The sequence below is a fragment of the Serratia sp. ID 25-353 genome, from assembly GCF_054792795.1.
The window spans coordinates 3,628,519-3,743,011 of record NZ_CM139236.1; the positions used below are offsets into that span (position 1 = coordinate 3,628,519).

The 114,493-nt window shown below is 60.0% G+C and carries 103 protein-coding genes and 1 tRNA gene (2 of these 104 running past the window's edge); 56 read left to right on the forward strand and 48 right to left on the reverse strand.

Translation table 11 applies throughout. The features are described from left to right. The 8 genes from abiEi to ACYF6X_RS17575 form a co-directional block, all read right to left on the reverse strand. Positions 1-401, reverse strand: the 5' portion of a protein-coding gene (gene abiEi, locus ACYF6X_RS17540) for a type IV toxin-antitoxin system AbiEi family antitoxin (RefSeq protein WP_130018700.1). 133 nt of this gene lie to the left of the window's left edge; the window shows 401 of its 534 coding nt (coding positions 1-401); it begins with the start codon at positions 399-401; its stop codon lies beyond the left edge, outside the window. Between the two features lie 129 nt (positions 402-530). Beyond that, complete coding sequence (locus tag ACYF6X_RS17545; protein ID WP_130018701.1) at positions 531-1,319, reverse strand: SDR family oxidoreductase; 789 nt, start codon at positions 1,317-1,319, stop codon at positions 531-533. Between the two features lie 4 nt (positions 1,320-1,323). Then, a complete protein-coding gene (locus tag ACYF6X_RS17550; RefSeq protein WP_033636970.1) occupies positions 1,324-2,121 on the reverse strand; it encodes a molybdenum cofactor biosynthesis F family protein in 798 nt (265 codons plus the stop codon). Between the two features lie 11 nt (positions 2,122-2,132). Next, the gene (locus ACYF6X_RS17555) at positions 2,133-2,915 is read right to left on the reverse strand and encodes an SDR family NAD(P)-dependent oxidoreductase (RefSeq protein WP_107226711.1); all 783 of its coding nucleotides are present in this window, start codon (positions 2,913-2,915) and stop codon (positions 2,133-2,135) included. After that, positions 2,908-3,498 carry a DUF3156 family protein gene (locus tag ACYF6X_RS17560; protein WP_107226710.1) on the reverse strand — a complete coding sequence of 197 codons (591 nt, stop codon included), beginning with the start codon at positions 3,496-3,498 and terminating at the stop codon, positions 2,908-2,910. Before ACYF6X_RS17560 ends, ACYF6X_RS17555 begins: the two co-directional genes overlap by 8 nt. Next, a complete protein-coding gene (locus tag ACYF6X_RS17565) occupies positions 3,473-4,966 on the reverse strand; it encodes an APC family permease (RefSeq protein ID WP_130018702.1) in 1,494 nt (497 codons plus the stop codon). The genes ACYF6X_RS17560 and ACYF6X_RS17565 overlap by 26 nt, the downstream gene beginning before the upstream one ends. Positions 4,967-5,095: 129 nt before the next feature. Next, on the reverse strand, positions 5,096-6,280 hold the full coding sequence (locus ACYF6X_RS17570) for an anaerobic sulfatase maturase (RefSeq protein ID WP_063991500.1): 1,185 nt from the start codon (positions 6,278-6,280) through the stop codon (positions 5,096-5,098). Beyond that, complete coding sequence (locus tag ACYF6X_RS17575; RefSeq protein WP_130018703.1) at positions 6,277-7,989, reverse strand: arylsulfatase; 1,713 nt, start codon at positions 7,987-7,989, stop codon at positions 6,277-6,279. Before ACYF6X_RS17575 ends, ACYF6X_RS17570 begins: the two co-directional genes overlap by 4 nt. Before the next feature lie 482 nt (positions 7,990-8,471). On the opposite strand from ACYF6X_RS17575, the gene ACYF6X_RS17580 reads away from it, so the two are divergent. The 4 genes from ACYF6X_RS17580 (at position 8,472) to ACYF6X_RS17595 (ending at position 12,458) form a co-directional block, all read left to right on the forward strand. After that, the gene (locus tag ACYF6X_RS17580) at positions 8,472-9,119 is read left to right on the forward strand and encodes a helix-turn-helix transcriptional regulator (protein ID WP_049294794.1); all 648 of its coding nucleotides are present in this window, start codon (positions 8,472-8,474) and stop codon (positions 9,117-9,119) included. Between the two features lie 140 nt (positions 9,120-9,259). Next, positions 9,260-10,447: an MFS transporter gene (locus tag ACYF6X_RS17585; RefSeq protein WP_063991502.1), complete on the forward strand. Its 1,188-nt coding sequence runs from the start codon at positions 9,260-9,262 to the stop codon at positions 10,445-10,447. After that, the gene (locus ACYF6X_RS17590) at positions 10,444-11,556 is read left to right on the forward strand and encodes a class II histone deacetylase (protein ID WP_063991503.1); all 1,113 of its coding nucleotides are present in this window, start codon (positions 10,444-10,446) and stop codon (positions 11,554-11,556) included. The genes ACYF6X_RS17585 and ACYF6X_RS17590 overlap by 4 nt, the downstream gene beginning before the upstream one ends. 95 nt (positions 11,557-11,651) lie before the next feature. Beyond that, a complete protein-coding gene (locus ACYF6X_RS17595) occupies positions 11,652-12,458 on the forward strand; it encodes an alpha/beta hydrolase (protein WP_107226707.1) in 807 nt (268 codons plus the stop codon). A gap of 45 nt (positions 12,459-12,503) precedes the next feature. Here ACYF6X_RS17595 and ACYF6X_RS17600 read toward each other — a convergent pair whose 3' ends face one another. From ACYF6X_RS17600 to ACYF6X_RS17610, 3 genes are all read right to left on the reverse strand, one after another. After that, positions 12,504-12,869, reverse strand: a complete 366-nt coding sequence (locus ACYF6X_RS17600; RefSeq protein ID WP_019454941.1) for a cupin domain-containing protein — start codon at positions 12,867-12,869, stop codon at positions 12,504-12,506. 18 nt (positions 12,870-12,887) lie between these two features. After that, complete coding sequence (locus ACYF6X_RS17605) at positions 12,888-14,189, reverse strand: NAD(P)/FAD-dependent oxidoreductase (protein ID WP_043148190.1); 1,302 nt, start codon at positions 14,187-14,189, stop codon at positions 12,888-12,890. Positions 14,190-14,290: 101 nt separating this feature from the next. Then, the gene (locus ACYF6X_RS17610; protein WP_038878388.1) at positions 14,291-15,049 is read right to left on the reverse strand and encodes a helix-turn-helix transcriptional regulator; all 759 of its coding nucleotides are present in this window, start codon (positions 15,047-15,049) and stop codon (positions 14,291-14,293) included. A 229-nt stretch (positions 15,050-15,278) separates the two neighbouring features. Between ACYF6X_RS17610 and ACYF6X_RS17615 the strand changes: the two genes are divergently transcribed. Continuing rightward, positions 15,279-16,406 (forward strand): iron-containing alcohol dehydrogenase, encoded by a 1,128-nt coding sequence (locus tag ACYF6X_RS17615; protein ID WP_107226706.1) that lies wholly within the window; start codon positions 15,279-15,281, stop codon positions 16,404-16,406. Positions 16,407-16,664: 258 nt separating this feature from the next. Here ACYF6X_RS17615 and ACYF6X_RS17620 read toward each other — a convergent pair whose 3' ends face one another. Continuing rightward, a complete protein-coding gene (locus ACYF6X_RS17620; RefSeq protein ID WP_107226705.1) occupies positions 16,665-17,594 on the reverse strand; it encodes a LysR family transcriptional regulator in 930 nt (309 codons plus the stop codon). Between the two features lie 135 nt (positions 17,595-17,729). On the opposite strand from ACYF6X_RS17620, the gene aptA reads away from it, so the two are divergent. From aptA to ACYF6X_RS17640, 4 genes are all read left to right on the forward strand, one after another. Continuing rightward, positions 17,730-19,070, forward strand: coding sequence for an omega-aminotransferase AptA (aptA, locus tag ACYF6X_RS17625; RefSeq protein ID WP_130018704.1), 1,341 nt, complete (start codon positions 17,730-17,732; stop codon positions 19,068-19,070). Positions 19,071-19,080: 10 nt separating this feature from the next. Further along, positions 19,081-20,589 (forward strand): CoA-acylating methylmalonate-semialdehyde dehydrogenase, encoded by a 1,509-nt coding sequence (locus ACYF6X_RS17630; RefSeq protein WP_130018705.1) that lies wholly within the window; start codon positions 19,081-19,083, stop codon positions 20,587-20,589. Between the two features lie 143 nt (positions 20,590-20,732). After that, positions 20,733-22,109, forward strand: a complete 1,377-nt coding sequence (locus tag ACYF6X_RS17635; protein WP_063991514.1) for an APC family permease — start codon at positions 20,733-20,735, stop codon at positions 22,107-22,109. A gap of 2 nt (positions 22,110-22,111) precedes the next feature. Continuing rightward, complete coding sequence (locus tag ACYF6X_RS17640) at positions 22,112-23,221, forward strand: DmpA family aminopeptidase (RefSeq protein WP_130018706.1); 1,110 nt, start codon at positions 22,112-22,114, stop codon at positions 23,219-23,221. A 37-nt stretch (positions 23,222-23,258) separates the two neighbouring features. Here the strand turns inward: ACYF6X_RS17640 and ACYF6X_RS17645 are convergent, their stop codons facing one another. From ACYF6X_RS17645 to ACYF6X_RS17690, 10 genes are all read right to left on the reverse strand, one after another. Next, on the reverse strand, positions 23,259-24,509 hold the full coding sequence (locus ACYF6X_RS17645) for a phospholipase D-like domain-containing protein (RefSeq protein ID WP_130018707.1): 1,251 nt from the start codon (positions 24,507-24,509) through the stop codon (positions 23,259-23,261). Beyond that, complete coding sequence (locus ACYF6X_RS17650; protein WP_107226700.1) at positions 24,502-25,152, reverse strand: MotA/TolQ/ExbB proton channel family protein; 651 nt, start codon at positions 25,150-25,152, stop codon at positions 24,502-24,504. The genes ACYF6X_RS17645 and ACYF6X_RS17650 overlap by 8 nt, the downstream gene beginning before the upstream one ends. A 46-nt stretch (positions 25,153-25,198) precedes the next feature. Next, positions 25,199-27,439 carry a TonB-dependent receptor family protein gene (locus tag ACYF6X_RS17655; protein ID WP_406880056.1) on the reverse strand — a complete coding sequence of 747 codons (2,241 nt, stop codon included), beginning with the start codon at positions 27,437-27,439 and terminating at the stop codon, positions 25,199-25,201. A gap of 39 nt (positions 27,440-27,478) precedes the next feature. Further along, positions 27,479-28,225: an energy transducer TonB family protein gene (locus tag ACYF6X_RS17660; protein ID WP_130018708.1), complete on the reverse strand. Its 747-nt coding sequence runs from the start codon at positions 28,223-28,225 to the stop codon at positions 27,479-27,481. Position 28,226: 1 nt separating this feature from the next. Continuing rightward, positions 28,227-28,634 carry an ExbD/TolR family protein gene (locus ACYF6X_RS17665; RefSeq protein WP_033636945.1) on the reverse strand — a complete coding sequence of 136 codons (408 nt, stop codon included), beginning with the start codon at positions 28,632-28,634 and terminating at the stop codon, positions 28,227-28,229. Between the two features lie 244 nt (positions 28,635-28,878). Then, a complete protein-coding gene (locus ACYF6X_RS17670; RefSeq protein ID WP_063991520.1) occupies positions 28,879-29,202 on the reverse strand; it encodes a helix-turn-helix domain-containing protein in 324 nt (107 codons plus the stop codon). Then, a complete protein-coding gene (locus tag ACYF6X_RS17675) occupies positions 29,165-29,545 on the reverse strand; it encodes a type II toxin-antitoxin system RelE/ParE family toxin (protein WP_033641319.1) in 381 nt (126 codons plus the stop codon). Before ACYF6X_RS17675 ends, ACYF6X_RS17670 begins: the two co-directional genes overlap by 38 nt. Positions 29,546-29,799: 254 nt before the next feature. Next, on the reverse strand, positions 29,800-30,720 hold the full coding sequence (locus ACYF6X_RS17680) for a L,D-transpeptidase family protein (protein ID WP_063991649.1): 921 nt from the start codon (positions 30,718-30,720) through the stop codon (positions 29,800-29,802). Positions 30,721-30,952: 232 nt separating this feature from the next. Beyond that, positions 30,953-31,828, reverse strand: coding sequence for a helix-turn-helix domain-containing protein (locus ACYF6X_RS17685; RefSeq protein WP_130018709.1), 876 nt, complete (start codon positions 31,826-31,828; stop codon positions 30,953-30,955). Positions 31,829-31,838: 10 nt separating this feature from the next. Beyond that, a complete protein-coding gene (locus ACYF6X_RS17690; protein ID WP_049202336.1) occupies positions 31,839-32,216 on the reverse strand; it encodes a hypothetical protein in 378 nt (125 codons plus the stop codon). Positions 32,217-32,336: 120 nt separating this feature from the next. On the opposite strand from ACYF6X_RS17690, the gene ACYF6X_RS17695 reads away from it, so the two are divergent. After that, positions 32,337-33,158 (forward strand): AraC family transcriptional regulator, encoded by an 822-nt coding sequence (locus tag ACYF6X_RS17695; protein ID WP_130018710.1) that lies wholly within the window; start codon positions 32,337-32,339, stop codon positions 33,156-33,158. Positions 33,159-33,197: 39 nt separating this feature from the next. Here ACYF6X_RS17695 and ACYF6X_RS17700 read toward each other — a convergent pair whose 3' ends face one another. From ACYF6X_RS17700 to ACYF6X_RS17735, 8 genes are all read right to left on the reverse strand, one after another. Then, positions 33,198-34,334, reverse strand: a complete 1,137-nt coding sequence (locus ACYF6X_RS17700; RefSeq protein WP_060440835.1) for a porin — start codon at positions 34,332-34,334, stop codon at positions 33,198-33,200. A 118-nt stretch (positions 34,335-34,452) separates the two neighbouring features. Next, positions 34,453-34,719 carry a hypothetical protein gene (locus ACYF6X_RS17705; RefSeq protein ID WP_130018711.1) on the reverse strand — a complete coding sequence of 89 codons (267 nt, stop codon included), beginning with the start codon at positions 34,717-34,719 and terminating at the stop codon, positions 34,453-34,455. After that, positions 34,704-35,474, reverse strand: a complete 771-nt coding sequence (locus tag ACYF6X_RS17710; protein ID WP_130018712.1) for a 3-hydroxybutyrate dehydrogenase — start codon at positions 35,472-35,474, stop codon at positions 34,704-34,706. The genes ACYF6X_RS17705 and ACYF6X_RS17710 overlap by 16 nt, the downstream gene beginning before the upstream one ends. 12 nt (positions 35,475-35,486) lie before the next feature. After that, positions 35,487-36,878, reverse strand: coding sequence for a GntP family permease (locus ACYF6X_RS17715; RefSeq protein WP_063991522.1), 1,392 nt, complete (start codon positions 36,876-36,878; stop codon positions 35,487-35,489). A gap of 45 nt (positions 36,879-36,923) precedes the next feature. Then, positions 36,924-37,847: a 3-hydroxyacyl-CoA dehydrogenase family protein gene (locus ACYF6X_RS17720; RefSeq protein WP_130018713.1), complete on the reverse strand. Its 924-nt coding sequence runs from the start codon at positions 37,845-37,847 to the stop codon at positions 36,924-36,926. Positions 37,848-37,865: 18 nt separating this feature from the next. Next, positions 37,866-39,050 carry an acetyl-CoA C-acetyltransferase gene (locus ACYF6X_RS17725; RefSeq protein WP_130018714.1) on the reverse strand — a complete coding sequence of 395 codons (1,185 nt, stop codon included), beginning with the start codon at positions 39,048-39,050 and terminating at the stop codon, positions 37,866-37,868. A 14-nt stretch (positions 39,051-39,064) separates the two neighbouring features. Next, on the reverse strand, positions 39,065-39,718 hold the full coding sequence (locus ACYF6X_RS17730; protein ID WP_019453268.1) for a CoA transferase subunit B: 654 nt from the start codon (positions 39,716-39,718) through the stop codon (positions 39,065-39,067). 11 nt (positions 39,719-39,729) lie between these two features. Beyond that, positions 39,730-40,428, reverse strand: coding sequence for a CoA transferase subunit A (locus ACYF6X_RS17735; RefSeq protein ID WP_130018715.1), 699 nt, complete (start codon positions 40,426-40,428; stop codon positions 39,730-39,732). 168 nt (positions 40,429-40,596) lie between these two features. Between ACYF6X_RS17735 and ACYF6X_RS17740 the strand changes: the two genes are divergently transcribed. After that, positions 40,597-41,514, forward strand: a complete 918-nt coding sequence (locus ACYF6X_RS17740) for a LysR family transcriptional regulator (RefSeq protein ID WP_063991524.1) — start codon at positions 40,597-40,599, stop codon at positions 41,512-41,514. Here ACYF6X_RS17740 and ACYF6X_RS17745 read toward each other — a convergent pair. Further along, positions 41,504-41,803: a helix-turn-helix domain-containing protein gene (locus ACYF6X_RS17745; RefSeq protein ID WP_130018716.1), complete on the reverse strand. Its 300-nt coding sequence runs from the start codon at positions 41,801-41,803 to the stop codon at positions 41,504-41,506. The genes ACYF6X_RS17740 and ACYF6X_RS17745 overlap by 11 nt on opposite strands. Before the next feature lie 450 nt (positions 41,804-42,253). Between ACYF6X_RS17745 and ACYF6X_RS17750 the strand changes: the two genes are divergently transcribed. From ACYF6X_RS17750 to ACYF6X_RS17775, 6 genes are all read left to right on the forward strand, one after another. Next, complete coding sequence (locus ACYF6X_RS17750; protein ID WP_130018717.1) at positions 42,254-42,793, forward strand: hypothetical protein; 540 nt, start codon at positions 42,254-42,256, stop codon at positions 42,791-42,793. Then, entirely contained in the window at positions 42,790-43,200 is a 411-nt protein-coding gene (locus tag ACYF6X_RS17755) for a putative T6SS immunity periplasmic lipoprotein (protein WP_130018718.1), read from the forward strand. Before ACYF6X_RS17750 ends, ACYF6X_RS17755 begins: the two co-directional genes overlap by 4 nt. A 129-nt stretch (positions 43,201-43,329) precedes the next feature. After that, the gene (locus tag ACYF6X_RS17760; RefSeq protein WP_230200983.1) at positions 43,330-43,491 is read left to right on the forward strand and encodes a hypothetical protein; all 162 of its coding nucleotides are present in this window, start codon (positions 43,330-43,332) and stop codon (positions 43,489-43,491) included. Further along, positions 43,491-43,880, forward strand: a complete 390-nt coding sequence (locus ACYF6X_RS17765) for a hypothetical protein (protein WP_063991525.1) — start codon at positions 43,491-43,493, stop codon at positions 43,878-43,880. The genes ACYF6X_RS17760 and ACYF6X_RS17765 overlap by 1 nt, the downstream gene beginning before the upstream one ends. A 27-nt stretch (positions 43,881-43,907) precedes the next feature. Continuing rightward, the gene (locus ACYF6X_RS17770; RefSeq protein WP_130018719.1) at positions 43,908-44,300 is read left to right on the forward strand and encodes a hypothetical protein; all 393 of its coding nucleotides are present in this window, start codon (positions 43,908-43,910) and stop codon (positions 44,298-44,300) included. 13 nt (positions 44,301-44,313) lie between these two features. Next, entirely contained in the window at positions 44,314-44,709 is a 396-nt protein-coding gene (locus ACYF6X_RS17775) for a hypothetical protein (protein ID WP_130018720.1), read from the forward strand. On the opposite strand, the gene ACYF6X_RS17780 is transcribed toward ACYF6X_RS17775, so the two are convergent. Further along, entirely contained in the window at positions 44,700-45,017 is a 318-nt protein-coding gene (locus ACYF6X_RS17780; RefSeq protein WP_089186802.1) for a hypothetical protein, read from the reverse strand. The genes ACYF6X_RS17775 and ACYF6X_RS17780 overlap by 10 nt on opposite strands. Before the next feature lie 245 nt (positions 45,018-45,262). On the opposite strand from ACYF6X_RS17780, the gene ACYF6X_RS17785 reads away from it, so the two are divergent. The 13 genes from ACYF6X_RS17785 (at position 45,263) to ACYF6X_RS17845 (ending at position 59,201) form a co-directional block, all read left to right on the forward strand. Next, positions 45,263-46,633, forward strand: a complete 1,371-nt coding sequence (locus tag ACYF6X_RS17785; RefSeq protein WP_130018721.1) for a glutamine synthetase family protein — start codon at positions 45,263-45,265, stop codon at positions 46,631-46,633. Positions 46,634-46,661: 28 nt separating this feature from the next. Beyond that, positions 46,662-47,072 carry a GNAT family N-acetyltransferase gene (locus ACYF6X_RS17790; RefSeq protein WP_130018722.1) on the forward strand — a complete coding sequence of 137 codons (411 nt, stop codon included), beginning with the start codon at positions 46,662-46,664 and terminating at the stop codon, positions 47,070-47,072. Between the two features lie 14 nt (positions 47,073-47,086). Continuing rightward, positions 47,087-47,776, forward strand: a complete 690-nt coding sequence (locus tag ACYF6X_RS17795; protein WP_130018723.1) for a trehalose-6-phosphate synthase — start codon at positions 47,087-47,089, stop codon at positions 47,774-47,776. A 678-nt stretch (positions 47,777-48,454) separates the two neighbouring features. Then, on the forward strand, positions 48,455-49,981 hold the full coding sequence (locus ACYF6X_RS17800; protein ID WP_130018724.1) for an ABC transporter permease subunit: 1,527 nt from the start codon (positions 48,455-48,457) through the stop codon (positions 49,979-49,981). Between the two features lie 15 nt (positions 49,982-49,996). Continuing rightward, positions 49,997-50,788 carry an ABC transporter ATP-binding protein gene (locus ACYF6X_RS17805; protein WP_130018725.1) on the forward strand — a complete coding sequence of 264 codons (792 nt, stop codon included), beginning with the start codon at positions 49,997-49,999 and terminating at the stop codon, positions 50,786-50,788. 32 nt (positions 50,789-50,820) lie between these two features. Further along, complete coding sequence (locus ACYF6X_RS17810; protein WP_130018726.1) at positions 50,821-51,903, forward strand: porin; 1,083 nt, start codon at positions 50,821-50,823, stop codon at positions 51,901-51,903. 585 nt (positions 51,904-52,488) lie between these two features. Then, positions 52,489-53,268, forward strand: a complete 780-nt coding sequence (locus ACYF6X_RS17815) for an ABC transporter ATP-binding protein (RefSeq protein ID WP_063991534.1) — start codon at positions 52,489-52,491, stop codon at positions 53,266-53,268. A 112-nt stretch (positions 53,269-53,380) separates the two neighbouring features. Continuing rightward, the gene (locus ACYF6X_RS17820; RefSeq protein ID WP_019453282.1) at positions 53,381-54,073 is read left to right on the forward strand and encodes an MgtC/SapB family protein; all 693 of its coding nucleotides are present in this window, start codon (positions 53,381-53,383) and stop codon (positions 54,071-54,073) included. A 27-nt stretch (positions 54,074-54,100) separates the two neighbouring features. Further along, positions 54,101-54,985: a LysR family transcriptional regulator gene (locus ACYF6X_RS17825; protein WP_107226685.1), complete on the forward strand. Its 885-nt coding sequence runs from the start codon at positions 54,101-54,103 to the stop codon at positions 54,983-54,985. A gap of 260 nt (positions 54,986-55,245) precedes the next feature. Further along, positions 55,246-57,426, forward strand: coding sequence for a carbon starvation CstA family protein (locus tag ACYF6X_RS17830; protein WP_130018727.1), 2,181 nt, complete (start codon positions 55,246-55,248; stop codon positions 57,424-57,426). Between the two features lie 214 nt (positions 57,427-57,640). After that, a complete protein-coding gene (locus ACYF6X_RS17835; RefSeq protein WP_004953088.1) occupies positions 57,641-57,844 on the forward strand; it encodes a YbdD/YjiX family protein in 204 nt (67 codons plus the stop codon). Positions 57,845-57,865: 21 nt separating this feature from the next. Next, positions 57,866-58,828 (forward strand): GTPase, encoded by a 963-nt coding sequence (gene yjiA, locus ACYF6X_RS17840; protein ID WP_130018728.1) that lies wholly within the window; start codon positions 57,866-57,868, stop codon positions 58,826-58,828. A 109-nt stretch (positions 58,829-58,937) separates the two neighbouring features. After that, on the forward strand, positions 58,938-59,201 hold the full coding sequence (locus tag ACYF6X_RS17845) for a hypothetical protein (RefSeq protein WP_063991538.1): 264 nt from the start codon (positions 58,938-58,940) through the stop codon (positions 59,199-59,201). Positions 59,202-59,361: 160 nt separating this feature from the next. Here ACYF6X_RS17845 and ACYF6X_RS17850 read toward each other — a convergent pair whose 3' ends face one another. Continuing rightward, positions 59,362-60,384 carry a LacI family DNA-binding transcriptional regulator gene (locus ACYF6X_RS17850; RefSeq protein ID WP_130018729.1) on the reverse strand — a complete coding sequence of 341 codons (1,023 nt, stop codon included), beginning with the start codon at positions 60,382-60,384 and terminating at the stop codon, positions 59,362-59,364. A 284-nt stretch (positions 60,385-60,668) separates the two neighbouring features. On the opposite strand from ACYF6X_RS17850, the gene ascF reads away from it, so the two are divergent. Continuing rightward, the gene (ascF, locus tag ACYF6X_RS17855; RefSeq protein WP_130018730.1) at positions 60,669-62,111 is read left to right on the forward strand and encodes a PTS cellobiose/arbutin/salicin transporter subunit IIBC; all 1,443 of its coding nucleotides are present in this window, start codon (positions 60,669-60,671) and stop codon (positions 62,109-62,111) included. Positions 62,112-62,127: 16 nt separating this feature from the next. Then, the gene (locus ACYF6X_RS17860; RefSeq protein WP_130018731.1) at positions 62,128-63,558 is read left to right on the forward strand and encodes a 6-phospho-beta-glucosidase; all 1,431 of its coding nucleotides are present in this window, start codon (positions 62,128-62,130) and stop codon (positions 63,556-63,558) included. 12 nt (positions 63,559-63,570) lie between these two features. Here ACYF6X_RS17860 and ACYF6X_RS17865 read toward each other — a convergent pair whose 3' ends face one another. The 5 genes from ACYF6X_RS17865 to ACYF6X_RS17885 all read right to left on the reverse strand — a co-directional run bounded on the left by ACYF6X_RS17865 (position 63,571) and on the right by ACYF6X_RS17885 (position 66,127). Continuing rightward, positions 63,571-63,990 (reverse strand): putative T6SS immunity periplasmic lipoprotein, encoded by a 420-nt coding sequence (locus ACYF6X_RS17865; RefSeq protein WP_130017475.1) that lies wholly within the window; start codon positions 63,988-63,990, stop codon positions 63,571-63,573. 22 nt (positions 63,991-64,012) lie between these two features. Beyond that, positions 64,013-64,312, reverse strand: a complete 300-nt coding sequence (locus ACYF6X_RS17870) for a contact-dependent growth inhibition system immunity protein (protein ID WP_130017474.1) — start codon at positions 64,310-64,312, stop codon at positions 64,013-64,015. A 102-nt stretch (positions 64,313-64,414) separates the two neighbouring features. Further along, positions 64,415-64,732: a contact-dependent growth inhibition system immunity protein gene (locus ACYF6X_RS17875; protein WP_130017473.1), complete on the reverse strand. Its 318-nt coding sequence runs from the start codon at positions 64,730-64,732 to the stop codon at positions 64,415-64,417. A gap of 7 nt (positions 64,733-64,739) precedes the next feature. Further along, positions 64,740-65,564: an RNase A-like domain-containing protein gene (locus ACYF6X_RS17880; RefSeq protein WP_130017472.1), complete on the reverse strand. Its 825-nt coding sequence runs from the start codon at positions 65,562-65,564 to the stop codon at positions 64,740-64,742. A 149-nt stretch (positions 65,565-65,713) separates the two neighbouring features. Then, complete coding sequence (locus ACYF6X_RS17885) at positions 65,714-66,127, reverse strand: putative T6SS immunity periplasmic lipoprotein (RefSeq protein ID WP_130017471.1); 414 nt, start codon at positions 66,125-66,127, stop codon at positions 65,714-65,716. A 385-nt stretch (positions 66,128-66,512) separates the two neighbouring features. On the opposite strand from ACYF6X_RS17885, the gene ACYF6X_RS17890 reads away from it, so the two are divergent. From ACYF6X_RS17890 to ACYF6X_RS17915, 6 genes are all read left to right on the forward strand, one after another. Further along, a complete protein-coding gene (locus tag ACYF6X_RS17890) occupies positions 66,513-66,842 on the forward strand; it encodes a hypothetical protein (RefSeq protein WP_130017470.1) in 330 nt (109 codons plus the stop codon). A gap of 223 nt (positions 66,843-67,065) precedes the next feature. Next, complete coding sequence (locus tag ACYF6X_RS17895; protein ID WP_442524238.1) at positions 67,066-68,190, forward strand: HNH endonuclease; 1,125 nt, start codon at positions 67,066-67,068, stop codon at positions 68,188-68,190. Between the two features lie 91 nt (positions 68,191-68,281). Further along, a complete protein-coding gene (locus tag ACYF6X_RS17900; protein WP_130017468.1) occupies positions 68,282-69,199 on the forward strand; it encodes a restriction endonuclease in 918 nt (305 codons plus the stop codon). Between the two features lie 232 nt (positions 69,200-69,431). Then, the gene (locus ACYF6X_RS17905) at positions 69,432-72,530 is read left to right on the forward strand and encodes a type I restriction endonuclease subunit R (RefSeq protein ID WP_406880055.1); all 3,099 of its coding nucleotides are present in this window, start codon (positions 69,432-69,434) and stop codon (positions 72,528-72,530) included. Then, positions 72,524-74,158, forward strand: coding sequence for an HsdM family class I SAM-dependent methyltransferase (locus ACYF6X_RS17910; RefSeq protein ID WP_130017466.1), 1,635 nt, complete (start codon positions 72,524-72,526; stop codon positions 74,156-74,158). The genes ACYF6X_RS17905 and ACYF6X_RS17910 overlap by 7 nt, the downstream gene beginning before the upstream one ends. Further along, positions 74,151-75,431, forward strand: a complete 1,281-nt coding sequence (locus ACYF6X_RS17915; protein WP_130017465.1) for a restriction endonuclease subunit S — start codon at positions 74,151-74,153, stop codon at positions 75,429-75,431. Before ACYF6X_RS17910 ends, ACYF6X_RS17915 begins: the two co-directional genes overlap by 8 nt. A 309-nt stretch (positions 75,432-75,740) precedes the next feature. On the opposite strand, the gene ACYF6X_RS17920 is transcribed toward ACYF6X_RS17915, so the two are convergent. From ACYF6X_RS17920 to lptF, 5 genes are all read right to left on the reverse strand, one after another. Further along, the gene (locus ACYF6X_RS17920) at positions 75,741-77,006 is read right to left on the reverse strand and encodes a tyrosine-type recombinase/integrase (RefSeq protein WP_130017464.1); all 1,266 of its coding nucleotides are present in this window, start codon (positions 77,004-77,006) and stop codon (positions 75,741-75,743) included. A gap of 198 nt (positions 77,007-77,204) precedes the next feature. Next, positions 77,205-77,289: transfer RNA gene (locus ACYF6X_RS17925), tRNA-Leu, on the reverse strand. Between the two features lie 1,062 nt (positions 77,290-78,351). Beyond that, positions 78,352-79,068 (reverse strand): LuxR family transcriptional regulator, encoded by a 717-nt coding sequence (locus ACYF6X_RS17930; RefSeq protein ID WP_406880054.1) that lies wholly within the window; start codon positions 79,066-79,068, stop codon positions 78,352-78,354. Between the two features lie 153 nt (positions 79,069-79,221). Beyond that, entirely contained in the window at positions 79,222-80,292 is a 1,071-nt protein-coding gene (gene lptG / locus ACYF6X_RS17935) for an LPS export ABC transporter permease LptG (RefSeq protein ID WP_107226660.1), read from the reverse strand. Next, the gene (gene lptF, locus ACYF6X_RS17940) at positions 80,292-81,386 is read right to left on the reverse strand and encodes an LPS export ABC transporter permease LptF (protein ID WP_004933351.1); all 1,095 of its coding nucleotides are present in this window, start codon (positions 81,384-81,386) and stop codon (positions 80,292-80,294) included. Before lptF ends, lptG begins: the two co-directional genes overlap by 1 nt. A 282-nt stretch (positions 81,387-81,668) precedes the next feature. Here lptF and pepA point away from each other — a divergent pair, with 282 nt between their 5' ends. The 5 genes from pepA to ACYF6X_RS17965 all read left to right on the forward strand — a co-directional run bounded on the left by pepA (position 81,669) and on the right by ACYF6X_RS17965 (position 89,140). Continuing rightward, positions 81,669-83,180 carry a leucyl aminopeptidase gene (gene pepA / locus ACYF6X_RS17945; protein ID WP_033636874.1) on the forward strand — a complete coding sequence of 504 codons (1,512 nt, stop codon included), beginning with the start codon at positions 81,669-81,671 and terminating at the stop codon, positions 83,178-83,180. An 84-nt stretch (positions 83,181-83,264) separates the two neighbouring features. Then, the gene (locus ACYF6X_RS17950) at positions 83,265-83,714 is read left to right on the forward strand and encodes a DNA polymerase III subunit chi (RefSeq protein ID WP_019453292.1); all 450 of its coding nucleotides are present in this window, start codon (positions 83,265-83,267) and stop codon (positions 83,712-83,714) included. A 12-nt stretch (positions 83,715-83,726) separates the two neighbouring features. Continuing rightward, entirely contained in the window at positions 83,727-86,603 is a 2,877-nt protein-coding gene (locus tag ACYF6X_RS17955; protein ID WP_107226659.1) for a valine--tRNA ligase, read from the forward strand. A 200-nt stretch (positions 86,604-86,803) separates the two neighbouring features. Further along, positions 86,804-87,307 carry a GNAT family N-acetyltransferase gene (locus tag ACYF6X_RS17960; RefSeq protein WP_004933360.1) on the forward strand — a complete coding sequence of 168 codons (504 nt, stop codon included), beginning with the start codon at positions 86,804-86,806 and terminating at the stop codon, positions 87,305-87,307. 225 nt (positions 87,308-87,532) lie between these two features. Beyond that, complete coding sequence (locus ACYF6X_RS17965; protein ID WP_063991570.1) at positions 87,533-89,140, forward strand: GMC family oxidoreductase; 1,608 nt, start codon at positions 87,533-87,535, stop codon at positions 89,138-89,140. A gap of 15 nt (positions 89,141-89,155) precedes the next feature. On the opposite strand, the gene miaE is transcribed toward ACYF6X_RS17965, so the two are convergent. Continuing rightward, positions 89,156-89,920: a tRNA isopentenyl-2-thiomethyl-A-37 hydroxylase MiaE gene (gene miaE, locus ACYF6X_RS17970; protein ID WP_130017463.1), complete on the reverse strand. Its 765-nt coding sequence runs from the start codon at positions 89,918-89,920 to the stop codon at positions 89,156-89,158. Positions 89,921-90,100: 180 nt separating this feature from the next. Then, the gene (gene rraB, locus ACYF6X_RS17975) at positions 90,101-90,526 is read right to left on the reverse strand and encodes a ribonuclease E inhibitor RraB (RefSeq protein WP_063991572.1); all 426 of its coding nucleotides are present in this window, start codon (positions 90,524-90,526) and stop codon (positions 90,101-90,103) included. A 162-nt stretch (positions 90,527-90,688) separates the two neighbouring features. Between rraB and argF the strand changes: the two genes are divergently transcribed. The 6 genes from argF to ACYF6X_RS18005 all read left to right on the forward strand — a co-directional run bounded on the left by argF (position 90,689) and on the right by ACYF6X_RS18005 (position 99,036). After that, positions 90,689-91,708 (forward strand): ornithine carbamoyltransferase, encoded by a 1,020-nt coding sequence (argF, locus tag ACYF6X_RS17980; protein WP_049294756.1) that lies wholly within the window; start codon positions 90,689-90,691, stop codon positions 91,706-91,708. 195 nt (positions 91,709-91,903) lie between these two features. Then, a complete protein-coding gene (locus tag ACYF6X_RS17985; RefSeq protein ID WP_130017462.1) occupies positions 91,904-93,472 on the forward strand; it encodes an ABC transporter substrate-binding protein in 1,569 nt (522 codons plus the stop codon). 424 nt (positions 93,473-93,896) lie between these two features. Continuing rightward, positions 93,897-94,832: an aspartate carbamoyltransferase gene (pyrB, locus tag ACYF6X_RS17990; RefSeq protein ID WP_049271187.1), complete on the forward strand. Its 936-nt coding sequence runs from the start codon at positions 93,897-93,899 to the stop codon at positions 94,830-94,832. A gap of 12 nt (positions 94,833-94,844) precedes the next feature. Continuing rightward, entirely contained in the window at positions 94,845-95,309 is a 465-nt protein-coding gene (gene pyrI, locus ACYF6X_RS17995; RefSeq protein ID WP_038879023.1) for an aspartate carbamoyltransferase regulatory subunit, read from the forward strand. Between the two features lie 157 nt (positions 95,310-95,466). Continuing rightward, positions 95,467-95,853, forward strand: a complete 387-nt coding sequence (gene ridA / locus ACYF6X_RS18000; RefSeq protein ID WP_004933379.1) for a 2-iminobutanoate/2-iminopropanoate deaminase — start codon at positions 95,467-95,469, stop codon at positions 95,851-95,853. Positions 95,854-96,057: 204 nt separating this feature from the next. Next, complete coding sequence (locus ACYF6X_RS18005; RefSeq protein WP_165384364.1) at positions 96,058-99,036, forward strand: non-ribosomal peptide synthetase; 2,979 nt, start codon at positions 96,058-96,060, stop codon at positions 99,034-99,036. Positions 99,037-99,072: 36 nt separating this feature from the next. Here the strand turns inward: ACYF6X_RS18005 and ACYF6X_RS18010 are convergent, their stop codons facing one another. Continuing rightward, entirely contained in the window at positions 99,073-101,466 is a 2,394-nt protein-coding gene (locus ACYF6X_RS18010; RefSeq protein ID WP_130017461.1) for a beta-N-acetylhexosaminidase, read from the reverse strand. A 267-nt stretch (positions 101,467-101,733) separates the two neighbouring features. Further along, the gene (gene mgtA, locus ACYF6X_RS18015; RefSeq protein ID WP_130017460.1) at positions 101,734-104,442 is read right to left on the reverse strand and encodes a magnesium-translocating P-type ATPase; all 2,709 of its coding nucleotides are present in this window, start codon (positions 104,440-104,442) and stop codon (positions 101,734-101,736) included. Positions 104,443-104,864: 422 nt separating this feature from the next. On the opposite strand from mgtA, the gene treR reads away from it, so the two are divergent. The 3 genes from treR to treC all read left to right on the forward strand — a co-directional run bounded on the left by treR (position 104,865) and on the right by treC (position 109,219). Further along, positions 104,865-105,812: a trehalose operon repressor TreR gene (gene treR / locus ACYF6X_RS18020; protein ID WP_043148219.1), complete on the forward strand. Its 948-nt coding sequence runs from the start codon at positions 104,865-104,867 to the stop codon at positions 105,810-105,812. A 129-nt stretch (positions 105,813-105,941) separates the two neighbouring features. Beyond that, positions 105,942-107,357 carry a PTS trehalose transporter subunit IIBC gene (gene treB / locus ACYF6X_RS18025; protein ID WP_019453304.1) on the forward strand — a complete coding sequence of 472 codons (1,416 nt, stop codon included), beginning with the start codon at positions 105,942-105,944 and terminating at the stop codon, positions 107,355-107,357. A 197-nt stretch (positions 107,358-107,554) separates the two neighbouring features. After that, positions 107,555-109,219, forward strand: coding sequence for an alpha,alpha-phosphotrehalase (gene treC, locus ACYF6X_RS18030; RefSeq protein ID WP_130017459.1), 1,665 nt, complete (start codon positions 107,555-107,557; stop codon positions 109,217-109,219). 28 nt (positions 109,220-109,247) lie between these two features. Here treC and ACYF6X_RS18035 read toward each other — a convergent pair whose 3' ends face one another. Next, positions 109,248-109,772: an NAD(P)H-dependent oxidoreductase gene (locus tag ACYF6X_RS18035; protein ID WP_130017458.1), complete on the reverse strand. Its 525-nt coding sequence runs from the start codon at positions 109,770-109,772 to the stop codon at positions 109,248-109,250. Positions 109,773-109,878: 106 nt separating this feature from the next. Here ACYF6X_RS18035 and ACYF6X_RS18040 point away from each other — a divergent pair, with 106 nt between their 5' ends. From ACYF6X_RS18040 to ACYF6X_RS18055, 4 genes are all read left to right on the forward strand, one after another. Next, positions 109,879-110,793 carry a LysR family transcriptional regulator gene (locus ACYF6X_RS18040; protein ID WP_033636854.1) on the forward strand — a complete coding sequence of 305 codons (915 nt, stop codon included), beginning with the start codon at positions 109,879-109,881 and terminating at the stop codon, positions 110,791-110,793. A gap of 244 nt (positions 110,794-111,037) precedes the next feature. Beyond that, positions 111,038-113,176, forward strand: coding sequence for an anaerobic ribonucleoside-triphosphate reductase (nrdD, locus tag ACYF6X_RS18045; RefSeq protein ID WP_130017457.1), 2,139 nt, complete (start codon positions 111,038-111,040; stop codon positions 113,174-113,176). Positions 113,177-113,344: 168 nt separating this feature from the next. After that, on the forward strand, positions 113,345-113,809 hold the full coding sequence (gene nrdG, locus ACYF6X_RS18050; RefSeq protein ID WP_130017456.1) for an anaerobic ribonucleoside-triphosphate reductase-activating protein: 465 nt from the start codon (positions 113,345-113,347) through the stop codon (positions 113,807-113,809). Between the two features lie 216 nt (positions 113,810-114,025). After that, on the forward strand, positions 114,026-114,493 hold the start of the coding sequence (locus ACYF6X_RS18055; protein WP_130017455.1) for a hypothetical protein. Its footprint extends 891 nt past the window's final position; 468 of the gene's 1,359 nt are visible here — the first part of the coding sequence; the start codon lies at positions 114,026-114,028; its stop codon lies off the right edge, out of view.

Sequence of the window (114,493 nt, forward strand, 5' to 3'; positions counted from 1 at the left end):
ATAGGTTTCTTGCTGGTATGGGTGATCTCGATAACTCCCCATGGGGTGACGAATTCACCAGAACGGCCGGTAGACATGATAGTTAGCCTATCGATAGGAATTTGTGAAATGACGCCGTACTGAGATAAAGCAGATTCCAGGCTGATGTAATTGTATTCTCCTCGCCGAAGATTGATCGCGATGCTCTCCAGAGGGTACCCCCCCAGAGAAGCCCTAGTGTTCGCATAAACCCCCTTCGCCACCCGTTTAAGGATACCGGCGGCCACTAAGCGATCGACTGATTTTTGTAATGTTTTCGGTGATTCGGCCGGGAAAAGGGTGGCGAGATCTTGAGTAAGAAAAATGTGCTTTCCCAACCTGCTGAATTTATCCAGCGTATTGATGGCTGTCATTTTATCCACTGTATCATTCCTACTAACACCCCTCTTATTTGGGGTGATTATGTATAGATAGATACAATAACAACGATATCTAAACAAATAAACCCCTTTAAAGGGGTTTATTTGTTTATCATGAAGAGCGCTTCTGAATCAGACTTGAGAGCTCGTTTCCGGCAGCAGCGCGCCGCCGTCCACCACCAGCGTCTGTCCGGTGATGTAGGCCGCCGCCGGCGAGGCGAGAAACACCATCGCCGCGGCAATGTCTTCCGGTTCCCCCAGCCGCCCGAGCGGCACCGAGGCGGCGATCGCCTGATTCACCTGCGCATCGCCCAGGTTGGCCATCGCCGGCGTGCGGATCATCCCCGGCTCCACGCCGTTGACGCGAATATTCTCCGCCGCCAATTCCAGCGCCGCCGCGCGAATAAACCCGTTCACCCCGGCCTTGGAGGCGGCGTAGTGCGCCAGCCCCGGGTAGGCTACCCGCGGGCCGGTCACCGACGAGGTCACCAGAAGGCAGCCGCCGCCCCGGCGGCGCATCCACGGCAGTGCCGCCTGCGCCAAAAAGAACGGCGCCATCAGATTGACGCTCAGCGTGCGTTGCAGCAAGGCCGCGTCAATGGCGGCGAACGGCGTCAGCGGAAAGTAAGCGGCGTTGTGGATCACCACGTCCAGCCGTTGATGCCGCTCACCCACCATCGCCACCAACTCGGCGATCTGCCCCGGTTCGGCCAGATCGCAAGCCAGCGCCTGCACGCTCAGCCCTTCGTCCCGCAGCGCCTGCGCCGCCACCTGCGCCTGCGGCAGCTGCACGTCCGCGATCGTTACCTCGGCGCCCAGCCGGGCAAAAGCGCTGACGATCGCCAGCCCAATGCCCTGAGCGCCACCGGTCACCAGCACCGCCTGCCCCGCGAAGGCGTCAGCCGCATAGGTTGCGCTCATCGCCCTATCCTCGCGGGTGGCGCGTGGTGTTCAGCACCTGCGCATGGGCGCCGACCGCAAAGTTGCTCAGCGCGCTGAAATCGCTGCCCTGATAACCGAGGATCTTGCCGTCGGTGCGCATGCCCTGCAGATCGATCATCACCACGCCCAGCGTCGGAATGATCTTCTCGCGCCAGACGAACAGATAAAGCTGCTCCGCCACCTTCACGTAGTGGCAGCGATCGACATCCGCCAGCCCTTTCTCCACCCCGTCCAGACACTGCCAGGCGTAGAAGTTGTCGTTCAGGTAGATGTGCTCGTACCGTTCGGTCGGGCTGTAGGTGTACATATTGCGCATGCCGATCAGCTCATCGGTAAAGCCCGGTGGCGCCACGTCGGCGTCGTCCAGCGTGCCGAAGCGGAATTCGGCCTCGACCGCGGTCAGCGGCAGCCCCTGCTCCACCCGGCTGAAGGCGTCGAGCCGCGCCTGCGCTTCGTCCGGCAGTTGGCCATACACCGCGGTGAAGTTGCCCTGATTGCGGTCGCACACCAGCGTAATGCTGGCGTTGGCGCGGGCAGGATCGAGAAAATCGATGAACAGCACGCCGGGGCGAATGCTGGTGGCGCGATAGGCAACGCCGCGCCGTTCGCCCCACTCCAGCGTCTGCTCGTCGGTAAACCGGCAGCGCTGCGTCGCGCCGTCGCTAAAGCGCAGCGTCAGCGTGCTGCCCGCCAGCCCGTGCTGCCGTTCCAGCGTATTGCTGTGCGGCGCAAAGCCTTCCGCCAGCGCGCCAACCTGAATGAATACCGCTTCTGAACTCATGGAAATGCTCCTTACAGGGAAGTGAAAGCCAGGGTCGGCACATCGACGATGGTGGAGCCGCCGTCGGCCACCAGCGCCGCGCCGGTAATGATTGAAGCCTCGCTGGAACAGAGGAAACGGCAGACGCGGGCGATCTCCTCGGCGCTAGCCGGGCGGCGCAGCGGCACGTCGCGGCAGACCATCTGGTAAGCCTGCTCCAGCGAAATCTGATGGGCATCCATCAGCAGTTGCATCTCTTCGTCCGCCATCGGCGTGGTCACCCAGCCGGGGCACACCGCGTTGGCGCGCACGCCCAGCGGGCCATAGTCGCGGGCGATGGAACGCATCAGCCCGATCAACGCATGCTTGGCGGTAACGTAACCGCAGACCTCCGGCCCGGCGGCCAGCGAGGCGATCGAGGCCACGAACAGCAGGTTGCCGCCGCTTTTAATCAGCGCCGGCAGGCAGGCGCGCGCGCTGGCGAAAGCGCTGTTGAGGTTGCTGTCCATCGCCCCTTGCCACTGCGCATCGGTCATCTCGGTGATGCGCTTGAAGCCCATGCCGCCGGCGCTGCCGATCAGGCAGTCGATGCGCCCGGCGTCGCGCAGAATGGCCGGCAGCAACGTGTGGTTCCAGCTCTCGCCGCTGGCGGCATCGCCCACCAGCGCCTGCGCGCCGATCTCTTGCGCCAGCGCCGCCAGCGGTTCCGGGCGGCGGCCGATGATGAACACCCGATCGCCCTGCGCCGCCAGCAGACGGGCGCAGGCAGCGCCGACGCCGGTGCCGCCGCCGGTAATCACAACCACTCTATTCATGATTCAGCTTCTCCATCAGTTGGCCGATCATCAGCAGACTGCTCAACAGCAGCCGCCGCTGTTCGGCATCCAGCCGCAGGTAGCGGCGGCCGGCCGGCAAACGGCTGACCACCTCCGACGCGGCGAAATGCTCAATCTCCACCTGCCAGCGCCCATTGTTCACCGTCAGCCGCACGCGGCGAAAATCCAGCTGCGCCAGCGTCTCGCCGATCTGCGGGTAGCGCTGCAGGCCGTCCAGCACCCGCTGCGCGGCCGCATGACGCTGGCGCAGCAGATAACGCACCCCGCGCCGCCGCAGCCAGCCGCCGGTCACCACGTCCAGCGTCAGCGGAAGTTGCATCGCGCTCGCGCCCTGCAACCGAAAGCGGTGGCTGACGATATGCGCCATAAACAGCCCCTGCACCTGTTCGCCGATCTCGATCTGTGGCCCCTGCGGCAGCGTCAGCCGCAGCAGGCTCGGCGCCAGGCGTTCGCACACGTAGGGTTCCAGGTTGCGTGCCAGACGATCCAGCGCGGCGCCCGGCCGATAGCCCGACGGCGCTCGCCGCCAGGCGCGATTAAGTGAGGGAAGTAAGCCGATCAAACTGCGCCTCCTCGTTTTCACCCTTGGCGAACGCGTTCTCCAGCACCTGCTCGACCGGCACCGGCTTGAACGGATTCACTTTTTGCACGCACAGCGTCCAGAACAGCGCATAGGCGGCGGTCAGGCCGATCATCCAGCCGAAGGGAATGTAGATATCGCTCGGGTTCATTCCCGGCGGCGTGATGTAAACGATGGCCAGCACGATGCCAACGCTGGAAACGATCTGCGGCAGCGGGAACCACGGCGATTTATTGGCGCGCGGCAGATCGGGGCGGCGTACGCGCAGGATCACCACCGAGCAGGTCACCAGCAGGTAGGCCACGCCCCAGGCGCACACCGCCGCCAGCACCAGCGGAATGATCCTGTCGAGGTTGCCCTGAATGGCGAAGGCGTGTACGCAGGGGATTAACACCGCCACCAGAATGCCGACCACCGGCGTTTTAAAGCGCGGGTGCAGATAAGCGAACATGCGCGGCAGCGCGCCGTCCAGCGCCATGCCGTACAGAATGCGCGGCACCGCCGCCATCAGCGTGTTGATGGTCGCAGCGCCCGCCAACAGCAGGCCGACGCCGAGCCAGTATTTGCCGAACTGACCCATCACCTGGCCGGCGAACGCCGGGATGGCCATCGGCGTTTCCAGCAGGCGCGTGCCGCTGGCGGCGTCGATCACCACGTTTTCCACCTGGTGGCTGAGCGCCGCGCCATACAGCGCCATGCACACCGCCACGCCGCACAGCCCCAGCGCCATCGCGCGCGGGATCACTCGATCGCAGCGTTTGATCTCCGGCGCCATCGGCGTCACCAGCTCACAGCCGACGAACATGAACATCGCCATGCCGATCAGGCTGAACACCGCGAAGGGATCGTTCAGGTTCAGCGTGCTGCCGAACCAGCCCTCGAGCGGCACCGCATGCGGCGACAGCAGCCCGACGATGCCGAAAATCACCAGCGTGCTCCACATGGCGAAGGTCAGCACGATCTCCGCCTTGCCGAAGGCCTCGATGCCGAACGCGTTGAGCAGGCCGAACACGATTACCAGCCCGACGCCGACCATCCAGGAGGCGTTGTGGCTTTCCATCAGGGTGTTGAGGTGTTCGAAGTTCACCAGCGCCATGATGCCGGAGAGAATGGTCTCGGCGGTGCCGGCGAAGATGTGCACGATCAGGTAGGCCGACAGCGCGCCGGTGATGGCGAAAAAGCGCCCCATGCCGCAGGAGATGTAGTCGTAGACCGAACCGGAGGTCGGCAGCAGCGCCGCCGCTTCGGAGAAGGTGGTGAGCTGCGCCTGCATCATGATGAAGGCGATCAGCATCGCCAGCGCGAAGGTGTCGCCGCCGATGCCGAAGCCGCTGGTGACCGTCAGGATCACCGGGCTGGCCATGATCACCCCGACCGAACTGGCCAGGGTGGTGGGAAAGCCGACCTTGCCTCGAGCCAGGTGGGCGTGCAACCGCGACGACAGGTTCATGGTTATTTCCTCTTATAGTTTTGGCCTGATGCATGCAGGTGCTTGCAGGTTTTTCGCCGCCAGCGGCGGTAATCTCACTATAGAGAGGAAAGGAAAATGCTGACTATCGTCCTTAAGGACGAGACGCTTTCAACCTGCGGCGGCGCTCACGGCGGCGCGCCACTGCCTCGCCCCCTGCGGGCTGCGCGGGTAGGCGCGCAGCGGCGCCAGCAGCGCGGAAAAGAAGGCGTAATAGCCGGCGCAAAGCCGGTTGTAGCGATCTTCGCCCACGTGCGCCGGGCAGCCGCCCTGGCAGACGCTTTTCACGCTGCAGCGTTGGCACTCGCGGCGCAGGCTCTTGTTTTTACCGAACGGCATCTCCGCCGCCCTTGCCGCCAGGGTGGCGAGCGGCGTGTGGCGATCGGCATGGCCGAGCAGGTGCTGCGCGTTGATCAGATGATCGCAGGCGTAAAGCCGCCCGTCCGGCTCCATCACCAGATTGCCGCCGCAGCGTTCGGCGTGTACGCAACTGGGGCTGACGTGGGTGAAATACTGCGCGTAGACCTGCTCGATGTTCATCACGAAGACCTGGCCGACGTGCCCGCGGCTGCGCCAGCGGCGGTATACCGCCAGCATGAAGCGCCCCCAGTTGGCGGCGCTCAGCCCATAGCCGGCGGTGGGCGCATCCCCTTCCAGCATCAGCGGCTGGAACTGCAAATAGCGCGCCCCGATCGCCACCGCATGATCGTAGATCGCCTCGGCGCGATCCGCGACGCCGTCGTGCACCACCATCAGCAGGTTGAAGTCGATCTGATGGCGCTGCAACAGCGCAATGCCGCGCAGCGCCGCGTCATAGCTGGCGCCGCCGCGCTTGTCCGGCCGGTGGGCGTCCTGCACCTCGCGGTCGCCGTCCAGGCTGACGCCGAGGATAAAGTGATGCTGCCGGAACAGCCGGCACCAGGCGTCGTTCAGCAGGGTACCGTTAGTCTGCAGGCTGTTGCTGATCCGCACGCCCGGCGGCGCGTAGCGGCGTTGCAACGCCAGCGCCCGCTTGTAAAAACCAATCCCTGCCAGCAACGGCTCACCGCCCTGCCAGACGAAGTTGATCTCGCGGCTGTAACGCGGCTGGGCGGCGATATAGCCGCGAATAAATTCCGCCAGCAGGTCGTCGTCCATCTTGCGCGTCCGCTCTGGCTGGCGCTGCGGATAGTAGCAGTAGCGGCAGCCCAGGTTGCAGCCGGCGCCGATCGGCTTCACCAGCAAATGAAAAGGCGCCGCCGCGCGCGGTTCGCTCTCTACCGGGATCTGCTGCGCCCGCAGCTGGGCCAGGTTCATGGCGCCGCCTGCGGCAACGGTTTGTGGGTCTGCGGATCCAGGCCGATGTAGTCACCGGTGCTGGCGTCTACGCCGAGGTAGTCGATCGCTGCGCCTTTGGCTTCAATAATCATGCCCTGCTGCGCAAAGCGGCGATACGCCTCGCTCAGCCGTTTGACTTGATCCGGGTTGGCGGCGGCCAGATCGCGCGTTTCCAGCGGATCGTCATGCAGGTTGAACAGCCCCCACGGCGCCATCTGCGCCGTCGGCCCGGCCTTCACCAACCGCCGCAGCTTCCAGATACCGTCCACATAGGCGGCCTGGTTATGCAGCTCCACGCCGTAGGTCGCGCGCGGCACACCGTCGGCCTCGCCGCTGAAATAGCGCTTGAAGCTGACGCCGACCATCGGCAGCGTCGGTTTGGCCTTCAGCGATTTGTTGGCGTCGATGCCGGCATAGTCATACAACGTCGGCGCGATGTCATACACCGCCATCGGCGTGCGGTCGATGCCACCACGCCCTTTCAGCCGTGGCGCGGAGATGATGAAATCGGTATTGATGCCGCCCTGCGCGCTGGTGGTTTTGTGGTAGTTGGCGTACGGCGCATTGCTGACGTTGGCCCAGTGCGGCCCGTAGGAGATGAACGATCCCTTGCGGCCGAGGTTGGCGTAGCTGTTGTCGAACTGCCGCCAATACTCCGGCTTCGAGCCGTAGTAGAAGCCGCTGGCGGGGTTGGCGCCGTTGTCGGTGGCGAACACGATCACCGTATTTTGGTCGCGGCCGGTCTGCTTCAGGGTGTTCAGCACCGCGCCGACCTGATCGTCCATGTAAGCGATCATCGCCGCGTATACCTGCATGGTCTTGGCTTCATATTTTTGCTGCTCGGGCGTCAGCGCGTTCCAGGCCTTATCCAGCGCCAGCGTCGGCATCGGCGTGCGATCGGAGATCAGCCCCAGCGCCTTCAGGCGCTGAATGCGCCGCTGATAGGCCTGCTGGTAACCGGCGTCGTATTTGCCGTCGAATTTAGCGATCCAGTCATCCGGCGCCTGCAGCGGATCGTGCGGCGCGGTAAACGCCAGATAGGCGAAGACGGGCTTGCTCTGCGGCGTCTCGCGGATCCACTGTTCCAGCTGATCGGCATAGGCCTTGCTGGAATAGAAATCTTTGGGCAACGACACGCGTTTGCCGTTCAGGGTGTAGAAGGTATGGAACGCCTCCACGGTGCCCAGCGGTTTCGCATCGTCGAAATGGCTGGTGCCGCCCCCCATAAAGGCGAAGGCGCGCTCGAAGCCGCGATCGGTCGGTTTGGCGCCGTCGACATAGCCCAGGTGCCATTTGCCCGCCATCATGGTGGCGTAACCCGCGTCGCGAAAACGCTCCGGCAATGTGGTCACGCGGTCAGTCAGCCGCATTTCATAGCCCGGCTGCGCGGCGGTGCTCTCATACCACCACATGCCACCCATGCCGGCCTGCTGGTTGGTGTTGCCGGTCATCAGCATCGACCGCGCCGGCGCCGACATCGGCGAGGTGTAGTACTGGCTCATGCGCACGCCCCGTTCGGCCAGCGCCTGCAGGTTGGGCGTCGGTATCTCGCCGCCGAACGGGCTGATGTCGGAGTAGCCCATGTCGTCCACCAGAATGATCAGCACATTGGGGCGATCGGCGTCCGCCCCCTGCGCCAGGCCCGATAAGGCGCCGCTCAACGCCACCGCCAACGTTTTTTTCTGCATCGTTCGTTCCCCGTATGGTCATGCGGACTGAACAACCCGACGCCTCAGCCCGAGAAAGGTCATTATTTTTTCGTCTTATACGTTTGGCGCCGCCTGGCGCTATCTTCAATTCGCAGTGTAGGAAGCAGCGGAAAAGCCTGGCTATCGTTCTTAAGAACGAGGAACGGCTCCACTCGTGCCGGTTGTAGCACGCGCAGGGCGGCGAGGGCTTCGTCCGGGCAAGCACTGAAAAGCGCTGTAAATTCAGCGGGAAAAGTGGTGAATCATTTCATTAACCTATTAATGAAAATCGCGGAAAATCCGCCATGAAAAGCCCTGATTAACGCAGTGTCATCTTGTTATTTATGTGTTTTATTGCAATCGGCCTCACGTTGTTAATATGTTTTTATTGTGTTGCCAAATTGCTACAACTATGCTTGTATCGTTCATATATTGACCGGCAACCTTCTCCAGATTGAATGATAAAGGGAGGAACACGAATCATGCACAGCACCGCATCCGATGCCTTTATCAACAGTTGTTTGGCGACCATTACGCACCTGATCCCGGTGTCTGCCGGGGTGTTTTATCTGGTCGATCGCGACCTGCGGCCGGATCACTACATCCTGCACGGCATGCCCGATAAAACGCATCAGCAGTACCTGAACCACTTCCAGCAGATAGATCCGCTGCAGCCGGCCAATTTCCATCGCCAGGACATCACCATGGTCGGCATGAGCCCGGCGGCGATCGCCGGCAACCGCCGCTATTACCACGACTTTATGCTGCCGAACGACATGCGCGACATGACGGAGATCTTCATCCGCCAGCGCAAGCGCATCGTCGCCGGGGTATCGCTGATCCGCGATACGCCGTTCACTGAAGTGGAGCGCGGCCGCCTGCGCGCGGTGCTGCCGCTGATCGAGCTGGCGACGCGCGATCTGTTGCCCGACAGCGAGGCGCAGTTGCTGACCGCCAAAGAGCAAGAGATCGTCAACCTGGTGCGCGAAGGCGCCAGCAATAAGCGCATCGCCCTGAAGCTGGGCATTTCGCTGTCCACGGTGAAAACCCATATGCGCAATATTTTCGCCAAAACCGACGTGGTGAACCGCACCGAACTGGTTGCCGGCGGCTTTCTCGCCCACGGTTAACGCCCGATAACGGCCACCGCTGCCGGCGGCCGGAAAATAACGCCAGAACATATTCGCCATTTATGGCGCGGCCTCCCCTTGCCCGCAATCGGGCCAGGCTGGTTATTTCATCGTCACTTAACGCTTGGGGAATAAGGTTTATGTCCAGTGATTCGGTTTCCGCGCCCGCCGTCGGCGCGGCGCTCCCCTGCCCGCCGCGGCTGCTGACCGCCATTATCGTCTTCGCCGCCATCGCGCCGGGCATTCTGATGACCGCCCCCGCCGTGGCCGCCCAGCTCGCCGCGCAGTGGCAGCTCGGCCCGGCGCAGATCGGCCACCTGTTCTCCACCGAACTCGGCGCCATGAGCCTGGCCACGCTGCCGGCGTGGTGGTGGATCGGGCGCATCAACTGGCGGCGGGTCGCGACGCTGTCGGCGCTGGTGTTTATCGTCGGTAACCTGGTTTCGGCACTGGTGCAAGATTTTACCCTGCTGCTGCCGCTGCGCTTTATCGCCTCGCTGGCGGGTGGCACTCTGATGATCCTGTGCATCACCTGCGCCGCCGGCACCGCCAACCCCAGCCGGGTCTATGCCTTCTGGGTGCTTGGCCAGCTGGTGCTGGGCGCGGTCGGGCTGCTGGTGCTGCCGCCGCTGTTCGCGCATTTCGGCCTGATGGCGGTCTACCTGATTCTGGCGGCCATCATGCTGTGCTGCCTGCCACTCATCCCGGCGTTCCCCAACGGTTTCACCGCCGCCCGCGCCGCCCGCAGCGGCCCCGCCGCCTCGCTGGCGCGCAAGCTGTGCGCCGTGCTGGCGGTACTGACCTTTTACATCAGCCTGAGCGCGGTCTGGACCTTTATCGGCGGCATCGCCGCCGGCGCCGGGCTGTCGCCGGCCCACAGCGGCCAGGTGCTGGCCGTCGCCACCTTGCTCGGCATCGTCGGCGCGGGGGCCGCGGCGTTGATCGGGGCGCGCTTCGGCGGCGGACGCCTGATCGTGCTGGGGTACGCCCTGCTGCTGGCCAGCGTGGCGCTGCTGACGGGCCAGCCCCTGCTGCTGCGCTTCGCCCTGGCGGCCCTGCTGTTCAAATTCACCTGGACCTTCGTGCTGCCGTTCATTCTGGCGCGGGTCGCCGGGTTGGATAACGACGGCAAGCTGATGAACGGCATCAACCTGGTGATCGGCGGCGGCATGGCCATCGGCCCGACGCTGGCCGGCTCTCTTATCGAATCTTTCGGCGGTTTCAACGCCTTGCTGTTCGGCGCGCTGGGCTGCGCGCTGCTGTCGCTGCTGTTGATTTCGCTGGCTTCACCGCGCGCACCGCGCCGTATAACAGGAGGAGAAAGGTGAAAAGAACAACCGGTTTCTTGTTTGATGAACGCTGTTTCTGGCACAGCACCGGCCTGCACGCCACCACCTTGCCGGTCGGCGGCTGGGTGCAACCGCCCTCGGGCGCCGGCCATGCCGAGTCGCCGGAAACCAAACGGCGCATGAAGAACCTGATGGACGTGTCCGGCCTGTCGCGCCAGCTCACCCTGCTGAGCGCCGAACCGGCGACGGAAGAAGACCTGCTGCGCATTCACCCCGCCCACTACCTGCAGCGCTTCAAACAGGTGAGCGACAGCGGCGGCGGCCTGCTGGGGGAGGAAGCGCCGCTGGGGCCGGGCAGCTATGAAATCGCCAAACTCTCCGCCGGGCTGGCCTGTGCGGCGGTGGAGGCGGTGCTGCAGGGCGAACTGGATAACGCCTATGCGCTGTCGCGCCCGCCGGGCCACCACTGCCTGCCGGATCAATCGATGGGCTTCTGCTTCCTGGCCAATATTCCCATCGCCATCGAGCGCGCCAAGGCCCGCCATGGCCTCGGCAAGGTGGCGGTGCTCGACTGGGACGTGCACCACGGCAACGGCACCCAGCACATCTATTGGCAACGCGGCGACGTGCTGACGCTGTCGCTGCATCAGGACGGCTGCTTCCCGGCGGGCTATTCCGGCGAGCAGGATCGCGGTGAAGGTGACGGGGCGGGCTGCAACGTTAACGTGCCGATGCTGGCCGGCGCCGGCGACGACGGCTACCTGCACGCCATGCGGCGCATCATCATCCCGGCGCTGGAAAAATTCGAGCCGGAGCTGATCATCGTCGCCTGCGGCTACGACGCCAACGCCCTCGATCCGCTGGCACGCATGCAGTTACACAGCGACAGCTTCCGCGCCATGACTGCGCTGGTGCAGGACGCCGCCGACCGGCTGTGCAGCGGAAAGCTGGTGATGGTGCACGAAGGCGGCTACGCCGAATCCTACGTGCCGTTCTGCGGGCTGGCGGTGATGGAACAGCTGAGCGGCGTGCGCACTGAAGTGCAGGATCCGCTGCTGGCGTTCATCCAGCAACAGCAGCCGCGCGACGCCTTCAACCGCTTCCAGCGCGAAGCGCTCGATGCGCTGGCGCGCCAGTTCGGTTTGTAACCTCCTCTCTGCGGGCGCCGCACCCGGCGCCCCTGACAACCTCGCCGCCAGCCGCTACGCTGAAGGGCAACCCTACCCACCATGAGAACAATAACATGCCCGAACAAACCGTCAGCTTTATCAAAGGCCGTCACGGCGACATTGCCGTGCACGACTGGGGAAACGACCAGCCGCGCTATCTGGCGCTGCTGATACACGGCTACGGCGAGCATCTCGGCCGTTACCAATACGTGGCGCGCACGCTGCAGGCGCAGGGCGCGCGGGTGTTCGGCCCCGACCATCTCGGCCACGGCCTGTCGCAGGGCGAACGCGTGCTGATCGAGGATTATGACGCCGTGGTCGACGACGTGCAGCGCGTAGTCAGCCATTTTCGGCAGCAATACCCCACTTTGCCGCTGGTGGTGATCGGCCACTCGATGGGCGGCATGATCGCCACCCGCTACGTGCAGCGCTACGGCGAGGAAGTGCACGCATTGGTGTTGTCCGGCCCGCTGCTCGGCGACAGAACGGCGATCTCCGACCTGGCCGAACTGCCGGCGATCCCCGACGCGCCGCTGGATACCGCCACCCTGGCGCGCGATCCGGCGGTTGGCGCGGCGTATCAGGAAGATCCGTTGGTGTGGCACGGGCCGTTCAAGCGCCCCACCCTGCGCGCCATGCAGCGGATCCTCGCCGCCATCAACGCCGGGCCGGGCTTCGGCGCGCTGCCTACGCTGTGGATCCACGGCGACGACGATCGGCTGGTGCTGATGAGCGAAACGCAAACCGCGCTCGATCGTCTGCGCGGCAACGATTTCGAACGGATGATCAATGCGGGCGGGCGGCACGAGAGCTTTAACGAAACCAATAAGGATCAGATCCTCAAGCGGGTGACCGATTTTATTGCGCGGGCGTTAGGCTAAGGTGCTCCCCCTCGGCATTCAGCATGCTGAGGGGGCATGACGACGTCAGCCTTCGACGATGGCGAGGTAGTGTTTGACGAAGCGATCCGAGGTGATGTCCCAGCGCACCGGGGTGCCCTTCTCGACGAACCAGGAATCGCCGGCCTGATACTGCACCGATTCGCCGGTGCGTTCGTTGGTCAGGGTCGCGCTGCCTTCCCACACCGTGGCGTGCTCGGCAAACGGATACTCCATCACGAAGCTGCCGCGGGTGCAGCTGAACACGCCGCAGTTCAGGTTATCGGTCGGTTCGCCGAAGATGCTGGCCACGCCGACGGTCGGCGTGCCGGCGATCACCGTGGCGCCCAGGTTGCTGACGCTGCCGATCTCCAGCAGTTCCGGCAGCGGTTGTTTAAGCAGTAACGGTTTCATGTCATTCTCCTCTGAGGGTTAACGGCGGCCTTTCCAGTAGCCGGATGTCTGGTGCCAAACCTTACCGGCGGTGGTCATCACCCGCCGCAGCTTGTCCTTGCCGAAGATGTTGACGTGCGGGATCGAGCTCATCAGATCGTAACGATCGGATCCTTCGCTCATGCCCTCCGCCAACACCTTGCACACGATGTGGCTCGGCGTCACGCCGAAGCCGGAGTAGCCCTGCACGTAAAACACGTTGTCGCGATCCGGCAGCGTGCCAATCTGCGGGAACAGGTTGGCGCTGCAGCACAGCGGGCCGCCCCAGGCCAGATCGATCTTCACGTCTTTCAGGTACGGGAACACCTTCAGCATCAGGTTGCGGTTCCAGGCCTTGAGATCCGACGGGAAATATTCGATCAGGCGGGTGGCGCTGCCGAACAGCAGCCGGTTTTCGTTGGTCACCCGGTAATAGTCGATCACCGGGCGGATGTCGCTGTAGGCGCCGCGGATCGGGCTGATCTGGCGGATCAGATCGTCAGACAGCGGCTCGGTGGCCAGCTGGAAGGCGTAGGTATTGATGGTCTTGCGGTAGATCTGCGGCTCCATGCCGTTGAGGAAGCCGTTGCAGGCCCACAGCATCTTGTTGGCGCGCACCGAGCCCATGGCGGTGCGCACCGTGATGCGCGGGCCATACTCCACGTTGAGCACGCTGCTGTTCTCGAATATTTTCACCCCGTAGCCGCTCAGCGCCTTGGCCTCGCCCAGCAGCAGGTTGAGCGAATGCACGTGGCCGCCGCCCATGTGTTTCAGCGCGCAGGTGTAAGCGTCGGAGCCCACCACCTGCTTCACCTCCGCCCCGGTGTAAAGCTCAATCTCCTCCTGCGGCGCTACCGCCCTGAACTCCTTCAGCCAGCCGCGCAGGGTCTTCTCCTGGCGTGCGTTGCTGCCGAGATAGCCGTAGCCGAAGCAGAAGTCGGCGTCGATGTCATATTTCTTGATGCGCTCGCGGATAATGCCGGCGCCGAGGTTGCTGATTTTGAAGATGGTTTCCAGCCCGGCCGGGCCGACGTGGCGCTTGATCTTCTCCAGATCGTGGCCGATGCCGGCCATCACTTGGCCGCCGTTGCGCCCGGTACCGCCGTAGCCCAGATAGCGGCCTTCGAGAATGGCGATGTTGGTGATGCCCTTCTCCGCCAGCTCCAGCGCGGTGTTGATGCCGGAGAAGCCGCCGCCGATGATCACCACGTCAACGTCCAGATCCTCTTCCAGCGTCGGAAAGCGCAGATCGTATTTTTTGGTCGCCGCGTAGTAGGTTAAGGACTCGATTTCGTTGTTCACTGCCGCACTCCCGATTGCCTATGCCATGACATCGGATTATCGGGAGCCGGCAGCCGTGCCGCTATGTCCCCTTAGGGACATTCGCTACAAAAAATTAACATTCACGCGCTGCGGCGCTGCGGGGCGGTCAGCAACAGGCTGAACAGTTCGGCCTGCGAGCCGATGTTCAGCTTGCCGTAGATGTTCTTGCGGTGATTTTTTACCGTGCCGAGGCTGATGAACAGCCGGTCGGCAATCTGCTGCGAACCGCAGCCGGCGAGGATCAAATCGACAATCTCGCGCTCGCGCGGCGTCAGCAGATAACGCGCCTGCGCGCCATCGTCGTTCCCCGTATCGGCCTCGGCCGGCGCCGCCACCACTTCGCCGTGCAGCCGCGCCACGCTTTTCACCAGCGTCAGCGCGCTGCGCAGATCCGCCCGCTGCGGGTAGCGCACTGCCACCGTGCGGCACGCCGAGCCGAAGAACACCCCCAGCCCGCGCTCCGGCGTCAGCTGCAGCAGCACGCCGGCCTCATCGTGCCAGCCGGTCTTGCGATAAAAATTACGGTAATAGTCGCTGTGATAAAACCCGCAGGGCGCCAGCTGGCGCAGCGTGAGCACCTCGCCTTCGCCGCCGTCGTTCAGCGCACGGTAAAACGGATCCTGTAGATAGGCGCCCTGTTGGTAGATCTGGTTAACCGCATCGCTGTTTTCCCGCTCGGTTTTGATCAGGCAGCGCGGCGGCCGGCCGCGTTCGAAGGCATAGACGATAGCGTTGTCGAAGGCGAAAAACCCTTCCAGCCAATTCAACAGGCTGGGATAAAAGCGCGGGCTGGCCACCGCATCGATCACCGCAGACAAGCGTTCAACCTGAATATCCATACCCGCCTCGCCATTATTAATACATTAACAATCTACCGATTTCGGATGGGGTTGGCCGTATGGCGGCCAGTACTGTTAAAAAAAGCATCCGGCGCGCCGAAATGCAAGAACGCGATCGTTTACATGTTAAACAACTCACAAGTTGCCGCAGCGGGGAAAGCGGTGGCTGCTCCGCGCCCGCTGGCTTATGCTGTGGCATCGTGCCCTGCAACGCCGTCAAGGAGACCTCATGTCCGTCAGCCACATCATCGCCAACCGCCAAACCTGGTTCGGCCACGGCAGCATCCAGCAACTGCCGCCGCTGCTGCTGGCCGACCCGCAGCCGACGCTGCTGTTCAGCTGCCGATCTTTTCTCAACGGCCCGGTGTACGCCGGCCTGCGCGAATCGCTGACGCCGCTGCTCATCGGCACCGAGATCGTCAGCCACGAGGCGTCGCCGCAGGAAATAGACGCCTGGGTGGCGCGCTGGCGCGGCCAGGCGCGGCGCGTGGTGGCCATCGGCGGCGGCAGCGTGCTGGATGCCGCCAAGGCGTTCTCCGCGCTGGTGGAGCATCCGCTGCCGACGCTGCGCTATATGGAAAAGGTGGGCGACAGCAAAATCAGCGGCGCCACCCTGCCGCTGATCGCCATTCCCACCACCGCCGGCACCGGCAGCGAGGTGACGCAGAACGCGGTGATCACCGACACCCAGGTCAGCAAAGTGAAAGCCTCGCTGCGCCACAATAACTTCGTGCCGCACACCGCCATTCTCGATCCGCAGCTGCTGGCCGGCGCGCCGGACAAGGTGCTGGCCTACTGCGCCATCGACGCCTTTACCCACCTGTTCGAGGCCTATCTGTCGAAAACCGCCGGCGCCATGACGCGCGACATGTCGCTGAGCGGCATCCGCCATTTCCTTGCAGCCTGGCCGGCGCTCAACCGCAGCGACGCGGCGCGCGAAGCGATTATGCAAGCTTCGTACCTCGGGGGGCTGACGCTGAGCGCCGCCGGGCTGGGGGTGATCCACGGCATCGCCGGCGAGATCGGCGCGCTGCGCGACTACCACCACGGCCAGGTCTGCGGCCGGCTGCTGCTGCCGTTCCTCGCCCTGCTGGAAAGCAGCGAACAGCCGCAGCAACGCGCGCTGATGGCCGAGCTGGCCGCGCGCCTGTACCCGCACTGGCAGGGCAGCCCGGAGAGCTACCTGACCGATTTCATCACCCGCCACGCCATCGCGCCGTTCTGGCAGGACGATTTGCCGATTTCCGGCCAGGAACTGGCGGTGGCGCGGGAGAAATCCAACAGCAAGAATTCCTGGATCGACTATGCGCCGGCGCAGCGGCAACGGATGATCGAAGAGGCGTTTCGCGTCGAATGATTATTTCTACCCTAAATAGTTGGAGCTGCATCCCGGCGGCAAGAGGTGGCTCGCCAGGAGCTTACTCAAGTCAATGACTGGCGTACGCACTCGCAGCCAACACAGATGCAGTTTCAAGTATGACGGGTATAATCAGATCAACGCACTAGCAGGAGTAAGGAAATGGGCATCATCGGCTGGATCTTCGCCGGCATCGCGGTCGGCATCCTGGTCGGCGCGCTGATCAGAATCTTCGGCAAGAAGAAAGAGCAGTAAGCGTCACGCTGTTCCGTGGGCCGCCAGCAGGCACTCATGGAACAGCTTCACCACCCGCTGCGGCACCGGCGAGCGGCGCAGCACGCTGGAGTATTCGCAGTGATAGCGGAACAGCGCCGGTTTGATCGCCCGCATCAGGTTCTGCGCCACGAAAAACGCCGCGTAGTGATCCGGCAAAAAGCCGACGTATTTGCCGGACAGGATCAGCGTGGCGATCGACTCCTGCGCGAACCCCGTCGCCTTGCGATGCAAATGTTGCTGCAGGCTCAGTTCCATATTCGGCGAATGGTAGCCTAATCCGGCGAAGGCATAATTGTGCAGCAGATCCCAATTTAACGTTTCATGGGGGGCGGAAAATAATTCATGCTGCGCGCCGCAATATAAGAACATCCTCTCACTGAATAACGAATGATAAGATAAACTTTCCGCGCTGCGATGCATGGGAATAACGCCAACCTGAAATTGTCCGTCAATGACGCCGCGTTCAATGGTATTAATCGGCTCCACGTACATTTGCAAAGAAACCTCCGGCGCACGCTCGCTGAATAACGCGATGGCCCGGCCGATCTGCGCCTGCGGATTGCTGACCGTGTGGTCGAAGATCGCCACGTGCAGTTGCCCGCCCATGCGCTGGTGCACCTCGTCAACCCCGCGCCGGAACGCCTCGGTGGCCGCCAGCAGGTTGACCGTTTCCTGGTAGATCAGCAGCCCCTCGTCGGTGACCGCAAAGCCCTCACGCCCGCGCTGGCACAGCGTCAGGCCCAGCCGCTGCTCCAGATCCTTGATGTGCTTGCTGATGGTCGACAGGCTGATGTTCAGCTCCAGTTCGGCGGCGCTCATGCCGCCGCAGTCGACCACGGCCTTGAATACCCGCAGCAAACGCAGATCCATATCCGACAATTGCCCTAACAGCGCGCGCTTTTTTACTTGCATAAAACCTTAAGTAAGTTTCGACATATGATTATTCACAGTAGAGAACAAGCGGTACATAGTCAATTTCGCACAACAATTCGTTAACAACTCGGTTTATTTCATTAATCGCTCTTATTTTCCTGTTCGGAGGAAAACATGGCCGCTGAAAATCACCCGCTAAATAGTCTCGATGCCGAAGGGTTAGAGGCCCATTGGATGCCTTTTACCGGTAACCGTAATTTTAAAGCGCAGCCGCGCATCATTACTCAAGCCGCGGGGGCGTATTACACCAGCCATGACGGCAGAAAGATTTTCGACGGCCTGTCCGGATTATGGTGTTGCGGATTGGGGCACGGCCGGCAGGAAATCACCGACGCCGCCCAGCGCCAGCTGGCGACGCTGGATTACTCGCCGGCGTTTCAATTCGGCCACCCGCTGTCGTTTGAACTGGCCAACAAGATCAAGACACTGACGCCGGCAGGGTTGGATTACGTGTTCTTCACCGGCTCCGGATCGGAAGCGGCGGACACCTCGCTGAAAATGGCGCGCGCTTACTGGCGCGCCAAAGGCCAGGCGGCCAAAACCTGCTTTATCGGCCGGGAAAAGGGCTATCACGGCGTTAACTTCGGCGGTATCTCGGTCGGCGGCATCGCCGGCAACCGCAAGACGTTCGGCGCAGGCGCCGAGGCGGACCACCTGCCGCACACCCTGCTGGCCGGCAACGCCTTTTCGCGCGGCATGCCGCAACAGGGGGCAGAGCTGGCGGAAGAGCTCAACCGCATCATCGCGCTGCGCGACGCCTCAACGATCGCTGCGGTGATCGTCGAACCCTTCTCCGGCTCCGCCGGGGTGGTCGTGCCGCCGGTCGGCTACCTGCAGCGCCTGCGCGAGATCTGTACCCAGCATGACATCCTGCTGATCTTCGACGAAGTGATCACCGCCTTCGGCCGCTGCGGCGCGATGACCGGCGCCGAGGCGTTCGGCGTCACACCGGACATCATGAACATCGCCAAACAGGTGACCAACGGCGCGCAGCCGATGGGCGCGGTGGTGGTGCGGCCGGAGATCTACCACACCTTCATGAACGGCGGCGAGCCGGACTACCAGCTCGAATTCCCGCACGGCTACACCTACTCCGCCCACCCGGTCAGCTGCGCGGTCGCGCTGGCGACGCTGGACATCCTGCAGCGCGAACAGATGGTGGAGCGCGTACAGGCGCTGGCGCCCTACTTCGAGCGCGCGGTGCACAGCCTGCAGGGAGCCAAACACGTCGCCGACATTCGCAACATCGGCCTGGCGGCCGGCATTACGCTGGCGGCACGGCCCGGCGAACCGGCGCGGCGCCCCTTCGAGGCGGCGATGCGCTGCTGGGAAAGCGGGTTTTACGTGCGCTACGGCGGCGACACCCTGCAGCTGGCGCCGCCGTTCATCAGCAGCGAAGCGCAGATCGATGCGCTGATCAACGCCGTGGGCGACGCCCTCAACGCCACCGAATAAGGAGAGAACCATGACCATTACCCATTGGATCAACGGCGAGCCCGCCGCCGGCGGCGAACGCAGCCAGCCGGTTTACGACCCGGCCACCGGCCAATCGGCGCAGGAGGTGCAGCTGGCCGACCGCGCCACGGTGGAGCGCGCCATTGCCGCCGCCGAACAGGCCTATCCCGCCTGGCGCGACACCCCGCCGCTGAAGCGCGCGCGCATCATGATGAAGCTCAAGGATCTGCTGGAGCAGCACGCCGACGCCATCTGCCAACTGATCACCGCCGAGCACGGCAAGGTGCTCAGCGACGCCCTGGGCGAACTGCAGCGCGGCATCGAGAATATCGAATATGCCGGCTATGTGCCGGAGCTGCTGAAGGGCGAACACAGCAAAGAGGCCGGCCCGGGCATCGACAGCTGGAGCGAGTTTCAACCGCTGGGGGTGGTGGCGGGCATCACGCCGTTCAACTTCCCGGCGATGGTGCCGCTGTGGATGTGGCCGATGGCGGTGGCGTGCGGCAACACCTTCGTGCTGAAGCCTTCCGAGCGCGTGCCTTCCGCCGCGCTGTATATCGCACGGCTGGCGGCGGAAGCCGGGCTGCCGCCGGGGGTGCTCAACGTGGTCAACGGCGATCGCGAAGCGGTGGAGACGCTGCTGCATGACGGGCGCGTCAAAGCGATAAGCTTCGTCGGTTCGACGCCGGTGGCGGAACACATCTATCACACCGGCTGCGCGCAGAACAAACGGGTGCAGGCGTTGGGCGGCGCCAAGAACCACGCGGTGGTGCTGCCGGACGCCGATATCCCCGGCGCGGTCGGCGCGCTGATGGGCGCCGCCTTCGGCTCCTGCGGCCAGCGTTGCATGGCCATCCCGCTGGTGGTGGCGGTGGGCGACGGCACCGCTGAAGCGCTGATCGCCGGGCTACGGAAACAGATGGCCGCCATGCGCGTCGGCCCCGGCAGCGACAACCGCAACGACATGGGGCCGCTGGTGACCCAACAGCATTATCAGAAGGTCAAAGGCTATATCGATCAGGGCGTGACCGAAGGCGCCGAGCTGCTGGTGGACGGCCGCGAACTGAGCGTGATCGGCGCCGACGGCCGCCCCAGCCAGGGGTATTTCCTCGGCCCGACGCTGTTCGATCGCGTGACGCCCGGCATGCGCATCTATCAGGAGGAGATCTTCGGCCCGGTGCTCGGCGTGGTGCGCGCGGCGTCGCTGCCGGAGGCGATGGCCTTGATCGACGCCCACGAATACGGCAACGGCACCTGCCTGTTCACCCGCGACGGCGAAGCGGCGCGCTACTTCTCCAGCCGCATTCAGGTCGGCATGGTGGGGATCAACGTGGCGCTGCCAGTGCCGGTGGCCTACCACTCGTTCGGCGGCTGGAAACGCTCGCTGTTCGGCGATCTGCATGCCTACGGCCCGGACGCGGTCAGGTTCTACACCAAACGCAAGACCGTGACCCAGCGCTGGCCGGCCTCCGGCGATGCCCGGCGCGCCAGCTTCAGCTTCCCGTCGGGACAGGGGTAATCCCAGCATAACGAAAAGTCCCTTCCGGGGAAGTTCGCTTCCCCGGTATTTCCACGCGCTCCATTTCATCTTTACGCAGGACAACAGAGTCGCCCTTCTGGCGACAACAACAATTCACCCAAGCGTTAATGGAGTAGTTCCCAATGAAAGAGTCCGCCCCTGAACACACCTTCAAAGGCAATCTCAGCGTCCTCGACGTGGTGATGATCACCGCGTCCGGCGTGACGCCGGCCAGCTCCATCTTCGTCATCGCGCCGCTGGCGATCGCCAGCGCCGGCAGCGGCGCCTTTCTGTCGTTTCTGATCGCCGCCTGCGTCGCCGCCGCCATCGCGCTGTGCTATGCCGAGCTCGGCGCCGCACACCCCAGCGCCGGCGGTGAGTACAGCATCATCAAGCGCCTGTTCGGCACCCTGTGCGGGTTGCAGACCTACCTGTTTATCCTCAGTGCCTCGCTGTTCGTGCCGGCGGTGCTGGCGACCGGCGCGGTGCCCTACCTGAACACCGCGCTGGGCACCCAGTTCGACGCCTCGACCGCCGGCATGCTCACCGTGCTGGTCGGCGGCATCTGCGCCATTTTCAACATCAAGGCCAACGCCCTGCTGACCGGCGCCTTTCTGGTGGTGGAAGTGGCGGTGCTGGCGCTGATCGCCTGGCTCGGCTTCAGCCACCCGCATCAGAGCACGGAGATCCTCACCGCGCCGGTGATGCTGGACGCGCAAGGTAGCCTGGCGCCGGTATCGCTGCCGCTGATCGTCGCCATGGTCGGGGTCGCGCTGTTCTCCTACAACGGCTACGGCGCGGCGGTGTACATGGCGGAAGACATGCGCGAACAGGGCAGGCCGATGGCGGTCGCGATCATGCTGACGCTGGTCATCGTGGTGCTGGTGGAACTGGTGCCGTTCACCGCCCTGCTGCTCGGCTCGCCGTCGCTGACGGAGATGGCCAAACAGGCCGATCCGGTCGGCTATGTGGTCACCGAGCTCGGCGGCCCGACGCTGGCGCGGGTGGTAAGCGGCGCGATTTATCTGTCGGTGTTCAACGCCATCATCGCCATCGTGGCGCAGTTTAGCCGCATGATGTTTGCCAGCGGGCGCGACGGTTTCTGGCTGCCGACGTTTAACCGGGCGCTGAAAATCATCCACCCGCGCTTCGGCACCCCCTGGATCGCTACCCTGCTGTTCGGCGTGCCCTCGGCGCTGCTGGCGTTTTGCTCCGATCTCGAATCGCTGACCTCGTTCACCGTGATCCTGCTGCTGCTGGTGTACATCATCATGGCGGTGGCGGCGCTGATCAGCCGCCGTCGCCGCCACTTCCACCACCCGTACCTGATGCCGCTGTGGCCGCTGCCGGTGGTGGTGGCGCTGCTGTGCTGCCTGTACGTGCTGTGGACGATTTTGATCGCCAGCAGCCTGAAAGACTTTATTATCATTGCCGGCATCATCGGCTTCGGGCTGGCGCTGAACCATCTGCGCGGCCGCCAGGCGGCGCCCCTCGCCGCCCCCTCAATAGAAGGAGAATAACCATGACGCAGCGCGCTCAGGATCTGGGCATTATCATCGGACAGGGCACGCCCGGCCCGCTGAACGCCATCACCGACGTGCCCGGCGTGCGCGTCGGCCATGCCAGCATTCATGCCGATTTAGCGGACGGGCGCAGCGTGCGCACCGGCGTGACGCTGATCGAACCGCGCCCCGGCTCCGCCCGCCACGCCCCCTGCTTTGCCGGCGTGCACGTGCTGAATGGCAACGGCGACGCCACCGGCCTGGAATGGGTGCGCGAAGCGGGCCTGCTGACCAGCCCAATCGCCTTCACCAATACCCACAGCGTGGGCGTGGTGCGCGATGCGCTGATCGCGCTGGAGCGTGAAACGCTGCCCGCGGGCGACCACGCGGTGTACTGGAATATGCCGGTAGTGATGGAAACCTTCGACGGCCTGCTCAACGACATCAACGGCTTTCACGTCAAGGCCGAGCACGTGCGCCAGGCGCAACAGGCGGCCCAGGGCGGCTTGCCGCAGGAAGGCGCGGTCGGCGGCGGCAGCGGCATGATCTGCCATGAATTCAAAGGCGGCAGCGGCACCGCATCGCGCCGTTTGCCCGCCGATCAGGGCGGCTGGACGGTGGGCGCCATCGTGCAGGCCAACCACGGCAAGCGCGAGTCGCTGCTGGTCGGCGGTTACCCGGTAGGCCGGCATCTGGGGCATCTCCCCTCGCCGTTCACGCCGCAGTTGCCGCATCCGGGCATGGGCTCCATCGTGGTGGCCCTGGCGACCGATGCACCGCTGCTGCCGCACCAGTGTGCGCGGCTGGCGCAGCGCGCCAGCATCGGCATCGCCCGCACCGGCGGCGGCACCGAGGACTCGAGCGGCGACATTTTCATCGCCTTCGCCACCGGCAACGACGGCCTGCCGCCCGCCGACTACGCCAATAAAGGCGCCTTCACCACGCCGCTGCGCATGGTGAACAACGACTACATTTCGGCGCTGTTCGCCGCGGCGGCGGAAGCGGTGGAGGAAGCGATCGTCAATGCGCTGCTGGCGGCCAATACCGTCAGCGGCAACGGCCACCGGGCGGAAGGGTTAAGCGCCGAACAGCTGGTGAGGGCGCTGGAGAAAACCGGCTGGCGGCGGTAAAAAAATCAGGGCGCGGGGGTTAACCGCGCCCTGCTTATCAGGATTCGCCGCCCGGCTTGGGCGTCGGGTAGTCGTAATCCAGCCGCAACGGTTCGGCGTAGACGCTGTTCCACAGCTGTTGGTACAGCTGGTCCAACCGCCCGCTCATCGCCGCGCTGCGCATCACCAGCTCCAGATTGCGCGAGTTGTCCAGATAGCCGCCGGTCCAGTTGCTGGTGCCCACCCAGGCAATTTCATCGTCGATGGTCATCAGCTTGCTGTGGATCACCCGGGCAAACGGAATGAAGCCACTGCTGGCCGGTGGAATGGTCACCACTTTGATCTGCACGTTCGGCACCAGCGCCAGGCTCTTCAGCCAGGCGATATCCGGCTTTTTGGTGTTCCAGTTGGCCACCATCAGTTCGATCTGCACCCCGCGCGCCGCCGCGCTGCGCAGCGCGTTGTCGATCACCGCGTAGAAGGGGCGACTGCGTTCCGGGCCGAACGACAGCGGCGCGTAGTCCATCACCTGCACCCGCACTCGCCGTTTGGCGTCGGCCAGCAGACGCGGCAACTCGGCCTGCGAGTCAATCACCCCCGCCGGATTGTAGGCGCGCGGGCTGGCCACCAGATAGTTGCCCTGCGGCTGCGCCGTCGTCGGCGAATCGGGCAGCGCCGGCACCGGCTTATCCTGCGCCAGCAGCGCCTGCGCCTGCCAATCCTGCTCGAAGATCGCCTGGATCTGCCCCACCACCTTGGCGTCGCTGATGCGCAGCCCGGTTTCGTGAATGTGCTCCAACGCGCGCCAGTCGAAGTTCTGGCTGCCGACGAACGCCTGCTCGCCGTCCACCAGCAGATATTTGGCATGCAGAATGCCGCCGCTCAGCTTCTGATAAGGAATGATGCGCAGCTCCAGATTGGGGATCGCCTTCAGCTGTTCCAGCGTCTCGGCGGTAGAAATGCGAAGGCCCTTCTCTTCCACCAAAAAGCGAATTTTCACCCCGCGTTCGCCGGCCGCCTTCAGGTGCTGCAGCACGCCGTCCAGCAGCGAACCGTCCTGATTCGCCACGTAGAACTGCCCCAGATCGATGCGGGTTTTCGCCGCGTCGAACATCTCGCGCCACACCTCGGCGGTGTTGCGCAGGTCGTCGGCCTGCAGCGCGGTTTCCACCGGCGCGGTGTACACCAACTCATAGCCGGGAATAGCAAAACGCGCCGCGGCGCTCTGGCTCAACATCAATAAACAACCGCCCCACAATGCCGTATAAAGGCGGCCGAGCGGCCGCCGTACTGGATGGCCATTAGGCATAGCGCGGCGCCCCGCTGTCAACCCATTGTTCACCGCTGCCGCTCTCCGGGCGGCTGGCCGGTTGGCCGGCGCGGATCAACAGCACCTTCAGCAGTTCGTTGATGCGCTCCATGCGGCTCTGCAGGAAGTTGTTGGCCACCAGGCACAGCAGCGCGATGGCGATGCCGAGGCCAGTGGCGTACAGCGCGGTGCCCATCCCGGCCGACACCAGGCTCGGCTCGGACACCCCCGAGGCGGCCAGCGCCTTGAAGGTTTCGATGATCCCCATCACGGTGCCGAGCAGCCCCAGCAGCGGCGCGGCGGTGACCACGGTTTCCAGCAGCCACAGGCCGCGCGCCATCGGCGGCTTGCTCAGCAGGTACTGGGCGTCGATCAGATCGCCGATCGCCTCACGGTCGCCGGCGTGGTGTTTCTGCGCCAGCACCGGCGCGATCACCGCCATCGGCAGGCTGTTGCGCTGGGTCAGCTCGTCCGGCAGATCGGCGGTGCGGCGCACGTCCGGCGTCAGCGCCTGCTCCAGCTTGCGCGCCTGGCGTTGGGTGTAGGCGAAGTACAGCGTGCGTTCGATGATGATCACCAGCGCAATCGCCAGCGCGGCGTACATCACGTAGAAAATAATGTCGTGCAACAGATTGGCGTCCATACAGGGTTCCTCTTCCCCGCCGCCCGGCAGGCGACGGGGTATTCAGTTAAAAGGTGGCTTCCAACGAGACGCTGAAGGTGCGTTCTTCGCCGACGTTGTAATACGGCGTGCTGGCCTTCACGCCGCCGTAAGGCGCCGCGTTGAAGGTGGTGGTGCGCGCCGAGGTCAGGTATTCCTTGTCAAACAGGTTGCTGATGCCAAAACGCAGCGCGGCGCTCTTGACGATTTTCTTGTCCACCGGCAGATGCACGCCCGCCGCCAGATCGAACACCGTCCGGCCGCCGATCTTCTCGTCGTTAGTCAGATCGCCGTAGAACGAACTGACGTACTTGCCGCTGACGCTGCCGTAATACCGCCCGTCGTCATAACCCAGCGTCATGTTCAGCAGGTTTTTCGGCACGTTCGGCACCTCTTTGCCGGAGGTCGGCAGTGGCAACCCGTTGCTGACGATGTCGCTCTTCTGCTTCGATTCGGTGTAGGTATAAGAGGTGTAGTAGTTGAAGTTATGCGGCAACTGGCCGCTCCACTCCAGCTCCAGCCCTTTGTTCTCCACGTTGCCGATGTTCATCATCTCGTAGTCGCCCGACGAGTTGGTGGTGGAGATTTGGCGATCGCTGTAACGCATGTAGAACAGCGTGGCGCTCAGCAGCATGTCTTCCTGCTGGAAACGCCAGCCCAATTCATGGTTCCAACTCAGTTCCGGCTTGGTGCTGAGCGAGTCTCCGGCGTTGTACAGCACGTAGTTCGGCGGCGTGCGCATGTTGCGCGTCAGGTTGTAGAACACCTGATTTTCCTGATTCACCTTATAACTGGCGCTGAAGTTCGGCAGGAACTCATGGTAAGTGGCGTTTTTGCTGTCCGGCCGCTCGGTCAGGCTGCCGTACCGCTGTCCCTTGCGCTCAACGTATTGATAGGCTAACCCACCGACGAAGGTCCAGTCCGGCGTGGCGAACCAGGTATCCTGCAGCCACACCTTCTGCGCCGGGGTGATGGTGTACTGATTGCGCCCCTGCACCGTATTGCCGTTGGCGTCCTTCACCTGATCGGAACCGCCCGGTTTACCCGAGATTTGCGCCGGATTGCCATCATCTTTGATGCTGATGAACGGTTGGGTCTGCAGCTGGCGCGCGCGCTCGTACCAGTAACCGATGTCCAGGCTGTGCTGATCGTTGATGTCCCACTTCAGCTTGGTAGTGATACCCGGCCGCCAGGTTTGGGTCCACGACGGGCGGTAATAGGTATTGGACTGCAGATTGCTGAGGTCATACTGCCCGGCCTTGCTGGAGGTGCTGGACAGCACCGACGCCGTCTGGCCGTTGAAGCTGCCGCCGTTGCCCCAGTAGTAATACGGTTGCAGAGTCAGCGACAGGTTGTCGCGCAGCTGCAGCTTCTGGCTGAACGACAGAGTGAAGGTTTCGAACGGGTTGCGCTCGATCTTGTAGTACTTGTTCAACTGCCCTTTGCTGTTGTACTCCGGCGTGGTGGCGTAGTCGGTATCACGGCCATCGTTTAGGAACTGCGCCTTGCTCAGGGTATTGTAGTTGGTGTTGTTCTGGCGGTTGTACTTCATGATCAGGTTGCTGCTGTTGCCGTTGCCGTCTTCGTACAGCGAGTTCATTTCGAACTTGTCGGAGTACAGGCGCCCTTCACCGCGCCATTTCTTCGCCTCGGTGTGCGAATAAGATATCCAGTTGCTGAAGCCGTTGTACTCGCCGGTCTCCAGGCGGGCAAAGGTTTTGCTCAGGTTATTGCTGCCCAGCGTCTGCTTGAGGAAACCGCCGAAGTCTTTCGCCGGGCGGCGCGTCACCAGGCCAATGTTGCCGCCGCTGGAACCGATGTGCGGGCCATCCGCTTCGGAGGAGCCCTGGGTGACGAACACCTCCCCCAGGTTTTCCGCATCGCCCAGCAGGTTCGGGTACACCGCGTAGTTGCCGGAGTCGTTGATCGGAATGCCGTCCATCGACAGGCCGATCTGATCCGAGTTCATGCCGCGCATGGTGTAGTCCACGCCGCTCAGGCCACTGGCGTCGTTGCTGTTGACGTTCAGGCCCGGCGTGTATTTCAGCTTATCGATGGCGTTGCCCGCCGCCGGCATTTTTTCCATCGCCTCTTTGGTGACGGTGGAGCGCGCCTTGGCGCTGTCATCCTGCACCATCATGCCGCCGCCGAGCGACTGCCCCTTGACGCTGATGGTGCCGACATCGGTGGCGTCGGCCGCCAGCGCGGCGCCCGGCAGCATCGCCGACATCACCGCCAGATAGATCCCAGAACGATTAAACGATTTCATTGTGTGCATCCCATAAAAATCAAACGATTAACCCTTGCGCTAAGGCGCCTGATAATTGAACGTTGCGGTAAATCTTTTGGTTGTTTGCCCGGCGAATGCCTCGCTCGGGAACGGCTTTACTGAACTGATGCTTTGCAGGCTGCTCATCGCCGCGCGGTTCAGCAACATGCTGGCGGCTTTGTTGGCGATGCCGGAAGAGAGCACCCGCCCGCTGCGATCGACCTCCAGCCACACTTCGACGTTGCCCTGCGGGCGCTCGAGCGAAGCCTGGCGCCCGCTGGGGTAGCGCTTGCGCTGTTCCAGCTCGCGGCGCAAGGCCAGCAGATAGCCGTTTTCAATCGCCTGTGCGTTCACCTTCGGCGCAGCCGGGGCGGCCGGTGCGGGCTGCGCCGAAGGTTTGCTGACCAGCGCACGCGGGGCGGCAGGCGCCGGCGTCGGTTTAGGCTTCTCTACCGGTTTGGCTTTCTCTTTCACCGGTTTGGGTTTGGGTTTCGGCTGCGGTTTCGGCACCGGCTTGGCTTCTACGATCGGCTCCGGCGCCGGCACCACCGGTTCGGGGAGTGGCTCCGGCTCGGGCGGCGGCGGTTCGGGCAGGGGTTCCGGCGGCGTTTCCGGTTGGGGTTCAGGCGCCGGTTCAGGCTCCACCAGCGCCAGTTCGATGGCGGTTTCGTCGTAGCGCGGTTGGATCTTCAGCGCCGCCTGCTGGCTGGCGAACAGCAGGCAACCGGCGACAATCAGCGCCGGCAGCCAGCTGAAAAGATGACGTGAGCGATAGAGCAGATACATGTCACAGCTTCCGTGTCGCGATGGAGACGGAAAAGAAACCGCCCTGGCGCAGGTTGTCCATGACCGCCACCAGCCGCTCAACCGCCACGCCCTTGTCGCTGTTGACGATGATGGTGGTGGTCTGGTTAGCCTGCTGCTGTTGCTTCAGCGTGTTGACCAACGCGCCGAGCGCGATCGGTTGGCCATCCAGCTGCAGCTGTTCGTCGGCCCCCAGCGTGATGATCGCTTTCTTCTGCGGTTTCAGCTGCTGCGCGCTGCCGGCAGACGGCAGCTGCGTTTTCAGCCCGAGCGCCGGAATGACGTTCAGGCTAATCAAGACGAAAAACACCAATAAAAACATCATCACGTCGATCATCGGGATCAGCTCGATGTGCGCTTTATTCTTTTTCGGTTCGTTCCAGTTACGCATGACACTCCCTCCCAAAAGCGAAGCAGCCAATATAGGAGGGGTTTGTTTACCTTTTGTTACGCTTGTGTGATCTTATTTTCACAGTGTGGATTTTTTGCGAGAATTTTTTCAATGGCAGGCGATAACGGAGAAGATATAACTTATTAATTAGCGATAGTTTTTATTGGAATAATTGCGATGCGGGCATTTCAGAGAATCAAAGCCAGAGGGGATAATGTGATAATAGTGACAGCCCAAACGGTCACTACAACAAGACCTCAAGCCCGTGCTTGCGTACGATCGAAAGCAGCTTAAGCGACACGCCCCCCGGCCGCTTCACCCCCGTTTCCCATTTCTGTACGGTCGACACGCTGGTATTCAGATAACGGGCAAAAACCGGTTGGCTTAAACGTAACTGCTCGCGCAACGCTTTGATCTCCTGGGGCTGCAACATCTCGACCGGAGCAAGGCAAGACTCGTCGAAACTACGTAGGGTTTCCAGAGAAATGGCGCCAGTACGATGCAATCCTTCAGCCGCGCTGTGAATCGCCTCAAAGGCCGGACTCCGAAACGTTTTTTCCTTCTTCATGGCAAATCTCCATCCATTCGTTTTTCACGACCAAGGATTGGAGCATTTCGTCGCTCAACGCGCCAAAATGCACCGCCAACTTGCGAAAAGCTTGCAATTCCGCCCCAGAGATATTGGCCTGGACCTGCTTGGCAAACAAAAAAACATACACCCAATGCCGACCGTTTTTCGCTAATACCAACGCGCGGTCCCGATTGTGATTAAGACGTTTTTTAAATACACCACCGCCTAAATCCACAGCCAAACCCCGTTGTACATCGTGTACCGCCCGACATAATGCCTTATCGGTAATGCCGTGCGCCTGAGCCTTCTTGCTAAACCAGCGAGTTTTAAATGTACGCATTGCGATGAGTTTCCCGTAAAAACATAGCACTTAGTGAAACGCTTTTCCAGAGTATTCCTTCCCGTCAGCATCACCTCAAACGTCGATGATGACCACCATGAGAAACCCGATTTGCATGATGGCGCGCATCATGATTTCTTGCTGTGCAACGTTGAGGGCATCATTGCGCACGCACACGCAACAGCATGTTTTACGGGCATAAAAAAAGACGCCCGTAGGCGTCTTCTTGGCATTTTCACTGAGGCCGGAGGCAATCAGTTCACTTTCACCGGCATACCGGAACGGGCTTTGATCGCCGCGTCCACTTCGCTCTGGTTGACGCCGGCGTCCATCAGCACTTTGCCGACCGGCGCGGAAATGGTCAGCGGCACCGGATCTTTCGATTGCAGCTGCTCTTCGTTGGCCGACAGCGGGTTGTGCACTTCCACGTAGCGCGAGCCGTCCGGTTCGACGGTGGCTTTCATCGGTTCGTTGATGAACTGCACGCGGGTGCCGACCGGCACGTTATCGAACAGGTACTTGATGTCGTCGGCGCGCAGACGCACGCAGCCGTGGCTCACGCGCAGGCCGATGCCGAAGTTGGCGTTGGTGCCGTGGATGGCGTACAGGCGGCCGACATACAGCGCATACAGCCCCATCGGGTTGTCCGGGCCGGCCGGGAACACCGCAGGCAGGATTTCACCGTCGGCCGCGTATTCGGCGCGCATCTTGGCGGTCGGCGTCCAGGTCGGGCCGTCTTTCTTGCGCTGCACGGTGGTGGTCCAGTTCAGCGGGGTGTCTTTACCCAGCTGGCCGATGCCGATCGGCAGCACCACCACGGTGTTGGACCCTTTCGGGTAGTAGTACAGACGCATCTCGGCGCTGTTGATGATGATGCCTTCACGCGGCGCGTCCGGCAGGATCAACTGCTGCGGAATGGTCAGGGTGCTGCCGGCCTTTGGCAGGAACGGATCCACGCCCGGGTTGGCCTCCAGCATGTTGCTCAGCCCCATCTGATACTGGGCGGCAAAGCTTTCCAGCGGCAGTTTGCTGTCTTCCGGTACGGTGATTTGGATATTCTCGCCCACCAAACGGCTGTCTTTTGGCGGCAGCGGGTAGACGACGGCGAAGGCAGCCTGGCTGAATGCAACCAGTGCCGTAAACAGGGTTAATAACGCGCGAATGCTCATTTTCATCTTCGTGTTGGTCAAGGCCACTGGCGATTAGGGATATCGGTTTCTACGGCCACCTTGCCCCGATGAATTTCAGCCGGCAGCCAACGGCGCTGCGGCCTGAAAAGCCAGGGGGATTTGACCGGATGCGCATTATATGTGCACATCAATCAAAGTGTGAACCATTACCGATGTAATATCGCAATTTTTTGTAACCTGACGCACCACGATGGCGATTTTTTGCGAGAACCGCCGCCTAACTGGCGGCGGCCAACGCTTCCACCCGCCGGATAGGGATCAGATACTCGCAGCGGATCGCCGCGCCGCCAAGCGGGCAGCTGCCCTCCTGCGCCGGGTAGAAACGCTCGATATCCTGCCCCGGCCGGCGGACGGCGTTCATCTGCGGCATCGCGGTGTCATACAGCCGCGCGATAAAGTTTTGTAACCCTTCCGCCTGCCCTTGATAGGTGAAACGGGCATACTCCCCCTGTTCGATAGTCACCCGCTCCCCCATCGCCCCTTCGTCCGGCAGAGCGGCGGTATAGGCCATGCGCGGGTTACCCCGGCGTTGCCTGTCAACCTCCAGACTGGTGAGGCCGTATACCACCTCCGGCAGCACCTGCGGCTGCAGCAGTTGCCGCCAGGCGTGGCGGCGCAGCTCGCACTTGGAAGCCGCCAGCTGCCCCAGCGTAAAGCTGCGGCGCTGGGTGTTGCCCACCAGCTGCATGGCGGGCAGCGTCACGATATCGGCCTGCGGCAACGGCGTTTCGGTCAGCCGCAGCGGCGGCTGCAGACCGTAGCTCGACCAATCCTGGCTGCGGCGATAGCTGGCCGGCGGCAGACCGAACTGCTTGCGGAAGCAACGGGTGAAGGTCTGCTGCGAATCGAACTGGTAAGTATCGGCGATGCAGGCCACGCTGGTGCCGGTCAGGCGCAGTTCGCGCGCGGCGGCGGTCAGCCTTCTGCGACGGGCGTAAGTGCCGAGAATATGGCCGGTATGCTGCTTGAACATTCGCTGCAAATGCCACTTGGAGTAGCCGGACTTGGCGGCAATGTCGTCCAGCGTCAGCGGCTGATCCAGGCTCTGCTCGATCCAGGCCAGCAGCTGTTCAATCACCTGTTGCTGGTGCATGGTATTCCCCTTATTTTAACAATAACGTCTGCGCCAATACCCGCCCTGCGGCTTCATCGGCGGCCACCAGCACCGGATAGCCCCAGAACTTGGCGCCGTATTCGGCGAATTCTTCCGCCGCCGCGCGTTTGGCGTCGTCCGGTTCCAGCATGATCATGCCTTTCACCCACAGCTTCAGCGCCTCGCGGTTATCGCGCTTCCACAGCGCGACCTGGGTGCGGGCATCGCGGTCATGTTCTTGTTCTTCATCGCCGACGCTGCGGTCGGTCATCAGGACAAAGGGTTCGGCGCGCGCCAGCAGCGCGCTGAATTCGGCCAGCTCGGCCTGGGTATCGCGCCCGTTTTGGCGCATCCATACCAGCGGAAAATCGGCGGTATCCAATGACATAATCAGTTTCCTCACGAAATGGTTTAGGACTGGCGCTTACTTTATCGGCACCGGCGCTAGACCACATTGCGCAATCAGGACATAATACTTTTCAATTCCGCCAAATTGAGAATTGTTCTCATGAAAGTACAGATCCCCCGTCACTGTCTGGATATCGATCAGGTGCCGCGTCCGCTGTTTGCCCTGCAAGGTTCGACCCTTGAGCAGGATTGGGAAGTCGAGCCGCACCGCCACCAGAAGGCGCAGCTGATCTATACGGTACGCGGCATGATCCGCTGCGAAGTGGAAAACGGGCTGTGGCTGGTGCCGCCGCAGTGCGCGCTGTGGATGCCGGGCAACGTGTTGCACAACGCCCAAGGCGCCGGCTCCACCGAAGCCTACTGCCTGTTCGTCGATCAACATGCCGCCGCCGGTCTGCCGCAAAACTGCTGCACGCTGTCGGTCTCGCCGCTGCTGCGCGAGCTGCTGCTGCAGGCCAGCACCTTCGAGCCGCTCTACAACGAACAGGGCGCCGAGGGGCGCCTGACGGCGGTACTGCTGGACCAGCTGGCGGCCGCGCCGATCGAGAATCTGCACCTGCCGGTGTCCGACGACGCGCGCATTCGGCAGTTGACCGAAGGCATGCTGAGCAGCCCGGCGGACAAATCCACCCTCGGGCAGTGGGCGCAGCGCATCGGTATGAGCGAGCGCTCCCTCAGCCGCACCTTGCAACAGCAGATGGGCATGAGCTTCGGCCACTGGCGGCGCCAGCTGCACGTGATGCTGGCGCTGCAGCGCTTGACGCAGGGCGAGAGCGTACAGACGGTGGCGCTGGATCTGGGCTACGAGAGCGCCAGCGGCTTCGTCACCATGTTCAGAAAGGCGGTGGGCAAACCGCCGGCGCGCTACCTGGCGGAGCGCAACGCCTCTGGAGAAACCCTGGGCGGCGCAATCACCATGTGAAAAAGCCGGCGCAGGCGCCGGGCTTGAAGCAGGTAAAAATCAGAAGTCGTAGAACACCGTAATCCAGGTGGAGTCCGGCTCGTTGTCGCTGCTGTTGGCCAGCGTGCGCTCCACATACACCGACAGACCGTAACCGATGGTGGTGCCCGCGCCGAGGTAAACGTGGTTGGCGTGATACGCCTCGTCACCCTTCAGCCGCAGCGAGTCCGCCGCCACGTAAGGCTGGATCGATTTGAGGAACGGCTTGTCGATATTGAAGGTGTAACCGACAAAGCCTTCCAGCCCGTAGCCGTCACCGGCGAAGAAGTGCGACAGCGTGCGCTGGCGGGTGCTCGGCACATAGTCTTTGTAATAGCTGGCGGTGCCGACGATGTACCAGTTGTTCGGCTGCCAGGTTAACGCGGTGCCGGACAGCTGCTGGTGATAATCCTTTTCGCTGTACAGATTGTCTTTGATCTTCGCGTCGGTATAACTGTAGGCCGCGCTGAAGGTAAAATCTTTCGTCACCTTGTAATCGAAGCCCAACCCGCCCCCGCCCTTGCGGCGATAAATCAGGTTATCCGCGGTGTGCAGATCGTCTTCCGGCAATAAATAGTTGGCGTACAGCGTTACCGGCCCGAAATCATTGGTGTACTTGATGCTGTTTTTCGGTTTATTGCCGCCGTCGTAGTCGCCGGAAATACCGATGCCGGTGCCGCCCGCATGGCCATCGTTATCCCAGACGTCGCTTTTGATGCCGACCACCGAATAATAGATGCCGTATTGATGGCCGTAGGTCAGGGTGCCGTAACGATCGTCTTTGAAACCGGCGTACAGCTGGCGCTGATAGTCGCGCTTGCCGTCTTCGTTATAGTGCCCGTCCCAGCTGAGCGCGTGCGCCAGATCGACGCCCCACTCGTAATAGCCGATGATCGAGGTGTCCTGCGTCAGCGCATAGTCGCCGCTGAAGCGAAAACGCGTGCCGCCGTCGTGGCCGTTTTTGTCATAGCCCGGCTCAGGGCCGTTATTGAAGATCCACTCGGGGCGAATGCTGCCGCCCACTTTTACACTGAGCGGCGCCAGCAACACATTGCTCTGCGGGTTTTTATCCAGAATGGTGATCTCGGCCTGTGCGCCGGCGGATAACGCCGACAGCAAGACGCCGCCAATGAATATTGGCGTTGTATTTTTTCTCATTATTACCCCTGCCCGAAAAAATTATTGTTATAAACACGGTGGTCTTAAGCCACGCAGAAATAATTACCCGATGTGAACAGCGCACGCAAGATATAAAAATTCACGCCATAACCTGTCATTATTTCAGGTTGGATTTAATTTCAGCAAAAACGTGTTCATCTGTAACGCGGAGAAAAATAATGTAATAGCCGCAGCACGAAATAAACCAATCCGCACGTTTCACCCAAAATAAACCGGCGTGATTATCCGGGAATAAAAATAGCAAATAACAAATAAATATTATTGCCGCAGGTAAACCGTCACGCAGGGGAATTAACTGATGAGGGGAAATAACGACGGAGCGCGTTGCGCGCTCCGAGAGAGAATTCACTACTGCGCCAGCCAACCGCCGTCCATGTTCCAGGCGGCGCCGCGCACCTGCGCCGCCGCATCGCTGCACAGGAACAGCGCCAGCTCGCCGAGCTGCTCTGGCGTGACGAACGCTTGCGAAGGCTGCTTCTCCGCCAACAGCTCATCGCGCGCCCGCTGCGGATCGGTCCCGGCGGCAATGCGTTTGTCGATCTGCTGCTGCACCAGCGGCGTCAGCACCCAGCCGGGGCAGATGGCGTTGCAGGTGACGGGCGTGCGCGCAGTCTCCAGCGCCAGCGTCTTGGTCAGCCCCACCACGCCGTGCTTGGCCGCCACATAAGCCGACTTGTCTTTCGACGCCACCAGCCCGTGCACCGACGCCACGTTGATGATGCGCCCCCAGTTGCGCTCGCGCATCCCCGGCAGCGCCAATCGGCAGGTGTGGAACACCGCCGACAGGTTGATGGCGAGGATGGCGTTCCATTCCTCCACCGGGAACTGATCCAGCGGCGCCACGTGCTGAATGCCGGCGTTGTTCACCAGAATGTCCACGCCGCCGTACTCGCGTTCGGCATACTGCATCATGTCCGCTATCTGGGCCGCATCGCCGAGATCGGCGCCGTGATACCCCGGCGCGGCGCCCAGCCGCGCGACCTGCGCTTGCGCCTGCTCCACGTCGCCGAAGCCGTTGAGGATCACGCGCGCGCCGGCGGCGGCCAACACGGACGCTATCCCGAGGCCGATGCCGCTGGTCGAGCCGGTCACCAGCGCGGTTTTGCCTTGTACACTCATGGTATCGCTCCTTTAAACAATGCCGGTCAGGTAGAACACGCCGATCACGAACAGCACCGCGGCGCTCTTGATCAGGGTGATGGCGAAGATGCCGCCATAGGCCTGCCGGTGGCTGAGGCCGGTGATCGCCAGCAGGGTGATCACCGCGCCGTTGTGCGGCAAGGTGTCCATGCCGCCGCTGGCCATCGAGGCCACCCGGTGCAGCACCTCCAGCGGAATCTGTGCCGCATGGGCGGCGGCGATAAAGCTGTCGGACATCGCCGCCAGCGCGATGCTCATGCCGCCGGAGGCCGATCCGGTGATGCCGGCCAACAGGGTGACGCTGATCGCTTCGTTCAGCAGCGGATTGGGGATCGCCGACAGCGCCTGCGACAGCACCAAAAAGCCCGGCAGCGCGGCGATCACCGCGCCGAAGCCGTATTCGGAGGCGGTGTTCATCGCCGCCAGAATCGCGCCGCCGACCGCCGTCTTGCTGCCTTCCGCCAGCCGGCCGCGAATATTGCGAAAGCCGAACACCACCACCAACAGAATACCCGACACCAGCGCCGCTTCCACCGCCCAGATGGCGGTGATCTTCGCCACGTCGGTGGCGATCGGCTTGGCCAGCCCCGGCAGCGTCAGCTCATGGCTGGCGCCGTACCACTGCGGGATCCAATGGGTGAAGCCAAGGTTGAATACCCCGACCAAAATCAACGGCAGGATGGCGATCAGCGGGTTCGGCAGGTTGATGTCGTCCGGGGTTTCCGGCTCGTTCAGCAGATCGGTGCCGTATCCCTCTCCCTTCAGCTGCGCCTTGCGCCGCTGGCGTTCAAGATACAGCAGACCGACCGCGATGATGAACAGCGAGCCGATCAGCCCCAGCCAGGGCGCGGCCCAGGCATTGGTGCCGAAGAAGCTGGTCGGGATGATGTTTTGGATCTGCGGCGTGCCCGGCAAGGCGTCCATGGTGAAGGAGAAGGCGCCGAGCGCCACGGTGGCCGGGATCAGCCGCTTGGGGATACCGCTCTGGCGGAACAGCTCGGCGGCAAACGGATAGACCGCGAACGCCACCACGAACAGCGACACCCCGCCGTAGGTCAGCAGCGCGCACACCAGCACGATCACCGGAATGGCGTGACGCCGGCCGAGAATGCGGATCGCCGCCGCGACGATCGAACGGGAAAAGCCGGACAGCTCGATCAGCTTGCCGAACACCGCCCCCAGCAGGAACACCGGGAAGTAGAGCTTCACGAAGCCGACCATCTTCTCCATAAACAGCCCGGTGAAGGTCGGCGCCACCGCGCCGGGATCGGTCAACAGCACCGCGCCCAGCGCGGCGATCGGGGCGAACAAAATCACGCTGTAGCCGCGGTAGGCGGCCAGCATCAGTAATCCCAGTGCTGCCAGGGCAATCAAAACGCTCATCGGTCACCTCAGTATCGTTGTTATTGTCAGGTACGGAGTGCGAAATTACGGTTTCAGCGCAAAGCGCAGCTGATGCGCCCGTCGCCGTTGAATGCGTTCCCTGCGTGCGTCATCCCAAAGATAAAATCCCCGGCCGCTGCGCTGGCCGGTATCGCCGCGCTGCAGCCGCTGTTCCACCAGCGCCATCATCTCGTCGCCGGTCGCCAGTTCCGGGAACAGGTGGCGGGCGATGTCCGCCACCGTCGGCAGCCCGGTCATGTCGGCGGCCTCCAGCGGGCCGACCATGGCGTAGCGCCGGCCCAGCGAGGCGCGCATCACCTGATCCACCACCTCGGCGCTGGCGATGCCGCTGTGGACGATGTGCAGCGCCTCGCGCAGCACCGCAAACTGCAGCCGGTTGCCGACAAACCCCGGCGCGGCGCGTTCCAGCAGCACCGCCTCCAGCGCCATCCCGCCGAGCAGCGCCTGCACCGCCGCCAGATGGCGCGGATCGGTGGCGCGGCCGGGCACGATCTCCACCAGCGGGATCAGGTGCGGCGGGTGCCAGAAGTGGGCGATCAGCAGGCGCTGCGGATGGGTCATGCGCGCCGCCAGTTCGTCCGGCGGCAGGCCGCTGGTGTTGCTGGCAATCACCGCGTCGTCGGCGATCAGCCCTTCCAACTGCTCATACAGCGCATGCTTCAGCTCGAGCCGTTCCGGGATCGCCTCGATAAGCAGCCGGGCGCGCGCCACGTCGTTCAGATCGCCGGTCACGTGCAGCCGCGCCAGCGCCGCGTCGCGCTCGCCATGATCAAACTGCCCGACGTCGCTCAGCTCGGCCAGAATGCCGCTCGCCACCGCCGGCGCCTCCACCCGGCGCTGCGGATCCGGGTCATACAGCAGCACCTCATGGCCGTGGCGAATAAAGTGGGTGGCGATGCCCACCCCCATCAATCCGGCGCCCAGTACCGCATAGTCAGATGACTGCATCGTGCCCTCCTCGGTTGTTTACGGGCGCTCTACCGCCAGCGCCACGCCCTGCCCGCCGCCGATGCACAGCATCGCCAGCCCCTTGTTCACCCCGCGGCGCTGCATTTCGTACAGCAGCGACACCAAGATGCGACAGCCGGACGCGCCGATCGGATGCCCCAGCGCGATCGCTCCGCCGTTGACGTTGACCCGCTCCGCCTCCCAGCCCAGTTCTTTGCCCACCGCCAGCGCCTGCGCAGCGAAGGCTTCGTTGGCCTCGATCAGATCGACCTCGTCCAGCCGCCAGCCGGCCTTTTCCAGGCAGCGGCGCGCGGCCGGCACCGGGCCGATGCCCATGATAGCCGGATCGACGCCCGACGAGGCGTAACCGGCGATGCGCGCCAACACCGGCAAGCGCAGCGCGGTGGCTTTTTCCGCGCTCATCAGCAGCACCACGGCGGCGCCGTCGTTGAGCGATGAGGCGTTGCCGGCGGTTACCGTACCCTCCTTGCGAAACGCCGGGCGCAGCCGCGCCAGCGCCTCCAGGCTGGTGTCGCGCGGCTGTTCGTCGTGCTTAACAAGCAACGCTTCGCCCTTCGGCTTCGGCACCGTCACCGGCGTGATCTCCTGCGCGAAACGCCCGGCCTGCTGCGCCGCCTGCGCCTTCTGCTGCGAGCGCAGCGCAAAGCTGTCCTGTTCGGCGCGGCTGATGGCGTATTTCTCCGCCAGGTTCTCGGCGGTGATGCCCATGTGATAGTCGTTGAAGGCGTCCCACAGGCCATCGTGGATCACGCTGTCCACCATCTGCGCGTGACCGAGGCGCAGACCGGCGCGCGCGCCGGCCATCAGGTAAGGCGACTGGCTCATGCTCTCCTGGCCGCCGGCGATCACCGCCTCGGCGTCGCCGCTGCGGATCGCCTGCACCGCCAGATGCACCGCCTTCAAACCGGAGCCGCACACCTTGTTGATGGTCAGCGCCGGCGTCGTCACGGGCAGCCCGGCATTCAGCGCGGTCTGGCGCGCCGGATTCTGCCCGCAGCCGGCGGTCAGCACCTGGCCGAGGATCACTTCATCGATCTGCTGCGGCGCCACCCCGCTTTGCGCCAGCAGCCCCTGCACCGCCGCCGTGCCCAGTTCCACCGCCGTCAGCGGCGCCAGCACGCCGTGAAAACTGCCGACCGGCGTGCGCGTCGCCGCCACGATCACCACTTCACGTTGTTGCACATTCACCTCCCGTTTCAGAAACGCATTTCCGGCACTTGCTCCGGCACGATCAGCCGGCCGGCGGTTTTGGCGACAATCTCCGCCACGCTGACGCCGGGCGCGCGTTCGCGCAGCACGAAAGCGCCGTCTTCAATTTCCAGATAGGCCAGATCGGTCAATACCTTGCGGATGCAGTTGGCGCCGGTCAGCGGCAGCGTGCAGCGCGGCAGCAGCTTGGACTCGCCGCCCTTCGAGGCGTGGGTCATCACCACGATGATGTTCTCCGCCCCCGCCACCAGATCCATCGCGCCGCCCATGCCCTTGACCATCTTGCCGGGGATCATCCACGAGGCGATGTTGCCCTCGACGTCCACTTCAAACGCCCCCAGCACGGTCAGATCGACGTGGCCACCGCGGATCATGGCGAACGACTGCGCCGAATCGAAGATCGACGCGCCGAGGCGCGCGGTGACCGTCTGCTTGCCGGCGTTGATCATGTCGGCGTCCAGCTGCTGCTCGGTCGGGAACTCGCCCATCCCCAGCAGGCCGTTTTCCGACTGCAGCATCACGTCCATGCCCGCCGGCACGTAGTTGGCCACCAGCGTCGGGATGCCGATACCCAGGTTGACGTAATAACCGTCCCGCAGCTCTTGCGCCACGCGCTGCGCCATTTGTTCACGGGTAAGCATGCGAATTCTCCTTATGCCCGCAGGGTGCGTTGTTCGATACGCTTCTCGAAGGTGCCCTGGATCAGCCGATCGACGTAGATGCCGGGGGTGTGGATCGCCGCCGGATCCAGCTCGCCCGGCGCGACGATCTCTTCCACTTCCACCACCGTGATGCGCCCGGCGGTCGCCATCAGCGGATTGAAGTTCTGTGCGGTGTGGCGGTAGATGACGTTGCCGAAGTGATCGGCCTTCCAGCCTTTAACGATGGCGAAATCGCCGGTGATGGCGGTTTCCATGATGTAAGGGCGGCCGTTGAACTCGCGCACCTCTTTGCCTTCGGCAATCGGCGTGCCGTAACCGGTGGCGGTGAAGAACGCCGGGATGCCGGCGCCGCCGGCGCGGATCTTCTCCGCCAGCGTGCCCTGCGGCGTGAGCTCCACCTCCAGCTCGCCGCTGAGCGCCTGCTGCTCGAACAGCGCGTTTTCGCCGACGTAAGATCCCACCACCTTGCGGATCTGCTGGGTTTCCAGCAGCCGCCCGAGGCCGAACCCGTCAACGCCGCAGTTGTTGGAGACCACCGTCAACCCGCGCACGCCGCGCCGGCGGATCTCTTCGATCAGGTTTTCCGGGATGCCACACAGGCCAAAGCCGCCCGCCAGCACCGTCATGTTGTCCGTCAGGCCTGCCAGCGCTTCCTGGTAGCTGCCGACGCGTTTGTCGAGCCCTGCCATATCGTTGCCCCTGCATGTTGCGGCGCAGGGCGAAATGCCCTGGCTTGCGTGAGGGCATCTTCAGGTCACAAAAATGATTTGTTAATTTTGTTTTTATGCCGCATTCATTTAGAATTTTTATTAATCAGGCGTTAACCACCAATTTACAAAGAGTTAACATAAGTAAAAATGAAAATGAGCATCAAACAGTTACGCGCGTTTTTAGCGGTGGCTCACACTCTGAACTTCGCCCAGGCCAGCGAGCGGCTGAATATTTCTCAGCCGGCGCTCAGCCTGGCGATCCGTGGGCTGGAAGACGCGCTGGGCGGGCCGCTGCTGCTGCGCACCACCCGCCGGGTGACGCTGACGCCGGAGGGGGAAACCTTCTTCCCGATGGCGCGCCAGCTGCTGGCGGATTGGGATAACGCGGAAGAGGCAATGCGCCAGCGCTTCACCCTGCAGATGGGCAAGGTGGCGATCGCCGCCATGCCGTCGTTCGCCGGCAACCCGCTGCCGCCGATCCTCAAGGCATTTCGCGATCGTTACGCCGGCATCAACGTGGCGGTGCACGACGTCATCAACGAACAGGTGTTTGAAATGATCCGCGAAGGGCGGGTGGAGATGGGCATCGCCTTCGAGCCGGAGCCGAGCGACACCCTGCACTTCACCCCGCTGTGCCGCGATCGCTTTCTGGCGGTGGTGCCGAAGGATTCGGCGCTGGCGCGCAAGGCGCAGGTAAGCTGGAAGGAGCTGCTGACGCTGGATTTCATCACCCTGCAGCGGCCATCGGCGGTGCGGCTGCTGCTGGAGCAGGAGCTGGCCCGCAGCGGGCGAACGCTGGAGGTGGCGTTTGAAAGCCACCAGTTGGTGACGGTCGGGCGCATGGTGGCCAACGGCCTCGGCGCCAGCGCGGTGCCGGCGCTGTGCGAGAAACAGATGGATGAGCTGGGGGCGGTCTGCGTGCCGCTGATCGGCCCGATCATCGAACGGCGCGTGGGCCTGATCCGCCTGGCGCAGCACCAACTCTCTTCCGCCGCGCAGGCGCTGGCGACGGTGATCGAACGGGAAATGGCGGGGAGTGGCGCACAGCCTGCGCTTAAACCGTAAACCCGACGTGCTTGCCGCCCGGCAGCTCAACGTCCAGGCGCAGCGTGCCGCCCATCGCTTCCACGTAGCGTTTCAGGGTCGAAATCTTCAGCTCATTGCCGCGCCCTTCGATGGCCGCGACAGAAGGCTGGGAAATGCCCAGCGTTTTCGCCAATTCCTGTTGGGAAATATTCAGCGCTTCCCGCAACTGGTGCAGGTGCGCTTCAAACAGCATCTCTTCGGCCATTTCCTCGATGCGCCGGCGGCTATCCGGGGTGCGGGTGGCCAGCAGTTGCTTTAAGGTGCTCATGGGTTACTCCTTGCAAACTCTTTCGTTGTCATTACCGTCCACATGGCATCGCCTGATTATAGAGTACAATCTATGACAAGACGATAGACCGGAATATATAATTTTCTCCAGACCGCCATTGGCGTTTTGCCTGGTAGCTCGAAAAAACAGTGGTGATTGCCTTGCGGCTTGAGCATGGAATGCGACGAGATACGGGAACAGCGGCATCAGTATCGGCCAGAGAAGAAAACATGCGGATTTGGCGAGGTAATAAAGCACGCAACCCGGCGTTTTTATTTTTGAATATATATAAAAGAAATAAAATCATTTTTCATATCAATCAATAGATTGCACCCAACATCCATTTGCCTTTCCATCTTGTGAGCGAACGCAAAAGATTGTGACAAAGTGGGTTAATCATGCCTGAACTTTCGCGATGGTGTTTTTTTCATGTTTTAACGGATTAAAACCATGGCCACAACTCAAGGAAACGCCAGAAAACTTACGGCCGGTGAAATCACATTGGCCAGACTGCTCTACAAAAACGCTGTCGATTACTCCCGCGTTCGCGTCCATAACGGCAGCTATTTCCCCTTCGGCTTACAGCATGAAGATACGGCCGTAACACCAAATGGCACGCTCTATTTTATGCCCAAACACTTTCAAGAAGACTTTGCCACGGCAAACGCCTACGATCAGAATTGGTTTATCCATGAAATGGCGCATGTCTGGCAATATCAATTAGGCATGAACGTACGCCTGCGCGGGTTGGCTAGTTGGGCGGTTTCCTATCAGTATTCCTTGCCCAATTATCATCTTCTATCCGATTATGGAATGGAGGCACAGGCAAGTATCATTGCTGACTATTTCTACCTAACTAAATTCGGACGCAATGGCTTTCAAGTAATCACCAACTACAGCGGCATTATTGGGCCAGACATCAAAAAACGCTATGAATGGGTATTGCGAGCTTTCCTGAACAATCCAAAGAACCGGAACACCTTGTCATGATAAGACTTTATCTCTCGTTACTGTGCGCACTGCTACTGAACGGCTGTCAATCCACTCAACCCTGGTACCATCCGTTGGATGTCTCGCTAAAAGACAACCAACCTTGCTTTGCCGTGCCTATCAACAGCGTTCGCAGCGGCGACAGCCTGCAAAACCGGGGAGTGATTGTCTCACGGCAGGAACAACAGCAATGGCATATCGTCTGGACCTCACCAGAAGTCACTCCGTTGCCTGACCTGAAACCCGGGCAATGCGTCACTTATCCGCAAGTAAACTGGGCTGAGGGAGAATACTCGGTCTTGCTCGGCGTCTCGATGAATAACGATAAGGAAAGGCGTAAATACATGAGAACCTTTACTTTGAGCATCGAGCATAATGGAAAGACACTATTACGTAGCGATCATTAAGCTACCCATCATTGTATTTTCAGATGATACTTCGGCCGCGAACAGGAGTGCGCCAAGATCGCGGTGAAGGGGTACAGTCATTTTGCGGCAAGTACTGCGGCGGGGATTTGGGGGGGTGAAGGTGGTGCGATGTTAGCAATGACAGCTTGTAGTATCGTCTTAGGCGCCTCCACATTTGGTACCGGTATTTTAGCTTGTGGTATAGCAGGTGCTGCTCTGGGTGGCGCAGCTGGCAGTTGGGGTGGCGGTGCAGCCGCCGACAGCATTACTGGTTTCATTTTTGGTGAATAATGAAAATCGCTATCGTTCTGTTCTTCACTCTGACATTGATTAGTGCCCTGGTTCAGTACTTTTACTATCGGCGCTATAAAGACGAATTTTCTGAATTCTATCAACGTTATGTGCAAAGCGCCCACCCCTTGCCTCCATTTGTCATCTTCGCGGATAACCTTGGTTTGCTCGGTGTATCTATCAAAGCGCAATGGTTCCGTTGGATATTGAATGGCAGAAAAATAAAGATAGGGAAAAACGCTTTTCTGAGCCCAAAAACCTACGAATTCGTAAATGAAAATACATCTCAACGCCTCAAAAACTGGCTTCGAAAAGACTTCATCTTAAGCGTGCTGAAAATGGGGTGTTTGGCGTTGATGTGTATCTTTGCTTTTTTGAGCAAGGCATAACGCCCCTTGAACCTTAGCCGGCGGCTTATGAAAACAGCATCACTTATTGCAGCCGCGCTGCTCTTACTTTGTTGGCTTGTTCAAGATATTTACTCTCGTCGCTATAAACGCGAGTTCGATGTTTTTTATCAACGCTATATCCAACAGGGCCACTTTGTCCCTGCTCACGTCGCGATTGCCGATGGCCTCGGCTCTTTAGGTACTTCCATCAAAGCCCAATGGTTCAGATGGATCCTTTGCGGCAAGAAAATCAAGGTGAAGAAAAACCAATATCTTACCGCCAAGACCTATGAATTTGTTCGTCTTTCATCATCTGAGCGCTTGCAGACCTGGATGAAAAACAACGGCACGCTTTTGGCGCTGGAAGGCGTGCTCTTCATCATGGCATTGATCTTTATGTTGATAGCGAGAATGTCGTGATTCAGGCTACTCAATGAAAACCCTTGTCATATTATGCTCAACGCTGCTGGTTTTAAGCGCCTTCATCCAGTTCATTGGTTACCGTCGCCATAAAAAAGAGTTTGATGCTTTCTATCAACGTTACGCCGGCAGCGGACATTTTATTCCGCCCTACGTCGCCTTTGCCGACGGCCTCGGCATGCTAGGTATCTCATTAAAGGCACAGTGGTTTCTTTGGATCCTGAAAAGGAGAAAAATAAAAATAAGGGATCAAGTTTGGCTCGATGCGAAAACCTACGACTTCGTGCAAAAAACTACCTCTCCTGAGCTACAGAAGTGGCTGGCGATGGATTTTATACTTTTGCTCGTAGAGGCCGTTATTATCGCCGTGGGTTGTATTTTTATTTACCTCATCAAGCATCAAGGTTGAGCAGACGCGTTGCTCCCCTCCACCGCCTGCACCGCCGCCTTCTGCGTGGCGCGCTGATATAAGCACAGCTCCCTGCCCGGCTTGTTTTTCATAAACGGCTGCGGGTAGCGCCCGCCGATAAACAGCGCCGAATAGCCGACGTCATCGCCGTAGTGAACGATCGCCCCTTCCACCCTGGCGTTTTTTAGCCCGCTGGCTTTCAGGCAGGCGGCGCGCATCGCCCTTTCGCTCTCGGCCCACGCCTGTGGGGAAGACGCGGTGGCGTTGAACGCGGCCAGCGCGGCGATAAGCAGCCCTATTTTCTTCATCGTTATCTCTCCTTCAACGGCCCGTCTCGCCAGTATAGACCGTGCCGGCGCGGCCAACCCGCCAACGCCGCCGCATTCTTTACGGCATTTTTATTCCGCGCCCCGTTAACGTTACGGCGTTTTTACAGACAGTTTTTGCCGCCGCAGATACCCTTTTCACAACGCCACTATGGCCTCACAAGAGAGTTGTCCCATGCGTTTATCCCTGCCTCTGGCCGTGATCGGTCGCCGTTCTGGAGCGCGCCATGCATGCTAATATCATCGGCTTCAATCCGCTGCTGGCGGAGCTGCCCGCTTCGCCAACGCGCACCTTCCACAAAGAGCTGGAACACTACCTGCAGCGCTATCCGCAGACCGAACAGCTGGATATTTATCTGCACGATCTGAACGGCCAGCTGCGCGGCAAGCGGCTGCCGATCGCCGAAGCCTTTGGGCTGGAGAAAGGCTGCTACTTCCCGCTATCGATCTACGCCCTGGATCTGCACGGCCGGGTGATTGAAGAAAGTGGGCTGGGGCAACGGGCGGGCGAGCCGGACCGCTTGTGCCTGCCGGTGCCCGGCACGCTGCGCCCCTGCGCGCGCGATCCCGAACGCCACGCCCAGCTGCTGCTGACGATGCAAAACGCCGACGGCGGCGCCTGCGAGCTGGAGCCGCGCGTGGTGCTGCAACGGGTGCTGAAGCGCCTGCACGAGCGCAACTGCTTCCCGGTGGTGGCGGCCGAACTGGAGTTCTACCTGCAGGATCCGCAGCATCCCGCCGAGGCGGAAACCTGCCCAACGCAGAGCTTCGCGGTGGATGCGCCCGAGCGTCACCATGCGCTGCTGAGCGACATCGAACGGCACGCCCGCCTGCAAAACCTGCCGTTGACCGGCGTGGTGGCCGAAGCCGCCTCCGGCCAGTACGAGCTGAATCTACATCACAGCCGGCGCGTGCTGGAAGCCTGCGACCAGATCATGGCGCTGAAACGCCTGACGCGGCAGATTGCCGAGCAACATCACCAGCACGCCTGCTTTATGGCCAAGCCCTGCGCCCACGCCGCCGGCAGCGGGCTGCATTTCCACATCAGTTTGCAGGACGAGCACGGCGAGAACCTGCTGACCGGCGCGCCGGGCGAACTGAGCGACAACATGCAGCAGGCGATGGCGGGCATGCTGGCGCTGATGCCGGCGTCGATGGCGATCCTGGCGCCCAACATCAACGCGTTTCGCCGCTTCCGCCCCGGCATGCACGTGCCGCTGCGCGCCTCCTGGGGCCACAACAACCGCACGGTGGCGCTGCGCCTGCCCTGCGCCGACAGCGCCAACCAGCGCATCGAATACCGCCTGGCCGGCGCCGACGCCAACCCCTATCTGGCGCTGGCGGTGATGCTCGGCGGCCTGCTGCACGGGCTGGAAAACCCGCTGCCGCTGCCGCCCGCCGCCAACGGCTGCGAGAGCGACAACGCAGCACCCTTGCCGCTCGGCCAGCAGGAGGCGCTGGCGCTGTTCCGCCACAGCGATCCCCTGCGTGAGATGCTCGGCCCGGCGTTTTGCACCCTGTGGCACACCTGCAAAAGCGCCGAACTGCGCCGCTTCGAGGAACAGGTCACCGCCGCCGAACTCGGCTGGATGCTGTAGCCCCCGGTTCATTAACCTAAGGATAATCATGAATATGCAACCGCAACGGGCGCCCGTGCAGCCGCTGCTCTGCTGGCGCAAAGGCGTTTTTCATATCAGCACCGATCGGCAGCTGTTGGATATCGAGGCGATCCAGCGTTTCCTCAACCTGCCGGATCGGGCGGCGGCCGAGCGCCTGGCGCGCCACGGCCTGTGCTTCGGGCTGTATCGCAAGCGCCACCTGCTCGGTTTCGCCCGCATGGTGACCGATTACGCCACCTTCGCCTCGGTGAGCGAACTGTTCGTCAGCGCCGAATACCGCGGCGTCGGGCTGGGAAGCTGGCTGACGCGCTGCTGTCTGGCGCATCCGGCCTTGCGCGGCCTGCGCGTCACGCTGCCCGCGCTGCAAGCGCCCTGGCGCGCCGATGGTTCGGCGCACGCCCTGCGCGCCCTTCACTGATAAGGAGACCCCCAATGTCTCGTTTGGTGCTGATTTCCAACAAGCAGTGCGACGGTAAGGATCTGGCCTGCGCCGGCCAGACGCTGGCGGCCGACGCCGAACCGGGGCTGTGGCTCGGCTGGAACGGCGACGTGCAGAATTTCGCACAGCGCCCGATCAGTTGCCGCCAACGCACCGGTTACGATCAGGTGACCTTTCCGCTGTCGATCGAGGAGTTTCGCCGCCACTATCAGGGCTATTACCACGACGGCCTGTGGCCGGTGTTCCACAACCAGCCGGAGAAGGCGCACTTCACGCCGGAAAACTACCGCGCCTACCGGCAGCTGAACCGCCGTTTTGCCGATATCGCCTGCGAGCACCTGTGCCCCGGCGACACCGTCTGCATCGACGACTACCAGCTGCTGCCCTGCGCCCAGGCGCTGAAGGAACAGGGGCTGCTGAACGCCTGCGCGTTCTTCTTCCACCTGCCGTTCCCGTCGGCGGCGCTGCTGCGGCGCATCCCGGAACATCGCCAGCTGATCGCGTCGCTGCTGTTCTACGATCTGATCGGCTTTACCACCACGGACGATCGCAACGCCTTTCTCAGCTGCCTGGCGGCCGAGTTCCCGCTGGAGATGCTGCCCGACGATCAGATCCAGGCCAACGGGCATATTTTCGCCACCGGCATTTTCCCCGCCGGCATCAACGGCAGGCAGGTTTATTGATTTACGGCGGCGCCCCCCCTTCAGGCGCGCCGTTTTATTTCGCCGTGATTTATTTCCCCGTCTTTATCGCCACCCCCATGCGTTATTTTATTTTCCGGATATAGCGATTAAAAAATGAATATTTATCCTGTTACACATCAACCGTAAAAACCCTACGCCGCCAATTGCTTTTTATTAGCGAAAAACATTACCCTCTTCCTGCCATATTTAAACCGAGGAGGGCCCCATGGGCGATGAAAGTTTTAGTTTTACGCTAATGCTATTGGGCGTCTTTCAGTAATGCCATCCAGGTTGCATTCTGAAAGACACGGAATGCGGCAACCGCTCCCCTTCTGACGGCCTTTCCCGCTCTGCCGGCCCACCCATCGCCCCGCTGCGAAAACAACGTCTGTCTCAACCGCTACGGCGGTATTTATCTGGTGTCGCCGGGCATATTCCCCGAGCGGCGACGGATTTCTTATGGGAAAAATAAGGTATTGCGTTATGCAAAATAACCGGGGTACATCTGTTTTCAGAAAGTCTTATTTAAATGACTTTATCGTTATCGCCATCGGTGTTTTTTTCATTGCCTTTTTTATTCGTGCCTGGGGTGACATGCACGGTGACTTCAATGAACAAAACGTCTCTGCCATTAGTCTTGATGCCTGGAACCTGCTTTATTATTCGCTCAGAACCAGCATGCGCTTTCTCCTCGGCATGGCCTGGTCGCTGCTGTTTTCTGTGGTTTTCGCCGTGCTGGCCGCGCGCTATACGCCGCTGCGCCGGGTGATCCTGCCCTTCGTCAACTTTATGGAGTCGGTGCCGCTGGTGGGGTTCCTGACCTTCACGACCGTGTATTTTCTCAACCTCTACCCGCACAGCGTGATGGGGCTGGAGTGCACCGCCATCTTCGCGGTGTTTACCGGCCAGGCCTGGAACATGATGCTGACGCTGTATCAGACGCTGCGCATCGTGCCCAAGGAGCTGGATGAAGCCGCACGCAGCTTCAATTACAACCCGTGGCAACGCTTCTGGCGGCTGGAGTTCATCTATTCAGTGCCGGGCCTGCTGTGGAACGCCATGGTGTCGCAATCCGCCGCCTGGTTCGCCCTGGTGGCCTCCGAAGCCATTCCGGTCGGCGATCGCTCGGTCGAACTGCCCGGCGTCGGTTCCTACATCGCCGAAGCGCTGGCGCAGCAGAACGTGCCGGCGATCCTGTATGCGATCGTCGCGCTGGCCGCTAACATCGTGCTGCTCGATCAGCTGGTTTTCCGCCCGCTGGTGCGCTATACCGCGCGCTTCAAATACGAAGACGTCACCGCCAATCGGCCGCTCGGCAATCCGTGGTTTTACAACAGCCTGGCCTTCTCGCACGTCGGTGCGGCGCTGGGCCACACGCTGCGCGCGCTGGCTGACCTGTGGCTGTTCAAGCTGCCGCGGCTGTGGTACGCCCTCGGCCTGCACCGCCTGTTCAGGCTCGCCGCCAGGGGGAACTGGCTGTGGCGCAGCCTGTGGTATCTCGGCGTGGTGCTGGCCTGCGTCTGGTTCGGTTACCGGCTGTGGGAATACTTCCCCAAACAGTACTTCGCCATGCTGCCGGAATGGATGCTGCTCACCACCGCGCGCGTGGCCGCGGCCATGCTGCTCAGCGTGGCGATCTTCACGCCGCTGGGGGTGTGGATCGGCATGAATCCGCGGCTGGTGAAGATCTTCCAGCCGATCATCCAGATCCTGGCGGCCATTCCGCCCAACATTTTCTACCCGCTGATCGCCGCCTTCATCGCCATTTATCATCAGGATCTCGGCTGGTGGGCCATCCCGATGATCATGTTGGGCACCCAGTGGTACGTGTTGTTTAACGTGATCGCCGGCGTTTCCGCCATTCCGACGCAGATCACCGAGGTCAGCGAAACCTTCGGGCTGCGCCGCTTCCGCTGGTGGCGCTACTACATGCTGCCGGCAATTTTCCCCTACATCGTGACGGGCATCATCTCCGCCGCCGGTGGCGCCTGGAACAGCGCCATCGCCGCCGAGGTGATCCAGTGGGGCAGCACCACCCTCAGCGCCACCGGGCTGGGCGCGTTCATTTCCGTCGTCACCGACGCCGGCAAGAACCCGGAGTCCGCGCTGGGCTGCGCCGCGATGTGCGCGCTGGTGGCGCTGTGCATCATCTTCGTCTGGCAACCGCTGTATCGCATCGCGGAAACCAAATTCAAATATGACTGATCAAGGAGGAACAACATGGTGAGTCAAGACGTGATTATCAGCGCCCGCCGGCTGAACAAGACGTTTATCGGCGAAAACAAGCGCCCCAACCCCGTGCTGCGCGACGTGACGCTGACCGTGCACGCCGGCGAGTTCGTCACCATTCTGGGGCAATCCGGCTCGGGCAAGTCCACGCTGCTGCGCATGCTGGCCGGGCTGATCCCACCGGACAGCGGCACACTCACGCTGGCAGGCAAACCGGTCGACGGCCCAAGCGCCAACGTCGGCATGGTGTTTCAGTCCTACGCGCTCTATCCCTGGCTAACGGTGTACGACAACATCGCCTTCGGGTTACTGGCGCAACGGCTGCCGCCGCAGACGATCGCCGAGCGGCTGGGAGCGCTGCTGCGCCTGGTGGGCCTGACCGGCTATGAGCACGCCTGGCCGCGCGAGCTCTCGGGTGGCATGCGTCAACGGGTGGGCTTCGCCCGGGCGTTGGCGGTAGAGCCCGACCTCTTGCTGCTGGACGAACCCTTCTCCGCCCTCGATATCTTTACCGCGCAAAAACTGCGGGGCGACCTGCTGGCGCTGTGGGGAGACAACCGGCTGCGCACGCGCGCCATGGTGATGGTGACGCACGACGTCGAAGAAGCGGTGCTGATGTCCGATCGGGTGCTGATCCTGGACGCGACCAGCAAACGGATCGACGACGAATTCAGCGTCAACCTCCCGCGTGCGGTGCGCAACCGGGATAGCCTGCGGCACCTCACCGATCGGATCCGCAGCTGCCTGTACAAAAAAATCGCGCAAGCGCAATCGGCCGGTTAACGGCCCTGTTTTCATTCACTTGGGGAACTGAAATGAACCATAAAAGCGTGCTGATGACGCTGTTCATCCTGCTGCCGGCCGCCGCCACCGGCGCAGAAATCGTCAATAAAGACGGCAATAAACTGGATCTGTACGGCCAACTGAACGGCGTGCATGACTTCAGCAGCGACGCCGACAATAACGGCGACCGCTCCTATACCCGCTTCGGCTTCAAAGGCGAGACGCAGATCGGCGACGGGCTGACGGGGTATGGCCAATGGGAATATCAGGCAGGGCTCGATCAGCCGGAGAGCGCCGGGCCGGGCGACAGCTATACCCGCCTGGGCTTTGCCGGATTGACGTTCGGCCACTGGGGCAGTCTGGATTACGGCCGCAACTACGGCCTGCTGTATGACGTTGCCGGCTGGACGGACGTGCTGCCTGAATTCGGCAACGACAGCTACGAAGCGGCCGACAACTTTATGACCGGCCGCGCCAACGGCCTGCTGACCTACCACAACCGCAGCCTGGGCGGTCTGGTCGACGGCCTGGATCTCGGCCTGCAATATCAGGGGAAGAATCGGGGGGACGACGCTCAACGGGCGAAGGATATCCAGACGCAAAACGGCGATGGCTACGCCTTTTCCGCCACCTACGATACCGGCGTGGGGCTCAACGTTGGCGCCGCCTACGCCAACTCTGCGCGCACCCTGGCGCAACAGCGCTTCGGCCTGGCTGACGGCGATCGCGCCCGGGCCTGGACGCTGGGGCTGAAATACGACCAGGACAACCTCTACCTGGCGGCAAGCTACGCGCGCACCGAGAACATGACCTACGTCGACGGCAATCGCTACGCCGGCTTCGCCCCCCGCGCGGACGCCGTCGAGGCGGTCGCGCAGTATCACTTCGATTCCGGCGTCACGCCCTCGCTGGCCTACCTGCAAACGCGCGGCCGCAACCTGCCCGGCATCGGCGACGCCGATCTGGTCAAATACCTGGATCTGGCGCTGAATTACAGCTTCAACGCCAACATGTCTACCTACGTGGAGTACAAACTCAACCTGCTGCAACAGCAGAACGCCGTCGGCGCCGGCGCCGACGACATCGTCGAAACCGGCATCATGTATCAGTTCTGATCCCCATCCCGGCCGGAGGGCGCTCTCCGGCCGGTTTATTATGTGACTTTCCGCTCGCCTCTTATTCTCTCGTTTAATTCAGGTTTATATTTCCGTAAAATGATTCCTATATTCATTCTTGCGCCTTCCGTTTACGCCCCGTTTAATGAATAAAGAAAATCTTTCCCGCATTCATATTAAATTACATTTTGCCGCCATAATTCGGCGTAACCACATTGAATAACAGGCTATGGCACGCGTATTATGGCCACACGAAAAATAACGGGAGAATGATATGGACGGCGACAGTTGGTTGTTTATTTTATTGTTGGAATCGCTGAGGTCACAGGAGCAATAGTCATCCCATTGCATCCTGAAAGTGTCAGGATATGAGTCAGTTATAGCATCCCTTCGCTTTACCCTTCAGCCTCTGGCCTGCGCGCATGCCGCACCGGCACGCCCGATGGGCTAACCCCTCCAGCATAAGCGTATTAACAGTCCGATAACGGTCAGGCTTATTTGCACCCGCATTTATTTTACGCCTGCCCGGCGATAAATATCGGCCCTTTTTCCATGCTCATATTTTTAATTGGGTGGAGACGGATCATGATGGTAAAAAAAACCACGCTGCTGACGGTCAATAACGTCAGCAAAAGCGTTCAGCCTACCGGTAAAGAAAAACGTCTGGTACTGAATGAAATCAATTTGCGCCTTTACGACAACGAGGTCGTCAGCATCTTGGGGCAGTCCGGCTCGGGCAAATCCACCCTGCTGCGCATTCTTTCCGGCCTGATCGCGCCGGATCTGGGCACCGTGATGCTGGGGGATAAAAAAGTCTCGGGGCCGAATCCGCAGATCAACATGGTGTTCCAGACCTTCGCCATTTTCCCGTGGCTGAACGTCTACCAAAATATCGCCTTCGGGCTGCAGGCGCAGGATCTGCCGCCGCAGGTGGTCGAAGCCCAAACGCTGAAAATGCTCGATCTGGTCGGGCTCGCGCCCTACCGCGACGCCTACCCGCGCGAGCTTTCCGGCGGCATGCGCCAGCGGGTCGGCTTCGCGCGCGCGCTGGCGGTAGAACCGATGCTGCTGTTGCTGGACGAGCCCTTTTCCGCGCTGGACGTCTATACCGGCGAACACCTGCGCAGCGATCTGCTGCGTATCTGGAGCACGCGCCAGATCAAAACCCGCTCCATCGTACTGGTCACCCACAGCGTAGAGGAAGCGGTGATGATGTCTGACCGCATCCTCCTGCTGGGCGCCGGCACCCTCGACGGCTGCTATCACATCACGCAGCGCCGCGAGGCGCGCACCCGCGAGGGGATGCAGCCGCTGACGGACAAAATCAGCGAGACGCTCAGCCGGCAGATCGCCGCCGCGCACTGAGCGCCGCCCTGGACTGGCGGGACGGAATCCCGCCAACTTAACTACCTGTTTATCAAGAGTTACCCCGCCACGGGTGGCTCATGATAAGCGGATAATACATCGAGTTATTATCATGCATTTCATTCATACACTGCTGACGCTGCTGACCGCGTCCGTCCTGGGCGCCGCCATCGGCTACGAAAGACAGTTCCGCCAGCGCACCGCCGGGCTGCGCACCAACACGCTGGTGGCCACCAGCGCGGCGATCTTCGTCCATCTGGCCATGACCATCGACGGCAGCGGCGGCGCGGTGCGCGTCATTTCCTACGTGGTCTCCGGCGTCGGCTTTCTCGGCGCCGGGGCCATCATGAAGGAAGGGATGAACATCCGCGGCCTGAACACCGCCGCCACGCTCTGGGGCTCCGCGGCGGTCGGCGCCTGTGCCGGCTGCGGCCTGTACGGCGATGCGCTGGCCGCCACGCTGTTCGTGCTCGCCGCCAACACCCTGTTGCGCCCCCTGGTCAATATGGTCAACAAACAACCCTTCAATGACGTTAACGGCGAATCCACCTACCAGATTTGCGTCATTGCCTTCGAGCATGAGCAGCGTGAGGCGCTGGCCAAATTCAAACAGGTGCTGCAAGGGGAAAACTGCTTTATCTCGCATCTGGATATCGAACCCTTTGGCGACGACGACGTGGAGATCACCGCCACGCTGATGCCGGCCTCCGTCACCACGCCGGTGCTCGACCAGACCATCAATAAATTGCTGAACGACAGCATGATGAAACAGGCCTATTACAGCCGCATCGCCGGCTCCGGCTGATGCCGTTCACTTCCAGGGAGATCAACCATGAAAACCATGCCAAAACTGGCTCATCTGACGATGTTCAAAGACATTGTCCACTGTGGAAGTTTGCACGAGGCCGCGAAAAAGCTGGCCATCTCGCAACCGACGCTCAGCCGGGTGCTGAAAGAGCTGGAAATGACCATCGGCGCGCGGCTGCTGGAGCGCAGCAACCGCGGCGTGCGCCTGACGGCGGTCGGTGAGCTGTTTTACCGGCGGATAGACGCCGCCACCAATCAGTTGCTCAACGCGTTTGACGAACTGCGCGGCCTGAGCGCTGACGGCGAGAAGCGCCTGCGGGTGGGGATGAGCGTCGATCCGCTGCTGTGCTACCTGCCTCAGGTGCTCGAAGGCTTCAACCGCCGCTACCCGCATACCCGGGTGACGGTGGTGGAAGACGGCCCGGAAGGCCTGCTGGCCCGGCTGCGAAACTGCGAGCTGGATTTGGCGGTCAGCAGCCTGAACGGCGCGGCGGGCGGCGCCGATCTGGCCATGCAGGCGCTGAAAAGCGAGCGCTTCTCGCTCTATCAGGGAGGCGACCGTACCGCAGCCGGGCAGCCGCCGGCCGAAGCCAAATGGGTGGTGCCGCGCTCCTGCTCGGTGGGGCATGCCGCCATCCGCGAGATCGCCGAACGCTACACGCCGCATGGCCAGATCGTCGAGACCGACTCCTTTCTGGCGACCTGGTGCCTGGTCAGGCAGCAGGGCTATATCGCGCTGCTGAGCGATCGGGTGGTCGCACACTACGCCCCGCAGCTGCACCTGCAGAAAATCCCGACGCAGGAGATCGACATCAGCGCGCGCTTTTACGTCTTTACCCGCCATGAGCCGGCCACGCCGCCGCTCAGCGCCGCGTTTATCCACCTGCTGCAGGCCATGCAGACGGTTTGAGGAGACAGGCCGCCGCCCGCCGGCGGCCGACTCTCTTCTCCTGGCCGCCAACCGCTTACCCCGCTAATCCAACCGTTCACCCGGCGAATCTGACCGCTGAGCGAAATACGCCTGTCTTCCCCCCTTACCCCCGGCGATGATGAGCTGTTCCTAAACCCGCCTTACCTCGGGAAAGACGCTACGGCTCACCGCGCCACTCTGACATCTCTTACAAGCGGATGAGTTCATTCATATTTGCAGACTGGAATTAAGGATACCTCATGAAACGAGAGGGGATTTTAAAGCACATTCCGTGGATGCTGCTGGGGATACTCGGCGCAGCCTGCCTCGGCGTGGTAGCGCTGCGCCGCGGCGAACACATCAGCGCGCTGTGGATCGTCGTCGCTTCGGTGGCGGTGTATCTGGTGGCCTACCGCTACTACAGCCTGTACATCGCCACCAAGGTGATGAAGCTGGACGCCGGCCGCGCCACCCCGGCGGTGGTCAACAACGACGGCCTGAACTACGTGCCGACCAACAAGAACGTGCTGTTCGGCCACCACTTCGCCGCCATCGCCGGCGCCGGACCGCTGGTGGGGCCGGTGCTGGCCGCGCAGGTCGGCTACCTGCCCGGCACGCTGTGGCTGCTGGGCGGCGTGGTGCTGGCGGGGGCGGTGCAGGACTTTATGGTGCTGTTCATCTCCTCGCGCCGCAACGGCGCCTCGCTCGGTGAGATCATCAAAAAAGAGATGGGGCCGATACCGGGCACCATCGCGCTGTTCGGCTGCTTCCTGATCATGATCATCATCCTGGCGGTGCTGGCGCTGATCGTAGTGAAAGCGCTGGCGGAGAGCCCGTGGGGCGTGTTCACCGTCTGCTCCACCGTGCCGATCGCGCTGTTTATGGGCATCTACATGCGCTATCTGCGCCCCGGCCGCGTGGGTGAAGTGTCAGTCATCGGCATCGTGCTGCTGGTGGCCGCCATCTGGTTCGGCGGCGTGGTGGCGCACGACCCGTACTGGGGCCCGGCGCTGACCTTTAAAGACACCACCATCACCTTCACGCTGATCGGCTACGCGTTCATCTCCGCCCTGCTGCCGGTGTGGCTGATCCTGGCGCCGCGCGACTACCTGGCCACTTTCCTGAAAATCGGCGTGATCGTCGGGCTGGCGATCGGCATCGTGATCCTCAACCCTGAGCTGAAAATGCCGGCGGTCACCCAGTTCGTCGACGGCACCGGCCCGGTGTGGAAAGGTACCCTGTTCCCGTTCCTGTTCATCACCATCGCCTGCGGCGCGGTCTCCGGCTTCCATGCGCTGATCGCCTCCGGCACCACGCCGAAGCTGCTGGCCAATGAGACCGACGCGCGCTTTATCGGCTACGGCGCGATGCTGATGGAGTCCTTCGTCGCCATCATGGCGCTGGTGGCGGCGTCCATCATCGAGCCGGGCCTGTACTTCGCCATGAACACCCCGCCGGCGGCGCTGGGCATCACCATGCCGGATCTGCACCGCTTAGGCACCGAAGACGCGCCGATGATCATGGCTTCGCTGAAGGACGTGACCGTGCACGCGGCGGCGGCGGTCAGCTCCTGGGGCTTCGTCATCAGCCCGGAACAGATCCTGCAGACCGCCACCGACATCGGCGAACCTTCGGTGCTGAACCGCGCCGGCGGCGCGCCAACGCTGGCGGTGGGCATCGCCCACGTGTTCCATCAGATCATCCCGGGCGCCAACATGGGCTTCTGGTACCACTTCGGCATTCTGTTCGAAGCGCTGTTCATCCTGACCGCACTGGACGCCGGCACCCGCTCCGGCCGCTTTATGCTGCAGGATCTGCTGGGCAACTTCGTGCCGTTCCTGAAGAAAACCGACTCGCTGGTGGCCGGCATCGTCGGCACCGCCGGCTGCGTCGGGCTGTGGGGCTACCTGCTGTATCAGGGCGTGGTGGATCCGCTCGGCGGCGTGAAGAGCCTGTGGCCGCTGTTCGGCATCTCCAACCAGATGCTGGCCGCCGTGGCGCTGGTGCTGGGCACCGTGGTGCTGATTAAGATGAAGCGCACCCAATACATCTGGGTGACCGTGCTGCCGGCGGTGTGGCTGCTGATCTGCACCACCTACGCGCTGGGCCTGAAGCTGTTCAGCGACAACCCGCAGCTGGAAGGCTTCTTCTTCCTGGCCGGCGAGTATAAGCGCAAGATCGCCGAAGGCGGCGCCGAGCTGAGCGCCCAGCAGATCGCCAACATGAACCACATCGTGGTGAACAACTACACCAACGCCGGGCTGAGCATTCTGTTCCTGCTGGTGGTGTACAGCATCATCTTCTACGGGGTGAAAACCGCGCTGGCGGCGCACAAAAACCCGAAACGCACCGATCAGGAAACGCCTTACGTGCCGGTGCCGCAGGCCACGCCCGCCGACGGCGTAACTGAGGGGGAGGTCAAAGTTTCGACCCAGCATTGATGTGATTTAACGGATACCCTGCATAATGAAATCAGTTATGCAGTACCGACATGAAAGCTAACCGGTACCCAAAGGATTTCGGGCCGCAGCAAGGCGGCAAGTGAGCGAATCCCCAGGAGCTTACTCAAGTAAGTGACTGGGGTTCGGGAATGCAGCCAACACCGCTGCGGTTCGAAAGACGAAGGGTAAGCAGGGTATTTGGGAATAAGAAACTATGTTCGGAAATCTCGGCCAGGCGGGGAAGTACCTCGGGCAGGCAGCGCGCATGTTGGTGGGCGTGCCTGACTACGATACCTACGTCCAGCACATGAAAGACAACCACCCGGACAAGCCGGTGATGACCTATAAAGAATTTTTCCGCGAGCGCCAGCAAGCGCGCTACGGCGGCGACGGCAAAGGCGGCATGCGCTGCTGTTAACCCGCAGTCACAAGGATCCGTATGAAACCCATTGCAGTCACCATCCTGACCGGCTTTTTGGGCGCCGGCAAAACCACCCTGCTGCGCCACATCCTGAACGCCGAACACGGCTATAAAATCGCGGTCATCGAAAACGAGTTCGGCGAAGTGCCAATCGACGACGCGCTGATCGGCGATCGCGCCAGCCGCATCACCACGTTGAGCAACGGCTGCATCTGCTGCAGCAAGTCCAACGAACTGGCGGACGCACTGCTGGATCTGCTGGACGGCGTTGACAGCGGCCAGCTGGCATTCGATCGGCTGATCATCGAATGCACCGGCATGGCCGATCCCGGCCCGATTACCCAGACCTTTTTCTCGCACGAGATCCTGTGCGAGCGCTTCCTGCTGGACGGCATCATCACCCTGGTGGACGCGGCGCACGCCGAGCAGCAGTTGAGCCAGTTCAGCATCGCCCAGGCGCAGGTGGGCTACGCCGACCGCCTCCTGCTGACCAAAACCGACGTGGCGCCGGACTGCGAGGCGCTGATCCAGCGGCTGCAGCGGATGAACGCCCGTGCGCCGGTCTACCAGGTGACGCACGGCGACATCGATCTGAGCGTGCTGTTCGACATCGAAGGCTTTACGCTGAACGACAAGCTCAACCTGACGCCAGCCACCCCGCTGTTCCGCCGCATCCCGCAGCCGCAGAGCGACATCCGCTCAATTGTCGTGACGCTGGAACGCCCGCTGCCGCTGATGCAAATCTCCGACGTGATGGAAGGCCTGCTGCTGGAATACGCCGACAACCTACTGCGCTACAAAGGCATTCTGTTTATCGAAGACGAGCCGCGCCGCCTGCTGTTCCAGGGCGTACAGCGGCTGTATAACGCCGACTGGGATCGGGAGTGGCTGCCAGAGGAAGAACGCAAGAGCACGCTGGTGTTTATTGGCGTGGATCTGCCGGAGGAGGAGATTCGGGGAAGGATTGGGGGGCTGGGGTAAGGGCGAAAAACCGCGCCCACGGGGCACGCTGACGCATCGCAACGCGCTGCGCTTTAGCGACATCGCCGTGTTGGCATGCTAAAATATGACCAATAATGGAGGATGCCCCATGACCCAAAGAGCTATCGTTAACGTTGCCAGCTATGTCCATAAACTGGCTAAAGACCATGAAATTACACATTACCGCGACGGCATGAGCCGTATGGCGGTGGCCATTACCGGTCTGGCTGACGATGCTGTCGAATTGGATGAGGTGGAACAATTACTGGTTAACCTTAAACGAAAAGGTGTCCTGACCAAGTCTGAAATTCTCAGTCTTCAGGGGCGTTATTTCCGCGAACAGAGGGCCGTTCGCAAGAAATTCAAAGCATGATGTTTGATCCTTTCGGCGATTTTGATGCCAACGGCTATCTGCAAAATAAGGCCTGGATGGCTTGGATAAAGAAAATATCTCCTACGGCAGCATGGACGATCCTGAAGTACAGAAAATTTACATGACTTACCGTGGCGAACAATAAGCCAATCCGACCGTTTTACCTCTTTTGAAAATACGGCCCCGCCGCCACCGAGTCGCGCTCGATCAGGCTGGCCGGGAAGCTGGGGCGTTTGCTCAGCTCGCCGCCGTCCAGCATCGACAGCAGGCGGTTGATGGTCTCCTGGATCATCTCGGTGACCGGCATCTTCATGCTCGACAGCGACGGCACGGTATAGGGCGCCAGCGGGATGTCGTCGAAGCCGATGACCGATACCGCCTCCGGCACCGCCACGCCGCGCTCCGCCAGCCGCTTCATCGCACCGATGGCCATCTCGTCGTTGCCGGCGACGATGGCGCTGAACGGCTGCCCGCCGGCCAGCAGCGCATCGACCGCCGCCACGCCGCTTTGCGCGTGCCATCTTCCTTCGACGATCAACGCCTCGTTAACCGCGATGCCCTGCTGCGCCAGCGCGGATTTGTAGCCGGAAAGCCGCTCCAGCCCGGTGGGGGAATCGAGCGAACCGGTGATAAAGGCGATGTCGCGATGCCCGCGCGCGATCAGGTGCGCCACCGCCGCCGCGCCGGCGGCGTGCTGATCGCTGAAGATGCAGTAGCTGTCGTTCAGCCGTAGCCGCCGGTTGATCACCAGAATCGGCTGGCGGTGTTGGGAGACGATCTCGTCCATTTCCGCAATCGACAGAAAACGCGGATAGATGATCACCCCGTCGCAGCGCAGATCCAGCAAAAACTGAATGGCGGCCCGCTCCTCTTCGGCGGTGTGCTTGCCGTCCGCCAGGATCAGCTGGCGGCCGTTCGCCTCCATGATGCGCGCCGACTGCGCCATCAGTTCGCTGAAATAGTTGCCGCTGTAGAGGGTGTTGGTGACCACCAGGCCGAGGGTTTGAGTGGTGTTGGTCGCCAGGCTGCGCGCCAGCAGGTTGGGCCGATAGCCGGTTTCCGCGATGGCTTTATCCACCAACGCGCGTTTCTCCTCGCTGACATAGCCGCTGCCGGACAACACGCGCGACACCGTCGCCTTTGAAACGCCGGCCTTTTTCGCCACCTCGAGTATCGTTGCCATCTGTGCGCCGCCAAAATCCATGGGTTCAGCGCAGTCTACCCAAGACGCCCGGCGTTTGGAACGCTTTCACGCCCCTGTGCGTCGATGCGTACTTACCTCTGGCGATCCAGATCACGAAAACGAAACACCAAAAATCATAGTTCTTGCCAACAACAAAACACCAATACATGATTTTGTGAAACCGGTTTCTTATGGGCGTTTCATACGAATGGAACGACGGATCGCCCAGGCAGTAAATATTCGCCTTTGGGCTATCCGAATTGCTATCTGAGAGACGACACGCCATGCCGAAGAACTACGCAGAGATCTCGCACGCCATCGTGGCCGCCCTGGGCGGCACGAGCAATATCGAGGCCGTGACCCACTGCATGACCCGCCTGAGATTCGTGGTGAAAGACAAAACCCAGATCGACATGCCGGCACTGAAGGCCATCGATGGCGTGCTGGGCGTGGTGCACAGCGGCGAGCAGTGCCAGGTGATCATCGGCAACGAGGTGGCCAAGGCCTATCAAGCGGTGCTGGCACTCGGCATGTCGAGCGCGGCGGCCCCCGCTGCCCCGGTAAAACGCAAGCTCACCCTGAAGGGCATCGGCGCCGGCATTCTCGACGCGCTGGTGGGCACCATGTCGCCCCTGATCCCCGCCATCATCGGCGGCTCGATGGTGAAGCTGCTGGCGATGATCCTGGATATGGCCGGGGTATTCGAAAAAGGCTCCTCGACCCTCGTCATCCTCAACGTGATCGGCGACGGCGCATTCTTCTTCCTGCCGGTGATGGTCGCCGCCTCGGCGGCGCTGAAGTTCAAAACCAACATGTCATTGGCGATCGCCATCGCCGGGGTGCTGGTGCATCCCAACTTTATCGATCTGATGGCCAAGGCGGCGCAGGGCCAGGCGGTGGAATTCGCCTTCATCCCGGTGACGGCGGTGAAATACACCTACACGGTGATCCCGGCACTGGTGATGACCTGGATCCTGTCGCACATCGAACGCGGGGTGGATCGCATCACCCCGGCGGTGACCAAGAACTTCCTCAAGCCGATGCTGATCGTACTGATCGCCGCGCCGATCGCCATTCTGCTTATCGGCCCGCTCGGCATCTGGATCGGCAGCGGCATCTCTGCGCTGGTCTACACCGTGCACGGCTACCTGGGCTGGCTTTCCGTGGCCATCATGGGGGCGATTTGGCCGCTGCTGGTGATCACCGGCATGCACCGGGTGTTCACCCCGACCATCATCCAGACCATCGCCGAGACCGGCAAAGAGGGCATGGTGATGCCTTCGGAGATCGGCGCCAACCTGTCGCTGGGCGGCGCTTCGCTGGCGGTGGCGCTGAAAACCAAGAACCGCGAGCTGCGCCAGACCGCGCTGGCCGCTGCCGCCTCCGCCATCGTGGCGGGGATTTCCGAACCGGCGCTGTACGGCGTGGCGGTGCGCCTGAAGCGGCCGCTGATCGCCAGCCTGATCAGCGGCTTCGTCTGCGGCGCGGTCGCCGGCATCGGCGGATTGGCCAGCCATTCGATGGCCTCGCCCGGGCTGTTCACCAGCGTGCAGTTCTTCGATCCGGCCAACCCGATGAGCATCGTGTGGGTGGTGGCGGTGATGGCGCTCTCGGTAGTACTGTCGTTCGCGCTCACGCTAATACTGGGCTTCGAGGATCTGCCGGAAAACGCCGCCGCGCCCGGCCAAACCGCACCGGCGGCGAACGCCGCCAGCGCAACGCATTGAGACACCAGAGGATTGCATGTCCGATTCAACATTCCCTAAAGGATTTTTATGGGGCGGCGCTTTAGCCGCCAACCAGGCGGAAGGCGGCTATCGCGAGGGCGGCAAAGGGCTGACCACCGTCGATATGATCCCGCACGGCCCGCACCGCATGGCGGTCAAACTCGGGCTGGAGAAGCGCTTTAGCCTACGCGACGACGAGTTTTACCCCAGCCACGACGCCATCGATTTCTACCACCGCTACCGCGACGACATCGCGCTGATGGCGCAGATGGGCTTTACCGTATTCCGCACCTCCATCGCCTGGAGCCGCATCTACCCCAACGGCGACGAGCTGACGCCCAACCCCGAAGGCATCGCCTTCTACCGCAGCCTGTTCGAAGAGTGCCGCCAATACGGCATCGAGCCGCTGGTGACCCTGTGCCATTTCGACGTGCCGATGCACCTGGTGACCGAATACGGCTCCTGGCGCAGCCGCAAGATGGTGGAGTTCTTCACCCGCTACGCCCGCACCTGCTTCGAAGCCTTCGACGGGCTGGTGAAATACTGGCTCACCTTCAACGAGATCAACATCCTGCTGCACAGCCCGTTCTCCGGCGCCGGGCTGGTGTTTGAAGCGGACGAAAACCCCGAACAGGTGAAATACCAGGCCGCGCACCACGAACTGGTGGCCAGCGCGCTGGCGACGCGCATCGCCCACGAAGTGAACCCCACCAACCAGGTGGGTTGCATGCTGGCCGGCGGCAACTTCTACCCGTGGTCCAGCAAGCCGGAAGACGTGTGGGCCGCGCTGGAGAAAGACCGCGAGAACCTGTTCTTTATCGACGTGCAGGCGCGCGGCGCTTATCCCTCCTACGCCGCCCGCGTCTTCCGCGAGAAAGGCGTGAGCATCGCGATGGCGCCGGAAGACGCCGACATCCTGAAACACACCGTCGACTTCGTCTCCTTCAGCTACTACGCCTCGCGCTGCGCCTCCGCCGACATGAACGACAACAACAGCAGCGCCGCCAACGTGGTGAAATCGCTGGCGAACCCGCACCTGCCGCGCAGCGACTGGGGCTGGGGCATCGATCCGCTGGGGCTGCGCATCACCATGAACATGATGTACGACCGCTACCAAAAGCCGCTGTTCCTGGTGGAAAACGGTCTGGGCGCACACGACGAGTTCAATGCAGCAGGCGAGATTGAGGACGACTACCGCATCAGCTACCTGCGCGAACACATCCGCGCCATGGCCGACGCCATCGCCGACGGCGTGCCGGTGCTGGGTTACACCACCTGGGGCTGCATCGACCTGGTGGCCGCCTCGACCGGCGAAATGAGCAAGCGTTACGGCTTTGTCTACGTCGACCGCGACGACCAGGGCAACGGCACCCTCACCCGCACCCGCAAGAAATCGTTCTGGTGGTATAAGAAAGTGATTGCCAGCAATGGGGGGGATTTGGGGTAATGGGGATGGGGGTTAGCGTGGGGTGCGGAGGGCTTCCAACCTAAGTTGATTGCCTTCCTGCTGCACAACGAATTCGGCGACGAATTCACGCGCAGAGGGAAACTCGCCCGCCTGCTGTTTCTTGAGGGAGACCAACTTCGCGGAGAAATGGTATTGCTGCCCCGGCGTAAATACGTAGTCCTCATCAGGGACGCACTGATTGGGGGCGACATCCCGCAGCGGATCGAAGAATTTGAACGTACGGCTCTGTGCCTCATCCAATCGATAGATCGAGATACCCGCAAGCTTTTCGTCTCCCTGCGGCTGAACGGTGATACATACTTTGCCCTCACGCAAGCCGGCGGTTGCGGGGTAGTCTACGGGGATACGATCGCCTATCGACGGACAGCCGGCGAGCAGGAAGGGGAAAGTGAGGGGGAAGATCCGTTTCATGATTACCTCAAACGCTGGGACTTCATTTGGTATGCGTCAATGACTTCGCGAGGGCACTACGCACCTGCTGCAAAAACGCGGGAACCGTTGTGCCCCATAACTCGGGGCTGAAGGTAAAGCCGAAACGTTGGTTGAATAATGACTCCACATTATCCTGCGCCAGTAGCTCATCGAGCTCATTGACCAAAGCCTCGCGCTGCTGATGAGTCGCCAGACGAATGTACTCTGCGATCAGCGCAGTAATATCGCCCTCTGCATTTATCAGGTCATAATCTTGGCCAAAATAAACGACGATCAGGTTATCAAGTTCGCTGGTTTTCATCGGCTTATCTCACAGGGAAAGCGCTAAGGATAAAGTAAGGTTTGCCACTCAATCACAACGCCAGGCCGAGATCCAGGCTCGAATAACCCGGCATCCACTGCGTTAATTAAAGCTGCCTAGCTTTTGCTCTGCTTTTCGTTGCAACATGGCAAAGAACGCTACCGCTGTAGTACTCCAGCTCTCTGGCACAAACTCATCTGAAAAATGCTCCGCCATGCCTTCGTCTATACGGCCTGCATAAGTAGCCTGAAACTCTTTAGTCTCCTCGAGAATATCACGGATGACTTGACTGCCGTTTTGCTCCAGGAAGCCGTCAATCACACCGTCGGCCGTTTCGGCATCAGTAAACAGATCATAATCCTGACCAAAGTAAATACTGAATAACTTACTGAGTTCGCTGAAGTCTCCGTACAATCTCATTATTACCTCAAAAGTCGGGAAAAGCTGTCAGTATGAAATAGGGTTTACCTTGAAACTGCTGATAGTGCAACACGACCTTTAATCGCGATGTTCTCACTAATTGCGTTGAATTTTTACTCAGGCCATAACCGATATCACTGGACATAATATGGGTCAATTCAAGATTTGGCCTACCCGCAGGATTCGTGGCCCACAGTCTTATCCACTCTTTATTTGCTTTTAACGCCGAGCTGACGGCGACCTCCGCGGCCCCTAATGATTTAAACGAAGAGGCCTTGTTCACTCGTGGATTTTTTAAACGCTCTAGCAGTTGCTCTTTCGTCACCCCAACATGACGTTTAATGGTATGCCCACCCGGTTTCATCCCCGTAGGGGACTCATGCTCAACCAGCTTAACCCGCCCCATGCGCACGGATGCGACTCGGGCTGCGCCAACCGCTCCGGCAAAGACAAAAGGCACGGCAATATCGACCGTTAAACCGACGTTATAGGCCGTTTCCCGATCGGCACCCAATGCTTGCGCCAACACAACGGCAGACTGATAAGTATCGCTAGTTGTTGGATGCCCGGTAATCATCTGATTGGAAGCGGCCTTGATGCTGTCCAGGCTATGCGTTCCCACCACCACACACCCGACCTTGGTGATAAACGTCGGATCCGGCGCATAGCACAACACCCCCGCCCCCATCAGCTCAACGACACCACCGGCAAGCCCCAAACCACCAAGCAGACGGTTACTGAGCGTTTCGCCTTCAGTGACGCTTTCATCAGACAGCACCGCCGCAAGCTGCACCGGCGACAGGGCAATACGCAACTCATCTTCATTCGCCATGTTCGTTCATCCGTGAATGAGCAAAGCCGTATGAGTAACATAAGCTCTAGAAAGGATAAATACTGGAACGGTTAACGCCGAATTAACCGGCAGCTTATCTGCAAGGTTCGGACAATGCTGAAGCACTGTTATTTCAATAGAGCGCCTCGTTATTGGATGTTTTCGATAGCAAAGTGATTATTGAATCTTTTCACTTTGAAGTGAGCGATAAAGGCCCTGCCGGAAACATCCTGCAGATTTCTGCGCTTCTCAAGCGGTACGAAATTTAGCCTCATGCTGTAGATATAATTTTCCTGAAACGGGTAATCATTCTGCGTAACGCAAATGCCCTTTTTCAGATCCTGATTCCCCACCTCAATCAATTTCTCATCCGTATCACCGCGGAGATAGAGCGTATCTTGCATTTCGTTTTCCTTTGGTGACGGATAGATGCAGATGTCGCCATTCGCTTTAGCATGGGCAGTGATAGGGGTGTCCGGCGCATAGCGCTGATCGAGGCAGTCGCCAGTGCAGGCGCTCAGTAATGCTGCCCCGAAAGCGATAAGTAAGAAATTAGCTTTCATCATATTCCATTATTTATACATCTTCATGAATAAATATAATCCATGAATGGATGACTAATAATTCAACGCAAAGATGATATGCCGAATTGCGAGGTACATTCCAATCCTAAAAGTAAATAAACTGTAATTCCATACAGTTTATTTTTTCCTTTTACTGATAACGTTATAGTTTTTCCGCTGCGGCCAAATCCACAGCCGGAGTTAGCGTTCCGAATCTGACATACTACCGCTGTATTATGTAATAATGCAGCAGCTTTAGTTCACTCCAAATAATGGTGGCTCAGGCGGGGGCTTCGCAAGAAGCGCCGGTTCGTATGTCCCGGTGACGCTAACCCCGTCCGGGCTACCACCCGAGTTTAGCGTCTCTGGTGATAGTCATTAGCTAATGACATACGGAGATGTACCCAAGATAAAGGTTCCCACTACAGAATCCGTTGCAAGCACCCTTACCCTCTACCGCCAACTGTTTAACCACCTCGATCTCAGCGCTTTCAATCCCTCAGAGCTCTTAGACCTCGCCGCACTCTCTGCCGAGCAAGCGGAAGGTCTGTGCCACGGCCTGATGCTGTTCGGCCACTTGCTGCAAAAGCACCCACAACTGGACACTGAAGGCTGGGAACAGCTGAATCGCTATCTCAACGCCACAGCGCATCTGGTTCCTGCGTTGTGTAACCTTTATGGGCGGGCACTGCGGGAGATGGAAGCCTGCGGCTAACATAAATGGCAATCAGGGCGATGCTCATCGCCCTTCCCACTCAGGATTTACAATAGATCTGACTGACATATCACAACAAAAACATTCATCAAGGTAGGCATTTCCTCCCCTACCTGGCATAGTTAACGCATTCGGTAAATCGATGAGTTAACTGCTGGGTATTGATGCATACTGCTCTCGTCAGCAAGCACATTGCTCAGAGTCTACTCGGCAATGTGAGGGAGTGGTTTTGGCAACTGCAATAGAGGCGTTATCTTCAAAAGAATCCGTTTTAAAAGCCATCGAAGAATATAAAAAACTTGGCCGAGATGAATTCTTAAAACAACATAAAATAAAGCGATTTAAAAAATTCAATCTTCTTTATAATGGCGAGAAGTACGACATCCGCGGCATTGCCGCTAGAGCATACAGTGAGCAGCATGGCTATCCGTTAAAGGGAATCAACGCCGATAGCGGAACGGAAAAAGCCATCCAACTTCTCAAAGATCTCGGTTTTGATATCGTCGAAACACCGCATCCTTTTGACTATTTAACCGAAGGTAAACTGTACACACGTAAAGCGCTTATCGAGCTTTACGGCGGGCAACTGCAAGGCGGTATCTGGACCCCACGGGAATTCCCGGTGATCTTTATCTTCACCGGAGAAAGCGGCGAAACCTACGGCTATAAAGATGGATGGACAGCTGAAGGCAGCTTCTCTTATACGGGAGAAGGCCAAAAAGGTGATATGGAATTTATTCGAGGCAATAAATCCATCCGCGATCATAAAAAAGACGGCAAAGACATCTTCCTGTTTGAGGACAACAAGAAAGAAAAAGGCGTCCGCTATCTTGGCATGTTTGAGTGCGACTCTTGGGATCACATTCAGTGCTTAGACTTCGAAAATAACATGCGGCAAGGCATTACCTTTAACCTGTTCAAAGTCTCGTCACTGCACGCGGTTGAAGAAGATGCAGAAACTGATGAAGCCGATATGCAGACAGAGACGCTCGAACAGTTACGCAAGAAGGCACTGCAGTCCTCACAGCAATCTGGCCAGCGCCAGCAGAGCGACAGCAAAAAATCCTGGTTCAAACGTAGCGAAGACGTAAAAAAATACGTGCTGAAGCGCGCCAATGGCATCTGTGAAGCCTGCGACCAACCTGCACCGTTCATGAAAAGGAACGGTGAGCCCTACCTCGAACCCCACCACACCAAACGTTTAGCCGACGAAGGCCCCGATCACCCGCAGTGGGTGGGTGCTATCTGCCCGACTTGCCATCGACGGATTCATAGTGGGGTGGATGGGAAAGAGGTGAATAAGAAGCTGATGGTGAAGTTGGAGTTGAAAGAGGCCACTATCGGTTAAAAGTTGCCTACAACAGCGTGCTACCTGTCAACTTCAAAACCAGGTTTGTGCAGTATCATAGGAATAATAAAGAATAACAGGGAACCTCAGCATGTCAGTACCTACCTACGACCAATTCATCGAGCCAGTGCTTCGCTTTTTGGCTACTAAGCCCGAAGGCGCACTTGCTCGGGATGTGCAAGATGCAGCAGCAGACATACTCAACCTAAACGAAGAACAACGGGCAGAGACCATCGCCAGCGGCCAATTGGTTTACAAGAACCGTACCGGCTGGGCTCACGATCGTCTGAAACGTGCTGGGCTCTCGCACAGCTTATCCAGAGGAAAATGGTGCTTAACCGCCAAAGGCATCGACTGGTTAAAGCAGCATCCAAACCCGCTCACTGCAGCAGAAGTCGAACATCTCGCTTTGGCTTATACCAACGTCAAACTTCAACAAAATAGTGATGCGGTGGATTTAGACCCAGTTACAGAGCCCCTTCTCACCGAAGCGATGTTAACGAATAGCCCAGACGACCGCCTGGAACAATCAATCAAAGAGATCCGCGATGCGGTAGCAACGGAACTGCTGGAGAATCTAAGCCAGGTATCCCCAGGCCGCTTCGAAGTTATCGTGTTGGATGTGCTGCACCGTTTAGGCTACGGCGGCCACCGCGATGATTTAAAGCGTGTCGGAGGCAGCGGTGATGCGGGGATTGATGGCGTTATCTCTTTAGATAAGCTCGGCTTAGAAAAAGTGTATGTGCAAGCCAAACGCTGGCAAAACACCGTAGGCCGCCCTGAGTTGCATGCCTTCTACGGTGCACTTGTGGGACAAAAGGCTAAACGAGGGGTATTCATCACGACATCTGGCTTTACTAAGCATGCCGTTGCCTACGCGCAATCGGTAGAAGGCATGGTACTTATCGACGGTAACCGATTGGTACATCTGATGATGGATAATGAGGTGGGTGTTAGTTCGACGCTGGTTAAAGTACCAAAGTTGGATAGTGATTATTTTGATCAGTAAACTCTTCTACACTAATCTCGTCGTTACGCCCTCTTAATCGGCGTCGGTCAAGAAGCCTTTGAACAGGTCTCCTCGTGAGGACAGGATATATCTACGGTTGTGGGGAGCAACCCACATTTAACAGAGAACGTGTAACATAGATATAAATTGAACAGACATTGCTGCCAGCCGTTCTGGGATTATGGGGCGCTGCATGGTCTGAGACGTGATAAAAATCAAAACAGGGAATACGATGAAATTCACCGAAGACACCCGGGTAAAAATCCCCGTCATCCTCCACCTGATACGGCTGGGCTACCGCTACCTGTCTCTGAAAGAACAACACTGGGACAAAGAAACCAACATTTTTCCTGACCTTTTCACAGCTGCAGTTGGCAGAATTAACCCCGGAATTGCGCCCGACGACATCGTACGCCTGTTAAAAGACCTCGCGCTGCTTCTCGACAACGACGACCTGGGTCGCGCCTTCTTCGAAAAACTCAGCGATCGTTCCGGCATCAAACTGATAGACTTCGACAACTTCAACAACAACAGCTTCCATGTCGTCACCGAACTGACCTGCGAAAACGGCGATGAAGAGTTCCGCCCGGACATCACGCTACTGATCAATGGCATGCCACTGATCTTTATCGAAGTGAAAAAGCCCAACAACCGCGAAGGTATCGTCGCAGAACGCAACCGCATCAACGAACGTTTTAAGAACCCCAAATTCAAGCGCTTCGCCAACATCACCCAGTTCATGATCTTCTCCAACAATATGGAGTATGACGACAGCGACCCAGAGCCGATTCAGGGGGCTTTCTACGCCAGCAGCTCTTACAGAAACCCGGTATTCAACTACTTTCGCGAAGAAGAACTCTTCAACCTGACCGCGTTACTGAAACCGCTGCCAGAAGAAACCGAAATCGCCGTCCTGAAAGACAACAACCTGGAAGTAATCCGCACCAACCCAGAATTTCAGACCAATAAAGATCACAACCGCCCGACCAACCGCCTCTGCACCGCGCTGTTAAGCCGCGATCGGCTGGCATTTATCCTGCGCTATGCACTGGTATACGTCGCCGAGTCAAGCGGCATCCAGAAACACATCATGCGCTACCCGCAGCTCTTCGCCACCAAAGCGATCGAACGTAAACTCAACGCTGGCGTAAAAAAAGGCATCATCTGGCACACCCAGGGCAGCGGAAAAACCGCGCTGGCTTATTACAACGTGCGCTTCCTGACTGATTACTTCCAGAAACAACAGGTGATCCCAAAGTTCTACTTTATTGTTGATCGTCTGGATCTGCTCCAGCAGGCGCAGCGTGAATTTTCCGCCCGTGGCTTAATCGTTCACCTTATCGACTCACGCGAAGACTTCACCCGCGATATCAAAGCGACGCAGGCATTACACAACCACCACGGCAAAGCGGAAATTACCGTCATAAACATCCAGAAATTCCGTGATGACCCGGATGTTGTCACCACCAAAGACTACGACATCAACATTCAGCGCGTGTACTTCCTTGATGAAGTCCACCGCAGCTATAACCCCAAAGGGAGCTTCCTGGCGAACCTAAGCCAGTCGGACACCAACGCTATCAAAATTGGCCTTACCGGTACGCCTCTGCTGGGAACGGACTACAACTCCCGCGACCTCTTCGGCGACTATATCCACAAATACTACTACAATGCCTCCATTGCCGATGGCTACACGCTGCGCCTGATCCGTGAAGAGATCGCCACCAACTACCGGATGATCCTGCAACAGGCGCTAAAAGACGTAGAAGTCAGAATGGGCGATGTAGATCGCAAATACATCTACGCCCATCCCAGCTTCGTCAAACCGATGCTGAAGTACATCGTCACCGACTTTGCCAAAAGCCGGGGCGCGCTGAATGATGACACCATCGGCGGCATGGTGATCTGTGACAGCTCTGAACAGGCCAAACAGATGTTTGAATTGTTCAACGCCGACTACGCCGAATCACCCACCGTCGCCGATGAAGTCACCGACGAAATGCCTGTATTACAGGCCGCAGAACCCGCTGTCGTTTACCAGAACCACGCCAAAGAAACACGGAAAATCAAACGCGCCGCCCTGATCCTGCACGATATCGGCAGCAAGCAGGAACGCAAAGAGTGGGTTGAGCAATTCAAAGCGGGCGAGATTGACCTTCTGTTCGTCTACAATATGCTGCTCACCGGCTTTGATGCCAAACGGCTGAAAAAACTCTACCTCGGGCGGGTGATCAGAAAGCACAACCTGCTCCAGGCGCTGACCCGCGTCAACCGAACCTACAACCACTTCCGCTACGGCTACGTGGTGGACTTTGCCGACATCCGCCAGGAATTTGACGCCACTAACAAATCCTACTTCGAGGAACTACAGGCCGAACTGGGCGACGAAATGGAGCACTACTCACGCCTGTTCAAATCGGCGGAAGAGATCCGTGAAGAAATAGAGCATATCAAAGACGTTCTGTTCAGCTTCGATACGGAAAACGCAGAAGTCTTCACAGACCAGATAAACCAGATCCAGGATCGGGAAACTGCGCTGGCGCTGAAAAACGCGCTGGCCGACGCCCGCAGCCTGTACAATTTGATCCGCCTCCAGGGCAATACCGAATTTCTTCAGGCGCTGGACTTCAACAAACTCAACATCCTCTACCGCGAAGCCAGCCACCGCCTCGACTTACTCAACCTGAAAGCGGATCTGGAACAGGGTGTTGACCTCTCCGGCCTGCTGAACCGGGCGCTGGAAGAGGTGATCTTTGAATTTCATAAAGTGGGTGAAGAAGAGCTGGTACTGGCCGACGAATTGAAAGAGACGCTACGGCGTACCCGCGAGGCGCTGGCAGCCAACTTCGACCAGCAGGACCCGCAGTTCGTCAGCTTGAAAGACGAACTGGAGCGCCTGTTCAAGAAAAAGAAGCTTAGTGAAGTCACCCAAGAAGAAATGGTTGCGAATATCGGCACACTCAATAAAATTCATGACCGCATCAAAGAGCTGAACCGCCAGAACAACCTGCTGCGCCAGAAATACCGGGGCGACGTGAAATATGCGCGTACCCACAAACGCCTGCGCGAGCGCGGCGGCCTGAGCGAGCCGGAGCGTAAAATCTTCGAAGCACTGCTTGGCATTAAGCTGGATGCGGATGAAAAAGTGCTGAACAACAGCCAGATACTGAACAATGAAAGCTATTTTGAGCGCCAGATTGTGTCATGTGTGCTTGACCACTTTGAACAACAGCAGCACATCCCCCTCAGCGCAAAAGCAGCTGGCGACATCAACCGCCTGATTGTGGCGGAATACCTGAACGAATTTAATACCGGAGCACGTACGTGGTAGAACTGGAATTTAGAGACAAAACCAAAACCCTGATCGACAGCCTGAAAAGCATCTGTGCGAACTACGGTCTGGGTAACGACGGTAATGAGTTCAAAATCATCACTCAGGCATTCCTGTACAAATTCCTGAACGACAAATTCGCCTTTGAAGCCAAAAAGGCGGATAAAAGCATCGACAGTGCTGAAAAATGGGAAGTTGCACTCAACCAGATGAGCGAAGAACAGCGGGACAAGCTACAACTAAAGATGAGCGCCGATACCGCACGTCTTAAGCCGCATCACTTCATTCAGTATTTATACAACCGTCAAAATGAGGCGAATTTTGCCACCACCTTTGACGACACCCTGATGGACATCGCCTCCACCAATAATGACGTATTCGCGGTCAAAACCGACGGCGGCGCGAAAGTGGTGTTGTTTGAACGCCTCAGCCAGTACATCGCCGACGAATCAAAACGTGACGACTTCTGTCGCGCCATCATCAACAAACTGGCCGATTTCAGCTTCGAACGTATTTTCACCCAAAAATTCGACTTCTACGCCACCATCTTTGAGTATCTGATTAAAGACTACAACAGTAATTCCGGCGGCAAGTACGCCGAATACTACACGCCCCACGCCGTGGCACGCATCATGGCGGAAATACTGGTACCGAAAGCACAGCAGGGCGTCGTGCGTAACGTAAGCTGTTACGACCCGTCCGCCGGTTCCGGCACGCTGTTGATGAACGTGGCGCACGCCATCGGGGAAGATCGTTGCAGCATCTTCGCGCAGGACATCTCGCAGAAATCCTCCAGCCTGCTGCGCCTGAACCTGATCCTCAACAATCTGGTGCATTCGATCCCCAACGTTATCCAGGGCAACACCATTTTGCACCCGTTCCATAGAGACGGCAGCGTGCTGAAACATTTTGACTACATCGTCTCCAACCCGCCATTTAAGATGGATTTCAGCGATTTTCGTGATGCGCTGGACAGTAAGGAAAACCAGCAGCGTTTCTTTGCCGGAATACCGAAAGTACCGAAGGCCGCCAAAGATAAAATGGCGATTTACCAGTTGTTCCTGCAACACATCATTTTCTCGTTGAAGCCGGGTGGCAAAGCGGCGGTCGTGGTGCCGACGGGCTTTATCACCGCACAGTCGGGCATTGATAAAGGCATTCGTGAACATCTGGTACAAAACAAGATGCTGGCAGGAGTGGTCTCCATGCCGTCGAATATCTTCGCTACCACCGGCACCAATGTCTCGATCCTGTTCATTGACGCCAGCAACAAAGAGAAAGTGGTGCTGATCGACGCCTCGAATTTAGGCGAAAAGGTCAAAGACGGCAAAAACCAGAAGACGGTGCTGGCGGAAGAAGAAGAGCTGCGCATCTGCGAAGTTTTCAACAATAAGTGGAGCGAAGAGGATTTCTCGGTGGTAGTCAGCTATGACGAGATCGCCGGGAAAAATTACTCGTTCAGCGCCGGGCAGTATTTTGATGTGAAAATTGAATACACCGATATGACGCCGGAACAGTTTGCCTCGAAGATGAAAGGGTTTACGGAGGATCTTGAGAGTTTGTTTAGCCAGTCGCGCGAGCTGGAAGCGGAGATTAAAAAGCAGATGTCGAGGCTAGAGTATGAGTAATCAGATCAATTCAACGCTCGGTGATTTGGTTAAAGCGGGTGGCGGAATCATACATACAGGCCCTTTTGGGAGCCAACTCCATGCTGAGGACTATGTTGCTCAAGGTATTCCTTGCATTATGCCTGCGAATATGAGGGACAATAGAGTAGACCTTTCCAATATTTCATTTATTTCAGATGAAGATGCTCAACGGTTGTCAAAATACCTCGTTAAAGAAGGTGACATTGTTTACAGTAGGAGAGGTAATGTCACACTCAAAGCGCTGATCCGAAAAAATGAAGCCGGGTATTTTTGTGGCACAGGCTGCTTGTTATTAAGACCTGGTAATCTGCTTGATTCTGACTACCTAACTTATTATCTGAGCACACCAAAAATTCAGTCATGGATTATTAGTCAGGCTATTGGGGCAACGATGCCCAATCTAAATACGGGAATTTTATCGAGAATTCCTTTTTCTGGCCCTGAAAAGTCTGTTCAGAAAAAGATTTCATCAGCGCTTAGAGCTATAGATGACAAATTAGAAATCAACAATCGCATCAACGCCGAACTGGAAGCGATGGCGAAAACGTTGTACGACTACTGGTTTGTACAGTTTGATTTCCCTGACGCCAATGGAAAACCGTATAAAACCTCCGGCGGGAAAATGGAGTATAACACAACGCTGAAACGGGAAATTCCGGCGGGGTGGGCATCTGGAACATTAGAGGATTTAGGCCAGATTGTGGGTGGCAGTACTCCCACTACCAGTAGACCAGAGAATTTTACAACAAATGGTACTCCGTGGATCACACCAAACGATTTGTCTGACAATCAGAACAATAAATTTATCTCTCGTGGTGCTCAGGACGTTTCTGTTGAAGGGATTAAAAGTGCATCACTAAAGACTTACCCTGCCGGAACTGTGTTATTAAGTTCACGAGCACCAATTGGCTATATGGCGATCGCAAGAAATGAATTAACTACAAATCAGGGTTTCAAATCATTTATTCCGTCAAAAAATTACTCAACGGAATATGTGTACTATGCGGTTAAAAATAGCCTACCCGTTATCATGCAAAATGCCTCCGGATCAACGTTTAAAGAAGTTTCTGGCGCTGTTTTGAAGAGTATCGAGGTTATGCTTCCGGCATTTTCTATTGCTGATAATTTTACAAAAATGGTGGCTGAAATATTTTCCCGTCAGGACAAACTTGAACAGGAAAATCAGCAACTCACTGCACTCCGCGACTGGCTCCTCCCTCTGCTTATGAACGGACAGATCATGGTTAAATAATCCCCTGCGTGTTTTGCGGGGCGCAGTACTGATCTGGACTGCGCCTCGCTCACTGTATCCAAATACCATGCCATCCATTAATGGATGTGGTATATTTCACTTTTACTGGTATTAATTATTACTACACCTAATCAACCTATAACTGTCATAGAAGATCTGAATTTTCACTATGATTAGACAGTCAATCCAGTTCAGTAAATTGCCGGAATATGCATTATTGAGAATATCCCGGCGATTTAGGGTATATTTTTGCTCCTTGCTGGAATTGTCTTATTTAAAATGAATATTAATGAAGTGGTTCGTTCCAACTTATCTCAATGGATTGTTAATTTTGGCATAGTCAAAGGGAGAGATAACTTCTTGCATATTCGCATCCAAATAATCAGCCCACCACTGCAGCATCAGTCTCCTCTCTCCCAGATGTTCCGCCTTATGTATATAAGCCGCACGTACAGAACTACGCTCCTGGTGACTCATCTGCCGCTCTACCGCATCCCTCGACCACAAGCCCGATTCAATCAATGAGCTACAAGCCATCGTCCTGAAACCATGCCCACATACTTCCGTTTTTGTATCATAGCCCATCACTCGCAAAGCTTTGTTCACAGTGTTCTCACTCATAGGCTTACGCGGATCGTGATCGCCAACGAAGATCAGCTCTCGGTTCCCATTCATGCTTTTGATGTTTTCCAGAATAGCTAAGGCTTGCCGCGACAAAGGAACAAGATGAGGAGTCCTCATCTTCGAACCACGTTGAGAATGCTTAACACCTTCCAGCGGTTCACGCTCGCCCGGAATCGTCCACATGGCCGTTTCAAAATCCACTTCTGGCCAGCGAGCAAAACGTAGTTCGCTTGAACGGATGAAAACTAACAACGTGAGCTCGACAGCCAGTCGGGTTAATGGTCTGCCAGAGTAGTGATCGATGCGGTGAAGTAATTCAGGAATGCGTTTAAGCTCTAGAGCAGCACGGTGCTGTCTTTTAGCCGTAGCAACTGCACCGGCAATCTCTTGTGCAGGGTTGTAGTCGATTAAACCACTCTGCACAGCAAAGCGCATAATCGCGGTAGTACGCTGCTGTAAACGGGCAGCGACTTCGAGTCTCCCAGATGATTCCACCGCCTTGATGGGTACAAGCAGGTCTCGAGTCTTCAACTCCGCAATATTCCGCTTACCGATGGTAGCAAAGAGATTATCTTCGAGACTTTTCAATACACGAGCGCTATGCGCTGAAGACCATTTCTGATTACTGGCATGCCAGTCTCTGGCGACCACTTCAAACGTTATTGCCTCTTGCTCCTGCTCTACCTTAACGGCTTTCTTGTTCTCACTGGGATCGACACTGTTTGCTAACAGCTTACGGGCTTCATCCCGGCGTGCCCTGGCATCCGCCAGCGAAACTTCAGGATATTTTCCCAATGCCAGCATTTTCTCCTTACCGCCAAAGCGATAACGCAGTCGCCAGTATTTGGAGCCGTTAGGGTGAACCAGCAAAACCATGCCATCACCGTCAGTCAGTTTGTAGGCTTTTACTTCAGGCTTTGCCGAACGAACCTTCACATCACTCAGAGCCATGATGAGTATCCTTTCAAGGGTTCTGTGTGGGTACAAACATTATCGAACCGGGATATACCCGCAGTTGTACCCGCATCAGTAAGTTGATGTAGATTGAATCAGGTTGACTTAGGTTGAGTGAAAAAGCGAGGAAAGCCTTGCGGATACTGGATTTCAGGCACAAAAAAAGACGTCCGTTGACGTCTATTGATGTTCCGATGGTGCCGAAGGCCGGACTCGAACCGGCACGTATCTCTACGGTTGATTTTGAATCAACTGCGTCTACCGATTTCGCCACTTCGGCACTGAAGTAGTATGCGGAAAACGGGTGAATTATACCTTCCCGCGACCAGCACGCAACACTTATCCGTTGTTCAATGAGTTAAGTGTCGAAAAAACCGCCGCCACGCGCGTTTGCCCGCCCTCTCTTCTCGCTGCGCGCCCCTCACAACCACGTTGATGATGAGCATCAGGTTGTTGCAGAGAGCATCGGGGGATTCAGTCACCACGCGCGCACAATGCCGTCCGATAGGTTCCAGCATCGTTGCACAAAGCAATGATGGCTCATGTGCCGAGCGTCACTCACTCTCAGTAGCCAGAACCGCTCGCCCAACTGGCGAAACAAGTTCAGGAGTCCGCCACGCCGTTGGCCACACCGGCCTCCCCCATCACCACTGTCTCACCCAGCGTCTATCAAAAACAAAATAATCCCCAGCCGCAATGGCAATGCTGCAAATAATTGCATACCCATGTGTCAACCAATAAAGAATGAGGTTGCGTAACATTCCGAGAACACTATTTTTTCATTGGTTAATATCAGGCAGGAAATAAAAGCGTGGAATAACACCATTAAGAAAGAGACGGTATTTTCGGCTGGATTGGCTTCGAACTAAAATCACCAGAAAATAGCGTACAGATCTAACAAAATGGCTGGTTAATGCCTAGAAACCAGCTGAGATCGCTTGCCTCTACGGAGTTAATAGCTTTAAGATGGTGCAAGAAAATTTTCCCTGGTGTTGGCCAATATTGGCAACCTGGCCCTACGCGGTCAGGTTTTTTTTTTGTATTTTTATCAAAATATTACCGGGGAAGTGTATCGCCTCAAGGAATGAAAAACTAGTTAGACTAAAGTGCAGTCCCTTACTAGACCTTTATCAGTTCATGCATGTTATTATTTCATATTGCAGAGATCAGGGCAGGCACTCTATATTACGTCCTCAACGTGAACCGACACGCGGCCAAATCAATACCAATTAACGCTCGTCATTTCCCGAATCGAAAGACGCTGTTTGCTAGCCGATATTTTCTACCTTCTCAGACGTCCCCCGGCCGATGAGTTCTGCGCAGCCGTGGGCTAGCGTACCTGTCATTCCACCGGCTTAATCAGCCGAAGCTCCATCCCCAGGCGCACGGCATGTCGGGCATTCGTTACCCCCAGCTTTTTGACGACGTTGGACATATGAAACTTGATGGTGCCGGTCTTTATGCCCAGGATCATCGCTGTTTCCTGATAGGTTTTACCCACGCTGGCCCAATAGAGAATTTCGTTTTCCCTGTCGGTAAAGCGGGCGTTGCTCTCCAGGGCTACGGCGTTTTTTTCTGACAGTCGTGACAGCGCCAGATAGGACTCGTGTATCGAGGCCAGCAATACCGAGATTTCACCTTTACGTTCGATAAGCGCCGGGATGGCTTCCGCTCTCTGCTCAAGGTTGAAGGCAAAGGAAAGCGTGACGAGGTTATCGTTATAATCGTGCAGCACGAAGGTATAACCGTGCGTCACACCAAACTCGCGCGCCTGCTCGAACAGTTCGGGAAAGTGCAGCCCCGCGTCGGCCATGATTTGCTCGTCCCAGGCGAACGGAGTCAGGCGGTTGCGGGCGGTAAGCACCACCGGATCAATGTACTGTAACCCCTGTTCTTGATACTTTTTTACCCAGTCACTCGGGTAGTTGGTGACGCCAAAGATGCAGGCAATGTCCTTTTTGGATAACACCACATACGCCCACAGGAGATCGCCCAACTCCCCAAGTGCCGCTTCCAGGCGCTTGCCGATGATATCGCTGAGATTATATTCATCTTCCATTGACTGCCCGCTCCCTCTATCCGCATGCCGCTGGGTTGACTATAGCACGACGAAAAGCGACAGGTCGGGGGACGGGTTTATCGGGAGGCATGTCGCACCCACAAAAAAGGCGCGGCCCCACGGCCACGCCTTTCTTCACTACCGATTGCCCTGCTATTTGCGCTTGAGCAGCATATACACGCTGATCAGCAGGAACAGCATGCTCGGCAGCAGCGCACCCAGCACCGGCGGCATGCTGTATACCATGCTCAGCGGGCCGAAGATCTGATCCAGCACGTAGAACAGGAAGCCGAAGCTGATGCCGGTCACCACGCGGATGCCCATCGGCACGCTGCGCAGCGGGCCGAAGATGAACGACAGCGCCATCAGCATCATCACCGCCACCGACAGCGGCGAGAAGATTTTGCTCCACATGTTGAGCTGGTAACGGTTGGATTCCTGGCCGCTCTGCTTCAGGTACTTCACGTAGTTGTGCAGCCCGCTGATGGAGAGCGAATCCGGATCCAGCGCCACCACGCCCAGCTTGTCCGGGGTCAGGTTGGTTTTCCATTCGCCGGTCAGCGTCTGGGTGCCGGTCACCTGTTTCGGGTTGGTCAGATCCGAGGTGTCCACCTGCGAAAGCTGCCACAGGCCGTTCTCGAAGCTGGCGGTAGCGGCATAGCGCACCGTCTCGAGGCGACGCTGGTCGTTGAAGTGGTAGATGTTCACGCCGGAGAGTTCTTTGTCGCCGGAGACGCGCTCGATGTAGATGAAGTCGTTGCCGTCCTTCGCCCACAGCCCGCTCTTGGTGGAGAGCAGCGAGCCGCCGTACATCTGCTGGGCGCGGTAGTTGCGCGCCATCTGCTCGCCCTGCGGCGCCACCCACTCGCCGATCGCCATGGTCAGCAGCACCAGCGGAATGGCGGTTTTCATCACCGAGCCGGCGATCTGCATGCGGGTGAAGCCGGAAGCCTGCATCACCACCAGTTCGCTGCGCGTCGCCAGTTGGCCCAGGCCGAGCAGCGCACCGAGCAGCGCCGCCATCGGGAAGAAGATCTCGATGTCTTTTGGTACGCTCAGCAGGGTGTACATGCCGGCGCTCAGCGCGGTGTATTCGCCCTGGCCGACCTTGCGCAGCTGATCGACGAACTTGATGATCCCGGACAGCGACACCAGCATGAACAGCGTCATGATGATGGTGTTGAAAATCGTTTTACCGATATACCGGTCTAATACGCCAAACATCAGGCCGCTCCTCTCAGGCGTGCGCGCAGCTTGCGCATCGGCACGGTATCCCACAGGTTCAGCGCCAGCGCAATCGCGAAGTAAACGCCGTTAACCAGCCACAGCCACAGCATCGGATCCAGCTTGCCCTTGCCGGCGTTGGAGCGCAGCGAGGTCTGCAGCAGGAAGAAGATCAGATACAGCAGGATGGCCGGCAGCATGCTCAGCACGCGGCCCTGGCGCGGGTTCACCACGCTGAGCGGCACCACCAGCAGCGCCATCAGCGCCACCGACACCACCAGCGTCAGGCGCCAGTGGAACTCCGCGCGCGCGTCCGGATCGTCGGATTCCCACAGCGTCTGCATCGACATCTGTTCGGATTCGGTGTTGTCCGCCGCCACGGTGCGGTGGCCAATCACCGCCTTGTAGTCGGTGAAGTCGGTAATGCGGAAGTCGCGCAGCAGCGCGGTGCCTTCAAAGCGGGTGCCCTTGTCGAGCGTCACCACCTGCGAACCGTCTTTCTGCTGTACGATGTTGCCGTGCTCGGCCACCACCACCGACGGGCGTTGGTTGCCGTTCGGCCGCAGCTGCGCCAGGAACACGTCGTTGAAGGTGCTGCCCTTCACGTTGCCGATAAACAGCACCGCGTTGCCGTCCTGCGAGGGTTTGAACTGCCCTTCCGCCAGCCCGGCGATGCTCGGGTTGGCCTTGGCTTCATTCACCACCACGTCCTGATAGCGCGAGGCCCAGGGGCCGGCCCAAAACACGTTCACCGCCGCGACCGCAGAGGTGAACAGCGCCAGGATCATGGCGGCGATAATCAGGGTGCGTTTGCCCAGCCCGCAGGCGTGCATAACGGTGATTTCGCTCTCGGTATACAACCGCCCAAGCGTCATCAGCAAGCCGAGAAACAGGCTCAAAGGCAGGATGAGCTGCGCCATTTTCGGCACGCCCAACGCAAGTAGGGAGAGTACTAAGTTTGTCGGGATATTGCCGTCCACCGCGTCGCCCAACACCCTGACCAGGTTCTGACAAAAGAAGATCAGAAGCAGGATGAACAGGATGGCGATTTGGCTCTTGAGCGTTTCCCGTACCAGATATCTTATGATGATCACGCTTATTACGCCTGTGAAAACTTGTCTTTTTGCAGGAAAATCGATAATTTCATCGTTAATCCGCCATTTATTCTCATCATATGGCAACCTTCACAGCTAAAATAGTATTACAACATCAAGCCGTTTGGGTGTCCTATAGGAACTTGCTTATAGTCGCCAAAACAGAGCAATTTATGCCGTTCAGGTTAACATAATCCGTTAACTCAAATGGCAGGAGATCGTTACGGAGTCGGTTATTCTAGCCGTAGCGTCCGCCTTTGTCTTTAAGATTCAGGAGAGTGCATGGAGTTCAGTGTAAAAAGCGGTAGCCCGGAAAAACAGCGCAGTGCCTGTATTGTAGTCGGCGTTTTCGAACCGCGCCGCCTGTCCCCTATCGCAGAACAACTCGACAAAATCAGTGATGGTTATATCAGCGCATTGCTGCGCCGTGGCGAACTGGAAGGCAAGGTCGGGCAGACGCTGCTACTGCACCATGTGCCCAACATTCTCTCCGAGCGCATCCTGCTGATCGGCTGCGGCAAAGAGCGCGAGCTCGATGAGCGCCAATACAAGCAGGTGATCCAGAAAACCATCAATACCCTCAACGACACCGGCTCGATGGAAGCGGTCTGCTTCCTGACCGAGCTGCACGTGAAAGGCCGCAACACCTACTGGAAAGTGCGTCAGGCGGTGGAAACCGCTAAAGAGACGCTCTACACCTTCGATCAGCTGAAAAGCAACAAGGTGGAGCCGCGCCGTCCGCTGCGCAAAATGGTGTTCAACGTGCCGACCCGCCGTGAGCTCACCAGCGGCGAGCGCGCCATCCAGCACGGCCTGGCGGTTGCTTCCGGCATCAAGGCGGCCAAAGATCTCGGCAACATGCCGCCGAACATCTGTAACGCCGGCTACCTGGCCTCGCAGGCCCGCCAGCTGGCGGACGCCTTCAGCACCCACATCACCACCCGCGTCATCGGCGAACAGCAGATGAAAGAGCTGGGCATGAACGCCTATCTGGCGGTCGGCGCCGGTTCGCAGAACGAATCATTGATGTCGGTGATGGAATATAAGGGCAACCCAAATCCGGACGCTAAGCCGATCGTGCTGGTAGGCAAAGGGCTGACCTTCGACTCCGGCGGCATCTCGATCAAACCGGCCGACGGCATGGACGAGATGAAATACGACATGTGCGGCGCGGCGACCGTGTACGGCGTGATGCGCGTGGTGGCGGAGCTGAACCTGCCGCTGAACGTGATCGGCGTGCTGGCCGGCTGTGAAAACATGCCGGGCGGCCGTGCTTACCGTCCGGGCGACGTGCTGACCACCATGTCCGGCCAGACAGTCGAGGTGCTCAACACCGACGCCGAAGGCCGCCTGGTGCTGTGCGACACCCTGACCTACGTCGAGCGCTTCGAACCGGAGCTGGTGATCGACATCGCCACCCTGACCGGCGCCTGCGTGATCGCCTTGGGCCATCACATCACCGGCCTGATGTCGAACCACAATCCGCTGGCGCACGAGCTGCTGGGCGCTTCCGAGCAGGCCGGCGACCGCGCCTGGCGCCTGCCGATGGCCGACGAGTACTATGAGCAGTTGGACTCCAACTTCGCCGACATGGCGAACATCGGTGGCCGCCCTGGCGGCGCCATCACCGCCGCCTGCTTCCTGTCGCGCTTCACCCGCAAGTACACCTGGGCGCACCTGGATATCGCCGGCACCGCCTGGCGTTCCGGTAAAGCCAAGGGCGCGACCGGCCGCCCGGTGGCGCTGCTGTCGCAGTTCCTATTGAACCGCGCGGGCCTGAACGGCGACGATTAAATCTGAGTGGTAATTCAGGTATAATCCCAAGGGGCACAGCATGCTGTGCCCCTACATTTTTTTATCGGCAGCGGTGGATCCTTAATGAAACAGGCGACGTTTTATTTGCTCGACAACGCGGAACCGTCAGGCGCGCTCAGCGCCCATGAGGCCGTGGCCTGCGCCGTTGCCGCCGAACGCTGGCGCGCCGGCAAGCGGGTGCTGATCGCCTGCGAGAGCCAGGAGCAGGCCCAGCGGCTGGACGAAGCGCTGTGGCAGCGCGAGCCGCATGAATTCGTGCCGCACAACCTGGCCGGCGAAGGGCCGCACTACGGCGCGCCGGTGGAACTGTGCTGGCCCGGCAAGCGCGGCAACGCCCCGCGCGATCTGCTGATCGCCCTGCTGCCGCAGTTTGCCGATTTTGCTACCGCTTTCCATGAAGTGGTAGACTTCGTTCCTTACGAAGACACTCTGAAACAGTTGGCGCGCGACCGTTACAAGGCCTATCGCAGCGTCGGCTTCCATTTGACCACGGCTACGCCGCCAACTCACTGAATACGATAAAGAATGGAAAAGACAAACAGTCAGCTCGACACCGCATACGACCCAAAACAGATCGAACAGAAGCTGTACGATCACTGGGAGAATCAGGGTTACTTCAAGCCGAACGGCGACACCAGCCAGGAAAGCTTCTGCATCATGATCCCGCCGCCGAACGTCACCGGCAGCCTGCACATGGGCCACGCGTTCCAGCAGACCATCATGGACACCATGATCCGCTATCAGCGCATGCAGGGTAAAAACACCCTGTGGCAGGCGGGCACCGACCACGCCGGCATCGCCACCCAGATGGTGGTGGAGCGCAAGATCGCCGCGGAAGAAGGCAAAACCCGCCACGACTACGGCCGTGACGCGTTCATCGACAAAATCTGGCAGTGGAAGGCGGAATCCGGCGGCACCATCACCCGCCAGATGCGCCGTCTGGGCAACTCCGTGGACTGGGAGCGCGAGCGCTTCACCATGGACGAAGGCCTGTCGAACGCGGTGCGCGAAGTGTTTGTCCGTCTGCACAAAGAAGATCTGATCTACCGCGGCAAGCGCCTGGTGAACTGGGATCCGAAGCTGCGCACCGCCATCTCCGATCTGGAAGTGGAAAACCGCGAATCCAAAGGCTCCATGTGGCACCTGCGCTACCCGCTGGCCGACGGCGCGAAAACCGCCGAGGGCAAAGACTACCTGGTGGTCGCCACCACCCGTCCGGAAACCGTGCTGGGCGATACCGGCGTGGCGGTCAACCCGGAAGATCCGCGCTATAAAGACCTGATCGGCAAAGAGATCATTCTGCCGCTGGTCGGCCGTCGCATCCGTATCGTCGGCGACGAACACGCCGATATGGAAAAAGGCACCGGCTGCGTGAAGATCACCCCGGCGCACGATTTCAACGACTACGAAGTCGGCAAACGCCACGGCCTGCCGATGATCAACATTCTGACCTTCGACGGCGACATCCGCCAGGAAGCGGAAGTGTTCAACACCCTGGGCGAAGTCTGCACCGACTACTGCAACGAGATCCCGGCCGAGTTCCGCGGCCTGGAGCGCTTCGCGGCGCGTAAAGCGGTGGTTGCCGCCTTCGAAAATCTGGGCCTGCTGGACGAGGTTAAACCGCACGACCTGACGGTGCCTTACGGCGACCGCGGCGGCGTGGTGATCGAGCCGATGCTGACCGACCAATGGTACGTGCGCACCGCGCCGCTGGCCAAAGTGGCGGTGGAAGCGGTCGAACAGGGCCAAATCGAGTTCGTGCCGAAGCAGTATGAAAACATGTACTTCAGCTGGATGCGCGACATTCAGGACTGGTGCATCTCGCGTCAGCTGTGGTGGGGCCACCGCATCCCGGCCTGGTACGACGTGAACGGCAAGGTCTACGTGGGCCGCAGCGAAGAAGAAGTGCGCAGCGAGAACAACCTGGGCGCCGACGTGGTGCTGACCCAGGACGAAGACGTGCTGGACACCTGGTTCTCGTCCGGCCTGTGGACCTTCTCTACCCTGGGATGGCCGGAGCAGACCGACGCGCTGAAAACCTTCCACCCGACCAGCGTGATGGTCAGCGGCTTCGACATCATCTTCTTCTGGATCGCGCGCATGATCATGCTGACCATGCACTTCATCAAGGATGAAAACGGCAAGCCGCAGGTGCCGTTCAAGACCGTCTACATGACCGGCCTGATCCGCGACGACGAAGGCCAGAAGATGTCCAAGTCGAAAGGCAACGTGATCGATCCGCTGGACATGGTCGACGGCATCTCGCTGGAAGACCTGCTGGAAAAACGCACCGGCAACATGATGCAGCCGCAGCTGGCGGAGAAAATCCGCAAGCGCACCGAGAAGCAGTTCCCGAACGGTATCGAGCCGCACGGCACCGACGCCCTGCGCTTCACCCTGGCGGCGCTGGCCTCGACCGGCCGCGACATCAACTGGGACATGAAGCGCCTCGAAGGCTACCGCAACTTCTGTAACAAGCTTTGGAACGCCAGCCGCTTCGTGCTGATGAACACCGAAGCGCACGACTGCGGCTTCAACGGCGGCGAGAAAGTGCTGTCGCTGGCGGATCGCTGGATCCTGGCCGAATTCAACCGCACGGTGAAAGCCTACCGCGAAGCGCTGGACACTTACCGCTTCGATCTGGCGGCCAACATCCTGTACGAATTCACCTGGAACCAGTTCTGCGACTGGTATCTGGAGCTGACCAAGCCGGTGGTGAGCAACGGCAGCGAAGCGGAACAGCGCGGCACCCGCCACACGCTGATCACCGTGCTGGAAGCGCTGCTGCGCCTGGCGCACCCGATCATTCCGTTCATCACCGAAACCATCTGGCAGCGCGTGAAGCCGCTGACCGGCACGACCGCAGACACCATCATGCTGCAGCCGTTCCCGGCCTATGACGCCGCGCTGGAAGACGAGCAGGCGCTGAACGATCTGGAGTGGATCAAGCAAACCATCATCGCCGTGCGCAACATCCGCGCCGAGATGAACATCGCGCCTAGCAAAGCGCTCGACGTGCTGCTGCGCAACTGCAGCGCCGATGCCCAGCGCCGCGTGCAGGAGAACCAAAGCTTTATCGCCCGTCTGGCGCGCCTGGAATCCATCGCGCTGCTGCCGGCCGGTGAGAAAGGCCCGGTCTCCGTCACCAAGCTGGTGGACGGCGCCGAGCTGCTGATCCCGATGGCCGGTTTCATCGACAAGGACGCCGAGATCGCGCGCCTGGCGAAAGAGATGGGCAAACTGGATGCGGAAATCGCCTCGATCGAAGGCAAGCTGGCGAACGAAGGCTTCGTGGCGCGCGCGCCGGAAGCGGTGGTCGCCAAAGAGCGCGATCGTCTGGCGGCCTGCAAAGAAGGCAAAGTGAAGCTGCAGGAACAGCAGGCGACCATCGCCGCGCTGTAATCCACCGGCTCACGCCAACGCCTGAAAAACAGCGGGGTCTTCCCCGCTGTTTTTTTATCGCCGTTGCATCCGGGCCGGGTTAGATGTTATTACAAGATATTACTGCTGCAGGGACGCCGTCGGGAAATAACCCCCGGCGCGTTTCGTGCTGCGATAAAAATGAAAAACGAACGTGGTCTCTTTCAATGGCGAGTGTAAACATGACAACAGCAACCCCGGCACGCCTGCTGGTGCGCCCCATCACGGCGGAAGACAATCCCGCCATTGCTCACGTCATTCGCGAAGTCTCCGCCGAGCACGGCCTGACGGCGGATAAAGGCTATACCGTCTCCGATCCCAATCTGGACGCCCTGTATCAGCTCTACAGCCTGCCACGCAGCGCTTACTGGGTGATCGAGGTGGACGGCCAGGTCGCCGGTGGCGGTGGCATCGCGCCGCTGCAGGGCGGCGCAGACGATATTTGCGAATTGCAGAAGATGTATTTCCTGCCGGTGTTGCGTGGCAAGGGATTGGCGAAACGCCTGGCGCTGCAGGCGCTGGATTTCGCCCGCCAGCACGGCTTCCGCTGTTGTTACCTCGAGACCACCGCCAGCCTGACGCAGGCCGTTGCGCTGTACGAACACCTGGGCTTCGAACACATCGACCACGCGATGGGCGCCACCGGCCACGTCGATTGCGAAGTCACCATGCTGAAAACGCTGTAATCGCCCCCGCCTGCACATCAGGGCGCAGCTTTCTGCGCCTTTTTATTAATATCGCAATCAATCAGTAAAATTCGCTATAACGCCGTTTTTCAAGCAGATAAACTGACGTTAAAAACCACGATGTAAATTTAATGTGAAGTTCGTTAATAAATTAACGATCGTAAATTGACCGCTTTTTCCCCCGCGTTACTCTGCCAGTATCCCAATCGCGCACGGAGAGCTGTCATGTCGGAAAATACCTTTGATTACATCATCGTCGGCGCCGGTTCCGCCGGCTGCGTGCTGGCGGCGCAGCTGATCCGCCGCACCCAGGCGCGGGTGCTGCTGCTGGAAGCCGGCGGCGACGACAATAACCTGTTCATCAAGATGCCGGCCGGCGTGGCCAAGATCATCGCCAAAAAGAGCTGGCCCTACGAGACGGAACCGGAACCGCACGCCAATAACCGCCGCATGCAGATCGCGCAGGGCAAGGTGCTGGGCGGCAGCAGTTCGGTCAACGGCATGATCTACCTGCGCGGCCAGCCGCAGGACTACGACGACTGGGCCGACCGCTACGGCTGCACCGGCTGGAGCTACCGGGAGGTGCTGCCCTATTTCAAACGCGCCGAGGCCAACGAAAGCCTGTCGGACGACTACCACGGCGCCGACGGGCTGCTGCCGGTCAGCGAAAACCGCTACCGCCACCCGCTCAGCATGGCGTTTATCCGCGCCGGCCAGGAGCTGAACCTGCCCTATCGCAACGACTTCAACGGCGACAGCCAGCACGGCGTCGGTTTCTACCAAACCACCACCCACAACGGCGAACGCGCCAGCACTGCCCGCACCTACCTGAAGGCGGTGCGCGACGAACGGCGGCTGGTGGTGAAACTGAACGCGCTGGCGCACCGGCTGACCTTCGAGGGCAACGTCGCCACCGGCGTGGTCTACAGCCAGAACGGTGGCGCAGAAGTCACCGCGCACGCCACCAAAGAGGTGATCGTCAGCGCCGGCGCCGTCGGTTCGCCGAAGCTGCTGATGCTCTCCGGCATCGGCCCGCGCGACCACCTGCAGCAGTTGGGCATCGAGGTGCGGGCGGATCTGCCGGTGGGCAAAAACTTCCACGACCACCTGCACATGTCGATCAACGTCAGCACCCGCGAACCGATCAGCCTGTTCGGCGCCGATCGCGGCCTGCAGGCGCTGAGCCACGGTGCGCAGTGGCTGGCGTTTCGCAGCGGCGTGCTCTCGTCCAACGTGCTGGAAGGCGCCGCCTTCACCGACAGCCAGGGCGACGGCCGGCCGGACGTGCAGATCCACTTCCTGCCACTGCTGGACAGCTGGGACGATGTGCCCGGCGAGCCGCTGCCGAACATTCACGGCTTTACGCTCAAGGTCGGCTACCTGCAGCCGAAGGCGCGCGGCGAAGTGCTGCTGCGCAGCAGCAACCCGCACGATCCGGTCAAGCTGCACGCCAACTACCTTGGCCACCCGGACGATCTGGCCGGCAGCGTGCGCGCGGTGAAGTTCGGCCTGGGCTTCCTGCAAACCGCGGCGCTGAAGCCGCTGATCAAAGATCTGCTGATGCCGCAGCCGGAGTGGACGCGCGATGAGGCGCAGCTGGAAGCCTTCGTGCGCAACTTCTGCAAGACGGTGTATCACCCGGTGGGCAGCTGCCGCATGGGGCTGTCGCCGCAGGACGCGGTGACCGATCCGCAGCTGCGGGTGCACGGTTTTGAACAGCTGCGGGTGATCGACTGCTCGGTGATGCCGCAGCTCACCAGCGGCAACACCAATGCGCCGACCATCATGCTGGCGGAAAAGGCGGTGGATCTGTTGCTGGGCGCGCCGCAGTAGGGGCGCCCTTCAACCTCAGGCGGCGGCAGGCACGCCGCTGTGGAAACGCAGTTCGCTGTCCGGCGACAGGATCATTTCAGCCTCAAGGCGGCCGAAATGCGCCACCCGTTCGCTGATGTCGCCGCCGGCGATCTGCTCGGCCAGCGTCAGGTAGTCCTGATAGTGCCGCGCTTCGGATCGCAGCAGCGAGACGTAAAAGCGGTTCAGCTCGTCGTCCAGATGCGGTGCCAGCTTGGCGAAGCGTTCACAGGATCGCGCTTCGATGTAGGCGCCGCAGATCAGTTTGTCGATCAGTGTCGCCGGATCGTGAGTGCGGATCTCGCGGATCATCCCCTTGGCGTAGCGGCTGGCGGTGATCTTGCGATACGGGATCCCGCGCGCCTGCATGATCTCCAGCACCTGCGAGAAGTGGTGCAACTCTTCCTTGATCAACAGCACCATGCGATCCGCCAGATCCTGGCCGTAGGCCGAGCCGTTTTTCGGCAGGATCTTGCGGGTGAACTGGCCCTGGCGGAACAGCGTGTCCGGCGCGCCCTGCGCTTCGTGCAGAAACGCCTCGTAGGGCCGCAGCAGCGCCAACAGCGCGTCGCCGCTCTCTTTGTCCGCCACGTAGCGGCGGATCAGCCACATGCCGGTCTGCGCGGCCTTCAGCTCGCACACCAGATGGTCGGTCAGCAACAGCTGCAGGTTTTCCGGACGGCGCGCGGCGTCAATCCAGGCGTCGGGCGTTTCACAGTGCAGGAAGCTTAAAATCGGGGCTAACAGGGATTGGTATGTCATCGGCGTCATTGCCCTATGTATTTCAAGTTGCAGCTAGGCAGCCAGCTCACTCATCCCCAGGAGCTTACTCAGGTAAGTGACTGGGGTGAGAGAGTGCAGCCAACAACGCTGTAGCTTGAAAGACGACGGGGATATCAGGGGCCGGCGAAAGCCAGCCCACAGGCATTAATCGGAAAGGAATTAGTGGCGTTTGCCGTCGTCGTCTTCGTCGATGTAGTCGCCGTCTTCGTCTTCCTCACCGTCTTCACCGTTCGGATCTTCGAAGTAGGTGCCCCAGCCGTCATAGTTGACGCCGCAGCGTTCCGCCAGCGCCACCAGCTGCTCGACCTGAGCGTCGATCAGCTCGGCGTTCAGGCCGACTTCGCTGATCACGTCGCAGCACATCACCATCGAACCGTCTTCCACTTCCAGCTCCTCGGCGTCGGTCACTTCGTAGCCCAGCTTGAAGGCTTCAACGGCGGCCTGCTCCAGAACCTCAAATTTCTCGGCGGACAGATGGTGCTCGATGGTGTAGAGCGCGTCCGGATCGCTGCCGTCTTCCAGCAGTTCTTCGATGATCAGGCGGGTCTCTTCACGTTGTTCTTCCAGCAATTCGCGGTTTGCCATGCCTATATCCTCAAGTCAAATGGCCTTCATTCCTTCTATTTTCACACACCGCCGACATTGCTTCCACGATAAACGTGAAAGATTTCCTCGCTGGGGTTGAAATTGAATATTCATACATATAAAGTGAATTTTAATTCAATTAGACAATCAGGGAATCGGACTATGAGCACCGGCAATGCGTTCTACCAACGTCACTTTCTGAGGTTAATGGATTTCACCCCCGCCGAGCTGCAGGCGCTGTTGCGGCTTTCGGCCGATCTGAAGCAGGCCAAGAAGCAGGGGCAGGAACAGCGCCGGCTGCAGGGCAAAAACATTGCGCTCATCTTCGAAAAAGACTCGACCCGCACGCGATGCTCTTTCGAAGTTGCCGCATTCGATCAGGGCGCGCAGGTCACTTACCTCGGCCCAAGCGGCAGCCAGATCGGCCATAAAGAGTCGATGAAAGACACCGCCCGGGTGCTGGGCCGCCTGTACGACGGTATTCAGTACCGCGGCTACGGCCAGGCGCTGGTGGAAACCCTGGCGGAACACGCCGGCGTGCCGGTATGGAACGGCCTGACCGACGAGTTTCACCCTACCCAATTACTGGCGGATCTGCTCACCGTGCAGGAGCACCTGCCGGGCAAGGCGCTGAGTGAAGTGAAGCTGGCGTACGTCGGCGACGCGCGCAACAACATGGGCAACACGCTGCTGGAAGCCGCCGCGCTGGCGGGCATGGATCTGCGGCTGGTGGCGCCGAAGGCCTGCTGGCCACAGCCGGAGCTGGTGGCCGAGTGCCAGGCGCTGGCGCAACAAACCGGCGCGAAACTCACCCTGACCGAAGACATCGCCGAAGGGGTGCAAGACGCCGACTTCCTCTACACCGACGTCTGGGTCTCGATGGGTGAACCGAAAGAGACCTGGCAGGAGCGTATCGCGCTGCTGCGGCCGTATCAGGTCAACATGGCGATGCTGAAGCTGACCGGCAACCCGAACGTGAAGTTCCTGCACTGCCTACCGGCGTTCCACGACGATCAAACCACGCTCGGCAAGCAGATGGCGCAACAGTACGATCTGCACGGCGGCATGGAAGTGACCGACGAAGTATTCGAATCGGCGCACAGCGTGGTGTTCGATCAGGCGGAAAACCGGCTGCACACCATCAAGGCGGTGCTGGTCGCCACGCTGAGCGAAACCCTCTGATTGTCCCCCCCTCCGCCCTGGCGCCCCCGGCCAGGGGGGCTAATATATTCCTGGAATATCAAATAGCGGATTGACCTTTGCCCACCGCCGGCAAAGGTTCTACCGTGACAGGCCGACGGCGCCCGCGCCGTAAAAACCAACGATAACAAACCGTTCTCAGCGCCGCCTTGCGGCGCCTTCAGGGGATACACATCGATGAAAACCAAACTCTTGCCGCTGTTCCTGCTCGCCGCCCTGCCCGCCGCCGCGTTAGCCGCCACGCCGCCGAATACGCTGGTGGTGGTGCAATCGCTGGATGACATCGTCAGCCTCGATCCGGCGGAAGCCAACGAACTCTCCAGCATCCAGACGGTGCCCAGCCTGTACCAGCGCTTGGTGCAGGCGGATCGCGACGATCCGGCCAAGGTGGCGCCGGTGCTGGCGGAAAGCTGGCAGAGCGATGCGGCGGCCAAAACGCTGACGGTGAAACTGCGGCCGCAGGCGGCGTTCGCCTCCGGCAACCCGCTGACCGCCGACGACGTGATCTTCTCCTACAGCCGCGCGGTCAAAATGAACAAATCGCCGGCGTTCATCCTCAACGTGCTCGGCTGGCAGCCGGACAACATCGACGCGCAGCTGAAGAAGATCGACGAACATACGGTGCAGCTGCGCTGGACGGCGGACGTCAGCCCGGCGGTAGCGTTGAATATCCTCTCGACGCCGATCGCCTCGATCGTCGACAGCAAAGCGGCGCTGGCCAACGTCAAAGACGGCGACTTCGGCAACGCCTGGCTGAAAATGCACTCCGCCGGCAGCGGCCCGTTCAAAATGCGCGTCTATCAGCCGCATCAGGCGATCGTGCTGGACGCCAACCCCACCACGCCGGGCGACAAGCCGCAGCTGAAAAACATCATCATTAAAAACGTGCCGGATCCGGCCACCCGCCGCCTGCTGATCCAGCAGGGCGACGCCGATATCGCCCGCGAACTGGGCGCCGATCAGACCGACACGCTGAAAAACCAGCCGGGCGTCAAGGTGCTGGAGATCCCGTCCGCCGAGCAAAACTACCTGGTGTTCAACACCGGCAACGGCGCCAATCCGCTGCTGAATAACCCGGCCTTCTGGGAAGCGGCGCGCTACCTGGTGGATTATCAGGGCATCACGAAGGATCTGCTGAAGGGCCAATACTTCGTGCACCAGAGCTTCCTGCCGGTCGGGCTGTCGGGCGCGCTGGAGACCAATCCGTTCCGCTACGATCCGGCCAAGGCGAAAGCCATCCTGGCCAAGGCGGGCATCACCCACGCCGCCTTTACGCTGGACGTGGAGAACAAGCCGCCGTTCATCACCATCGCGCAGGCGCTGCAGGGCAGCTTCGCCGCCGCCGGCGTGAAGGTCGAGCTGCTGCCGGCCGCGGGCAGCCAGGTTTACTCCCGCGTGCGCGCCAGGCAGCATCAGGCGGCGATCCGCCTGTGGATCCCGGATTACTTCGACGCCCACTCCAACGCCAGCGCCTTCGCCTACAACGACGGCAAAAGCAGCACGGTGGCCGGGCTGAACGGCTGGCAGATCCCGCAGTTGAACCAGCAGACGCTGGCGGCGCTGGCCGAAGCCGATCCGGCCAAGCGCCGCGCGCTGTACACCGCCATGCAGCAGGAACTGCAGCGCAGTTCGCCGTACGTGTTTATCGATCAGGCCAAAACCGAAGTGGTGCTGCGCGACAACGTCAAAGGCTACCAACAGGGGCTGAACGCCGACATGGTCTACTACGATCGCGTCAGCAAATAGCCGGCGGGCGGCCATCGCCGGCCAATCGATTGCGGGGCGGCAAAAAACGGCGTTTTAACGCTTGCAGTGGCGAAAAGCGCGAGTATAATGCGCCACAATTTGCCAGGAGAAAGCATGAAAAACGACGTTTGTTTTGTTAGCCGCAATCGACAAAACCGACTGCCTATCGGCGGCCAGCTGCCGTTGTTTCTCCTGTTGCTAAACCGATCGTTTCAAGCCCCTCATTGAGGGGCTTTTTTTTGCCTTAAAAAATTATGCCCGAAAGATTTCGGGGCGCAGCCAGGCGGCAAGCGCTGGAGTTCCCAGGAGCTTAGACCACTAAGTGACTGGGGTGACGGCGGGCAGCCAACGCCGCTGCGGCTTGAAAGATAAAGGGCATACCCAAAGTCCCGCGCCACGGGCACGCGTCGAGGAGGAGTGAAAAATGGCCAACCCGCTGTATCACAAACACATCATCTCTATTAACGATCTCAGCCGCGAGGATCTGGAGCTGGTGCTGCGCACCGCCGCCGGTCTGAAAGCCAACCCGCAGCCGGAACTGTTGAAACACAAGGTGATCGCCAGCTGCTTCTTTGAAGCCTCGACCCGTACCCGCCTGTCGTTCGAAACCTCGATGCACCGCCTCGGCGCCTCGGTGGTCGGTTTCGCCGACGGCAGCAACACCTCGCTCGGCAAGAAAGGCGAAACCCTGGCCGACACCATCTCGGTGATCAGCACTTACGTGGACGCCATCGTGATGCGTCATCCGCAGGAAGGCGCGGCGCGCATGGCCTCGGAGTTCTCCGGCAACGTGCCGGTGCTTAACGCCGGCGACGGCGCCAACCAGCACCCGACCCAGACCCTGCTGGATCTGTTCACCATCCAGGAAACCCAGGGGCGCCTGAGCAATCTCAGCATCGCCATGGTCGGCGACCTGAAGTACGGCCGCACCGTGCACTCGCTCACCCAGGCGCTGGCCAAGTTCGAAGGCAACCGCTTCTACTTCATCGCCCCGGACGCGCTGGCGATGCCGGCCTACATCCTGAAAATGCTGGAAGAGAAAGGCATCGAGTACAGCCTGCACAGCAGCATTGAAGAAGTGGTGCCGGAGCTGGATATTCTCTACATGACCCGGGTACAGAAAGAACGCCTCGATCCTTCCGAGTACGCCAACGTGAAGGCGCAGTTCGTCCTGCGCGCTGCGGATCTGGCCGGTGCGCGCGCCAACCTCAAGGTGCTGCACCCGCTGCCGCGTATCGACGAGATCGCCACCGACGTGGATAAAACGCCGTATGCTTACTACTTCCAGCAGGCGGGCAACGGCATCTTCGCCCGCCAGGCGCTGCTGGCGCTGGTACTCAACGCCGATTTGGCTCTTTAAGGGGGAACCGCCATGACTCACGACAACAAACTGCAGGTCGAAGCGATCAAATGCGGCACGGTGATCGACCACATTCCGGCGCAGATCGGTTTTAAACTGCTGACGCTGTTCAAGCTGACCGCCACCGACCAGCGCATCACCATCGGCCTGAACCTGCCCTCCAACGAGCTGGGCCGCAAGGATCTGATCAAGATCGAGAACACGTTTCTGACCGAGCAGCAGGCCAACCAGCTGGCGATGTACGCGCCGAAGGCCACGGTGAACCGCATCGACAACTATGAAGTGGTGCGCAAGCTGACCCTCAGCCTGCCGGATCACATCGACGGCGTGCTGACCTGCCCGAACAGCAACTGCATCAGCCGCAGCGAGCCGGTGGCGTCGAGCTTCAGCGTGAAGCCGCGCGACGGCGAAGTGCACCTGAAGTGCCGCTACTGCGAAAAAGAGTTCGAGCATCAGGTGGTGTTGCAGGCCGACTGAATTCTGCCCTTTTAACGGGAGCGGCGCTGTTAATCTGCGCGTCACTCCCTATAATGGGAGCCTGAAAATAACTCTACCCACGTTGCTACCCACCGAATTTCAAGCTGCGGCCGACCGCGCGGCGGCGTGAAAGACAACGGGTCTATCAGGAGAAAACATGTCACGTAACATCAGCACTGAACTCGCCCCGGCAGCCATTGGTCCTTACGTGCAGGGCGTTGATTTGGGCAGCATGATCATCACTTCCGGCCAGATCCCGGTCGATCCGAAAACCGGCGCCGTTGCCGACGACGTCGCCGCTCAGGCGCGTCAGTCGCTGGAGAACGTCAAAGCGATCGTCGAAGCCGCCGGCCTGATCGTTGCCGACATCGTGAAAACCACCGTGTTCGTGAAAGACCTGAACGACTTCGCCACCGTCAACGCCGCGTACGAAGCCTTCTTCACCGAGCACAGCGCGCCGTTCCCGGCCCGCTCCTGTGTAGAAGTAGCGCGTCTGCCGAAAGACGTGAAGATCGAAATCGAAGCCATCGCCGTGCGTCGTTAATCGACACGCTCGCGAATGACGGTCAGCTTTGGCTGGCCGTTTTTATTGATAAGAATTTTATTAATCCAATTAATTTATAGCGATAGCGTAATATCGCTCACATTTACAATCCCACAATAAAAATACGCCTATAATTGTTTTTCACCCGGCCGGGTCATTGCTGTTTCATTTCGTTCACCCCGTGAATAATGACAGGAGATAACCATGGCACCTAGCGTATTGGATTATTTTATCCAACAAGTTTCCCGTTATCCGGAAAAACTTGCCGTCGTCGGCGATAATAAACACCTGACCTACCGTCAATTGGATGAAGCCAGCAACGCACTGTGCGCGCTGTTGCGACGGCGGGGCGTGGCACCCGGCAGCTATGTGCCGCTCGTCACGCTGCGCACGCCGGAAATGCTGATCGGTATGTTGGCGATCGTCAAAGCCGGCGCAGGCTATATTCCCATCGACGCGCGTTACCCGGAAAAAAGAATACAGGATATCGTTACGCAAAGCGGTTCCCCTTTAATACTCGCCAGCAACGCGACGATTGCGTTATCGGAAAATAACTTCAGCGAGGATATTATTTATATTGATAATATATCAACTTCGCCGCAGGAAAATATAACGTCAATCTCTCCGCCTCCCGATGCCATCGTTTATCTCATTTTCACTTCAGGCACCACCGGCAAACCGAAAGGTGTGCTGATCGAACATCAGTCGCTGCTGAATTTAATTCTCTGGCATAACAAGCAATTCGCGATGGATGCCGAAAGTCGTTCTACGCTGATCGCCGGCTTGAGTTTCGACGTCGCGCAATGGGAGGTCTGGTCGCCTCTGACCAGCGGCGGCACACTGTATCTGCCGCCGGAAGACGCTCGCCTGCAGCCGGAAGTGCTGCTGGCCTATTTTGCCGAACAGGGTATCACCCACGCCAGCCTGCCCGCCGTGCTGGTCGCCGACGTGGTCGGCGCGCCGCAACCGACCAATCTGGCGCTGCGGTATCTGTTCAGCTCGGGGGAGAAACTCCATCCGATCGATCTGCGCAGCATCGATTATCCCTTGATCGATTACTACGGCCCGACAGAAGCCACCATATTCGTCACCTGCAACCGGGTGGCTTGCGCCACGCAAAATCCGCCCGCCAGCATTGGGCGGCCCATCGGCGATACCGAAATATTCATCCTCGATGACCGACTGCAGCCCGTGATCGGCGATCGCCCCGGCGAGCTGTATATCAGCGGTCGTTGTCTGGCGCGCGGCTACCTGAACAATCCGGCGTTGACCGCCGAGCGCTTCATCACCCCGCCTCACTTCGCCGGGTTACGTCTGTACCGCAGCGGCGATCGGGCTCGCTGGCTGGCGGATGGCCGCATTCAATATCTGGGCCGTATCGACGATCAGGTCAAAATCCGCGGCAATCGCATTGAACTGGGCGAAATCGAAAACGCCATGCTGCAGGTGGCGGGCGTTCGTAAAGCGGTGGCCGCCGTGGCGATGGCAGATGATCCGCTGGGCAAGAAAATCGTGGCGTTTCTGATCGCGAAGAGTGACGGCGAAAGCGTGATCGCACGCGTCCGACAGAAACTGAAAGAAACGCTGCCCAGCGCATTTCTGCCCGCCGATTATCGTTTACTGCAACACATGCCGCTGAACAACAACGGCAAGATAGACAAAGCGGCCCTGTTGGCGCATTACCAACCGGTCAGCGCCGGCGTTGCGCAGCCGCTGACCGCCGACCAGCGCGTCGTCGCCGATCTGTGGCGCTCGTTGCTGAAAGTGGAACAGCCTGCAACCGACGATGATTTTTTCTCGCTGGGCGGCCACTCGCTGTTGGCGGCCAAGCTGATGGCGGCGCTGGCCAAGGCGTTCGCCGTCGAGACCTCGGTGCACGACATCTATGAATATCCCACTCTGGGTGCCCTGGCGCAGGCACTGGCACAACGCAGAGACCGGCAACCGACACAGCGGCAAGGCGCAGCGCGTGCCTTGCAAGATGATGTGTATTTGCCGTCGGATCTCGTCATCGATCAGACGTTCGATCCGCGGCAAATCAGCGCGCCGCGCGCCATTTTGCTCACCGGCGCCACCGGTTTCGTCGGCGCGCATCTGTTGGCCGATCTGCTGCGCACCACCGATGCCGAGCTGTACTGTCTGGTGCGCGACGGCGCCAAACTGCCGCCGAGACAGCGGCTTGAGGCAGTGCTGCAGCGCTACCGGATCGCGCTGAACGCCAGCCAGCACGCGCGCATTCATATGGTGCCTGGCAACGTCGCGGAACACGACTTTTCGCTGACGCCTGCGGCCTACAGGACGTTAAGCCGAGATATCGACCTGGTTTACCATTCGGCCAGCGCGGTGAATTTTATCCAGCCTTACGCCTACATGAAGCGCGACAACGTGCAGGGCCTGCGGGAAATCATTCGCTTCGCGGCGCAGAGCCGCACCAAACCGCTGATGCTGCTGTCGACCATCTCCGTTTACAGCTGGGGGCATCTGCACACCGGCAAACGGGTGATGCGGGAAAACGACGATATCGATCAAAACCTGCCGGCGGTCAGCCGCGATATCGGCTACGTACGCAGCAAATGGGTGATGGAAAAGATCGCCGATTTGGCGGCGGCGCAAGGCCTGCCGCTGATGACCTTCCGCCTGGGCTACGCCACCTGCCACAGCCGTACCGGCGTCAACGCCGATTACCAATGGTGGGGGCGGCTGGTGAAAACCTGCATCAGCAGCGGCACGGTGCCGGATTTACGGGATATGCGCGAAGGGTTGACCACGGTGGATTACATGACCCGGGCCATCGCCCACGTCTCTCGCAATCCGCAAGCGCTGGGGCAGAAATTCAACCTGATCCATCAAGGTGACAATAATCTGACGCTGCGTGAGTTTTTCAGCCTGCTGGAGCGCGAGTTCGGTTATCGTTTTCGCCCCTTGCCCTTCGCACAATGGCGGGCCCAATGGGAAAACGACAGCGACGCGCCGCTGTACCCGCTGCTCAGCCTGTTCAAGGACCACATGGTAGACGAGCTATCGACGGTGGAGCTCTATCAAGACACCTATCGGTGGGACTGCAGCAACCTGCAACGCTTCTTGCAGGGCAGCGGCATCGATGAGCCGCGCTTCACCCGCCAGCTGCTGCTGAATTATCTGCAGCACGCCATCGGGTATGCGCCGCTGTCGCTACGGGCGTAACAAAACCGGGGCTCAGCTGGCCGAGCCCCGTCACCCTCACTCCGTTTTAAGGCCGCGCAGCAGCGCCTCCAGCGGGTACACCGCCGCAATCACCACTTCGTCGCGCGTCTGCGCCGCCGCATCCAACCGGCGCTGCGCTTGCTCGGCCTCGGCCCGGCTCAGCGGTTTGCCCTGCTGATAGCGATCCAGCAGCGTTAAGCCCAGCGTGGCCAAAGCGTCAACGTCCTGCGCCACCGGCGCCAGCTCCCGCAGCGTGCGGTTGCCCGCGATCGCCGTCTGCACTGCAGCGCCGTTCGCCTGCCAGCGCTGCAGCCGTTCGCGCAGCGCCTGCGCCGCCGCCTTATCGCGCTTATCCTTCAGCAAGGCCGCGACCTGGGCATGCATGTCGCGTACCGCGCCGCTCTCCGGCGGCAGCGCATCGGCAAAGCGGTTCAGCGGTTCGAACTGGTGATAGTTGCCGGCCTGGAACTTCAGGTGCTGGCGGGTGTAATACTGCGCCGGCTCCACCGCCTCGGCCAGGATCTGCAGCGGCAGGATCTGCACGCTGTTGCTCAGCCGGGTGAATTCGCGCGCCGTTTCCGCGTGCTGCTGCAGGCCGACCGACACCACCGACCAGGCGTCGATCGCCGCCAGCCGCCGGTACATGTTGCTTTCGTCGGTGACGTCCTGTGCCGACCACAGCCGCTCCGCCACCGCGAAGGCGCGCGGCCACAGCTTGAGATCGAGAAGCGGCGCACGCACGTTTTCCGCCCACAGCGCCGCTTCACCGCCGAGAATGTTGGCTTGCCCTTTCTCGTCCGGCACCACCGGCATCTTGCCCGCCGGCACCGCCGCCAGTTTGTCGCCCTGGGTGGGGTAGCGCACGTTGCCGACCAACATATAGCCGCTGAGCTTGTCCTGCTGCAGCGTGAACACCGGCCGCGTGTCACCCATCCAGGTATCGACGCGGAACGTCACCTGCTGCGGCGTGCGCCAGACGATGTCGTGCACCGCGCGGCGCGATTTGCCGTTGAAATCGATAAAGCCGCGCCAGCCCTGTTTGCCCTCGATCAGCGTGAAGCTGCCCTCCACCGCGCTGCCCTTTAGGCGCGGCATGCTGAAACGCCAGCTTTGCGCCTGCTCGCCAGGTTGCACCGCCGTCTCGACCCCCAGCGGCTGCGGCAGAATTTCATTGCGGTAGTGATAGGCGGTGCTTTGCGGCTGATCGAGGTAGAAACCGGTGGAGAGAATGCCCTGATAGCCGTCCTGGGCGCTGGCACCCAGCGAGTCTTGCCCCTGCCAGGACTGAATGACGATCGAGCGCGGCAGCGACGGATGGTAGATCTCGTCCCAGCCAACCATCTGCCGCTGGTGTTTCTCGAGGATCTTTTCCAGCTTTTGGTTGAAGTAGGCCTGCAGCGCATGGGTATCCGCCAGCCCGTTCTTCTGCATAAACGCCTGAATCGACGGCGACGCCCGCCACTGGCTGGCGTCAACTTCGTCGCCGCCGATGTGCAGATAAGGATCGGGGAAGATCGCCGCCAGCTCGCCGACGATCGTGTCGACAAACTGATACACCTCGTCGCGGGTCGGATCGAGCGTCGGCTTATGCACGCCCCACTCGCGCTCCATGCGATACGGCCCCGGCGCGCTCATCAGGGCGGGATAGGCCACCGCAATGCTGGAGGCGTGCCCCGGCATGTCGATTTCCGGCACCACGCGAATGCCGCGCGCCGTGGCGTAAGCCACCACCTGCCGCATCTGCTCGCGGGTATAGAACTGGCCGTCGCTGGCCTGCTGCTGAAGCTTGGGGTAATGCTCAGAGGCAAAGCGCCAGCCCTGATCGTCGGTCAGGTGCCAGTGGAACACGTTAAGCTTGGCCGCCGCCATGCCGTCGAGCTGGCGCAGAATGTCCGGCAGCGGCAGGAAATGACGCGCCGAATCCAACAAAACGCCGCGCCACGGGAAGCGCGGCACGTCGCGGATATCCACCAGCGGCAGGAAGGTATTTTGCCCGTCGGTCTGCAGCAGCTGCAGCAGGGTTTCCATACCGCGCAGCGCGCCGAATCGGGTGTTGGCGGTCAGCGTGGCGCCCTGCGGCGTGACCGCCAGCCGGTAACTCTCGTCGCTGCCCGGCAGCGGCTGCGCCGCCACCCGGTCTTTAATCATCACCCTGATCGCCGCGCCGTCCTTCGCTTCACCCGCCGGCGCCAGCGTCCAGCCGGTCTGCAGTTCGATGCGCTGGCGCCAGCGCGGCAGCGCGTCGCCCAAGTCGTCACCCTGCAGCGTCAGGGACAAACGGTGATCCAGCACCAGCTTGCCCGCCGGTTGCGTCACTTCCACCTGCTGCGGCCAGGGCATCAGCGGCAGATCGCCAGCCGGCTGCGCCAGCGCGCCGCAAGAAAACCATAACGATGAAGCCAGTAGCGTATAACGGAAAGGTCTGTGCATCGGAAATTCCTCAGAGGAAAAAAACAAAATATCCCCAATGAATTTCAAACCACCGCTAGGCGGCAAGCGCCCGCATCCCCAAGCGCTTAGGTCTGCTAAGTCACTGGGGGGCGGGCGTACAGCCAACAACGCGGTGGCTTGAAAGGCGCAGGGGAAAACAGCCAACGCTGTAGATAAAGACTCAGCCCAGAACAGATGTCCAACCGTTGCGGTGAAAAAGCGGACGGGATCACAGTTGCCCCCTCCCGGCCGGAGGGGGCGAACGGGTTATTGCCAGCCGTAGCGGCGCACGAACCAGCCTTTCACGCACTGGGTCAGCACCATGTAACCGGCGAGGATCAGCACCAGCCACGGGAAGTAGCCGAGCGGCAGCGCCTGCAGCTGCAGGAAGCCGGCCAGCGGCGAGAACACCAGGCCGATGCCGGTGGCGATCACCGCCAGCGTCATGATGCACAGCGGCCAGGACGGGCGGCTCTGGATAAACGGAATTTTGCGCGTGCGGATCATGTGCACGATCAGCGTTTGCGACAGCAGCCCTTCCACGAACCAGCCGGACTGGAACAGCGTCTGCATTTCCGGCGTATTGGCCTTGAATACCCACCACATCAGGCTGAAGGTCAGCACGTCGAAGATCGAGCTGATCGGCCCAAAGAACACCATAAACCGCCCCAAATCGGCGGAGTTCCAGCGCTGCGGCTGGGTGATCTGATCGTCGTCGACGTTATCGAACGGGATGGCGATCTGCGAGATGTCGTACATCAGGTTCTGAATCAACAGGTGCAGCGGCAGCATCGGCAGGAACGGCAGGAAGGCGCTGGCGATCAGCACGCTGAACACGTTACCGAAGTTGGAGCTGGCGGTCATCTTGATGTATTTCAGCATGTTGGCGAAGGTACGGCGCCCTTCGATCACCCCCTGCTCCAGCACCATCAGGCTTTTTTCCAGCAGGATGATGTCCGCCGCTTCCTTAGCGATGTCCACCGCCGAATCGACGGAGATGCCGATATCGGCCGCGCGCAGCGCCGGCGCGTCGTTGATGCCGTCGCCCATAAAGCCCACCACGTGCCCCTGGCGGCGCAGCAGTTTGACGATGCGCTCTTTGTGCAGCGGCGTCAGCTTGGCGAACACCGTGGTGCGCGCCGCCGCCTGCGCCAGCTGCTCGTCGTCCATCTGCTCGATCTCGCTGCCGCGCAGCAGACTATCGGCCTCCAGCCCGACGTCCCGGCACACTTTGGCGGCCACCAGCTCGTTGTCGCCGGTGAGGATCTTCACCGTGACGCCGTTCTGTTTCAGCGCCGCCAGCGCCGGTGCAGTGCTCTCCTTCGGCGGATCGAGGAAGGCGACGTAGCCTTCGAGGATCAGATCCGACTCGTCCGCCACGCCGTATTCATGGGTTTGCGCCGGCAGGATCTTGTTGGCCACCGCCACCACCCGCAGCCCCTGCTGGTTGAGATCGTCGGTGATGCGGCGAATGCGCGCCAGCAGCGCCTCGCTCAGCGGGATCACCTCGTCTTCGTGGCGCACGTGGCTGCAAATCGCCAGCATCTCTTCCAGCGCGCCCTTGCACACCAGCTCGTGATACTCGTTGTCCTTGGCCACCACCACCGACATGCGGCGGCGCACGAAATCGAACGGGATCTCGTCCACCTTGCGGTAGTTTTGCAACGCTTCCGGCTGCCGATTCTGCTCAGCGCAGCTCAGCACCGCCACGTCGAGCAGGTTTTTCAGCCCGGTCTGGTAGAAGCTGTTCAACCAGGCGTAGCGCAGCACCCGCTCGCTGCCGGCGCCGAACGCATCGGTGTGGCGCTCCAGCACGATCTTGTCCTGGGTCAGGGTGCCGGTCTTGTCGGTGCACAGAATGTCCATGGCACCGAAGTTCTGAATGGCGTCCAGGCGTTTGACGATCACCTTCTGGCGCGACAGCTTCACCGCCCCTTTGGCCAGCGTCGAGGTGACGATCATCGGCAGCATTTCCGGCGTCAGCCCGACCGCCACCGACAGCGCGAACAGCGCCGCTTCCCACCAGTCGCCCTTGGTGTAGCCGTTGATCAGCAGCACGATCGGCGTCATCACCAGCATAAAGCGGATCAGCAGCCAGCTGACCTTGCTGATGCCGCTCTGGAAGGCGTTCGGCTGCTCATCCTGGCTGGTGACGCGCTGCGCCAGCTGGCCGAAATAGGTGCCGCCGCCGGTGCCGATCACCATCGCCAGCGCGGTGCCGCTGACCACGTTGGTGCCCATGAAGCACAGGTTGCGGCAGTCGAGCGGATCGGCCGCCAGCGCCTGCGGCGCCGCGGATTTTTCCACCGGCAGCGATTCGCCGGTCAGCGCCGCCTGGCTGATGAACAGATCCTTGGCCGACAGCAGGCGCAGATCCGCCGGGATCATGTCGCCGGCCGCCAGCTTGACGATATCGCCCGGCACCAGCTGCGCGATTGGCAGCTCCACGTGTTCGCTCTTGCCGGTGAGCGCATCACTGCGGATCACCGTGGCAGTGTTGCTCACCATCGCTTTCAGCGCATCAGCCGCCCGGTTGGAGCGCGCCTCCTGGATGAAGTTCAGCAGCGTGGAGATCAGCACCATCAGCGCGATCACCAACGCGCCGGTGAGATCCTCGGTGGCGTAAGAGATCATGCCGAGCGCGGTCAGCAGCAGGTTGAACGGGTTGCGGTAGCAGTGCCAGAGGTGCTGCCACCAGGCCTCTTTCTGCTGATCGTCGATGACGTTCTCGCCGCAGCGCCGGCGCACCTGTTCCGCCTCATGGGCGGTGATGCCTTCCGGGTGGCTGTGGAAACGCTCAAACAGCTGCATTGTCTCTGCGGCGGCACAGTCCAGCCGCTGCTGCGCCAGGCCGGCCGGCATATCGCGCGCAGCGCCGCCGACGCCGTCCAGCAGGCTGTCGCGGCGCACCAAACGGCGCGGAAGGCCGCGGGCGAACAGGCCCAGCAGCTGACGGGGGAGTTTTTTCAGTTTCATGGTTCGCACCTCGTCGCCCGGTGCCTCACGGCAGCGGGTAAACGGGGATCGTCACCGGCCGGGCGGATGGCGGGCACGCCAAAAAGCCTCTGCCAACGCAGATCCTTATTCTTTTTCAGCAGCAGGAGCGAACGACGAAGCGCGCGCCACCGGTTACCGTGATGTACTTCACCGGTAAAACAGCAGCGCCAGGCGGAGAGGTTTTACCGGTGAACCGAGTGAGTGTCTAAAGCAGTCGGGTCGGGGTCCATATGGGGAATAACCTCCGGTAAAGGGAAAAACAGAGCGGCAGGAGCGGCCGTTCATCGCAATGTCACAATCCCGTTTTGCCTCAAGATCCGCGTAGGAAAATGAGCTATGCTGACGGGCATTGTTTTACAGGCCGTTATGTTACGCCTGTCCACTTCAACGAAAAGTAAACCATGCAAAACCGGCTGACCATCAAGGACATCGCACGCCTGAGCGGCGTAGGCAAATCCACCGTCTCACGCGTGCTGAACAATGAAGGCAGCGTGAGCCCGCAAACCCGCGAACGGGTGGAAGCGGTGATCCGTCAGCAAGGGTTTACCCCCTCCAAGTCGGCGCGCGCCATGCGCGGCCAGAGCGACAAGGTGGTGGGCATCATCGTTTCCCGTCTCGATTCGCCGTCGGAAAACCAGGCGGTGCGCACCATGCTGCCGCTGCTGTACCAGCAGGGCTTCGACCCGATCGTGATGGAGAGCCAGTTCGAAACCCGCCTGGTGCAGGAGCACCTGCACGTGCTGCGCCAGCGCAACGTCGACGGGGTGATCCTGTTCGGCTTCACCGGCCTGACTGCGGCGATGCTCAAACCGTGGCAGGAAAAAATGGTGGTGATGGTGCGTGAATACGACGGCTTCTCGTCCGTCTGCTACGACGACGCCGGCGCGGTGAACCTGCTGATGGATCGCCTGTACCGGCAAGGGCACCGGCATATCGGCTATCTGGGGGTGCAGCTCAGCGACGCCACCACCGGCCAGCGCCGCTATCAGGCCTACCTCGACGCCTGTGAACGCCTCAAGCTCACGCCGCGCGCCACGTTGGGCGAGCTGAGCTACCAGAGCGGTTTCCAGCACGCCGCCGAAGTGATTGATACACACACCAGCGCACTGATCTGCGCCTCCGACAGCATCGCCCTGGGGGCGATAAAGTACCTGCAGCAGCAGCCGGCGCGCGCCATTCAGGTATGCGCCATCGGCAACACCCCGCTGCTCAGCTTCCTGTTCCCCGATACCCTGTCGGTCGAGTTCGGCTACGGCAGCGCCGGCCTGCTGGCGGCGCAGCAGCTGCTGGCGCAGCTCAGCGGCGAACAGGGGATCCGCCGCTTGGTGGTGCCCAGCAAACTTTCCTGATTAAAAAGCGACCATTTTTTGTCATTTTGTGATCCTCGCCCCAAACCGGGAACGTTCCCATTCCATTAAAAAAGCCGAGTGACTAAGCTTTGATCATTACTCAGTCAACACCTCTGCAGGTATCCCATAATGAGCAAAGTAAAACAGCAGGATATTGACCGCCTGATTGTTTTGGTCGGCGGCCGCGAGAATATCGCCACCGTCAGCCATTGCATTACCCGGCTGCGTTTCGTCCTCAATGACCCCAGCAAGGCCAGCCCCAAAGAAATCGAAGAGCTGCCGATGGTCAAAGGTTGCTTCACCAACGCCGGGCAGTTCCAGGTGGTGATCGGCACCGACGTCGGCGACTACTATCAGGCGCTGATCGCCAGCACCGGCGTCAACGAGGCCGACAAAGAACAGGCCAAGGTCGCCGCGCGCCAGAACATGACCTGGACCGAGCGCACCATCTCCCACTTCGCCGAGATCTTCTTCCCGCTGCTGCCGGCGCTGATCAGCGGCGGTCTGATCCTCGGCTTCCGCAACGTGATCGGCGACATCCCGATGTCCGGTGGCCAAACGCTGGCGCAGATGCACCCGGCGTGGAAAACCGTTTATGACTTCCTGTGGCTGCTGGGTGAAGCGATCTTCATGTTCTTGCCGGTGGCCATCTGCTGGTCGACGGTGAAAAAGATGGGCGGCACGCCGGTGCTCGGCATCGTGCTGGGCGTCACCCTGGTGTCGCCACAGCTGATGAACTCCTACCTGCTCGGCCAGCAAACGCCGGAAGTGTGGAACTTCGGCTGGTTCGTGATCCAGAAAGTCGGCTATCAGGCGCAGGTGATCCCGTCGATCCTGGCGGGCATGGCGCTGGGCTGGATCGAAACCCGGCTGAAAAAGATCGTCCCCGATTATCTCTATCTGGTGGTGGTGCCGGTGGTTTCGCTGCTGCTGGCGGTGTTCCTGGCGCACGCGCTGATCGGGCCGTTCGGCCGCATGATCGGCGATGGGGTTGCCTGGGCGGTGAAAGCGGTGATGACCGGCAGCTTCGCACCGGTGGGCGCCGCGCTGTTCGGCTTCCTGTATGCGCCGCTGGTGATCACCGGCGTGCACCAGACCACGCTGGCCATCGACATGCAGATGATCCAGAGCATGGGCGGCACCCCGGTATGGCCGCTGATTGCGCTGTCCAACATCGCGCAGGCCTCGGCGGTGCTCGGCATCATCATCATCAGCCGCAAGGCCAACGAGCGTGAAATCTCGGTGCCGGCGGCGATCTCCGCCTACCTCGGCGTGACCGAACCGGCGATGTACGGCATCAACCTCAAATACCGCTTCCCGATGCTGTGCGCGATGATCGGCTCCGCGATCGCGGGCCTGATCTGCGGCCTGGACGGCGTAATGGCCAACGGCATCGGCGTCGGCGGCCTGCCGGGCATCCTGTCTATCAAGCCGCAGTTCTGGCTGATTTACTCGCTGGCGATTCTGGTGGCGATCGTCATCCCGCTGGTGCTGACCATCATGGTCTACAAACGCAAGGCCGCCCGCGGCGAGCTGCCGGTTTAATTGACGCAAAATACGCAACATGAATGTAGGGGCTGGAAATACCCTATAGCTTTCGAGCTGTAGCTAGGCGGCAAGGGTGAAAATCCCCAGGAGCTTACTCAAGTAAGTGACTGGGGTGCAGCGCCAGCAGCCAACAACGCTGCAGTTTGAAAGATGAAGGGTACAGGCCCGTTGTCACGATTCAAAGGTATTGAACTATGAGCAACCCAACCCCCTGGTGGCAGAACGGCGTCATCTACCAAATTTATCCGAAGAGTTTTCAAGACAGCACCGGCAACGGCTACGGCGATTTGGCCGGCGTGACCCGGCGGCTGGACTATTTGCAGGAGCTGGGCGTCGACGCCATCTGGCTGACGCCGGTCTACGTCTCACCCCAGGTGGACAACGGCTATGACGTGGCGGACTACTGCGCCATCGATCCGGCTTACGGCACCATGGCGGACTTCGAGCAGCTGGTCGCCGCCGCCCACCGGCGCGGCATCCGCATCGTGATGGACATGGTGTTCAACCACACCTCGACCGAGCATCCGTGGTTCAAGGCCGCGCAGGATCGCCACAGCCCGTATCGCCAGTTCTACGTCTGGCGCGACGGCGAAGGGGATACGCCGCCGAACAACTGGCGCTCCAAGTTCGGCGGCAATGCCTGGCAGTGGCACGCCGACAGCGGCCAGTACTACCTGCACCTGTTCGCCACCGAGCAGGCGGATCTCAACTGGGAACACCCGCCGGTGCGCGAAGAGCTGAAGAAAGTGTGTCAGTTCTGGGCGGACAAAGGCGTCGACGGCCTGCGCCTCGATGTGATCAACCTGGTGTCCAAGCAGCAGGACTTCCCGTCCGACAGCCAGGGCGACGGCCGCCGCTTCTACACCGACGGCCCGCGCATCCACGAGTTCCTGCAGGAAATGAGCCGCGACGTGTTCCAGCCACGCGGCCTGATGACGGTGGGCGAGATGTCCTCCACCACGCTTGAGCATTGCCAGCAGTACGCGGCGCAGAGCGGCGAAGAGCTGTCGATGACCTTCAACTTCCACCACCTGAAGGTAGACTACGCCGGCGGCGAAAAATGGACGCGGGCGGCGCCGGATTACGTGGAGTTAAAGCAGATCTTCCGCCACTGGCAGCAAGGGATGCATAACCGCGCCTGGAACGCGCTGTTCTGGTGCAACCACGATCAGCCGCGCATCGTGTCGCGCTTCGGCGATGAAGGCGCACTGCGGGTGCCGGCCGCCAAAATGCTGGCGATGGTGCTGCACGGCATGCAGGGCACGCCTTATATCTATCAGGGTGAAGAGATCGGCATGACCAACCCCGGCTTCCGCGCCATCGAGCAGTACCGCGACGTGGAAAGCCTGAACATGTACGCCGAACTGAGCGCCCAGGGCCGCGGCGACGCCGAACTGCTGGCGATCCTGGCGGACAAATCGCGCGACAACGGCCGCACGCCGATGCAGTGGAGCGCCGCGCCGCACGCCGGTTTCACCACCGGCACGCCGTGGATCGGCTGCGCCGAGAACTACCCGCAGATCAACGCCGACGCGGCACTGGCCGATCTCGACTCGGTGTTTTACGCCTACCGCCAGCTGATCACCCTGCGCAAGCAGTATCCGCTGCTAACCCACGGCGACTATCAGGATCTGACGCCGGATCACCCGGCGCTGTGGTGCTATCAGCGCAGCTGGAACGGCCAGCGCCTGCTGGTGGTGGCCAACCTGAGCCGCGAGCCGCTGGCCTGGGCGGCGGAGGGCGTGGAAGCCTCCGCCCAGTGGCGCCCGCTGATGAGCAACTACAGCGACTCGGCGGATCAGCCGCAGGCGCTGACGCTGCGGCCGTTCGAAGCGGTGTGGTGGCTGCTCGAAGACTAACCCCGCAGGGCGCGGCGAGCGCTGCGCCCTACAATGTCCCCATCAGCGCCACCACCCCGGTGGCCGCTTGCGCCAACTGCTCATCGCTCATGTCGGTCACGCCCTGCACCAGATGCGGCGGCAGATAATCCATGCCGGTCAGGTTAGCCAGCGCGTGGAACGGCAGCAGCAGATCCTGCACCGGATAGCGGTTGTAGCCTGCCGGCGTGTAGGCCTGCGCGTTGCCGCCGGTGCTCACCACCAGCTGCAGCGGCTTGCCGTGCAGTTTAGTACCCTCGCTGCCGTAGGCGAAACCATAGGTTAATACCGCGTCCTGCCATTCGCGCAGGATCGCCGGTGAGCTGTACCAGAAAAACGGGAACATCATCACCACCGCATCGTGGCTTTCCAGCAGTGCCTGTTCGCGTGGCACATCGATGCGGTAATCCGGGTAAGCGCGGATCAGCTCATGTACGGTGACGTTAGGCAGCGGGCGCACCGCCTCGATCAGCGCCTGGTTGATGCGCGACTCGTCGGGGGTGCGGTGGGCGGTTAACACTAAAATGCGTGACATAAAGGATTCCTTGAACGTAAAGAAGATGAGGCATTTTTCCATTTCTGCTGCTTCGGGTGTAGGCTGTTCAAGGTCACTTCAATTTCAACCGAAAGTATCAACCACTATGTCGCTGCCCTTTGACGTGCACCGCCTGCTGCCGGCCTTCCTCGCCGCCGCGCAGGCGCAAAATTTCTCCGCCGCCGCCCGCCAGTTGGGCGTCACGCCGGCGGCGGTCAGCAAAAATATCCGCGCTCTGGAAGAGAAGCTGGCGCTGCGGCTGTTTCAGCGCAACACCCACAACGTGCTGCTGACCGACGAGGGCAAAGCGCTGCTGGCGCAGGTGGCGCCGCTGTGGCAGGCGTTGGCGGCGACGCTGGAAAGCGCCGGCGGCGAACGGCAGGCACCGGCCGGGGTGGTGCGCGTCACGATGATCCCCGGCTTCGGCCGCCAGATGCTGATGCCGTTGATCCCGCAATTTCTGGCGCGCTACCCGCAGATCGATCTCGATCTGTCGCTGGACGCCCGGGTGGTGAATCTGGTGGGCGAAGGTTTCGACGTCGGCATAGGCAGCCGGGTCGATCCCGACAGCCGGCTGGTGGCCCGCCCGCTCTACCCGATGCACATGGTGCTGGCGGCGTCGCCCGACTATCTGGCGCGGCGCGGTGAACCGCAAACGCCGCACGATCTGCTGCGGCACGACTGCCTGCTGCACCGCAATCCCAGCAACGGCCGCCACGTCAAATGGCAGTTGCGCCATCAGGGCGAAACGCTGGCGCTGGATCTGAACGGCCGATTGGTGGTGAGCCGCCCGGAAATGTTGCTGGATGCGGCGCTGGCCGGGCTGGGCATCGTCAACCTGGCGCGCTGGTACCTCGAAAAGCACTTCGAGCAGGGCACGCTGCGGCCGGTGCTGGCGGAGTGCTGGCCGCGCCCGGTGCAGCTGTGGCTCTATTACGCCTCGGCGGATCTGCCACCGCGGGTGCGCGTCTGGGTCGATTTTCTGCTGGCGCATTTTCGCGATCGGCCAGTGAGCGATTGATGACTGTTCAGCTTGCGCACGCTCTTCCGTTTTCCTTGTTCTACATCAAAAGAATTTCGCCAATATCTATATATAGTGCATTAAGAATTGCGAACACCTATATATAGTAGTTATCCACAAAATCATCCACACGCCGCCACAGCCCTTGTGCGCTGCGGCTTTGCCCTGTGGATAAGCGAAATTTGACGGTTGCTCGCCACGCCAGGCGGGTATGAACGCTCCCTCGGGGAACAAGGAGTACAACGTGAAACCAGTAGTGATTAAGCGGGACGGTTGCCAGGTACCTTTTGACGAAGCGCGCATCGCGCAGGCCATCGAGCGCGCCGCGCTGGCGGTGGGCGTGGTCGACGCCGACTACTGCGCCACCGTCGCCCGCGTGGTCGCTCAGCGCATGGAGCAGCAGCCGCGCGTCGATATCCACGAGATCCAGCAGGCGGTGGAAAACCAGCTGATGGCCGGCGAATACAAACAGCTGGCGCGCGCCTATATCGAATACCGCCACGATCGCGACGTGGCGCGCGAGCTGCGCGGCCGCCTGAACCAGGAGATTCGCGGCCTGGTCGAGCAGAGCAACCGCGCGCTGCTGAACGAGAACGCCAACAAGGACAGCAAGGTGATCCCCACCCAGCGCGACCTACTGGCGGGCATCGTCGCCAAACACTACGCCAAGCAGCACATCCTGCCGCGCGACGTGGTGCTGGCCCATGAACGCGGCGAAATTCACTACCACGATCTCGACTACTCACCGTTCTTCCCGATGTTCAACTGCATGCTGATCGATCTGAAAGGCATGCTGACCAACGGCTTCAAGATGGGCAACGCCGAGATTGAGCCGCCGAAGTCGATCTCCACCGCCACCGCAGTGACCGCGCAGATCATCGCCCAGGTCGCCAGCCATATCTATGGCGGCACCACCATCAACCGCATCGATGAAATTCTGGCGCCGTTCGTCGACGAGAGCTTCCGTAAACACCTGCAGGTGGCGGAAGCGTGGCAGATCCCGGACGCCAAAGGCTATGCCATGGCGCGCACCGAGAAAGAGTGTTACGACGCCTTCCAGTCGCTGGAGTACGAGGTCAACACCCTGCACACCGCCAATGGCCAGACGCCGTTCGTCACCTTCGGCTTCGGCCTCGGCACCAGCTGGGAGTCGCGCCTGATCCAGCGCTCGATCCTGAAAAACCGCATCGCCGGGCTGGGCAAAAACCGCAAGACCGCCGTGTTCCCAAAACTGGTGTTCGCCATCCGCGACGGCCTCAACCACCAGTACGGCGATCCGAACTACGACATCAAGCAGCTGGCGCTGGAGTGCGCCAGCAAGCGCATGTACCCGGACATTCTCAACTACGATCAGGTGGTGAAGGTCACCGGCTCGTTCAAAACGCCGATGGGCTGCCGCAGCTTCCTCGGCACCTACGAGCAGGACGGCGAACTGGTGCACGACGGCCGCAACAACATCGGCGTCATCAGCCTCAACCTGCCGCGCATCGCGCTGGAGGCGATGGGCGATGAGTCGCGCTTCTGGGCGCTGCTGGATCAGCGCCTGCAGCTGGCGAAAAAGGCCCTGATGACGCGCATCGCCCGGCTGGAAGGCATCAAGGCGCGGGTGGCGCCAATTCTGTACATGGAAGGCGCCTGCGGCGTGCGGCTCAAGGCCGACGATAACATCGCCGACATATTCAAGAACGGCCGCGCCTCGATTTCGCTGGGCTATATCGGCCTGCACGAGACCATCAACGCGCTGTTCGGCGGCGAAAACCACGTGTATGACGACGAAGCGCTGCGCGCCAAAGCGGTGGCGATCGTCGCGCGCCTGCGCGCCGCCGTCGACGCCTGGAAAGACGAGACCGGCTACGGCTTCAGCCTCTACAGCACGCCGAGCGAAAACCTGTGCGATCGCTTCTGCCGGCTGGACACCGCCGATTTCGGCGTGGTGCCGGGCGTCACCGACAAGGGCTATTACACCAACAGCTTCCATCTCGACGTGGAGAAGAAGGTCAATCCGTACGACAAGCTGGACTTCGAAGCGCCCTACCCGCCGTTGGCCAGCGGCGGCTTCATCTGCTACGGCGAATACCCGAACCTGCAGCACAACCTGAAGGCGCTGGAAGACGTGTGGGACTACAGCTACAGCCGCGTGCCTTACTACGGCACCAACACGCCGATCGACGAGTGCTACGAGTGCGGCTTCACCGGTGAATTCTCTTGCACCAGCAAAGGCTTCACCTGCCCGAAATGCGGCAACCACGACTCGGCCAAGGTCTCGGTCACCCGCCGGGTGTGCGGCTATCTCGGCAGCCCCGATGCCCGGCCGTTCAACGCCGGCAAGCAGGAAGAGGTGAAGCGCCGGGTGAAACACCTCGGCAACGGGCAGCTGGGCTGAGAAACGCCGCGCAGCCTATGCAGAAGCCTGTTCATCAGGCGTGATTGTCGCAGCCAGCTTGCCTTCGGCCAGCGCGCACCAACCGCAGCGTACACGCAGTACGTGAGGATTGGCAGCACTGCCCGGAGGCAAAATGGCCAGTAAAATAGCCTGATGGGCAGGCCTCACATGAATTATCACCAGTACTACCCGATTGACGTCGTCAACGGCCCCGGCACCCGCTGCACGCTGTTTGTCGCCGGCTGCGTGCACCAGTGCCCCGGTTGCTACAACAAAAGCACCTGGCGGCTCAACTCCGGCCAGCCGTTTACCCCGGCGCTGGAAGACCGCATCATCACCGATCTGAACGATCCGCGCGTGCCGCGCCAGGGGCTGTCGCTCTCCGGCGGCGATCCGCTGCACCCGGCCAACGTGCCGAGCATATTGCAGTTGGTGAAACGGGTGCGCGCCGAATGCCCCGGCAAGGATATCTGGCTGTGGACCGGCTACCGGCTGGCGGAGCTGGACGCACAGCAAATGCAGGTGGTGGACAGGATCAACGTGCTGATCGACGGCAAGTTCGTGCAGGATTTGAAAGACCCAGCGCTGATTTGGCGCGGCAGCAGCAACCAGGTGGTGCATAGGTTACGATGAGCTGATAGTGCTCATCGCAAGATGTGTTGGCCCAAGTTCAACCGGGTATGGCTACAGTATGGAGCTAAACCTGATCTGATAGGCTGCTTTGTGCCAAAAGCGGACGGCGTTAATCCAGATTCCGTTTATCTGATGTTAAAAAATAAATGTATTATTTTTGTGTTAAATTTATAAATGACTATAATTTCTGAACTTTTGACATATCCGAGGTTATACATGGAACCAATAGTCATCAATCCAATAAGCTATTCAAGATTCAATGCACTCGCTACTTATGCTAGAAACCCACGAGTTAAATCTCATTCTAATGAGTTAGAGTGGTTTGAAACCTCTGACGGGAAAATATTAGGAGTGCTATTGCTAGATACTATCGATAACGAATATGTTGGGATTGCATTCGCTCGAGATCTAAATAAAAAATATCGTTTTATTGGCATTACTAAATTTTACGATAACAGAGCTAAAACAAAGAAATGTTTATTAAACAAAATACGCGAACTACATCCATCCGCTGATGAAAAAGGGGTGCAAGGCGATGAGAATACTAAAACAATGGATTTTTTTATTGATATTGAAAAGAGAAATATCAACCCCGACTTTATGTTAGTAAAGGACTCACCAGCATACTCAGCGGCCAAAAACATTATAGAACCGTTAATGAGATGGTATACTGATATAGATGGT

What these genes read in the sequence shown, in the direction of transcription:
- ACYF6X_RS17545 (WP_130018701.1), bottom strand. Translation starts at nt 1,319, where the DNA reads ATGAGCGCAACCTATGCGGCTGACGCCTTCGCGGGGCAGGCGGTGCTG.
- ACYF6X_RS17670 (WP_063991520.1), bottom strand. Translation starts at nt 29,202, where the DNA reads ATGAAGAAGGAAAAAACGTTTCGGAGTCCGGCCTTTGAGGCGATTCAC.
- ridA (WP_004933379.1), top strand. Translation starts at nt 95,467, where the DNA reads ATGTCACGTAACATCAGCACTGAACTCGCCCCGGCAGCCATTGGTCCT.
- argF (WP_049294756.1), top strand. Translation starts at nt 90,689, where the DNA reads ATGAGCACCGGCAATGCGTTCTACCAACGTCACTTTCTGAGGTTAATG.
- ACYF6X_RS17760 (WP_230200983.1), top strand. Translation starts at nt 43,330, where the DNA reads ATGTTAGCAATGACAGCTTGTAGTATCGTCTTAGGCGCCTCCACATTT.
- ACYF6X_RS17565 (WP_130018702.1), bottom strand. Translation starts at nt 4,966, where the DNA reads ATGAACCTGTCGTCGCGGTTGCACGCCCACCTGGCTCGAGGCAAGGTC.
- ACYF6X_RS17885 (WP_130017471.1), bottom strand. Translation starts at nt 66,127, where the DNA reads ATGAAAGCTAATTTCTTACTTATCGCTTTCGGGGCAGCATTACTGAGC.
- ACYF6X_RS17785 (WP_130018721.1), top strand. Translation starts at nt 45,263, where the DNA reads ATGCATGCTAATATCATCGGCTTCAATCCGCTGCTGGCGGAGCTGCCC.
- ACYF6X_RS17765 (WP_063991525.1), top strand. Translation starts at nt 43,491, where the DNA reads ATGAAAATCGCTATCGTTCTGTTCTTCACTCTGACATTGATTAGTGCC.
- ACYF6X_RS17665 (WP_033636945.1), bottom strand. Translation starts at nt 28,634, where the DNA reads ATGCGTAACTGGAACGAACCGAAAAAGAATAAAGCGCACATCGAGCTG.
- ACYF6X_RS17780 (WP_089186802.1), bottom strand. Translation starts at nt 45,017, where the DNA reads ATGAAGAAAATAGGGCTGCTTATCGCCGCGCTGGCCGCGTTCAACGCC.
- ACYF6X_RS17650 (WP_107226700.1), bottom strand. Translation starts at nt 25,152, where the DNA reads ATGGACGCCAATCTGTTGCACGACATTATTTTCTACGTGATGTACGCC.
- ACYF6X_RS17645 (WP_130018707.1), bottom strand. Translation starts at nt 24,509, where the DNA reads ATGCCTAATGGCCATCCAGTACGGCGGCCGCTCGGCCGCCTTTATACG.
- ACYF6X_RS17680 (WP_063991649.1), bottom strand. Translation starts at nt 30,720, where the DNA reads ATGAAAATGAGCATTCGCGCGTTATTAACCCTGTTTACGGCACTGGTT.
- yjiA (WP_130018728.1), top strand. Translation starts at nt 57,866, where the DNA reads ATGAAACCCATTGCAGTCACCATCCTGACCGGCTTTTTGGGCGCCGGC.
- ACYF6X_RS17675 (WP_033641319.1), bottom strand. Translation starts at nt 29,545, where the DNA reads ATGCGTACATTTAAAACTCGCTGGTTTAGCAAGAAGGCTCAGGCGCAC.
- ACYF6X_RS18010 (WP_130017461.1), bottom strand. Translation starts at nt 101,466, where the DNA reads ATGCACAGACCTTTCCGTTATACGCTACTGGCTTCATCGTTATGGTTT.
- ACYF6X_RS17985 (WP_130017462.1), top strand. Translation starts at nt 91,904, where the DNA reads ATGAAAACCAAACTCTTGCCGCTGTTCCTGCTCGCCGCCCTGCCCGCC.
- ACYF6X_RS17865 (WP_130017475.1), bottom strand. Translation starts at nt 63,990, where the DNA reads ATGAAACGGATCTTCCCCCTCACTTTCCCCTTCCTGCTCGCCGGCTGT.
- ACYF6X_RS17740 (WP_063991524.1), top strand. Translation starts at nt 40,597, where the DNA reads ATGAAAATGAGCATCAAACAGTTACGCGCGTTTTTAGCGGTGGCTCAC.
- ACYF6X_RS17745 (WP_130018716.1), bottom strand. Translation starts at nt 41,803, where the DNA reads ATGAGCACCTTAAAGCAACTGCTGGCCACCCGCACCCCGGATAGCCGC.
- ACYF6X_RS17710 (WP_130018712.1), bottom strand. Translation starts at nt 35,474, where the DNA reads ATGAGTGTACAAGGCAAAACCGCGCTGGTGACCGGCTCGACCAGCGGC.
- ACYF6X_RS17615 (WP_107226706.1), top strand. Translation starts at nt 15,279, where the DNA reads ATGTCCGTCAGCCACATCATCGCCAACCGCCAAACCTGGTTCGGCCAC.
- ACYF6X_RS17825 (WP_107226685.1), top strand. Translation starts at nt 54,101, where the DNA reads ATGAAAACCATGCCAAAACTGGCTCATCTGACGATGTTCAAAGACATT.
- ACYF6X_RS17790 (WP_130018722.1), top strand. Translation starts at nt 46,662, where the DNA reads ATGAATATGCAACCGCAACGGGCGCCCGTGCAGCCGCTGCTCTGCTGG.
- treR (WP_043148219.1), top strand. Translation starts at nt 104,865, where the DNA reads ATGCAAAACCGGCTGACCATCAAGGACATCGCACGCCTGAGCGGCGTA.
- ACYF6X_RS17860 (WP_130018731.1), top strand. Translation starts at nt 62,128, where the DNA reads ATGTCCGATTCAACATTCCCTAAAGGATTTTTATGGGGCGGCGCTTTA.
- treC (WP_130017459.1), top strand. Translation starts at nt 107,555, where the DNA reads ATGAGCAACCCAACCCCCTGGTGGCAGAACGGCGTCATCTACCAAATT.
- ACYF6X_RS17870 (WP_130017474.1), bottom strand. Translation starts at nt 64,312, where the DNA reads ATGAAAACCAGCGAACTTGATAACCTGATCGTCGTTTATTTTGGCCAA.
- ACYF6X_RS17660 (WP_130018708.1), bottom strand. Translation starts at nt 28,225, where the DNA reads ATGTATCTGCTCTATCGCTCACGTCATCTTTTCAGCTGGCTGCCGGCG.
- ACYF6X_RS17960 (WP_004933360.1), top strand. Translation starts at nt 86,804, where the DNA reads ATGACAACAGCAACCCCGGCACGCCTGCTGGTGCGCCCCATCACGGCG.
- ACYF6X_RS17815 (WP_063991534.1), top strand. Translation starts at nt 52,489, where the DNA reads ATGATGGTAAAAAAAACCACGCTGCTGACGGTCAATAACGTCAGCAAA.
- nrdG (WP_130017456.1), top strand. Translation starts at nt 113,345, where the DNA reads ATGAATTATCACCAGTACTACCCGATTGACGTCGTCAACGGCCCCGGC.
- pyrI (WP_038879023.1), top strand. Translation starts at nt 94,845, where the DNA reads ATGACTCACGACAACAAACTGCAGGTCGAAGCGATCAAATGCGGCACG.
- ACYF6X_RS17890 (WP_130017470.1), top strand. Translation starts at nt 66,513, where the DNA reads ATGACATACGGAGATGTACCCAAGATAAAGGTTCCCACTACAGAATCC.
- ACYF6X_RS17850 (WP_130018729.1), bottom strand. Translation starts at nt 60,384, where the DNA reads ATGGCAACGATACTCGAGGTGGCGAAAAAGGCCGGCGTTTCAAAGGCG.
- ACYF6X_RS17690 (WP_049202336.1), bottom strand. Translation starts at nt 32,216, where the DNA reads ATGTCATTGGATACCGCCGATTTTCCGCTGGTATGGATGCGCCAAAAC.
- rraB (WP_063991572.1), bottom strand. Translation starts at nt 90,526, where the DNA reads ATGGCAAACCGCGAATTGCTGGAAGAACAACGTGAAGAGACCCGCCTG.
- ACYF6X_RS17775 (WP_130018720.1), top strand. Translation starts at nt 44,314, where the DNA reads ATGAAAACCCTTGTCATATTATGCTCAACGCTGCTGGTTTTAAGCGCC.
- ACYF6X_RS17930 (WP_406880054.1), bottom strand. Translation starts at nt 79,068, where the DNA reads ATGGAAGATGAATATAATCTCAGCGATATCATCGGCAAGCGCCTGGAA.
- aptA (WP_130018704.1), top strand. Translation starts at nt 17,730, where the DNA reads ATGGCCGCTGAAAATCACCCGCTAAATAGTCTCGATGCCGAAGGGTTA.
- ACYF6X_RS17610 (WP_038878388.1), bottom strand. Translation starts at nt 15,049, where the DNA reads ATGGATATTCAGGTTGAACGCTTGTCTGCGGTGATCGATGCGGTGGCC.
- ACYF6X_RS17965 (WP_063991570.1), top strand. Translation starts at nt 87,533, where the DNA reads ATGTCGGAAAATACCTTTGATTACATCATCGTCGGCGCCGGTTCCGCC.
- ACYF6X_RS17750 (WP_130018717.1), top strand. Translation starts at nt 42,254, where the DNA reads ATGGCCACAACTCAAGGAAACGCCAGAAAACTTACGGCCGGTGAAATC.
- ACYF6X_RS18005 (WP_165384364.1), top strand. Translation starts at nt 96,058, where the DNA reads ATGGCACCTAGCGTATTGGATTATTTTATCCAACAAGTTTCCCGTTAT.
- ACYF6X_RS18035 (WP_130017458.1), bottom strand. Translation starts at nt 109,772, where the DNA reads ATGTCACGCATTTTAGTGTTAACCGCCCACCGCACCCCCGACGAGTCG.
- ACYF6X_RS17845 (WP_063991538.1), top strand. Translation starts at nt 58,938, where the DNA reads ATGACCCAAAGAGCTATCGTTAACGTTGCCAGCTATGTCCATAAACTG.
- ACYF6X_RS17600 (WP_019454941.1), bottom strand. Translation starts at nt 12,869, where the DNA reads ATGAAACCGTTACTGCTTAAACAACCGCTGCCGGAACTGCTGGAGATC.
- ACYF6X_RS17640 (WP_130018706.1), top strand. Translation starts at nt 22,112, where the DNA reads ATGACGCAGCGCGCTCAGGATCTGGGCATTATCATCGGACAGGGCACG.
- ACYF6X_RS17695 (WP_130018710.1), top strand. Translation starts at nt 32,337, where the DNA reads ATGAAAGTACAGATCCCCCGTCACTGTCTGGATATCGATCAGGTGCCG.
- ACYF6X_RS17585 (WP_063991502.1), top strand. Translation starts at nt 9,260, where the DNA reads ATGTCCAGTGATTCGGTTTCCGCGCCCGCCGTCGGCGCGGCGCTCCCC.
- mgtA (WP_130017460.1), bottom strand. Translation starts at nt 104,442, where the DNA reads ATGAAACTGAAAAAACTCCCCCGTCAGCTGCTGGGCCTGTTCGCCCGC.
- ACYF6X_RS17595 (WP_107226707.1), top strand. Translation starts at nt 11,652, where the DNA reads ATGCCCGAACAAACCGTCAGCTTTATCAAAGGCCGTCACGGCGACATT.
- ACYF6X_RS17555 (WP_107226711.1), bottom strand. Translation starts at nt 2,915, where the DNA reads ATGAATAGAGTGGTTGTGATTACCGGCGGCGGCACCGGCGTCGGCGCT.
- ACYF6X_RS17570 (WP_063991500.1), bottom strand. Translation starts at nt 6,280, where the DNA reads ATGAACCTGGCCCAGCTGCGGGCGCAGCAGATCCCGGTAGAGAGCGAA.
- ACYF6X_RS17655 (WP_406880056.1), bottom strand. Translation starts at nt 27,439, where the DNA reads ATGAAATCGTTTAATCGTTCTGGGATCTATCTGGCGGTGATGTCGGCG.
- ACYF6X_RS17620 (WP_107226705.1), bottom strand. Translation starts at nt 17,594, where the DNA reads ATGCAAGTAAAAAAGCGCGCGCTGTTAGGGCAATTGTCGGATATGGAT.
- ACYF6X_RS17580 (WP_049294794.1), top strand. Translation starts at nt 8,472, where the DNA reads ATGCACAGCACCGCATCCGATGCCTTTATCAACAGTTGTTTGGCGACC.
- ACYF6X_RS17820 (WP_019453282.1), top strand. Translation starts at nt 53,381, where the DNA reads ATGCATTTCATTCATACACTGCTGACGCTGCTGACCGCGTCCGTCCTG.
- ACYF6X_RS17905 (WP_406880055.1), top strand. Translation starts at nt 69,432, where the DNA reads ATGAAATTCACCGAAGACACCCGGGTAAAAATCCCCGTCATCCTCCAC.
- ACYF6X_RS17630 (WP_130018705.1), top strand. Translation starts at nt 19,081, where the DNA reads ATGACCATTACCCATTGGATCAACGGCGAGCCCGCCGCCGGCGGCGAA.
- ACYF6X_RS17880 (WP_130017472.1), bottom strand. Translation starts at nt 65,564, where the DNA reads ATGGCGAATGAAGATGAGTTGCGTATTGCCCTGTCGCCGGTGCAGCTT.
- ACYF6X_RS17900 (WP_130017468.1), top strand. Translation starts at nt 68,282, where the DNA reads ATGTCAGTACCTACCTACGACCAATTCATCGAGCCAGTGCTTCGCTTT.
- ACYF6X_RS17700 (WP_060440835.1), bottom strand. Translation starts at nt 34,334, where the DNA reads ATGAGAAAAAATACAACGCCAATATTCATTGGCGGCGTCTTGCTGTCG.
- ACYF6X_RS17755 (WP_130018718.1), top strand. Translation starts at nt 42,790, where the DNA reads ATGATAAGACTTTATCTCTCGTTACTGTGCGCACTGCTACTGAACGGC.
- ACYF6X_RS17810 (WP_130018726.1), top strand. Translation starts at nt 50,821, where the DNA reads ATGAACCATAAAAGCGTGCTGATGACGCTGTTCATCCTGCTGCCGGCC.
- ACYF6X_RS17875 (WP_130017473.1), bottom strand. Translation starts at nt 64,732, where the DNA reads ATGAGATTGTACGGAGACTTCAGCGAACTCAGTAAGTTATTCAGTATT.
- pyrB (WP_049271187.1), top strand. Translation starts at nt 93,897, where the DNA reads ATGGCCAACCCGCTGTATCACAAACACATCATCTCTATTAACGATCTC.
- ACYF6X_RS17715 (WP_063991522.1), bottom strand. Translation starts at nt 36,878, where the DNA reads ATGAGCGTTTTGATTGCCCTGGCAGCACTGGGATTACTGATGCTGGCC.
- ACYF6X_RS17920 (WP_130017464.1), bottom strand. Translation starts at nt 77,006, where the DNA reads ATGGCTCTGAGTGATGTGAAGGTTCGTTCGGCAAAGCCTGAAGTAAAA.
- treB (WP_019453304.1), top strand. Translation starts at nt 105,942, where the DNA reads ATGAGCAAAGTAAAACAGCAGGATATTGACCGCCTGATTGTTTTGGTC.
- ACYF6X_RS17835 (WP_004953088.1), top strand. Translation starts at nt 57,641, where the DNA reads ATGTTCGGAAATCTCGGCCAGGCGGGGAAGTACCTCGGGCAGGCAGCG.
- ACYF6X_RS17950 (WP_019453292.1), top strand. Translation starts at nt 83,265, where the DNA reads ATGAAACAGGCGACGTTTTATTTGCTCGACAACGCGGAACCGTCAGGC.
- miaE (WP_130017463.1), bottom strand. Translation starts at nt 89,920, where the DNA reads ATGACATACCAATCCCTGTTAGCCCCGATTTTAAGCTTCCTGCACTGT.
- ACYF6X_RS17735 (WP_130018715.1), bottom strand. Translation starts at nt 40,428, where the DNA reads ATGGCAGGGCTCGACAAACGCGTCGGCAGCTACCAGGAAGCGCTGGCA.
- ACYF6X_RS17575 (WP_130018703.1), bottom strand. Translation starts at nt 7,989, where the DNA reads ATGCAGAAAAAAACGTTGGCGGTGGCGTTGAGCGGCGCCTTATCGGGC.
- ACYF6X_RS17915 (WP_130017465.1), top strand. Translation starts at nt 74,151, where the DNA reads ATGAGTAATCAGATCAATTCAACGCTCGGTGATTTGGTTAAAGCGGGT.
- ACYF6X_RS17720 (WP_130018713.1), bottom strand. Translation starts at nt 37,847, where the DNA reads ATGCAGTCATCTGACTATGCGGTACTGGGCGCCGGATTGATGGGGGTG.
- ACYF6X_RS17770 (WP_130018719.1), top strand. Translation starts at nt 43,908, where the DNA reads ATGAAAACAGCATCACTTATTGCAGCCGCGCTGCTCTTACTTTGTTGG.
- ACYF6X_RS17550 (WP_033636970.1), bottom strand. Translation starts at nt 2,121, where the DNA reads ATGAGTTCAGAAGCGGTATTCATTCAGGTTGGCGCGCTGGCGGAAGGC.
- ACYF6X_RS17955 (WP_107226659.1), top strand. Translation starts at nt 83,727, where the DNA reads ATGGAAAAGACAAACAGTCAGCTCGACACCGCATACGACCCAAAACAG.
- ACYF6X_RS17830 (WP_130018727.1), top strand. Translation starts at nt 55,246, where the DNA reads ATGAAACGAGAGGGGATTTTAAAGCACATTCCGTGGATGCTGCTGGGG.
- ACYF6X_RS17795 (WP_130018723.1), top strand. Translation starts at nt 47,087, where the DNA reads ATGTCTCGTTTGGTGCTGATTTCCAACAAGCAGTGCGACGGTAAGGAT.
- ACYF6X_RS17685 (WP_130018709.1), bottom strand. Translation starts at nt 31,828, where the DNA reads ATGCACCAGCAACAGGTGATTGAACAGCTGCTGGCCTGGATCGAGCAG.
- pepA (WP_033636874.1), top strand. Translation starts at nt 81,669, where the DNA reads ATGGAGTTCAGTGTAAAAAGCGGTAGCCCGGAAAAACAGCGCAGTGCC.
- lptG (WP_107226660.1), bottom strand. Translation starts at nt 80,292, where the DNA reads ATGTTTGGCGTATTAGACCGGTATATCGGTAAAACGATTTTCAACACC.
- ACYF6X_RS18040 (WP_033636854.1), top strand. Translation starts at nt 109,879, where the DNA reads ATGTCGCTGCCCTTTGACGTGCACCGCCTGCTGCCGGCCTTCCTCGCC.
- ACYF6X_RS17805 (WP_130018725.1), top strand. Translation starts at nt 49,997, where the DNA reads ATGGTGAGTCAAGACGTGATTATCAGCGCCCGCCGGCTGAACAAGACG.
- ACYF6X_RS17635 (WP_063991514.1), top strand. Translation starts at nt 20,733, where the DNA reads ATGAAAGAGTCCGCCCCTGAACACACCTTCAAAGGCAATCTCAGCGTC.
- ACYF6X_RS17800 (WP_130018724.1), top strand. Translation starts at nt 48,455, where the DNA reads ATGCGCTTTCTCCTCGGCATGGCCTGGTCGCTGCTGTTTTCTGTGGTT.
- ACYF6X_RS17730 (WP_019453268.1), bottom strand. Translation starts at nt 39,718, where the DNA reads ATGCTTACCCGTGAACAAATGGCGCAGCGCGTGGCGCAAGAGCTGCGG.
- ascF (WP_130018730.1), top strand. Translation starts at nt 60,669, where the DNA reads ATGCCGAAGAACTACGCAGAGATCTCGCACGCCATCGTGGCCGCCCTG.